At 61.5% G+C, this 115343-nt stretch carries 97 protein-coding genes and 3 pseudogenes (2 of these 100 only partly in view); 41 read left to right on the top strand and 59 right to left on the bottom strand.

Annotation, left to right across the window (positions count from 1 at the left end):
* From QF043_RS26820 to QF043_RS26810, 3 genes are all read left to right on the top strand, one after another.
* A protein-coding gene (locus QF043_RS26820) for a transporter substrate-binding domain-containing protein (RefSeq protein ID WP_138817223.1) crosses the window boundary here: on the top strand, positions 1-534 show its 3' portion. The gene continues 264 nt to the left of window position 1, outside the view; 534 of the gene's 798 nt are visible here — the last part of the coding sequence; the start codon falls outside the window, past its left edge; it ends in the stop codon at positions 532-534.
* 170 nt (positions 535-704) lie between these two features.
* Positions 705-1664, top strand: coding sequence for an amino acid ABC transporter permease (locus tag QF043_RS26815; RefSeq protein ID WP_307420805.1), 960 nt, complete (start codon positions 705-707; stop codon positions 1662-1664).
* A complete protein-coding gene (locus tag QF043_RS26810; RefSeq protein WP_017138597.1) occupies positions 1657-2391 on the top strand; it encodes an amino acid ABC transporter ATP-binding protein in 735 nt (244 codons plus the stop codon). Before QF043_RS26815 ends, QF043_RS26810 begins: the two co-directional genes overlap by 8 nt.
* Before the next feature lie 153 nt (positions 2392-2544).
* On the opposite strand, the gene QF043_RS26805 is transcribed toward QF043_RS26810, so the two are convergent.
* The 12 genes and pseudogenes from QF043_RS26805 to ubiE form a co-directional block, all read right to left on the bottom strand.
* The gene (locus QF043_RS26805; protein WP_307420804.1) at positions 2545-4452 is read right to left on the bottom strand and encodes a methyl-accepting chemotaxis protein; all 1908 of its coding nucleotides are present in this window, start codon (positions 4450-4452) and stop codon (positions 2545-2547) included.
* A gap of 137 nt (positions 4453-4589) precedes the next feature.
* Entirely contained in the window at positions 4590-5303 is a 714-nt protein-coding gene (locus QF043_RS30935) for a methyl-accepting chemotaxis protein (protein ID WP_373460791.1), read from the bottom strand.
* Positions 5304-5447: 144 nt separating this feature from the next.
* Positions 5448-6506 (bottom strand): annotated as a pseudogene (locus QF043_RS30930) (methyl-accepting chemotaxis protein); the annotation flags it as partial.
* Positions 6507-6726: 220 nt separating this feature from the next.
* Positions 6727-7434: a 16S rRNA (uracil(1498)-N(3))-methyltransferase gene (locus QF043_RS26795; protein WP_307420801.1), complete on the bottom strand. Its 708-nt coding sequence runs from the start codon at positions 7432-7434 to the stop codon at positions 6727-6729.
* The gene (gene tatC / locus QF043_RS26790; RefSeq protein WP_056860635.1) at positions 7431-8222 is read right to left on the bottom strand and encodes a twin-arginine translocase subunit TatC; all 792 of its coding nucleotides are present in this window, start codon (positions 8220-8222) and stop codon (positions 7431-7433) included. Before tatC ends, QF043_RS26795 begins: the two co-directional genes overlap by 4 nt.
* Complete coding sequence (tatB, locus tag QF043_RS26785; RefSeq protein ID WP_307420800.1) at positions 8219-8620, bottom strand: Sec-independent protein translocase protein TatB; 402 nt, start codon at positions 8618-8620, stop codon at positions 8219-8221. The genes tatC and tatB overlap by 4 nt, the downstream gene beginning before the upstream one ends.
* A gap of 10 nt (positions 8621-8630) precedes the next feature.
* Positions 8631-8909, bottom strand: coding sequence for a twin-arginine translocase TatA/TatE family subunit (locus tag QF043_RS26780; protein ID WP_056860633.1), 279 nt, complete (start codon positions 8907-8909; stop codon positions 8631-8633).
* A 25-nt stretch (positions 8910-8934) separates the two neighbouring features.
* Complete coding sequence (locus QF043_RS26775; protein ID WP_017138590.1) at positions 8935-9267, bottom strand: phosphoribosyl-ATP diphosphatase; 333 nt, start codon at positions 9265-9267, stop codon at positions 8935-8937.
* Between the two features lie 2 nt (positions 9268-9269).
* The gene (gene hisI / locus QF043_RS26770) at positions 9270-9662 is read right to left on the bottom strand and encodes a phosphoribosyl-AMP cyclohydrolase (protein WP_012721796.1); all 393 of its coding nucleotides are present in this window, start codon (positions 9660-9662) and stop codon (positions 9270-9272) included.
* A gap of 41 nt (positions 9663-9703) precedes the next feature.
* On the bottom strand, positions 9704-11308 hold the full coding sequence (gene ubiB / locus QF043_RS26765) for a ubiquinone biosynthesis regulatory protein kinase UbiB (protein WP_307420798.1): 1605 nt from the start codon (positions 11306-11308) through the stop codon (positions 9704-9706).
* Positions 11305-11931: an SCP2 domain-containing protein gene (locus QF043_RS26760; RefSeq protein WP_307420797.1), complete on the bottom strand. Its 627-nt coding sequence runs from the start codon at positions 11929-11931 to the stop codon at positions 11305-11307. Before QF043_RS26760 ends, ubiB begins: the two co-directional genes overlap by 4 nt.
* A complete protein-coding gene (ubiE, locus tag QF043_RS26755) occupies positions 11931-12701 on the bottom strand; it encodes a bifunctional demethylmenaquinone methyltransferase/2-methoxy-6-polyprenyl-1,4-benzoquinol methylase UbiE (RefSeq protein WP_003171186.1) in 771 nt (256 codons plus the stop codon). Before ubiE ends, QF043_RS26760 begins: the two co-directional genes overlap by 1 nt.
* A gap of 145 nt (positions 12702-12846) precedes the next feature.
* On the opposite strand from ubiE, the gene QF043_RS26750 reads away from it, so the two are divergent.
* The 3 genes from QF043_RS26750 (at position 12847) to QF043_RS26740 (ending at position 14607) form a co-directional block, all read left to right on the top strand.
* Positions 12847-13122, top strand: coding sequence for a polyhydroxyalkanoic acid system family protein (locus tag QF043_RS26750; protein ID WP_017138585.1), 276 nt, complete (start codon positions 12847-12849; stop codon positions 13120-13122).
* 105 nt (positions 13123-13227) lie between these two features.
* A complete protein-coding gene (locus QF043_RS26745) occupies positions 13228-13650 on the top strand; it encodes a phasin family protein (protein ID WP_307420796.1) in 423 nt (140 codons plus the stop codon).
* Positions 13651-13662: 12 nt separating this feature from the next.
* Positions 13663-14607 (top strand): phasin family protein, encoded by a 945-nt coding sequence (locus QF043_RS26740; RefSeq protein WP_307420795.1) that lies wholly within the window; start codon positions 13663-13665, stop codon positions 14605-14607.
* A 174-nt stretch (positions 14608-14781) separates the two neighbouring features.
* Here QF043_RS26740 and QF043_RS26735 read toward each other — a convergent pair whose 3' ends face one another.
* The 10 genes from QF043_RS26735 to QF043_RS26690 form a co-directional block, all read right to left on the bottom strand.
* Positions 14782-15402: a TetR/AcrR family transcriptional regulator gene (locus QF043_RS26735; RefSeq protein WP_056860627.1), complete on the bottom strand. Its 621-nt coding sequence runs from the start codon at positions 15400-15402 to the stop codon at positions 14782-14784.
* 27 nt (positions 15403-15429) lie between these two features.
* A complete protein-coding gene (gene phaC / locus QF043_RS26730; RefSeq protein WP_307420794.1) occupies positions 15430-17112 on the bottom strand; it encodes a class II poly(R)-hydroxyalkanoic acid synthase in 1683 nt (560 codons plus the stop codon).
* Between the two features lie 88 nt (positions 17113-17200).
* Positions 17201-18046, bottom strand: coding sequence for a poly(3-hydroxyalkanoate) depolymerase (gene phaZ, locus QF043_RS26725; RefSeq protein WP_305457124.1), 846 nt, complete (start codon positions 18044-18046; stop codon positions 17201-17203).
* A gap of 166 nt (positions 18047-18212) precedes the next feature.
* Positions 18213-19892: a class II poly(R)-hydroxyalkanoic acid synthase gene (gene phaC / locus QF043_RS26720; RefSeq protein WP_056860624.1), complete on the bottom strand. Its 1680-nt coding sequence runs from the start codon at positions 19890-19892 to the stop codon at positions 18213-18215.
* A gap of 249 nt (positions 19893-20141) precedes the next feature.
* A complete protein-coding gene (locus QF043_RS26715; protein WP_307420793.1) occupies positions 20142-20519 on the bottom strand; it encodes a DUF971 domain-containing protein in 378 nt (125 codons plus the stop codon).
* A gap of 144 nt (positions 20520-20663) precedes the next feature.
* Positions 20664-22001, bottom strand: a complete 1338-nt coding sequence (gene hslU / locus QF043_RS26710) for an ATP-dependent protease ATPase subunit HslU (RefSeq protein WP_307420792.1) — start codon at positions 21999-22001, stop codon at positions 20664-20666.
* A gap of 37 nt (positions 22002-22038) precedes the next feature.
* Entirely contained in the window at positions 22039-22569 is a 531-nt protein-coding gene (hslV, locus tag QF043_RS26705) for an ATP-dependent protease subunit HslV (protein ID WP_010563201.1), read from the bottom strand.
* A gap of 299 nt (positions 22570-22868) precedes the next feature.
* A complete protein-coding gene (locus tag QF043_RS26700; RefSeq protein WP_056860622.1) occupies positions 22869-23570 on the bottom strand; it encodes an SPOR domain-containing protein in 702 nt (233 codons plus the stop codon).
* A gap of 1 nt (position 23571) precedes the next feature.
* Positions 23572-25308, bottom strand: a complete 1737-nt coding sequence (argS, locus tag QF043_RS26695) for an arginine--tRNA ligase (RefSeq protein ID WP_307420791.1) — start codon at positions 25306-25308, stop codon at positions 23572-23574.
* Between the two features lie 204 nt (positions 25309-25512).
* Entirely contained in the window at positions 25513-27732 is a 2220-nt protein-coding gene (locus QF043_RS26690; protein WP_307420790.1) for a primosomal protein N', read from the bottom strand.
* Positions 27733-27960: 228 nt separating this feature from the next.
* Here QF043_RS26690 and rpmE point away from each other — a divergent pair, with 228 nt between their 5' ends.
* Both rpmE and QF043_RS26680 read left to right on the top strand, forming a co-directional pair.
* On the top strand, positions 27961-28188 hold the full coding sequence (rpmE, locus tag QF043_RS26685; RefSeq protein WP_017138574.1) for a 50S ribosomal protein L31: 228 nt from the start codon (positions 27961-27963) through the stop codon (positions 28186-28188).
* A 288-nt stretch (positions 28189-28476) separates the two neighbouring features.
* Complete coding sequence (locus QF043_RS26680) at positions 28477-29745, top strand: malic enzyme-like NAD(P)-binding protein (protein ID WP_138817205.1); 1269 nt, start codon at positions 28477-28479, stop codon at positions 29743-29745.
* A gap of 212 nt (positions 29746-29957) precedes the next feature.
* Here QF043_RS26680 and QF043_RS26675 read toward each other — a convergent pair whose 3' ends face one another.
* Positions 29958-32420 (bottom strand): penicillin-binding protein 1A, encoded by a 2463-nt coding sequence (locus QF043_RS26675; RefSeq protein ID WP_370694344.1) that lies wholly within the window; start codon positions 32418-32420, stop codon positions 29958-29960.
* A gap of 219 nt (positions 32421-32639) precedes the next feature.
* On the opposite strand from QF043_RS26675, the gene pilM reads away from it, so the two are divergent.
* The 11 genes from pilM to hemE all read left to right on the top strand — a co-directional run bounded on the left by pilM (position 32640) and on the right by hemE (position 47136).
* A complete protein-coding gene (gene pilM / locus QF043_RS26670) occupies positions 32640-33296 on the top strand; it encodes a type IV pilus biogenesis protein PilM (RefSeq protein WP_307420789.1) in 657 nt (218 codons plus the stop codon).
* Complete coding sequence (locus QF043_RS26665) at positions 33293-33844, top strand: PilN domain-containing protein (protein WP_307420788.1); 552 nt, start codon at positions 33293-33295, stop codon at positions 33842-33844. Before pilM ends, QF043_RS26665 begins: the two co-directional genes overlap by 4 nt.
* 104 nt (positions 33845-33948) lie before the next feature.
* Complete coding sequence (locus tag QF043_RS26660) at positions 33949-34482, top strand: type 4a pilus biogenesis protein PilO (RefSeq protein WP_307420787.1); 534 nt, start codon at positions 33949-33951, stop codon at positions 34480-34482.
* Positions 34400-34843 carry a pilus assembly protein PilP gene (locus QF043_RS26655; RefSeq protein ID WP_307420786.1) on the top strand — a complete coding sequence of 148 codons (444 nt, stop codon included), beginning with the start codon at positions 34400-34402 and terminating at the stop codon, positions 34841-34843. The genes QF043_RS26660 and QF043_RS26655 overlap by 83 nt, the downstream gene beginning before the upstream one ends.
* Before the next feature lie 69 nt (positions 34844-34912).
* Positions 34913-36241 (top strand): type IV pilus secretin PilQ, encoded by a 1329-nt coding sequence (locus tag QF043_RS26650; RefSeq protein WP_307421524.1) that lies wholly within the window; start codon positions 34913-34915, stop codon positions 36239-36241.
* Positions 36242-36245: 4 nt separating this feature from the next.
* On the top strand, positions 36246-36764 hold the full coding sequence (gene aroK / locus QF043_RS26645) for a shikimate kinase AroK (RefSeq protein ID WP_017138567.1): 519 nt from the start codon (positions 36246-36248) through the stop codon (positions 36762-36764).
* A gap of 123 nt (positions 36765-36887) precedes the next feature.
* On the top strand, positions 36888-37988 hold the full coding sequence (gene aroB / locus QF043_RS26640) for a 3-dehydroquinate synthase (protein ID WP_305457147.1): 1101 nt from the start codon (positions 36888-36890) through the stop codon (positions 37986-37988).
* Between the two features lie 10 nt (positions 37989-37998).
* Complete coding sequence (locus tag QF043_RS26635) at positions 37999-39573, top strand: SPOR domain-containing protein (protein WP_307420785.1); 1575 nt, start codon at positions 37999-38001, stop codon at positions 39571-39573.
* Positions 39574-39921: 348 nt separating this feature from the next.
* The gene (gene gltB, locus QF043_RS26630; RefSeq protein ID WP_307420784.1) at positions 39922-44367 is read left to right on the top strand and encodes a glutamate synthase large subunit; all 4446 of its coding nucleotides are present in this window, start codon (positions 39922-39924) and stop codon (positions 44365-44367) included.
* Between the two features lie 32 nt (positions 44368-44399).
* A complete protein-coding gene (locus QF043_RS26625) occupies positions 44400-45818 on the top strand; it encodes an FAD-dependent oxidoreductase (RefSeq protein ID WP_003187920.1) in 1419 nt (472 codons plus the stop codon).
* Between the two features lie 250 nt (positions 45819-46068).
* Complete coding sequence (gene hemE, locus QF043_RS26620) at positions 46069-47136, top strand: uroporphyrinogen decarboxylase (RefSeq protein ID WP_034117349.1); 1068 nt, start codon at positions 46069-46071, stop codon at positions 47134-47136.
* 102 nt (positions 47137-47238) lie between these two features.
* Here the strand turns inward: hemE and QF043_RS26615 are convergent, their stop codons facing one another.
* Positions 47239-48465: an MFS transporter gene (locus QF043_RS26615; RefSeq protein ID WP_373460790.1), complete on the bottom strand. Its 1227-nt coding sequence runs from the start codon at positions 48463-48465 to the stop codon at positions 47239-47241.
* 172 nt (positions 48466-48637) lie between these two features.
* Between QF043_RS26615 and QF043_RS26610 the strand changes: the two genes are divergently transcribed.
* Positions 48638-49588, top strand: a complete 951-nt coding sequence (locus tag QF043_RS26610; protein ID WP_307420780.1) for a LysR family transcriptional regulator — start codon at positions 48638-48640, stop codon at positions 49586-49588.
* Positions 49589-49882: 294 nt separating this feature from the next.
* Here the strand turns inward: QF043_RS26610 and QF043_RS26605 are convergent, their stop codons facing one another.
* The 20 genes from QF043_RS26605 to QF043_RS26510 all read right to left on the bottom strand — a co-directional run bounded on the left by QF043_RS26605 (position 49883) and on the right by QF043_RS26510 (position 67405).
* Positions 49883-50302 carry a hypothetical protein gene (locus tag QF043_RS26605; RefSeq protein ID WP_065930749.1) on the bottom strand — a complete coding sequence of 140 codons (420 nt, stop codon included), beginning with the start codon at positions 50300-50302 and terminating at the stop codon, positions 49883-49885.
* Between the two features lie 26 nt (positions 50303-50328).
* Positions 50329-51555 (bottom strand): beta-ketoacyl-ACP synthase, encoded by a 1227-nt coding sequence (locus tag QF043_RS26600; protein WP_307420779.1) that lies wholly within the window; start codon positions 51553-51555, stop codon positions 50329-50331.
* A complete protein-coding gene (gene fabG, locus QF043_RS26595; RefSeq protein ID WP_307420778.1) occupies positions 51555-52283 on the bottom strand; it encodes a 3-oxoacyl-ACP reductase FabG in 729 nt (242 codons plus the stop codon). Before fabG ends, QF043_RS26600 begins: the two co-directional genes overlap by 1 nt.
* Positions 52280-52741, bottom strand: coding sequence for a hotdog family protein (locus QF043_RS26590; protein WP_307420776.1), 462 nt, complete (start codon positions 52739-52741; stop codon positions 52280-52282). Before QF043_RS26590 ends, fabG begins: the two co-directional genes overlap by 4 nt.
* Entirely contained in the window at positions 52738-53904 is a 1167-nt protein-coding gene (locus QF043_RS26585; RefSeq protein ID WP_307420775.1) for a beta-ketoacyl-[acyl-carrier-protein] synthase family protein, read from the bottom strand. Before QF043_RS26585 ends, QF043_RS26590 begins: the two co-directional genes overlap by 4 nt.
* A complete protein-coding gene (locus QF043_RS26580; RefSeq protein ID WP_099548057.1) occupies positions 53901-54383 on the bottom strand; it encodes a hypothetical protein in 483 nt (160 codons plus the stop codon). The genes QF043_RS26585 and QF043_RS26580 overlap by 4 nt, the downstream gene beginning before the upstream one ends.
* On the bottom strand, positions 54380-55114 hold the full coding sequence (locus QF043_RS26575) for a class I SAM-dependent methyltransferase (protein ID WP_065930745.1): 735 nt from the start codon (positions 55112-55114) through the stop codon (positions 54380-54382). The genes QF043_RS26580 and QF043_RS26575 overlap by 4 nt, the downstream gene beginning before the upstream one ends.
* Complete coding sequence (locus tag QF043_RS26570) at positions 55111-56358, bottom strand: NAD(P)/FAD-dependent oxidoreductase (RefSeq protein WP_307420774.1); 1248 nt, start codon at positions 56356-56358, stop codon at positions 55111-55113. The genes QF043_RS26575 and QF043_RS26570 overlap by 4 nt, the downstream gene beginning before the upstream one ends.
* Positions 56359-56391: 33 nt before the next feature.
* Positions 56392-58704, bottom strand: coding sequence for an MMPL family transporter (locus QF043_RS26565; RefSeq protein WP_307420773.1), 2313 nt, complete (start codon positions 58702-58704; stop codon positions 56392-56394).
* On the bottom strand, positions 58694-59356 hold the full coding sequence (locus tag QF043_RS26560; RefSeq protein ID WP_307421522.1) for an outer membrane lipoprotein carrier protein LolA: 663 nt from the start codon (positions 59354-59356) through the stop codon (positions 58694-58696). The genes QF043_RS26565 and QF043_RS26560 overlap by 11 nt, the downstream gene beginning before the upstream one ends.
* Positions 59357-59400: 44 nt before the next feature.
* Positions 59401-59826, bottom strand: coding sequence for a thioesterase family protein (locus QF043_RS26555; protein ID WP_307420772.1), 426 nt, complete (start codon positions 59824-59826; stop codon positions 59401-59403).
* Positions 59819-61360 (bottom strand): histidine ammonia-lyase, encoded by a 1542-nt coding sequence (gene hutH, locus QF043_RS26550; protein WP_307420771.1) that lies wholly within the window; start codon positions 61358-61360, stop codon positions 59819-59821. The genes QF043_RS26555 and hutH overlap by 8 nt, the downstream gene beginning before the upstream one ends.
* The gene (locus QF043_RS26545; protein WP_307420769.1) at positions 61344-62279 is read right to left on the bottom strand and encodes a glycosyl transferase; all 936 of its coding nucleotides are present in this window, start codon (positions 62277-62279) and stop codon (positions 61344-61346) included. Before QF043_RS26545 ends, hutH begins: the two co-directional genes overlap by 17 nt.
* Positions 62276-63010: a glycosyltransferase family 2 protein gene (locus QF043_RS26540; RefSeq protein ID WP_307420768.1), complete on the bottom strand. Its 735-nt coding sequence runs from the start codon at positions 63008-63010 to the stop codon at positions 62276-62278. The genes QF043_RS26545 and QF043_RS26540 overlap by 4 nt, the downstream gene beginning before the upstream one ends.
* A gap of 167 nt (positions 63011-63177) precedes the next feature.
* Complete coding sequence (locus tag QF043_RS26535; protein ID WP_307420765.1) at positions 63178-64848, bottom strand: acyl-CoA synthetase family protein; 1671 nt, start codon at positions 64846-64848, stop codon at positions 63178-63180.
* A complete protein-coding gene (locus QF043_RS26530) occupies positions 64845-65390 on the bottom strand; it encodes a hypothetical protein (protein WP_138817183.1) in 546 nt (181 codons plus the stop codon). Before QF043_RS26530 ends, QF043_RS26535 begins: the two co-directional genes overlap by 4 nt.
* Positions 65387-65641, bottom strand: coding sequence for an acyl carrier protein (locus QF043_RS26525; RefSeq protein WP_003209389.1), 255 nt, complete (start codon positions 65639-65641; stop codon positions 65387-65389). The genes QF043_RS26530 and QF043_RS26525 overlap by 4 nt, the downstream gene beginning before the upstream one ends.
* 9 nt (positions 65642-65650) lie before the next feature.
* Positions 65651-65920 carry a phosphopantetheine-binding protein gene (locus tag QF043_RS26520; RefSeq protein WP_305457183.1) on the bottom strand — a complete coding sequence of 90 codons (270 nt, stop codon included), beginning with the start codon at positions 65918-65920 and terminating at the stop codon, positions 65651-65653.
* A complete protein-coding gene (locus QF043_RS26515; protein ID WP_305457185.1) occupies positions 65898-66710 on the bottom strand; it encodes a 1-acyl-sn-glycerol-3-phosphate acyltransferase in 813 nt (270 codons plus the stop codon). Before QF043_RS26515 ends, QF043_RS26520 begins: the two co-directional genes overlap by 23 nt.
* The gene (locus tag QF043_RS26510; protein WP_307420763.1) at positions 66686-67405 is read right to left on the bottom strand and encodes a beta-ketoacyl synthase chain length factor; all 720 of its coding nucleotides are present in this window, start codon (positions 67403-67405) and stop codon (positions 66686-66688) included. Before QF043_RS26510 ends, QF043_RS26515 begins: the two co-directional genes overlap by 25 nt.
* 316 nt (positions 67406-67721) lie before the next feature.
* Between QF043_RS26510 and QF043_RS26505 the strand changes: the two genes are divergently transcribed.
* Both QF043_RS26505 and QF043_RS26500 read left to right on the top strand, forming a co-directional pair.
* Positions 67722-68492, top strand: a complete 771-nt coding sequence (locus QF043_RS26505; protein WP_017138539.1) for a ParA family protein — start codon at positions 67722-67724, stop codon at positions 68490-68492.
* 478 nt (positions 68493-68970) lie between these two features.
* Positions 68971-69192 (top strand): DUF6124 family protein, encoded by a 222-nt coding sequence (locus QF043_RS26500; RefSeq protein WP_307420762.1) that lies wholly within the window; start codon positions 68971-68973, stop codon positions 69190-69192.
* 125 nt (positions 69193-69317) lie between these two features.
* Here QF043_RS26500 and trxC read toward each other — a convergent pair whose 3' ends face one another.
* Complete coding sequence (gene trxC, locus QF043_RS26495; protein ID WP_017138537.1) at positions 69318-69752, bottom strand: thioredoxin TrxC; 435 nt, start codon at positions 69750-69752, stop codon at positions 69318-69320.
* Positions 69753-69987: 235 nt separating this feature from the next.
* Between trxC and QF043_RS26490 the strand changes: the two genes are divergently transcribed.
* On the top strand, positions 69988-70284 hold the full coding sequence (locus QF043_RS26490) for a type II toxin-antitoxin system HigB family toxin (RefSeq protein WP_058422389.1): 297 nt from the start codon (positions 69988-69990) through the stop codon (positions 70282-70284).
* Positions 70281-70682, top strand: a complete 402-nt coding sequence (locus QF043_RS26485; protein ID WP_099487833.1) for a type II toxin-antitoxin system HigA family antitoxin — start codon at positions 70281-70283, stop codon at positions 70680-70682. The genes QF043_RS26490 and QF043_RS26485 overlap by 4 nt, the downstream gene beginning before the upstream one ends.
* A 5-nt stretch (positions 70683-70687) precedes the next feature.
* On the opposite strand, the gene selO is transcribed toward QF043_RS26485, so the two are convergent.
* The 5 genes and pseudogenes from selO to QF043_RS30920 all read right to left on the bottom strand — a co-directional run.
* Positions 70688-72151 carry a protein adenylyltransferase SelO gene (gene selO / locus QF043_RS26480; RefSeq protein ID WP_307420758.1) on the bottom strand — a complete coding sequence of 488 codons (1464 nt, stop codon included), beginning with the start codon at positions 72149-72151 and terminating at the stop codon, positions 70688-70690.
* Between the two features lie 48 nt (positions 72152-72199).
* On the bottom strand, positions 72200-75538 hold the full coding sequence (mscK, locus tag QF043_RS26475; RefSeq protein ID WP_307420757.1) for a mechanosensitive channel MscK: 3339 nt from the start codon (positions 75536-75538) through the stop codon (positions 72200-72202).
* Positions 75539-75594: 56 nt separating this feature from the next.
* On the bottom strand, positions 75595-77337 hold the full coding sequence (locus QF043_RS26470) for a potassium/proton antiporter (RefSeq protein WP_307420756.1): 1743 nt from the start codon (positions 77335-77337) through the stop codon (positions 75595-75597).
* Between the two features lie 247 nt (positions 77338-77584).
* A pseudogene (locus QF043_RS30925) lies at positions 77585-78184 on the bottom strand (methyl-accepting chemotaxis protein); the annotation flags it as partial.
* A gap of 303 nt (positions 78185-78487) precedes the next feature.
* Positions 78488-79144 (bottom strand): annotated as a pseudogene (locus QF043_RS30920) (MCP four helix bundle domain-containing protein); the annotation flags it as partial.
* A 343-nt stretch (positions 79145-79487) separates the two neighbouring features.
* Between QF043_RS30920 and QF043_RS26460 the strand changes: the two are divergent.
* Both QF043_RS26460 and QF043_RS26455 read left to right on the top strand, forming a co-directional pair.
* Positions 79488-79718 carry a hypothetical protein gene (locus QF043_RS26460; RefSeq protein ID WP_017138532.1) on the top strand — a complete coding sequence of 77 codons (231 nt, stop codon included), beginning with the start codon at positions 79488-79490 and terminating at the stop codon, positions 79716-79718.
* The gene (locus QF043_RS26455; protein WP_017138531.1) at positions 79715-80008 is read left to right on the top strand and encodes a cell division protein ZapA; all 294 of its coding nucleotides are present in this window, start codon (positions 79715-79717) and stop codon (positions 80006-80008) included. Before QF043_RS26460 ends, QF043_RS26455 begins: the two co-directional genes overlap by 4 nt.
* Here the strand turns inward: QF043_RS26455 and QF043_RS26450 are convergent.
* The gene (locus QF043_RS26450) at positions 80005-81807 is read right to left on the bottom strand and encodes an acyl-CoA dehydrogenase (protein WP_307420753.1); all 1803 of its coding nucleotides are present in this window, start codon (positions 81805-81807) and stop codon (positions 80005-80007) included. The genes QF043_RS26455 and QF043_RS26450 overlap by 4 nt on opposite strands.
* 210 nt (positions 81808-82017) lie before the next feature.
* Positions 82018-85971, bottom strand: coding sequence for a trifunctional transcriptional regulator/proline dehydrogenase/L-glutamate gamma-semialdehyde dehydrogenase (gene putA / locus QF043_RS26445; RefSeq protein ID WP_307420752.1), 3954 nt, complete (start codon positions 85969-85971; stop codon positions 82018-82020).
* An 81-nt stretch (positions 85972-86052) separates the two neighbouring features.
* Here putA and QF043_RS26440 point away from each other — a divergent pair, with 81 nt between their 5' ends.
* The gene (locus QF043_RS26440; protein WP_307420751.1) at positions 86053-86370 is read left to right on the top strand and encodes a hypothetical protein; all 318 of its coding nucleotides are present in this window, start codon (positions 86053-86055) and stop codon (positions 86368-86370) included.
* A gap of 61 nt (positions 86371-86431) precedes the next feature.
* Positions 86432-87916 carry a sodium/proline symporter PutP gene (putP, locus tag QF043_RS26435; RefSeq protein ID WP_056860579.1) on the top strand — a complete coding sequence of 495 codons (1485 nt, stop codon included), beginning with the start codon at positions 86432-86434 and terminating at the stop codon, positions 87914-87916.
* A gap of 77 nt (positions 87917-87993) precedes the next feature.
* Here putP and QF043_RS26430 read toward each other — a convergent pair whose 3' ends face one another.
* Positions 87994-88482: a DUF2165 family protein gene (locus QF043_RS26430; protein WP_307420750.1), complete on the bottom strand. Its 489-nt coding sequence runs from the start codon at positions 88480-88482 to the stop codon at positions 87994-87996.
* A gap of 185 nt (positions 88483-88667) precedes the next feature.
* Between QF043_RS26430 and QF043_RS26425 the strand changes: the two genes are divergently transcribed.
* Both QF043_RS26425 and QF043_RS26420 read left to right on the top strand, forming a co-directional pair.
* Positions 88668-90671 (top strand): type VI secretion system tip protein VgrG, encoded by a 2004-nt coding sequence (locus QF043_RS26425; protein WP_307420749.1) that lies wholly within the window; start codon positions 88668-88670, stop codon positions 90669-90671.
* Between the two features lie 15 nt (positions 90672-90686).
* Positions 90687-91412, top strand: coding sequence for a DUF4123 domain-containing protein (locus tag QF043_RS26420; RefSeq protein ID WP_307420747.1), 726 nt, complete (start codon positions 90687-90689; stop codon positions 91410-91412).
* Here QF043_RS26420 and QF043_RS26415 read toward each other — a convergent pair.
* Complete coding sequence (locus tag QF043_RS26415; RefSeq protein ID WP_307420746.1) at positions 91398-92675, bottom strand: O-acetylhomoserine aminocarboxypropyltransferase/cysteine synthase family protein; 1278 nt, start codon at positions 92673-92675, stop codon at positions 91398-91400. The two genes, QF043_RS26420 and QF043_RS26415, sit on opposite strands and share 15 nt — an antisense overlap.
* A 251-nt stretch (positions 92676-92926) precedes the next feature.
* Here QF043_RS26415 and QF043_RS26410 point away from each other — a divergent pair, with 251 nt between their 5' ends.
* Positions 92927-93763, top strand: a complete 837-nt coding sequence (locus QF043_RS26410) for a 23S rRNA (adenine(2030)-N(6))-methyltransferase RlmJ (protein ID WP_017138523.1) — start codon at positions 92927-92929, stop codon at positions 93761-93763.
* Between the two features lie 138 nt (positions 93764-93901).
* Here QF043_RS26410 and msrA read toward each other — a convergent pair whose 3' ends face one another.
* The 4 genes from msrA to aceE all read right to left on the bottom strand — a co-directional run bounded on the left by msrA (position 93902) and on the right by aceE (position 101934).
* A complete protein-coding gene (msrA, locus tag QF043_RS26405) occupies positions 93902-94549 on the bottom strand; it encodes a peptide-methionine (S)-S-oxide reductase MsrA (RefSeq protein WP_307420744.1) in 648 nt (215 codons plus the stop codon).
* 72 nt (positions 94550-94621) lie between these two features.
* Complete coding sequence (locus QF043_RS26400; protein WP_307420743.1) at positions 94622-97315, bottom strand: bifunctional diguanylate cyclase/phosphodiesterase; 2694 nt, start codon at positions 97313-97315, stop codon at positions 94622-94624.
* 306 nt (positions 97316-97621) lie between these two features.
* On the bottom strand, positions 97622-99277 hold the full coding sequence (aceF, locus tag QF043_RS26395) for a dihydrolipoyllysine-residue acetyltransferase (RefSeq protein ID WP_307420742.1): 1656 nt from the start codon (positions 99275-99277) through the stop codon (positions 97622-97624).
* A gap of 11 nt (positions 99278-99288) precedes the next feature.
* Complete coding sequence (gene aceE, locus QF043_RS26390; RefSeq protein WP_305457221.1) at positions 99289-101934, bottom strand: pyruvate dehydrogenase (acetyl-transferring), homodimeric type; 2646 nt, start codon at positions 101932-101934, stop codon at positions 99289-99291.
* A 383-nt stretch (positions 101935-102317) separates the two neighbouring features.
* Here aceE and glnE point away from each other — a divergent pair, with 383 nt between their 5' ends.
* From glnE to QF043_RS26350, 8 genes are all read left to right on the top strand, one after another.
* The gene (gene glnE / locus QF043_RS26385) at positions 102318-105257 is read left to right on the top strand and encodes a bifunctional [glutamate--ammonia ligase]-adenylyl-L-tyrosine phosphorylase/[glutamate--ammonia-ligase] adenylyltransferase (RefSeq protein ID WP_307420740.1); all 2940 of its coding nucleotides are present in this window, start codon (positions 102318-102320) and stop codon (positions 105255-105257) included.
* A gap of 198 nt (positions 105258-105455) precedes the next feature.
* Positions 105456-106490 carry a lipopolysaccharide heptosyltransferase II gene (gene waaF, locus QF043_RS26380; RefSeq protein WP_307420739.1) on the top strand — a complete coding sequence of 345 codons (1035 nt, stop codon included), beginning with the start codon at positions 105456-105458 and terminating at the stop codon, positions 106488-106490.
* A gap of 1 nt (position 106491) precedes the next feature.
* On the top strand, positions 106492-107553 hold the full coding sequence (waaC, locus tag QF043_RS26375; protein ID WP_307420738.1) for a lipopolysaccharide heptosyltransferase I: 1062 nt from the start codon (positions 106492-106494) through the stop codon (positions 107551-107553).
* On the top strand, positions 107553-108677 hold the full coding sequence (locus QF043_RS26370; RefSeq protein WP_307420737.1) for a glycosyltransferase family 4 protein: 1125 nt from the start codon (positions 107553-107555) through the stop codon (positions 108675-108677). Before waaC ends, QF043_RS26370 begins: the two co-directional genes overlap by 1 nt.
* Positions 108674-109480: a lipopolysaccharide core heptose(I) kinase RfaP gene (gene rfaP / locus QF043_RS26365; RefSeq protein ID WP_307420736.1), complete on the top strand. Its 807-nt coding sequence runs from the start codon at positions 108674-108676 to the stop codon at positions 109478-109480. The genes QF043_RS26370 and rfaP overlap by 4 nt, the downstream gene beginning before the upstream one ends.
* Positions 109480-110214, top strand: a complete 735-nt coding sequence (locus QF043_RS26360; protein WP_058422407.1) for a lipopolysaccharide kinase InaA family protein — start codon at positions 109480-109482, stop codon at positions 110212-110214. The genes rfaP and QF043_RS26360 overlap by 1 nt, the downstream gene beginning before the upstream one ends.
* Positions 110211-110963, top strand: coding sequence for a lipopolysaccharide kinase InaA family protein (locus tag QF043_RS26355; protein ID WP_056860565.1), 753 nt, complete (start codon positions 110211-110213; stop codon positions 110961-110963). Before QF043_RS26360 ends, QF043_RS26355 begins: the two co-directional genes overlap by 4 nt.
* The gene (locus QF043_RS26350; RefSeq protein ID WP_307420735.1) at positions 110963-112414 is read left to right on the top strand and encodes a lipopolysaccharide kinase InaA family protein; all 1452 of its coding nucleotides are present in this window, start codon (positions 110963-110965) and stop codon (positions 112412-112414) included. The genes QF043_RS26355 and QF043_RS26350 overlap by 1 nt, the downstream gene beginning before the upstream one ends.
* A gap of 95 nt (positions 112415-112509) precedes the next feature.
* Here the strand turns inward: QF043_RS26350 and QF043_RS26345 are convergent, their stop codons facing one another.
* Positions 112510-114606, bottom strand: a complete 2097-nt coding sequence (locus QF043_RS26345) for a TonB-dependent receptor (RefSeq protein WP_307420734.1) — start codon at positions 114604-114606, stop codon at positions 112510-112512.
* Between the two features lie 183 nt (positions 114607-114789).
* Here QF043_RS26345 and QF043_RS26340 point away from each other — a divergent pair, with 183 nt between their 5' ends.
* Both QF043_RS26340 and QF043_RS26335 read left to right on the top strand, forming a co-directional pair.
* The gene (locus QF043_RS26340; RefSeq protein WP_307420733.1) at positions 114790-115125 is read left to right on the top strand and encodes a YceK/YidQ family lipoprotein; all 336 of its coding nucleotides are present in this window, start codon (positions 114790-114792) and stop codon (positions 115123-115125) included.
* Positions 115126-115258: 133 nt separating this feature from the next.
* Positions 115259-115343, top strand: partial view of a carbamoyltransferase gene (locus QF043_RS26335; protein WP_017138507.1) — the beginning only. 1673 nt of this gene lie beyond the right edge of the window; 85 of the gene's 1758 nt are visible here — the first part of the coding sequence; its start codon is at positions 115259-115261; its stop codon lies off the right edge, out of view.

Genomic DNA, 115343 nt, shown 5'->3' with positions numbered 1-115343 from the left:
CTGACCGGCAAGTTCGACATGATCGGCAGCGGCATGACCCTGACCCAGGAGCGCAACCTGCGCCTGAACTTCAGCGAACCCTTCATCGTGGTCGGCCAGACCCTGCTGATTCGTAAAGACCTGGAAGGCACGATCAAGTCCTACAAAGATTTGAACGACGAGAAATACCGCCTGACCTCCAAGCTCGGCACTACCGGCGAGATGGTTGCCAAGAAATTGATCTCCAAAGCCAAGTACCACGGCTATGACAACGAACAGGAAGGCGTGCTGGACGTGGTCAACGGCAAGGCTGATGCCTTTGTGTATGACGCGCCGTACAACGTGGTCGCCGAGAAGAAAGTCGGTAATGGCAAGCTGGTGTTCCTGGAAGAACCTTTCACCTTCGAGCCCCTGGCGTTCGGCCTGAAAAAAGGCGATTACGACAGCCTCAACTACATCAACAACTTCCTGCACCAGATCCGCAACGACGGCACCTACGATCGCATCCATGACAAGTGGTTCAAGAGCTCCGAGTGGCTCAAGGACATGGAATAAGCGCTGTTGTGGCGAGGGAGCTTGCGCTCGCTGGAGCGCGAAGCGCTCCCAACCAGGCGCTGCGGTTTATCTGTCAGTGTCTGGTCGCCAGTAGTGGGGCTGCTTCGCAGCCCAGCGGGAGCAAGCTCCCTCGCCACAGAGGGGCTTGCCCCACCTTTTGGATTTGAGTAATGAAACAGAAAAAAGCCCAATGGCCCTGGCACCTGCTGACCGTGGTCGTGCTGGTTGGCCTGGCCGGCGCGTTGTATTACGCCACCTCGTTGATGTCCTACGAGTGGCGCTGGAACCGCGTGCCGCAGTACTTCGCCTATCAGGCCGAAACGTCCCAGCGCGCCGCCGACATCTCCACCGTCATTGAGCTGGTGCGCAAAGGCGACGTGGCCGAAGTCACCTTGCGCAACGACGCAGGCGCCGAGCAGAAGCTGACCGTGGCCGACAACAGCCTGCAAGTGTCACGTGGCGACGACGTGGCCGAAGGCGATGTTGTCGGCGTAACCCGGCATTGGGCGCTGGGCCCGTTGATGTGGGGTTTGTGGACCACCTTGTGGTTGTCGGTGGTCTCCGGAATCCTGGGCTTGGCGATTGGCCTGGCAACCGGCTTATGCCGTTTGTCGAGCAACCCGACCTTGCGCGATCTGTCGACGATCTACGTCGAACTGGTGCGCGGTACGCCGCTCTTGGTGCAGATCTTCATTTTCTACTTCTTCATCGGCACAGTGCTCAACCTGTCCCGCGAATTTGCCGGGATTGCCGCGTTGTCGCTGTTCACCGGCGCTTACGTGGCGGAAATCGTGCGCGCCGGCGTGCAGTCCATCACCCGTGGCCAGGACGAAGCCGCACGCTCCCTGGGTTTGAGCGCCAGCCAGTCGATGCGCCACGTGGTGTTGCCGCAAGCGTTCAAGCGCGTGCTGCCGCCATTGGCCGGGCAATTTATCAGCCTGGTGAAAGACACCTCGCTGGTCTCGGTGATCGCGATTACCGAGCTGCTCAAAAGTGGCCGTGAAGTGATCACCACCTCGTTCTCGCCCTTTGAAATCCTGTTCTGTGTGGCAGGCCTGTACCTGCTGATCAACCTGCCGCTGTCGAAAATGGCCAGCCGGCTTGAGCGGAGGCTCGCGCAAAGTGATTGAAGTCCGCGATCTGGTAAAAGTCTTCGACACCCGTGGCCAGGTAGTGCGCGCCGTGGACCACGTGACCACCCAAGTCGCCAAGGGCGAAGTGCTGGTGGTGATTGGCCCGTCAGGTTCGGGCAAGTCCACGTTCCTGCGCTGCCTTAACGGCCTGGAAGAGTTCGACTCGGGCTCGGTGAGCATCGACGGCCTGCAACTGGCCGACCCCAAAACCGACGTGAATGCCTACCGCCGTGAAGTCGGCATGGTGTTCCAGCACTTCAATTTGTTCCCGCACATGACTGTGTTGGAAAACCTGTGCCTGGCGCAAAAAGTCGTGCGCAAGCGCGGCAAGCAAGAGCGCGAAGCCAAGGCCTTGGCGCTATTGGAAAAGGTCGGTATCGCGCAGAAGGCCAACGAGTTCCCATCGCGCCTGTCCGGTGGCCAGCAACAGCGCGTAGCCATTGCCCGCGCGTTGGCCATGGAGCCCAAGGTGATGCTGTTTGATGAGCCCACCTCGGCGCTGGACCCGGAAATGGTCGGCGAAGTGCTGGACGTGATGAAGACCCTGGCCCTGGAAGGCATGACCATGGTCTGCGTCACTCACGAGATGGGCTTTGCCCGTGAAGTGGCAGACCGGGTGCTGTTCTTCGACCACGGCAAATTGCTCGAAGATGCGGCCCCGGCCGAGTTCTTCGATGCACCGAAAGACCCGCGCGCCCAAGCCTTCCTGCGCCAGGTCCTGTGATGGAAGGGTGAGCTTCCTGTGGCGAGCGAGCTTGCTCGCGCTGGGGCGCGAAGCGGCCCCAACAAGATCACCGCGATTTATCCAGCAGCAAGGTTTTAGGGCTGCTTCGCAGCCCAGCGCGAGCAAGCTCGCTCGCCACAAGGGCCGTGAGTATCAAAGCCTGAATTTACCCACCAGCGCCTGCAAATCCAGGCTCAACCGGGTCAACTGAACACTGGCCGCGGCTGTTTCCTCACTGGCCGCAGCGGTTTGTTCGGTGACATCCCGCACCTTCAACACACTGCGATTGATCTCTTCCGCCACTGCGCTTTGCTGCTCGGCGGCAGCGGCAATCTGCGGGTTCATTTCCTGGATGATCGACACGGTGCGCGCAATGGCGGCCAGGGCATCGCCCGCATCGCGGGTCAGGCCGACGCTGTTGTCGGTCAGGCTGCGGCTGTTGTCCATGATGTCCGCGACCTGCTGGGTGCCGGTATTCAGGCCGAGGATCAAGCCCTCGATTTCTTCGGCAGATTCCTGGGTGCGCTGGGCCAGGCTGCGCACTTCGTCGGCGACTACCGCAAAACCCTGGCCGGCACTGCCCGCGCGCGCCGCTTCAATGGCAGCGTTCAGGGCCAGCAGGTTGGTTTGCTGGGACACTGACTTGATCACGTCGAGCACGCTGCCGATTTTCTGGCTTTCGTGTTGCAGCGCAATCATCGCCTGGCTCGAACGCGCCATCTCATGGGCCAGATGGCCGATTTGCTCGACGGCCTGGGTCACTACTTTTTCGCCGGCACCCGCCTCCTGATCCGCTTCATTGGCCGCCACGGATGCCTGCTCGGCATGCCGGGCGACCTCCTGGGCTGTGGCGAGCATTTCATTCATCGCCGTGGCCACCTGATCGGTTTCCTCCTTCTGGTCGTTGACCCCGGCGCGGGTCTGTTCGGTGACGGCGGATAACTGCGTTGCGGCACTGGCGATCTGCCGGGCGCTGTCGCCGATACCGCTGATCAGGTTGCGCAGGTTGCGCGTCATTTGCCCGATGCTCTGCTGCAACTGGCCCAGCTCATCGCGACGGTCCTCTTGAATGTCCCGGCTCAGGTCGCCGTCAGCAATCCGGTGGGCAGCCGTGAGGATGGCGCGCAGGGGCACGACTATTTGTCGAGCGATCCACCACGCGGCCAGGGCACCCAGCAACAAGGCCGCCAGGGTGACGCTGATCAATCGCGTCTGGGTCTGCTCGGCTTCGTCGTTACGCTTGGTGCTCTGGCCCTCGCTCAATTGATGGCTTTGTTCGCGCAACTCATTGAGTTGTTGCTCAAACCGGTTCTGCACGGTTTCGGCGTTGAGCTGAGCGTCCTTGAGCCTGATCAACTGTTCGCGGTAGCGGGTCAGGTCGGCGTTCAGTAGCGCCGCGTCCACGGGCAACGCGGTCACCGAAGTTTGTGCGGCACTCAGCGCTTCGAGGGTCTGGTTGAGTGCCTCGGCGTAGGCTTGCAGCGACTCGGCCGCCCAGGCGGGGCTTTGGGCGCGATCTTCGGCTTGCTCCATGGCCTGGCGCAGGTTTTCAATGGCGTCCAGGGCCTTTTCGTCTTCCTGGTTCGGTAAGTCGCTTGCGAACTGGGCGAGGGTATCGCTGGCTTGCAGCGCGGTTTTTTTGAGGGCCGGGCGGATGTTCTCGCGTTGCTCGATCAACGCCGGCAAGGCCGCCAGCGCTGTCTTGAAACTCGCCACCAGGTGTGTCGCTTCCTGCACCCGCTGCAAATCGGACGGGTCTTTGAGGCGGCTTGAAAGGTCGGTCAGATGCTGGTCGATCTTTTCGGTCTGCCTGTGCATTTTGGCCAGGCTGCCGGCGTCCGTAAGGGTGCGGTACACAATTCTGTCAGCGCGCATCGCCTCGGCGTCCAGGGCCAGTTGCCCAAGGGTCGTCAGGCTGTTTGAGCGATAAAGCACGTCTTTCAAGGCCTGCCAGCCGGTCGCGGCGATCAGGATGCTTAAGATCAACACTTGGCCGAAACCCAGTGCGAGTTTGAGACGGATGCTGGCGTTGACCAGCAAACGGGTCAGCCGAGGAAACATGGTGAACCTCCAAATCTGGGGAAGCGTTTCGCAACAGCTGAAACGCTAAATCGATTCGAGGTTGTGGCGGGCTGATAACTACGTAGGAAATTTCATAAGTTGCGGCGGCCTTGATCCGGCCGCCGCGTAGGTGCGGGTCAGATGCGGAAGCGCCCGACCAAAGACTGCAAATAGATCCCCAAGCGTGCCAGTTCGGCACTCGAGGCGGCAGTTTCCTCGCTGGCCGATGAGGTCTGTTCAGACACGTCGCGCACATTCAACACGCTGCGGTTGATTTCCTCGGCCACAGCGCTTTGTTGCTCGGCAGCGGTGGCAATCTGCGAGTTCATCGCCTGGATAGTCGAGACCGTGCGCGTGATATTGCTCAGCGCGTTGCCGGCGCGGCGGGTCAGTTCGACGCTGCTGTCGGTGAGGCCTCGGCTGTTGTCCATGATGGTCGCCACCTGCTGGGTGCCGTTTTGCAGGCCGACGATCAGCTCTTCGATCTCCTCGGTGGACTTTTGCGTGCGCTGGGCCAGGCTGCGCACCTCATCGGCCACCACCGCAAAGCCGCGACCGGCCTCACCGGCCCGCGCTGCTTCAATTGCCGCGTTCAGCGCCAGCAGGTTGGTTTGTTGGGCGACAGACTTGATCACATCGAGCACGCTGCCGATCTTGTCGCTCTCGCGCTTGAGGTCGCCCATGGCCACCGTGGAATGACCGACCTCGATCGCCAGGCGCTCAATCTGCGCGATGGCTTCACCCACCACCTTGTCGCCTTCACGGGCCTGTTGGTCCGCCGCTACGGCAGCTTCGGAGGCCTCTTCGGCGTTGCGCGCCACCTCCTGCACGGTGGCGGCCATTTCGTTCATGGCGGTGGCCACTTGGTCGGTCTCGACCTTTTGGCTGTTAACCCCGGCGCTGGTCTGTTCGGTCACGGCCGACAGTTGTTCGGCAGCGCTGGCGATCTGGGTGACGCCGTCGCTGATACCGCCGATCAACTCGCGCAGGCCGACGGTCATGCTCTGCATGGCGCGTTGCAACTGGCCCAACTCGTCCTGGCGGGCGGAGTTGAGGTTATGGCTCAGATCGCCCGAGGCCACGCGCTCGGCGACTTGGAGGGTCTGGTTGAGCGGGATCACGATCTGGCGGGTGATGGCCCAGGCGGCGAGAACACCGAAGATCAGCGCCAGTACGGTGGCCAGCAGCAACAGCTGTTTAGCGTGGGCGGCATCGGCATCGCGCACGGCGGTCTGGGAGGTGGTGAGTTTTTCGCTGTGCCCCAGCAGGATATCGCCCTGGGCGGTCATGATTTTCAGCGCGGCGGCGCTGGCGACCTGGGAGTCGCGGTACTGGCTGACGGCGGCGCGGTAGGCTTGCAGTGAAACGCCGGCCTCTTGCAGGTTGGCCTGGTATTGCTCAGGCAGCTTGCCTTGCAGCTCGGTGATTTTCTTTAGGGCATTGTCGATGGCATCCAGGGCGGGTTGCTCGGCTTCGGTCTTGCCGCTGTAGGTATAACCGCGCACCTGGAAGCGCGACTGTTGGATCAGCTTGCTCAGGTCGACCACGCTGTTGAACTGCGTGACGCTGTCGCCTTGCAGCAGGGTCGCTTCGATTTCGTTGATCTTGGCCACGGCGTTGTCGGCGGTGTCGCCGAGCTTGCTGCGTGCGCCCTCACGCTTGAGGCCGGCCAGCACCATAGTGCCAAAGGCTTTTTTGTATTGGCCCAAGGCTTCCAGCTGTTGCTCGACCAGGGCTTTGTCGTCGGGTTGCTCGATCAACGTTTCGGCGGTTTTGAGGCCATCGTCCAGTTGCTTCAGCAGGCCGTTGACGGCGTCGGTGCCTTGTTCGCCCCGGCGCATTTCAAAGTCCAGGCGCGCCAGGCGCAGGTCTTTGGTCAGGCCGTTGAGGCTGGAGATAAAGCCCAGCTTGTCGCCGCGACTGATCACGTCGCCCAAGCCGGTCCAGCCGGTGAAGGTGATCAACAGCGTCAGGATCAACACCAAGCCAAAGCCTATGCTCAGCTTGCGATTGACGCTCACATTCCCCAGTTTTTCGGCTAACCAACGATACATGCTGCGATCTCCTTTGGAACAAGGCTTGGACTTATTCAGAGGCTATCGGCTGTGTAGGAAGTTTCTGTAGCGATGCAAGTCCAATGTGGGAGCGGGCTTGCTCGCGAATGCGGTGGATCAGTCACTGGATATGTTTCTGACCCACCGTATTCGCGAGCAAGCCCGCTCCCACACAAGCCCGCTCCCACATGGGTTCAGCGTTGTCTGTCAGACAGTGAGGTCAGAACAACCGAGCGAGCAGGGCGGTCACGGCGGTTTCTACGCGCAGGATGCGTGCACCCAGTTGCACCGGTTGCAAGCCGGCCTTGGCCAACAGCTCCACTTCGTAGGGGATCCAGCCGCCTTCGGGGCCGATGGCCAGGGTCACCGGCTCATCCAGTCCACGTGGGCACGCCGGGTAATCGCCGGGATGGCCGATCAGGCCCAGAGTCCCTGCGGCCATGGCTGGCAGGCGGTCTTCGACGAACGGCTTGAAGCGCTTTTCGATGATGATCTCGGGCAGCACGGTGTCCCGCGCCTGTTCCAGGCCGAGGATCAACTGCTCGCGAACCGCTTCCGGCTCCAGGAACGGGGTTTGCCAGAAGCTTTTTTCGACCCGGTAACTGTTGACCAGCACCACCTTCGGCACGCCCATTGCCGCCACGGTTTGCAGCACCCGGCGCAGCATCTTCGGGCGCGGCAGGGCCAGCAGCAGGGTCAGCGGCAGTTTGGTCGGTGGCGGCTGGTCGAAGCTCACTTGCAGCTCGGCTTCACCGGCTTCCAGGCGCAGCAATTGCGCATTGCCCATCAACCCGCCGATCCGCCCGACCCGCAGGTTGTCGCCCACCAGCGCGCGGTGGACTTCCTGCATATGCACCAGGCGCCGATCACGCAGGATCACCCGGTCGGCCGCGATAAAGTCGGCCTCCTCAAGCAACAGCAGGTTCACGGTTGCGTCGCTGGCGGCTGGTCGTCGTCGGCGGGTTGGTCATCCGGGTGATCGCCACGCTTGCTGATCAGGCTGCCAAACAGGATGCCGATCTCGAACAACATCCACATCGGCACGGCCAGCAAGGTCTGCGAGAAAATGTCCGGCGGTGTAAGGATCATGCCCACCACGAAGCAGCCGATGATCACGTAGGGGCGCACTTTTTTCAGGTATTTGACGTCGACCACGCCGATCCACACCAGCAGCACCACGGCCACCGGGATTTCGAAGGCCACGCCAAAGGCGAAGAACAGCGTCATCACGAAGTCGAGGTAGCTGGTGATGTCGGTCATCATTTCCACGCCGGCCGGGGTGGCGGCGGCGAAGAACTTGAAGATCAGCGGGAACACCAGGAAATACGCGAAGGCCATGCCGGTGTAGAACAGCAGGATGCTCGACACCAGCAACGGCACCGCAATGCGCTTCTCATGCTTGTACAGGCCCGGAGCAATAAAGCCCCAGATCTGATGCAGGATCACCGGGATCGCCAGGAACAGCGAGACCATCATGGTCAGCTTCAACGGCGTCAAAAACGGCGACGACACGTCGGTGGCGATCATCGTCGCGCCGGCCGGCAGGTACTGGCGCAAGGGCGTGGAGACGAAGGTGTAGATCTGCTGGGTGAAGGCGAACAGCCCGGCAAAGATGATGAAAATGGCCGCTACGCAACGCAGCAGGCGGGTCCGCAACTCGGTGAGGTGCGAGACCAGCGGCATATGCTGGTCGTTTTCCGGTTTATCAGCGCTCATGGGGCTCGCGGCGGCAATGTAGGGTCATGGGGAGCGGGCGACGCCACGGGCGTCGGCGCTGGCTCAGTCGGGGCGGGCGCGGTTGGTGGTGCTTCGGCGGCCGGAGCAATGCTGTTTTCGGGCACAGGCTCCACCGGTTTGGCGGGCTCCTGCACCGGCGACAGAATCTTGCGCGCCTCCTGCTCCAACGACAGGATGTGTTCGTTGTGCAGCTGGCGGCGGATCTCGTCGGCGCCGATTTCCCGTTCAACTTCCTGTTTGATGGCGTTGAAACTGCGTTTCAGGCGCCCGATCCACAGGCCGGCCGTGCGTGCGGCACCGGGCAGGCGTTCCGGCCCGAGTACCAGCAAGGCCACGAGGCCGACGAGCAGCAGTTCAGAGAAGCTGATACCAAACATTAGTCAGTGCTCACGAGTCTTTGCGGGTCGGCTCTTGGACTTTCTCAGCCTGCACGTCGAAGGTACGACGCTCGGTGATCGGCTGGGTGGCCTGCGGGTGAACAGGCTGCGCCGGCGGCACTGGGTTGGCCATCGGGTCGGCCGGTTTTTCATCGTCGTTCATGGCTTTACGAAAGCCCTTGATCGACTCGCCCACGTCAGTGCCCAGGTTCTTGAGTTTCTTGGTGCCGAACACCAGTACCACGACCACCAGAATGACGATCCAGTGTTTCCAGTCAAAAATGCCCATGCTGCAATTCCTCTGTAAAAGTTATTCAGGCGGACGGGCGCGAGGCCTTCTCGGCATGCCCGGACAAGCCGAAGCGACGGTCCAGTTCATCCAACACGGCCTGTGGGTGCTGCCCCAGTTGGGCGAGCATGACCAGGCTATGGAACCACAAGTCTGCGGTCTCGTAGATTACATCGCTGTAATCACCGCTGATTTGCGCATCTTTGGCGGCAATAATCGTCTCGATGGACTCTTCGCCAAGTTTTTCCAGAATCTTGTTCAAGCCCTTGTGGTACAGGCTGGCGACATAGGAGCTGTCGGCATCCGCGCCTTTGCGGTCTTCCAGCACCTGGGCCACACGGTTCAGGGTATCGCTCATGTTCAGTGTCCTGCGGAGTAAATGGCGTGCGGGTCTTTGAGCACCGGTTCCACAACCTTCCACTCGCCGTTTTCGAACACGCGATAGAAGCAGCTGTGGCGGCCGGTATGGCAGGCGATATCGCCGATCTGCTCGACCTTCAGGATCACCACGTCGGCATCACAGTCGATGCGCATCTCGTGCAGGGTCTGCACGTGCCCGGACTCTTCGCCCTTGCGCCACAGTTTGCCACGCGAACGTGACCAGTAAATGGCGCGCTGCTCAGTGGCGGTGAGGCTCAAGGCCTCGCGGTTCATCCAGGCCATCATCAGTACGCGCCCGGTCTTGTAGTCCTGGGCAATGGCTGGCACCAGGCCGTCACTGTCCCACTTGATCTCGTCCAGCCAGTCTTTCATGTTCGGCTCCGGCAATTTGCGACAGTGTATAACCGGATCGGCTATCGGCGCACGATCAGATAAACACCCACGGCGACCATGATGCCCGCCGGCCAATGGCCCAATTGGTTCAGCGGCCCGCCAATCGCCAGCATCGCGCCGCCGACCAGGTGGGCGGCGCCCAGCAGGCGCAGGAACCAGTCGTCCTTGCGCCTGTGCCACGGCGGCGCAGGGTCTTTGGCGTGGGGCTGGGACATGCGCTCCAGCAGGTCGCGGGTCATGTTGGCCAGGTGCGGCAGTTGTTCCATCTGGCTGTGCAGGTTGCCCAACAGGGTTTTCGGGCTGACGCGCTCGCGCATCCAGCGTTCCAGGAACGGCTGCGCGGTGTTCCACAAGTCCAGGTCCGGGTACAGCTGGCGGCCCAGGCCTTCGATGTTGAGCAGGGTTTTTTGCAGCAGCACCAGCTGTGGTTGCACTTCCATATTGAAGCGCCGCGCGGTCTGGAACAGACGCATCAGCACCTGGCCGAAGGAAATATCTTTTAACGGTTTTTCAAAGATCGGCTCGCACACGGTGCGGATCGCCGCTTCGAATTCGTTGAGCTTGGTTTCGGCCGGCACCCAGCCCGAATCAATGTGCAATTGCGCCACGCGGCGATAGTCACGCTTGAAGAAGGCGAACAGGTTACGCGCCAGGTAATCCTGGTCTTCCGGGGTCAGGCTGCCGACGATGCCGCAGTCGATCGCAATGTATTGCGGACTCCACGGGTTGACGGTGCTGACGAAAATGTTGCCCGGGTGCATGTCGGCGTGGAAGAAACTGTCGCGGAACACCTGGGTGAAGAAGATCTCCACACCGCGCTCGGCGAGCATCTTCATGTCGGTGCGCTGGTCGGCAAGAGTGGCGAGGTCGGTGACCTGCACGCCGTAGATGCGCTCCATCACCAGCACTTTGGGGCGGCACCAGTCCCAATACACTTGGGGCACGTACAGCAGCGATGAACCTTCGAAGTTGCGCTTGAGCTGGCTGGCGTTGGCCGCTTCACGCAGCAGGTCGAGTTCGTCGTAGATGGTTTTTTCGTAGTCGGCGACCACGTCCACCGGGTGCAGCAGGCGCGCATCGGCAGAGAAGCGTTCGGCGGCGCGGGCGAGGATAAACAGCCACGCCAGGTCCTGGCCGATGATCGGCTTGAGGCCGGGGCGGATGACCTTCACCACCACTTCTTCGCCGGTCTTCAATTGTGCAGCATGAACCTGCGCCACCGAGGCCGAGGCCAGGGGCTCGACGTCGAAACGGCTGAACACCTCGCTGATCTTCTTGCCCAGCTGTTCTTCGATCAGCTTCATCGACTGTTGCGAGTCGAAGGGCGGCACGCGGTCCTGCAACAGCATCAACTCGTCGGCAATGTCTTCGGGCAGCAGGTCACGGCGCGTGGAGAGGATCTGCCCGAATTTGATAAAGATCGGCCCCAGGTCCTGCAACGCCAGGCGCAGGCGCGCGCCACGGCTCAACTCCAGCGGTTTGCGCGGGAACCAGCGCCAGGGCAGCACATAACGCACCGCCAGCAGGAACCACGGCAACGGCAGGGCGAACAGCAGGTCATCGAGGCGGTAGCGGATTACGACGCGCTGGATACGAAACAAACGGCGGACGGCGAGCAGCTTCATGCGTTATCGCTTGGATCAAGGGAACGGCTCAGGCGCTCGAAGCGTGCCTCAAGGCGTTCCAGGTCGATTTTGGCCTTGTCGAGTTCGCGAAAGCGCGCTTGCGCCTCCCGTTCTCCGACCAGGGTGCGCGATTCTTTTTCGCTCAGGTATTCGGCAAGGTTCTGGTTGAGGCTGGCGAACCCTTGCTGGTACCAGCGCGAGCGGCTGCGCAGGTGCCCGCTGATCAACTGGGTGGCCACCGGGCCGATCCAGCGTGACAGCTCGTATTCCCAATCCAGTTCCAGGTCTTGCAGCACGGCGGCCAGGTCCATCAGCACCGCGCTGTCGCCTTCCAGCTCCACTTCGGGGCTGTGCAGGATCGCGGTCTTGTTGCGGCTCAGCGCCAGGTGCAACAGGCTCGAGGCGGGTGCGCGCAGGGTGCAGTCGGCCTCGGCGGCCCAATCGCCGGCGAGCAGCAGGCCTTCATCGCTGGGCAGGATAAACAGCTGCAGGGCGGGGCTGGTGCAATCGACGGCGATGACCTTGCCGTTCAAATGCGCAAGCCGCGCCAGGGCGGTGCTGTCCAGGCGCAGGACACGGTTGATGCCGTGTTCGACGCTGGCGAGGAGGCCTGCGAACAGCATCAGGGCTTGATGCCGCGGTGCAGGGCGACGATGCCTGAGGTCATGTTGTGGTAGGTCACGCGGTCGAAACCGGCCTCCACCATCATCGACTTCAGGGTTTCCTGGTCGGGGTGCATGCGGATCGATTCGGCCAGGTAGCGGTAGCTCTCGGCGTCATTGGTGATCAGCTTGCCCATCAACGGCATGAAGGCGAACGAGTAGGTGTCGTAGACCTTGGACATCAGCGCGTTGGTCGGCTTGGAGAACTCCAGCACCAACAGGCGGCCGCCCGGCTTGAGTACGCGCAGCATCGAGCGGATCGCGTCCTCTTTATGGGTCACGTTACGCAGGCCGAAAGCGATGGTCACGCAGTCGAAATGGTTGTCCGGGAACGGCAGCTTTTCGGCGTCAGCCTGTACGAACTCGATATTGCCGGCCACGCCTTTATCCAGCAGGCGATCACGGCCGACCTTGAGCATCGAGCCGTTAATGTCCGCCAGCACGACCTGGCCGGTCGGGCCAACCAGCTTGGAGAACTTGGCCGCCAGATCGCCCGTACCGCCGGCGATGTCGAGTACGCGGTTGCCGGTGCGTACACCCGACAACTCGATGGTGAAGCGCTTCCACAGGCGGTGCATGCCGCCCGAGAGCACGTCGTTCATCAGGTCGTACTTGGCCGCAACGGAGTGGAACACCTCAGCGACTTTTTCCGCTTTCTGGCTTTCCGGAACGTTCTTGAAGCCGAAGTGAGTGGTGGGTTCGGCATCGCTGCCTTTGCGCTGATCAGTCATATCGCTGTCACCAAAAGAGAATGCGGGACATGATAATCCCCACCGCCTGCTTTGTCTTGGCAAGGCTGAAGGTAAGATAGGTGTTCATCGAGACCTTTTGCCGCATGGCAGGTGTTCTGAGTCGATATAAAGAGGAGTCATTGCAATGGCCCGTATTACCGTTGAGCGTGCACATTCCCTGGGTAAAGAAGGCGCCCGCGCGAAGGCCGAGAAGTTGGCGCACAAACTCAAGGAGCAATATGGCCTCGAGTCATCGTGGTCGGGCGATAGCCTGAACCTCAAGCGTTCTGGGGTTAAAGGCACGGTGTTAGTCGCCGATGAATCGCTGCGCATTGATGTTGAGTTGGGCCTGTTGATGTCGGCCATGAGCGGCACCATCAAGTCTGAAATCGAGAAAGCCCTGGATAAGGCGCTGGCTTGATCGATGTGTTCTTAGGGTGCCGATTCTAATTTTCCAGCCTACTTTGTGCCCAAGCCCTCAACTCCTGTGGGCCGTTCCTCGACCCTGATCTGCGTGAGGTGCACCATGGCCAACGTTATTTTGAAGAAAAAAATCGACCTTCAGTCCACTGCCCTGAGTGACGTTAAAAGCTACGCCCGCAAGATCTGGCTGGCAGGACTTGGCGCCTATGCCAAGGTCGGCAGTGAAGGCAGCGAGTACTTCAAAGAGCTGGTTAAGACCGGTCAACATGTTGAAAGTAAAGGCAAAAAAGTTGTGGTTGAACAACTTGACGCCGCCAACAGTCAGATTGACCAAGTAAAGAGTAATGCCTCCAGCGTCAAAGGTTTGGTTGAAGTTCAACTGGATAAAGTTGAAAAAGCTTTTGACACGCGTGTTGCAAGTGCCTTGAATCGAATCGGCATTGCGTCTAAACATGACGTGGAGACACTCTCTGCTAAGCTCGAAGAGCTGACGACATTGCTAGAACGTGTCGCGCGTAAACACTAAGGAGACATCGGGATGGCTGTTAAAAAGACTACTCAGAAAGAAGGCAGCTCGTGGATCGGGGAGGTTGAAAAATATTCCCGTAAGATCTGGCTTGCTGGTTTAGGCGTGTACTCGAAGGTTAGCAGTGACGGCGGCAAATACTTCGAGACCTTGGTCAAGGACGGCGAAAAGGCCGAGAAGTTGACCAAGACCACCGTTGGTAAAAAAGTTGAAGCGGCCAAGGCCTCTGCCGGCTCCGCCAAGTCGAGCATTTCTGACACCTGGGGCAAGTTGGAAGAAACGTTCGACAAGCGTCTCAACAGTGCCATTTCGCGACTGGGCGTGCCCAGCAAAGCGGAACTGAAGACGCTGCACAGCAAGGTCGATACCCTGACCAAGCAAATCGAAAAACTCACCGGCGCTAAAGTGGCTCCAGCCAAAACCGCCGCCGCTAAACCGGCTGCCAAGCCTGCGGCTAAAACCGCGGCTGCTAAACCGGCTGCCAAAACCGCTGCCAAGCCTCTGGTAAAAGCGGCGGCCAAGCCAACTGCGAAACCTGCGGCCAAGGCTCCGGCTAAAGCGGCGGCAAAACCGGCTGCCAAAACCGCGGCTGCCAAACCGGCCGCCAAGCCTGCAGCAAAACCTGTGGCCGCTAAAGCCGCTGCCAAGCCTGCGGCTAAGCCGGCTGCCAAAGCAGCAGCAAAACCGGCGGCCAAGCCTGCGGCTAAAACCGCCGCTGCGAAACCTGCAGCCAAGCCAGCGGCCGCTAAAGCTGCTGCCAAGCCTGCGGCAAAACCTGCCGCCACGAAGAAGCCAGCAGCTGCCAAGAAGCCTGCAGCGCCCAAGCCTGCTGTTGCGGCCAAGCCTGCAACCCCGGCACCCACCGCTTCGACAGCCAATTCGGTGTCCGCACCGACCCATGCTGCTACCGCCCCGACTGCAACGCCGGTAACCCCGACGCCATCCAGTCAGTCCTGATTTCTTCAGGGCACAAAAAACGCCCGGCCTGTGAAGGTCGGGCGTTTTTTTTGGCGCTCTCTCAAGAACACTTAAGGCTAAATGTGGGAGCGGGCTTGCTCGCGAATGCGGTGTGTCAGTCAGCACATCTGATGCTGGCACACCGCATTCGCGAGCAAGCCCGCTCGCACATTTTTAATCCGCGTCATCCAGGTATTTGAGCGCAAACCGCTCAGTTGCCTGCCGCGCCGGCAATAGCAGATGCGGCGCCACCAGCATCATGACCTGATAGACCACCACCCGCACCTCGCCTTCACGGTCGAGAATCCGCTGGTAGTCCAGGGAAAACAGCAGGGTCATGGTGATCTGTTCCACCAATTGCCCCAATGCCTGGGTGTCACTGACCAACTGCCCCGCTGCCTTCAAGCGCGCAAGCAGTGAAGCCAGGGTGCGCTTGAGCGCCGTGAGCAAGTTGCGAATGCCCTTGGCCAGCTTCGGCAGGCGCCCGGCCAGGTTCGACAGGTCCTGGAACAGGAACCGGTAATGGGCCATGCGCTCGATGATCAGGTGCAGGAACAGCCAGTAATCTTCGGGTTTGAGTTGCGCATCCGCCGGCGGGTCGAGCAGGGGCGCCAGTTCATTCTGAAAACGCTCGAACAACCCGAGCACCAACGGCTCCTTGCCATGGAAGTGGTAGTAGAGGTTGCCGGGGCTGATCCCCATTTCATTCGCCACCTCCATGGTCGACACGTTCGGTTCGCCCTTGTGGTTGAACAACTGCAGGGCACATTCAAGGATACGGTCGCGGGTCTTCATCCAGTCTTCTTAATCAGATCGTTGAGCTCAGCGCACCCGCACGTACGTGCCTGGCGCCGCTTCCATCGGTGGGTAATTCTGGTTGCCCAGGGCGGTGAGGGTCTCGCGCTGCACGCCCGACCGTTGCTGGATCCACGCAAGCCACTGCGGCCACCAGCTGCCTTCGACGTGACTGGCGTCGTAGTACCAGGCGCGTGGGTCGCTGCTCAGCTTGGAGTTCTCGACGTAGTTGGCCTTGGGGTTGCCCGGCGGGTTGAGGATGCTCTGGATATGCCCGCTGTTGGACAGCACAAAGCGCCGCTCGCCGCCCAGCAGTTGGGTGGAGCGGTACACCGCGTCCCACGGCGTGATGTGGTCGTTGATGCCGGCCACGCTGAAGCTGTCCACGGTGACCTTCTGCAAGTCGATGGGCGTGCCGCACACCTCCAGGCCGCCAGGGTGGCTCAGGGGGTTGTGCTTGAAGAAGTCCAGCAGGTCGCCATGCAACGCGGCGGGCAGGCGCGTGTTGTCGTTGTTCCAGTAGAGGATGTCGAACGCCGGCGGCTCTTTGCCCAGCAGGTAATTATTGATCCAGTAGTTCCAGATCAGGTCGTTGGGGCGCATCCAGGCGAAGACTTTGGCCATGTCGCGACCGTCGAGTACGCCTTGCTGGTAGGAGCGGCGCTTGGCGGCTTCCAGGGTCTGTTCGTCAGCGAACAAGGTGGCCGGGCTGTCGATCTGGCTGTCCAGCAGGCTCACCAGGTAGCTGGCGCTGGAGACGCGCCGCAGCTGGCGCTTGGCTTGCAGGTGGCCTTGCAGCGCAGCGATGGTCAGGCCACCGGCGCAGGCGCCCATCAGGTTGACCTCTCGGGCACCGGTGATTGCCCGGCACACATTCAGCGCTTCCTCCAGCGCCGCCACATAGGTGGACAGGCCCCACTCGCGGTGACGCACATCCGGGTTACGCCAGCTGACCATAAACGTCTGCAGGCCGTTTTTCAGGGCGTACTGCACAAAGCTGTTGGCGGGGCTGAGGTCGAAGATGTAGTACTTGTTGATTTGCGGCGGCACGATCAGCAGCGGCTTGGCGTACTGCTTTTCGCTCATGGGTTTGTACTGGATCAGTTCCAGCAGCTCGTTGCGAAACACCACGGAACCCGCGGTCGTTGCCACCGTTTTGCCCACTTCAAAAGCGTGTTTGCTGACCTGGCTGGGCAGGCCGTTGTTGTGCAACAAATCGTTAAACAAATTACTCACGCCGCGCACCACGCTGTTGCCGCCAGAGTTGAGCAGCTCCTTGATGGCCAGCGGGTTGAGCAAGGTGTTGGAGGGCGAGACGGCATCGTTGATCAGTGAGAAGGCAAAGTGCGCGCGGGCGCGGTCATCGGCGCTCATCGAGCTGTCATTGATCCAGTCACGCGTTTGTTTTTGCCAGCTCAAATAGGCTTGCAGGCTGCGCCGGTACAGCGGGTTAAGCGCCCAGGTGGGGTCGGCGAAGCGGCTGTCAGCGGGGTTGGGGGCATGCACCGTTTCACCCAGCAGCACGCGACCGAGTTGGCCGCCCAACGCGAGGGCGTGCCGAGCGGTGTACAGCGGGTTGCGCCAGCCATGGTGGGCGACACTGCGCAGGGTCGCCAGCAAATCCCGGCCCCGCAGGCCACTGATCGCATTTTGCGCGTTGATGAACGCGGCAGGGGTGGGCGCCGGGTTCGTCACGGGTCTTTCTCGCATGAGCCAACACTCCTTCGTCAAGCCATCAACAGGCACGCCAATTCAGAACCATAGTCGGTTCCTGGCAAGTTGCGCGGCGGCGTAGTCCTTACACCGCCGGTCGTGGGTGAATCACCGCGCGCAGGCGCTCCTCTTCAAGAAACTTCATGATGATCGGCGCCACGGCTTCGGCGCGGGTAATCAGGAACAAGTGGCCATCATCGATGATGTGCAACTGTGCGTTGGGAATGCGCCAGGCGAGCATGCGCATATTGATCAGCGGAATCAGCGGGTCGTCGTCGCCGGCCAGCACCAGGGTCGGTTGACGGATCTTGTGCAACCAGTGAATGCTGGTCCAGCCAAGGCCTGCAAACAGCTGCCAGTAATAACCGAGCTTGCCCGCCGAGCGCACTTTGCTCGCATGTTCGGCGGCCAGTTTGGAATCGCGGCGGAACGAGCCGCCATAAATCATCGGTGCAATGCGCACCACGTGGGACGGTTGGATATAGCGCCTGGGGCTTGCCATCAGCCACAGCACCTTGGGTTTGCCCGGCACCATAAAGGCCCCGGCTGCTGTCGCCGCGAGGATCAGCTTTTTGCAGCGCTCGGGGTAGTCATAGGCAAACTGCTGCGCCAACGCGCCGCCCCAGGACACACCCACCGCATTCACCTGGCCATAGTTCAGGTAATCGAGCATGCGTGCAGTGAGCTTGGCCAGACCGGGAAAGCGATAGGGCACGCTGGGTGTGGAGGAACCCCCCACACCCGGCACATCGAAGGCGATCACTTCCAGGTCCGGGTCCAGCGCCTGGACGAACGGAAACACCAACTCAAGGTTGGCGCCGATGCCGTTGAAGATCAGCAGCGGCGTCAAGTGAGGCTTGCCCGGGCGTACCGCCGTGCGGATGGTCTGGCCATCCAGGTCGATGGTACGGAAGATGAACGGTTGCGGCATGCTCAAGCCCTGTGAAGTGGCGCTACGTGTCTGGAAGAACCCGGTTGATGTGGGAGCTGGCTTGCCTGCGATAGCCATCTGTCAGTTAGCTCATCAGCTAGCTGGCCCACCGCTATCGCAGGCAAGCCAGCTCCCACATTGATCGTATTTCTACCGCAAAATCTGCTTATCGTTCGTGCACATAAGTACCCGGTGCCGCCTCAGCTGCGGCATAGGCCTTGTTACCCAGGCTTGTAGGTGCTTTCTTCAATTTGCCCGCTCGCTCAGCCTGCCACACCTGCCAATGCAGCCACCACGAGTCAGTGTGCTTGGTGGCATTCTCCTGCCACTCCAGCGGCTTGCCCGCCAAACCATCGCTGGTCTGGTAACGCGCCTTGGGGTTGCCTGGCGGGTTGAGAATGCTCTGGATATGCCCACTGCTGGACAACACAAACTCCACTTTGCCACCAAACAGCTGCGCCGACTTGTAGCACGACTGCCACGGCGTGATGTGGTCGTTGGTGCCGGCCAGTGAGTAGATATCGGCGGTCACCTGCTTGAGGTCGATCGGCGTGCCGCACACTTCCAGGGCATTGGCACGCACCAGCGGGTTGTTCTTGAACAGCTCAATCAAATCGCCATGGAAGGCGGCCGGCAAGCGTGTGGTGTCGTTGTTCCAGAACAGGATGTCGAACACCGGCGGCTCGTTGCCGAGCAAGTAGTTATTGACCCAGTAGTTCCAGATCAGGTCGTTGGGGCGCATCCAGGCAAACACCTTGGCCATGTCGCGGCCTTCCAGCACGCCGGCCTGGTAGGAGTGGCGCTTGGCCGCCTCCAGGGTCTGCTCATCGACAAACAGCGCCACCTGGGTGTCCAGCGTGGTGTCCAGCACGCTCACCAGCAGGGTCAGGGCGTTGACCTTCTTCTCCCCCAGCGCCGCGTAGTGGCCCAGCAGGGCGGTGCAGGTGATACCGCCGGAGCAGGCGCCGAGCATGTTCACGTCTTTGCTGCCGGTAATGGCCGTGACCACATCGACCGCTTCCTTGAGCGCCTCGATATAGGTCGACAGACCCCACTCGCGTTGCGCCTTGGTCGGGTTGCGCCAGCTGACGATAAACGTCTGCTGGCCATTGCGCAGGCAGAAGCGCGCCAGGCTCTTTTCCGGGCTCAGGTCGAATACATAGAATTTGTTGATCTGCGGCGGCACCACCAGCAGTGGGCGCTCGTGCACCTGCTCGGTGATGGGCTTGTACTGGATCAGTTCCAGCACATCGTTACGGAATACAACGGCGCCTTCGGTGGTGCCCAGGGTCTTGCCGACTTCAAAGGCGCCCATGTTGACCTGGCTCGGCATACCGCCGTTGTGCACCATGTCTTTGGCCAAGTGGGACAGACCATCAAGCAGGCTTTTACCGCCGGTTTCAAAGAAACGTTTGACCGCCGCCGGGTTGGCCGCGCTGTTAGTGGGGGCCATGGCTTCGGTCATCAGGTTGATCACGAAGTGGCCGCGGCTGATGTCCTGTTCCGACAGGCTGCTGTCGCCGATCCAGTCGTGCAGTTCCTTGCGCCACGCCAGGTAGGTTTGCAGGTAACGCTTGTAGAGCGGGTTCTGGCTCCACGCCGGGTCGTTGAAGCGACGGTCATCGCCTTCGGGGGCCAGTGCGGACTTGCCGAACATCACGTTCTTCAATTCCACGCCAAAATGCGCGACGTGTTTGACGCTGTGCAACGGTTGCTTGATGGCTTGGGTCAGCACCATCTTCGCTGAGGCCAATAAATCCTTTTTGCGTAACGCGATGATCGGGTTCAGCCCCAGGGTGTTTTCCGAGGCCTGGCGTTTCAAGTCATCGTTATTCTTGTTACTCATCTACGACGCTCCATTGTCCGAAAGACGAGTACCGGCGATTGCTGCGCACCCAATTTCGATACACGACACCAGCCTGGTACTGCGACCCGGGTGACCGTTGATACCGCATCGTCAAATGCAGGGAACTTGCCAGTTCCATTGGTTACCCGAGTTTAATTTTTTTCGCAAGCGGGCCAATCGTTGACCACGCGACAGGGCATTCAAGCAGATGAAATTAGAAAATGCCCTCTAAAGCGCAAGACGCCTGAGTTAGAGCATCAGCCGCACGACCGACTCACTCGGGTCGCGGGTTTTGCCGGCAGCTTTGAGTTCGGCGAGGTAGTCGGCCCACAGGTCTTGCTGGCGCACGGCTAGTTGGTAGAGGTAGTCCCAGGTGAACAGTCCGCTGTCATGGCCGTCATCGAAGGTCAATTTCAGTGCGTACTGGCCGGCGGGTTCTATCTTGGTCAGCCGCACGTTGAGCTTGCCGAATTGCAGGATGGGTTTGCCGTGGCCCTGGACCTCGGCGGAAGGCGAGTGGGTGCGTAGCAGTTCGGCGCTAAGGTGGTACACCTCGTCCGGCCCGTAGGTGAGGCCGAGGGTGTTGGAGGTTTTGTGCAGGTTTACAGCGGTGGGTAATTTGGTCATTGGGGAACCGCCCAGAGATAGTCCTGAAGGAACCGGCTTAAAACTGTGGGAGCTGGCTTGCCTGCGATAGCGGTGTTGAATTCACTATGGCTATCGCAGGCAAGCCAGCTCCCACATTAAAAGCGAAGCGGCCCTGAGTGAGACTTACAGGATATAACGAGACAGATCTTCGTTCTTCGCCAATTCGCCCAGGTGGCTATTGACGTAATCAGCGTCAATCTTGATCGCTTCGCCATTCTGCGAGCCGGCCATGTCGCCGGCACTGAAGGACACTTCCTCCAGCAGACGCTCAAGCAGCGTATGCAGGCGACGGGCGCCGATGTTTTCGGTCTTTTCGTTGACCTGCCAGGCAATCTCCGCCAGGCGCTTGATGCCGTCCGGCTGGAATTCGATGCCCAAGCCTTCGGTTTTCAGCAATTCGCGGTATTGCTCGGTGAGCGAAGCATGCGGCTCGCTGAGGATGCGTTCGAAGTCGCCCGGGGTCAGCGCCTTGAGTTCCACGCGAATCGGCAGACGGCCTTGCAGCTCCGGCACCAGGTCGCTTGGTTTGCTCAGGTGGAACGCGCCAGAGGCGATAAACAGGATGTGGTCGGTCTTGACCATGCCCAGCTTGGTGTTCACCGTGCAGCCTTCGATAAGCGGCAGCAGGTCGCGCTGTACGCCTTCGCGGGACACATCGACGCCGCCGGAGTTACCACGCTTGGCCACCTTGTCGATCTCGTCGATAAACACGATGCCATGCTGCTCGACCGCTTCCAGGGCCTTGGCCTTGAGTTCTTCCTCATTCACCAGGCGCCCGGCTTCTTCGTCGCGCACCAGTTTCAGCGCGTCCTTTACCTTGAGCTTGCGGTTTTTCTTCTTGCCCTTGCCCATGTTGGCGAACAGGTTCTGCAACTGGCTGGTCATTTCTTCCATGCCAGGCGGTGCGGAGATGTCGACGCCGGATACTTCGGCCACTTCGATCTCGATTTCCTTGTCATCCAGCTGGCCTTCACGCAGGCGCTTGCGGAACAGCTGGCGGGTGTTGGAATCCGAGCTTGGTGCGGCGTCTTCGTTGAAACCCATGCGTGCCGGTGGCAGCAGGGCATCGAGAATGCGTTCTTCAGCGGCGTCTTCAGCGCGGTGGCTGACCTTGGTGACTTCCTGTTCGCGCAGCATTTTCAGGGCGGCATCGGCCAGGTCACGGATGATCGACTCGACATCCCGGCCGACATAGCCCACTTCGGTGAACTTGGTGGCCTCGACCTTGATGAACGGGGCATTGGCCAGCTTGGCCAGGCGCCGGGCGATTTCGGTTTTACCCACGCCTGTCGGCCCGATCATCAGGATGTTCTTGGGCGTTACTTCAACGCGCAGTTCTTCGGGCAGTTGCATCCGGCGCCAGCGGTTACGCAGCGCAATGGCAACGGCGCGCTTGGCATCGTCCTGGCCGATGATATGGCGATTAAGTTCATGGACGATTTCGCGGGGAGTCATGGACATAAGTGTTTGGCGGCCTCAAGCGGAATAAGCCTACGGCTTACTCGGCGAGGTCCTGCTCCTCAATGGTGAAGTTGTGGTTGGTGAACACGCAGATATCGCCGGCGATACCCAGGGCGGTCTCGACGATTTCGCGGGCCGACAGGTCGGTTTTCTTCAACAGCGCGCTGGCTGCCGCCTGGGCGTAGCCGCCGCCGGAACCCATGGCGATCAGGCCGTGCTCGGGTTCAACCACATCGCCGTTACCGGTGATGATCAAGGATGCGTCTTTGTTGGCGACTGCCAACATGGCTTCCAGGCGGCTGAGGGAGCGGTCGGTGCGCCATTCCTTGGCGAGTTCGACAGCGGCGCGAACGAGGTGGCCCTGGTGTTTTTCCAGCTGGCCTTCGAAGCGTTCGAAGAGGGTGAAGGCGTCGGCAGTGGCGCCAGCGAAACCGGCGAGAACCTGGCCGTGGTACAGGCGACGCACTTTCTTGGCGTTGCCTTTCATCACGGTGTTGCCAAGGGAAACCTGGCCGTCGCCGCCCATGACGACTTTGCCGTGGCGACGTACTGAAACGATGGTGGTCAAGGGGAGAGTCTCCACGCAGCGGGGCGAAAATGCCCTGATGGATTCTCATATGGGGGTGGCGGGGGGGATTTCAACCGTAGGACGTGTGTGCGGACGAGTGGTGTGTGCTGGTCTGACACCTTCCAGAAAACACCGCAATACCCAGTGTGGGAGCTGGCTTGCTGTGGCGAGGGAGCTTGCTCCCGCTCGACAGCGCAGCTGGAGCCGGCTTTTTTTGGGGGCGCTTCGCACCCCAGCGCAAGCAAGCTTGCTCGCCACAGCAAGCCAGCTCCCACATTTTGATCAGCGTTGAGCCCGAATCAGCGGCTCTGGCGTTGTTGTAACAGCAGATTGCTAAAGCCGGCACCCGCCAGTTGCTTCTGCGCCACAGTCAGCTGTTCACGGTTACTGAACGGCCCCACCAACACGCGATACCAGGTCGCATCCTTCACTGTGCCGGACTCTACCGTCACCGATTGGCCCAGCAGAATGATCTGCGCACGCACACGATCCGCATCCGCCTGTTTCGGGAACGAGCCCGCTTGCAGGAAGAACTTGGTCACCGGCGCCGCTTTGGTGGTCGCCACCGGTGGCGGTGGCGGCGGAGTGATCCCGGCCAACGCCGCTTGCGCGCGTGCAGTGTCGATTTTCGCCGCTTCCGCGGGTGTAACCGGTGTGGTCGGCACTTGCGGCGTCGGCAGGGTTTTCTCCGGCACGGCGTCAGGTGGCACGATCACTTCCGATTCCGGCAGCAGCGTGTAGAAGTCGTATTTCGGCTTCACGGGTGCGGTCGGGCTTGGCGCTGTTTTATTGGCTTCGGCCATTTTCGTAGCCTTCTGCTGTTCTTGCTTGACCCGTTTGACGTCATCGCCCTTGCCGGGCTCCAGTTTCATCAGGATCACCACAAACGCGCCGACCGCCAGGCCGATAGCCATCCACAGCCAGCCCGGAATTGGCTTTTTCGCCGGTGCCTGATAGCGGCTGGCGCCGCGCTTGGGTGCAGGTTTTTTCTTGGCAGCCAACTTACATACGCTCCAGGGTTTCCAGGCCTAACAGTTCCAGGCCTTGCTTGAGGGTCCGTCCAGCCAGTGCGGCGAGGCGCAGGCGACTTTGCTTTTGGGCTTCGTCGTCGGCCGTAAGGATCGGGCAGTTCTCGTAGAAGCTGGAGAACAGGCCGGCAACTTCGTACAAATACGTGCAGAGGATATGCGGCGTGCCTTTTTCACCGACGCTGTTGAGCACTTCGCCGAACTGCGCCAGCTTGGCCGCCAGGTCCTGTTCATGCGGGGCATCCAGCACGATCCGGCCTTCAACCTCGCTGAAATCCTTGCCCAGCTTGCGGAACACACCAGCCACACGGGTGTAGGCGTACAGCAGGTACGGCGCGGTGTTGCCTTCGAAGTTGAGCATCAGTTCGAAGTTGAAGCTGTAGTCGCTGGTGCGGTGCTTGGACAGGTCGGCGTACTTCACTGCGCCAATGCCCACCACGCGGGCGATGTTGCGCAGGTCGGCCTCGGCCAGCTCCGGGTTCTTTTCCTTCACCAGGTTGTAGGCACGCTCCTGGGCTTCGTTGAGCAGGTCGATCAGCTTCACGGTGCCGCCGTCGCGGGTCTTGAACGGCCGGCCATCGGCGCCGTTCATGGTGCCAAAACCCATGTGTTCCATATGCATCGGGTGGGTGACGAAGCCTGCGCGGCGCGCCACTTCGAACACCTGCTGGAAGTGCAGGGCCTGGCGCTGGTCGACAAAGTACAGCGCGCGGTCGGCCTTGAGCACGCCGCTGCGGTAGCGCACGGCTGCCAGGTCAGTGGTGGCGTACAGGTAGCCGCCGTCGGCCTTGACGATGATCACCGGCAGCGGCTCGCCGTCGGCGGTCTTGAATTCTTCGAGGAACACGCACTGCGCGCCGTTGCTCTCAACCAACAGGCCGGCAGCCTTGAGGTCATTGACCACGTTGATCAGGTCGTCGTTGTAGGCGCTTTCGCCCATCACGTCGGCCATGGTCAGCTTTACGTTGAGCAGCTCGTAGATTTCCTGGCAGTGCGACAGCGAAATCTCACGGAAACGGCCCCACAGCGCCAGGCAATCTTCCTCGCCGGCTTGCAGCTTGACCACCAGGCCACGGGCGCGGTCGGCGAACTCTTCGGATTCATCGAAGCGCTTTTTGGCGGCGCGGTAGAAGTTTTCCAGGTCGGCCAGTTCGTTGCTGGTAATCGGGTTTTCCTGCAGGTAGGCCATCAGCATGCCGAACTGGGTGCCCCAGTCGCCCACGTGGTTCTGACGGATCACGTCGTCACCGAGGAACTCCAGCACCCGCGCCACGCCGTCACCAATGATGGTCGAGCGCAAGTGGCCCACGTGCATCTCTTTGGCCAGGTTGGGTGCCGACAGGTCAATCACCACACGCTCCACGGGGCCGGCCTTGCGCACGCCAATGTTGGCGTCGGCCAGCGCCGCGTCCAGGCGCGAAGCCAGGGCCTGGGTGTTCTGGAAGAAGTTGATAAAGCCCGGGCCGGCGATTTCGGCCTTGGTCACACTCTCGTCGGCCGGCAGCGCGGCAATGATTTTCTCTGCCAGGTCGCGCGGTTTCATGCCGGCGGGCTTGGACAGCATCATCGCAATGTTGCTGGCAAAATCGCCATGGGTCTTGTCGCGAGTGTTTTCCACCTGGATCGCCGGCGACAGGCCTTCAGGCAACACACCTTCGTTGACGAGTTGGGTGAGGGCTTGTTGGATCAGCTGGCGAATGGTGTCTTTCATGGTGTTCTCTTTCGACCGCAAGCGGCGGTGCGCGATGCGCAGGTGGAAAAACTGGGCATTATCCGTGGCGAGGGCGGGCTTGCCAACCATTCAGACAGGTTGGTAGACCTGCGGGCCTCATCGCGGGCAAGCCCGCTCCCACATTTAAGGGTGTTCACATTTCAAAATGTGGGAGCTGGCTTGCCTGCGATTGCGATTTTGCAGTCAATACAGGTCTACCGGGTCCACATCCAGCGACCATCGCACTTGGCGGCCGCTGGGCATTTGCTCCAGGGCAAGCATCCAGCTACTTAATAGCCGATGCAGCGGTGCGCGGGACGTTGCCTGCAAGAGTAGCTGGGCGCGATACCGCCCGGCGCGGCGCTCCATCGGTGCGGGCACCGGGCCGAGCAATTCGATGCCGGTCAGACCCAATTCGCCGAGCAAACGTTCGGCGGCGCTGCATGCCTCGTCGAGAAAGCTTTCGGCCTGCCCTGGCTTGTGCGCTTCGGCGCGCAACAGCGCCAGGTGTGCGAACGGCGGCAGGCCGGCGGAGCGGCGTTCGCTCAGGGCCTGTTCGGCGAAAGCGAAGTAGCCCTGTTCTGTCAGTTGAATCAGCAAGGGGTGGTCGGCCAGATGCGTCTGGATAATCACCTTGCCCGGCTCTTCGGCGCGCCCGGCACGGCCTGCCACCTGCACGATCAACTGCGCCATGCGCTCGCTGGCGCGGAAGTCGCCGGAGAACAAACCACCGTCGGCGTCCAGGATCGACACCAGCGTGACCCGTGGGAAGTGGTGCCCTTTGGCGAGCATCTGCGTGCCGATCAGGATGCACGGCTGGCCTTTCTGAATGGTCGCAAACAGCTGGTTCATCGCGTCTTTGCGCGAAGTGCTGTCGCGGTCGACGCGCAGCACCGGGTAATCCGGAAACAGAATGCCCAGGCGCTCCTCGGCGCGCTCGGTGCCCGCACCCACCGGGCGCAAATCCACTTTGCCGCATTGTGGGCAGTGGCGCGGTACGCGCTCCACGTGGCCGCAGTGGTGGCAGCGCAGTTCGCCGTGGCGCTGGTGTACGGTCATGCGTGCATCGCAGCGTTCGCACTCGGACATCCAGCCGCAGTCATGACACAACAGCGTCGGCGCAAAACCCCTACGGTTGAGAAACACCAGGACTTGCTGGCCGGCGGCGAGGGTTTGGCCGATGGCCTGTTGCATCGGCCCGGAAATGCCGCTGTCCAGCGGGCGACTTTTTACATCCAGGCGCAGGAAGCGTGGTTGCTTGGCGCCGCCCGCGCGCTCATTGAGGCGCAGCAGGCCATAACGGCCGGTGTAGGCGTTGTGCAGGCTTTCCAGAGACGGAGTGGCCGAGCCCAGCACAATCGGGATGTCTTCCTGGCGCGCGCGTACCAGCGCCAGGTCGCGGGCGTGGTAACGCAGGCCTTCCTGCTGTTTATAAGAGCCGTCGTGCTCCTCGTCGATGATGATCAGGCCGGGGTTTTTCATCGGCGTGAACAGTGCCGAGCGGGTGCCGATAATAATGTCGGCCTCGCCATCCCGCGCCGCCAGCCAGGCTTCCAGGCGCTCACGGTCGTTGACCGCCGAATGCACCAGGGCGATGCGTGCGTTGAAGCGCTGTTCGAAGCGCGCCAGGGTTTGCGGGCCCAGGTTGATCTCCGGGATCAACACCAATGCCTGCTTGCCGGCTTGCAGGGTTTCGCGGATCAGCTGCAAATACACTTCGGTCTTGCCGCTGCCGGTGACGCCGGCGAGCAGGAAGGCGTGGAAACTGTCGAAACCGGCGCGAATGGCTTCATAGGCGGCGCGCTGCTCGGGGTTCAGCGGCAGTTCCGGCTGAGCCAGCCAATGGTCGTGGCGCGGGTCCGGCGCGTGCTTGCGGATTTCCACCTGCACCAAGCCCTTTGCCAGCAGCAGGTCGAGGCTGTCTTTGCTCAGCATCAGCTTGCTTAACAGTTGGTGGGCCACGCCGTGGGGGTGTTGGGCCAGGGTCGCGAGGGCTTCACGCTGGCGCGGGGCGCGGGCGATGCGCGGGTCATCCAGGCGTGCGCCGGGCACCATCGACCAGAAACGCTCCTGGCGTGCTTCAGCCAGTTCGCCCTGGCGCAGCAGCACCGGCAGCGCCCAGCTCAGGGTATCGCCGAGGCTGTGCTGGTAATACTGGGCGGTCCACAGGCATAGCTTGAACAGTGCGGGCGGTAGCGGTGGCGTGGCATCGAGGATGGCCAGGGCCGGTTTGAGCTTTTCGGCAGGGACTTCGCTGTGATCGGCCACTTCGATCAGAATGCCGATCATCTCGCGACGGCCAAACGGCACGCGCACGCGCATGCCTGGCTGCAACTGCGCCCGCAACACGCCGGCCGGGGCCCGGTAGTCGAACAGGCGGCGCAGGGGCGAGGGCAGGGCTAGGCGCAAAATGGCGTCGGGCACGCGGGGAGTCTCATATAAAGGCAGGCGGTGGCGCAGGGGCGGGAGCCTAGCAGACAGGGGCGGCCTTGGGTATGCCGAGGTTTTTCTGATGAAAGGGGCTTTTATGTGGGTAAACCACGGGAGGCGCCGCTTGCGCGTTTAAAAAGGTCTGGTAGAATCCGCGGCCTAATTACGTGCGGTATTCGACAATAGTGTCGAGTGGCGGCACGCTAGCCCGAGGAAGTCACCATGAAAGCCGATATCCATCCAGCGTACGAAACTATCGAAGTAACCTGCAGCTGCGGCAACAAGTTCGAAACACGTTCGAACCTGTGCAAGCCACTGGGTACTGACGTATGCAACGAGTGCCACCCGTTCTACACCGGTAAGCAGAAAACTCTGGACACCGGCGGCCGTGTACAGCGCTTCGCAGATCGCTTTGGTGCTTTCGGCAAGAAGCCTGCTGCTGCAGAGTAAGGCTCAAAAGCCCTCAGGGTTTTTGCAAGCTGTTGAAAAAGGCGCCCCTTGTGGGCGCCTTTTTTGTGCCTGCGATTTGACCGTGCTGCACCCAAAGCGATTTTAATAAAATAATTGTAGACATTTTTAATCACAATTGTGAACAGTTAAGCCCTTGTATCCCGTGGCTCTTGGCCGAAAGTCGTAGTGCGCGGCCCTTGACGGCAGTGACTGACCAGTCTTGTGGGGACTTTCCCACACGCGTATCCTCGGCGGTCCGTCGACCAACAGTAAAAGCGGAATGCCGATATGTCTGATTTGAAAACTGCCGCTCTCGAATATCACGCCCATCCTCGTCCAGGAAAGCTGAGTGTAGAGCTCACCAAAGCCACTGCCACTGCCCGCGACTTGTCGCTGGCCTACAGCCCTGGCGTTGCCGAGCCCGTACGTGAAATCGCCCGCGACCCTGAACTGGCGTACAAGTACACCGGCAAAGGCAACCTGGTTGCAGTGATTTCCGATGGCACCGCGATTCTCGGCCTGGGCAACCTCGGCCCATTGGCGTCCAAGCCAGTCATGGAAGGTAAAGGCGTGCTGTTCAAGCGCTTTGCCGGCATTGACGTTTTCGACATCGAAGTCGACTCCGAAAGCCCACAAGCTTTCATCGACACCGTAAAGCGCATTTCCATCACCTTCGGTGGCATCAACCTGGAAGACATCAAGGCACCTGAGTGCTTCGAGATCGAAAAGGCCCTGATCGAACAGTGCGACATCCCGGTATTCCACGATGACCAGCACGGCACCGCAATCGTTACTGCGGCCGGCATGATCAACGCCCTGGAAATCGCCGGCAAAACCCTGGCTGATGCACAGATCGTCTGCCTGGGCGCTGGTGCTGCCGCCATCTCCTGCATGAAGTTGCTGGTGAGCATGGGCGCCCGGCTTGAAAACATCTTCATGGTCGACAGCAAGGGCGTTGTGCAGTCCGAGCGTACCGATCTGAACCAGTACAAGGCGATGTTTGCCCACGCTACCGACAAGCGCACCCTGGCTGACGCCCTCGACGGTGCCGACGTGTTCGTTGGCCTGTCCGGCCCGAACCTGCTGAGCGCCGAAGGCCTGAAGTCCATGGCGGCCAACCCGATCGTGTTCGCCTGCTCCAACCCGGACCCGGAGATCTCGCCTGAGCTGGCCCACGCCACTCGCAGCGACGTGATCATGGCCACCGGCCGTTCGGACTACCCGAACCAGGTCAACAACGTGCTGGGCTTCCCGTTCATCTTCCGTGGTGCCCTGGACGTTCGCGCCAAGCGCATCAACGAAGAGATGAAAGTGGCTGCCGCCAACGCCCTGCGCGAGCTGGCCAAGCTGCCGGTACCTCAGGACGTGTGTGATGCCTACGGTGGTGCCCCACTGGCATTCGGTCGTGAGTACATCATTCCGAAACCAATGGATAAGCGCCTGATCACCCTGATCTCGGATGCCGTGGCCAAGGCCGCGATCGAGACCGGTGTGGCCACCCTGCCGTATCCAAAGCACTACCCGCTGCAAAGCGTGGATGATGTGTTCAACGGCTAAGCCGTTGTAGCGCACCCACAAAAAGCCCCGGCTCTTGCGAGTCGGGGCTTTTTTTATGGCTGGCTGACGCGGTCTTCCGGTGCCAGGTAAACCCTGTGGGAGCCGGGCTTGCCCGCGATGGCGGTGTATCAGGGAGTGAATCAGTAGCTGATACACCGCCATCGCAGGCAAGCCAGCTCCCACAGTGGAGCTGGGTCAGGCCATTGATCTCATCAGAACAAATCGATCGGCGCCGCCTCATCCGCCGGCAGCGGGCTGCCCGGTGCAACGCCGTTGCCCAGCTCGTTGACCGACGGCGGCGTGTCTTCGCTCTTGAACAGCTCGAAGTACGCATTCGGAGTGCTAGGGGATGCCGCACGGCCGCTGACCGGGTCGATCCGCAGGCTGAGGATGCCTTCCGGCTCGGCCTGGGTATGCAGCGGCTTGTCCTTCAAGGCCGCGCCCATGTAGCTCATCCAGATCGGCAGTGCGACGGTGCCACCAAACTCACGGCGGCCCAGGCTTTCCGGTTGGTCGTAACCGGTCCACACGGTGGTCACGTAATCGGCGTTGTAGCCGGAGAACCAGGCGTCCTTGGATTCGTTGGTGGTACCGGTCTTGCCGGCGATATCTGCGCGGCCCAAGGCCAGGGCGCGGCGGCCGGTGCCTTTCTTGATCACGTCTTCCAGGATGCTGTTGAGGATGTAGGTGGTACGGCCATCCACCACACGCTCGGCCACTGCTGGTGCCTGTGGTTCGGTGGGCACCGCGGCATTGGCGGCCGGTGCTGCACCTGGGGTCGGCTCAATGGTGATGCCGCCGTTGTTCGGTGCTGCAATGCCATCGGGTGCAGCCACGCCGTTGACCACGTCGCCCGGCACGCGTGGCGGGTTGGCGGTGAACAGGGTGTCGCCATTGCGGCTTTCGATCTTGTCGATCAGGTACGGCGTGATCTTGTAGCCGCCGTTGGCAAAGGTGCTCCAGCCGGTAGCGATTTCCATCGGCGTGAGGGTCGCGGTGCCCAGCGCCAGGGACAGGTTCGGTGGCAGGTCCGACTTGGCGAAGCCAAAGCGCGTCATGTAGTCGATGGTCTTGCCCACGCCCATCGCCTGCAGCAGGCGGATCGATACCAGGTTGCGCGACTTGTACAGTGCCTCGCGAATACGGATCGGGCCGAGGAAGGTGTTGGTGTCATTCTTCGGGCGCCAGACCTTGTCCAGGTACTCGTCGACAAACACGATCGGTGCGTCGTTGACCAGGCTGGCGGCGGTGTAGCCGTTATCCAGCGCGGCGCTGTAGACGAACGGCTTGAAGCTCGAGCCCGGCTGGCGCTTGGCCTGGGTGGCGCGGTTGTAGTTGCTCTGCTCGAAGGCAAAGCCGCCGACCAGCGCACGGATCGCACCGTTCTGCGGGTCCAGGGACACCAGTGCGCCCTGGGCCACAGGCACTTGGCTGAATTTAAGGCTGTCGTCTTTCTGGCGTTGCACGCGGATCAAGTCACCGACCTGCGCCACGTCCGACGGCTGCTTGGGCATCGGGCCCATGCTGTTGGTGTTCAGGAACGGGCGTGCCCACTTCATGCTGTCCCACGACACATGGCCTTCGCCGCTGCGGGTGAGCACTTGCACGCCATCCTTCTTCACCTGGGTGACGATGGCGGGTTCCAGGCCGCTGATCGGGCGTTGTTTGCCCAGTTCGGTGGTCCAGGCGCTCAGGGTCTTGCCCGGCAGGCGCGATTCGGGGCCACGGTAGCCATGGCGCTGGTCGTAGGTCACCAAACCGTCGCGTACTGAATTGTTGGCGATTTCCTGCAGGTTGCTCGGAATAGTCGTGGTCACGCGGAAGCCTTCGGTGTAGGCCTCGCTGCCATAACGGCCAACCATTTCGGCTCGCGCCATTTCAGCGATATACGGCGCATTCACTTCCGGTGTCGGCACGTGGTAGCTGGCGTTCAGCGGCTCGGCCACGGCGCTCTCGTAGGCGGCCTGGTCGATTTTGCCCAGCTTGTACATGCGCCCCAGGATCCAGTCGCGACGCTCCTTGCTGCGCGCCGGGTTGGCCAGCGGGTTGAAGCGCGACGGCGCCTTGGGCAGGCCGGCGATCATTGCCATCTGCGCCAGGCTGGCGTCACGAATCGACTTGCCGTAGTACACCTGCGAAGCCGCCTCGATCCCGTAGGCGCGGTTGCCCAGGTAGATCTTGTTGACGTACAGCTCAAGGATTTCGTCCTTGGTCAGCTGACGTTCGATCTGCAGCGCCAACAGAATTTCGGTGGCCTTGCGCGAAAAACTGCGCTCGCTGGTGAGGAAAAAGTTCTTCGCCACCTGCATGGTGATGGTGCTGCCGCCGGATTGAATGTGTCCGCTTTTTACCAACTGGGTGGCTGCGCGCACCAGGCTGCTTGGGTCGACGCCGTAGTGGTTGGCGAAATTATCGTCTTCAGCCGAAAGCAGGGCGTTGATGAAATTGGGTGGAATGTCGGCGAAACGGATCGGTGTGCGGCGCATTTCGCCGAACTCCGCGATCAGTTTTTCATCGCTGCTGTAGACCCGCAAAGGAATCTGCAACTGGATACTTCTGAGTGCCTCTACGGAAGGCAAACCCGGACTAAGGTAGAGGTAGGCCCCGCTGAGTACGAGCAGCAGCCCGCAGACGATCGCGACAATGGAGTACCCGAAAAACTTCAGCAGACGAATCAAGGCTTTTGGATTTCCAGAGAAAAGAATGAGTTACGCGTCGGGGCATGCATGGCAAACGATGGATCGACCCGAGCAGCAGGAAAAAGCGGGAAAAAACGCTGGGCATTAAAGCATTTTCGGCCTGGGGCGTCATTCGTGGCGGCCAAACAAGTCGACCGAATGCACGATTCCCAGCGGCAATCAGGCGGTATGACAGGCAAAGTTTTAGGGAGTTTTATGCGAAAGGGATTTTTCAGGCGCAAAGCCGGCACCCTGCTGGGCGTCGACATCAATGACACCGGTATCAAGCTGATTGAACTGGACCACACCGCCGGCGCTTACAGCGTCAAGGCATACGTCACGCAGGGGCTACCCGCCAATGCGGTTGTCGACGGCGCGCTGTTGGACCTTGAGGGGGTGGCGCAGGCGCTGCAACAGGCAATGTCACGGTTGCACACGTCTGCCCGGCAGGCGGCGGTGGCGGTATCGGGCCCGTCGGTCATCACGCGGGTGATCGACATGGAGGCGGGGCTCAGTGACGAGGAGATGGCCTGGATGATCCAGATGGAAGCTGACCAGTACATTCCTTACCCCCTGGACGACGTTGCCATCGACTTTCAGGTGCGCGGCCCTTCGCCCCAGGACTCGGCGCGGGTCGAGGTGGTGCTGGCTGCGTGCCTGAAGGAGCAGGTCGAGGCCCGCGCAGCGGTTTTGGCCCTGGCCGGGTTGGTTGCGCGAGTGGTGGACGTCGAAGGGTTTGCATTGGAGCGCGCTTGCCGTCAGGATTTCGCCAGCTTCATGCCGGGCCATCGAGTCGATGGCGCACAATGGGCCGTGGATGCCCACGGGATGGGAATTGCTTGCGGGCTGGCCCTGAGGAGTTTCGCTGGATGACACGAATCAATCTTTTGCCTTGGCGCCAGGCGCAGGCGGAACGGCGGCGTAAGTACTTCCTGATATTTCTGCTGGGGTTCGCCGGTGTGGCACTCGCGGCCGTGTGGCTGGCGGACCAGGTCATCGATCAGGCGATCGACCGGCAAGTGACGCGCAACAGCCAGTTGAACAAAAACGTCGCCATCCAGGACTCGCGCCTCAAGACCATCGATGACTTGCAGGAGCAGAGCCAGCAATTGGCCGCCCGAATGAAGGTCGTACAGGACCTGCAGGAATCCCGCTCGGCCGGCGCCCAACTATTGGACCAACTTGCCCGTGCCGTGCCCGATGGGGTGCACCTGCATGAGGTGGTTGCCAAGGGCAATACGGTGAGTGTCAGTGGCAGTGCCGATTCCAGCCAGGATATCGCTCAGCTGATGCGCCGCCTCGAAGCCTCTGAAGGTGCCCACGCAACCCGGCTGCAGCATGTGCGTGCGCAGGGCCAAGGTGGCGGCAACGAATTCCAGTTGATGGTGCGCCAAGGGGAATCCACCGAGGCCCAGCCTTGAGCCTGCCCAGGCTCGACTTTTCCACGCTTTCTCACAACGCTGCCAAATGGCCCCTACCGGCCAAGCTTCTCCTCGGCTGCGCGTTGGGGGGATTGGTGTGGGGGGTGGGCGAAGGTTGGCTGCTGGCCCCGGCACGTGAACAGTTGCACGGGCTGCAAGCGCAGACGCTGACGTTGCAACAGCAACTGACGCAAAAGACCGGCCTGGCCGCCGATCTTGAGGCGCGTGCCCATCAGGCCCAGAGAGAGCAGGCGCAGGTCGCCGAGCTGTTACGGCAGCTGCCCGGCGAATCGGACATGCCGGGCTTGCTCGAAGATATGGCGCGGCTGGCGGCGGCCAACGGTTTGGTGGTCGAAGGTGTCACGGTGCTGGGTGAACAGGCGCAGCCGTTCTACATCGAGGAACCGGTACAAGTCGGTGTGTTTGGCGCCTACCACGACCTGGCGAGCTTCATGAGTGCCTTGGGTGGTTTGCCGCGGATCGTCACTGTGCATGATGTGGTGCTTCGGTCTGAAGGGGGGTTATTGCGCCTGGATTTGCTGGCCAAGACTTATCGTGGCATGGGTGCGCGCGGCACGTCCGGGGCGGCTGTCGAGTCGGGGGTCGCACTTTGTCTACGACGCTGCGTCCCTGCGTGACCCGTTCCAGCCGCCTGCGGCGCAGGTCGACCACATGCCGGGCCAGCCCGCGCTTGCGCCGGACCTGGCGCGCAAGCGCGGCACGCTGGAAGGCCTGGCCGTCGACCAGTTCGAAATGGTCGGCACGCTTTCAATCGATGCGGTGTCGGTCGAAGCACTGCCCCATGGCCTGCAGACCTTCGCCCTGCTGCGTACACCTTCTGGCGTGCACCGGCTGGCGGTCGGCGACTACCTGGGGCCTAACCATGGCCGGGTCACGGCGATTCATTCCGGCCACATCGAACTGCTCGAACTGTTCCCGGACGAACAGGGCGCATGGCTTGCGCGTTCGCGAACCCTGGTGTTAAACGTCAACTCATAACGGAATCAAACAATGAAAAGGACTTTCTCGTCCTTCGGTGTGGCGCTATGGATAGCGTTCACGGCACCGATGGCATTTGCTGTGCCCAATCGCGTCGATCTGATCCAGCTGCCGTCTCCTGGCAGGGTGGTTCCCAGTGGCACCTACAACGGCGACACGCTGACCCTCAACTTCCAGAACATCGAATTGCGCGCCGTGTTGCAGCAAATTGCGGATGTGGCCGGGCTTAATCTGGTGGCCAGTGATGAAGTGCAAGGCTCGATCACTTTGCGGCTCAAGGATGTGCCCTGGGACCAGGCGCTGGATCTGGTGCTGCAAACCAAGGGCTTGGATAAGCGCGTGAAGGCCGGCGTTTTGCTGGTGGCACCCGCCGAAGAGTTGGCGGCCCGCGAGCTGCTGGCGCTGGAGTCGAGCAAGCAGATGGAAGAGCTGGCGCCCTTGCGGCGCGAGTTGCTGCAGGTCAATTACGCCAAGGCAGCGGACCTGGCCAAGCTGTTTCAGTCGGTGACAGGCGTTGACGGTTTTACCGATGAGCGCGGCTCGGTGGCGGTGGATGATCGCACCAACAACATCATCGCCTACCAGACCCGCGAGCGAATTGACGAGCTGCGGCGCATCGTGGCGCAGCTGGATGTGCCGGTACGCCAAGTGATGATCGAGGCGCGGATTGTCGAAGCCAATGTCGATTACGACAAAAGCCTGGGTGTACGCTGGGGCGGGCGGCTCAATCGCGGCAACTGGGGCGCGGGCGGTATCAGCAAACCGTTGGCCGAGGGTGCGGAGCCACCGGAGAATCCGCCCAGTTCGCCGTTTGTCGATATGGGCTCGCTTACCGGTACGGCTGGCCTGGGCATCGCTTTTATTACCGACAACCTGTTGCTGGACCTGGAGCTGACGGCCATGGAAAAAACCGGCAACGGCGAGATCGTCTCACAGCCCAAGGTGGTCACTTCCGACAAGGAAACCGCGCGCATCCTCAAGGGCACCGAGATTCCTTATCAGGAGTCCAGCTCGCGTGGTGCCACCTCGGTGTCGTTCAAGGAGGCTTCGCTGTCGCTGGAGGTGACCCCGCAAATCACCCCGGACGGCTGGGTGATCATGGAGGTCAAGGTCACCAAGGATGAGCCTGACTACCTGAACAAGCTCAACGACGTACCGCCGATCAAGAAAAACGAGGTCAACGCCAAGGTGCGGGTCAAGGATGGCGAGACCATCGTCATTGGCGGGGTTTTCTCCAATACCCAAAGCAAAGTGGTAGATAAAGTGCCATTTTTGGGCGATGTGCCGTATCTTGGCCGCCTTTTCCGGCGCGATGTGCTGGCGGAGAAAAAATCCGAGCTGCTGGTATTCCTGACTCCGCGTATTATGAATAACCAGGCGATTGCTGTGAGTCGTTGATTCTGTGCGAAATTTGATTCTTGTAGGACCGATGGGGGCTGGAAAAAGCACCATCGGCCGTTTGCTGGCCAAAGAGCTGCGCCTGCCGTTCAAAGATTCCGACAAGGAAATTGAATTGCGCACGGGTGCCAATATCCCATGGATCTTCGATAAGGAAGGCGAGCTGGGCTTTCGCGACCGCGAGCAGGCGATGATTGCCGAGCTGTGCGGCTGCGATGGCGTGGTATTGGCCACCGGCGGCGGTGCAGTGATGCGCGATGAAAACCGCCGGGCGCTGCATGCCGGTGGTCGCGTGGTTTATTTGCATGCATCGGTCGAGCAACAGGTGGGGCGTACCGCCCGCGATCGCAATCGCCCATTGCTGCGCACCGCGGACCCGGCAAAAACCTTGCGAGACCTGCTCACGCTGCGCGATCCGCTGTATCGGGAAATCGCCGATCTGGTGGTCGAAACCGATGAGCGGCCGCCTCGAATGGTGGTTCTCGACATTCTTGAGCGTTTGCAGCAGTTGCCACCCCGTTAAAGCCTGGCCCGAAATGCGCTATTCTCGGCGGCGCGCCATCATCCTTCGGGGTATGGCGCAGAGCCATCAGGCGACGAAGTTCCGAGCGTTGCCGATCGTACATATTTCTTCACGCGGGGACACATGCAGACACTTAAGGTCGATCTAGGCGAGCGCAGCTACCCAATCCATATTGGCGAAGGTCTGTTGGACCTGCCCGAGTTGCTCGCACCGCATATTGCCGGTCGGCAAGTGGCGATCATCTCCAATGAAACGGTCGCGCCGCTGTATCTTGAGCGTCTGAGCCGCAGCCTTGCGGCCTACTCGGTGATTTCGGTGATCCTGCCTGACGGTGAGGCCCACAAGAACTGGGAAACCCTGCAACTGATCTTTGACGGCCTGCTGACTGCACGGCATGACCGGCGTACCACGGTGGTCGCCCTGGGCGGCGGCGTGATCGGCGACATGGCCGGCTTTGCCGCAGCGTGCTACCAGCGCGGCGTGGACTTTATCCAGGTGCCGACCACGTTGTTGTCCCAGGTCGATTCGTCGGTGGGCGGCAAGACCGGCATCAACCACCCGCTGGGCAAGAACATGGTGGGTGCGTTCTACCAACCACAAGCCGTACTGATCGACACCGCGACCCTTAACACTTTGCCGCCGCGCGAGCTGTCGGCCGGTCTGGCGGAGGTCATCAAGTACGGGCTGATTTGTGACGAACCGTTCCTGACCTGGCTCGAAGAACACATGGACGCTCTGCGTGCCCTGGACCAGGTGGCACTGACCGAAGCGATTTCCCGTTCATGCGCCGCCAAGGCGCTGGTGGTGAATGCCGACGAACGGGAGTCCGGTGTGCGCGCCACCCTGAACCTGGGCCACACCTTCGGCCATGCGATCGAAACGCACATGGGCTATGGTGTGTGGTTGCACGGGGAAGCCGTGGCGGCCGGCACAGTAATGGCACTGGAGATGTCGCAGCGCCTGGGCTGGATCAGCGCCCAGGAGCGAGATCGTGGCATCCATCTGTTTCAGCGCGCCGGTTTGCCGGTTATTCCGCCGCAAGAGATGACCGAGGCGGATTTCCTCGAACATATGGCAATCGACAAGAAAGTGATCGACGGTCGCCTGCGACTGGTGCTGCTGCGCCATATGGGCGAAGCGGTAGTGACCGACGATTATCCGAAAGAGATTTTACAGGCCACGCTGGGAGCGGATTACCGCGCCCTGGCCCAGCTTAAAGGTTAATAAGATCCCGATGACTAGTTTGCATGCCGACGAGGCGTTCCTCGGCCACTACCAGTTAAGCCACGACCCTTTTGCTCCACGGGTGCCGGGCTTCAAATTCTTCCCTGCCCAGCGCAAGCCGGTGCTCGGTCAGTTGCACCACCTGGCGCGCTACAGCCAACTGTTGCTGGTAGTGACCGGCCCGTTGGGCAGCGGCAAGACCCTGCTGCGCCAGGCGCTGGTTGCCAGCACCAACAAGCAATCGGTACAGAGCGTGGTGGTGTCGGCCCGTGGTGCCGGTGATGCGGCCGGCGTACTGCGCCAAGTGGCCCAGGCGCTGAACGTTGCCAATGCCGAGCCAAACGCGATCCTCAAGCAGGTTGTGCAGTTGGGTCTCACCGGCCAGGAAGTCTACTTGCTGGTGGACGATGCCGAACAGCTCGACGAATCTGCCCTGGAAGCGCTGCTGGCGCTGGCTGCCGGTACGCCGGAAGGTCGCCCGCATGTGTTCCTGTTTGGCGAGTCGTCGCTGATCGCTGATCTGGAGCAGATCAGTGGCGAGCAGGAGCTGTTCCACGTCATCGAACTGCAGCCCTACGAAGAGGAAGAAACCCGCGAATACCTGGCTCAACGCCTCGAAGGCGCCGGTGCCGGTATCGAACTTTTCACGGCAAATCAGATCTCTGATATTCACGAAAGCGCAGGCGGCTGGCCTGGCACCATCAACCAGGTTGCCCGCGATGCCTTGATCGAAGCCATGATTGCCAGCCGCTCTGCGGTTAAGCGTCCAAAGATGGGGTTTACTATGCCTAAGAAGCACGTATTGGCGATTTCCGCCGTTGTCGTGGTCGCTGTCGCTGCTGCCTGGTTGATCCCGGGTCGCAGCAAGGCACCCGCCACCGCCGGCGCGCCAACCGAACAGGCGCAGTTGCCACTGGGCAAGCCCACGCCAAATGTCGAATTCGCCAACTCCGGCCAACCGACCAACCTGCCAATGGTCGGCCAGCCGGTCATGCGCGGCCCGCTGGCTGAAGCCGCCGGTGGCATCTCGGAAGGTGACGACGGTGTGCCGGTCGAAGGCTCCAGCGCCACGCCCCCCACCGTGACCACCACCGCACCGCCTGCCGGCGTTCCGGCTGGCCCGGCAGCCGCTCCAGTTGCCAAGCCGACGCCGACGCCGGCGCCGACCGTTGCTAGCGCCAAGCCAGCCCCGGTTGCCAAGCCTGTCGCGCCTGCGCCAGTGACCAAGCCGGCACCGGCCGCCAAGCCTGCTGAAAAACCTGCCACTGTTGCCAAGGCCGCTGCGCCTGCCGCCGCCGGCAGCAGCTGGTACACCAGCCAGCCAACGGGTAATTTCGTGGTGCAGATCCTGGGCACCAGCTCCGAAGCCAACGCCCAGGCGTTCGTGAAAGAGCAGGGCGGCCAGTACCGTTATTTCAAGAAAGTGCTCAACGGCAAGCCTCTCTACGTGATCACCTACGGCAGCTTCCCAAGCCGTGCCGCAGCTGATTCTGCGATCAAAGCCTTGCCAGCGAAGGTTCAGGCTGGTAAACCTTGGCCTCGCACTGTCGGCAGCGTTCAACAAGAACTCGCAACAGCTCGCTGAAGACCCGGCGGCCTTACCCAGGCCGCTCTCTCAGCACCTCAAAAAAACAACACAGCGTGCAGCCCTGAAGGCCGCGCGCTTTGTGGTGTCTGCGTCACGTAGCTTTTGAGTCGTAGCAGTCAGAATTAAAAAAGTTTTGACTAGCACAGCATATCGCTTTAAACCTTTCATAAATGCGACATAGATTTGCGACATTTCGTCGCTAAATTTGTGAGCGTTCGTGTCGGTGTGTACAATGACCTCCCTTTTGCCCCCGCTAAGCCGGCGTACGTTCGGCGTGGAAGGTAACCGGTTGAATTGAAAAGAAATTTGCCTCGGTATAAGAGGCAGCCTGGTGAGAAAGTGTCTATGAAAGCAGGTCTGTACCAACCCGATGAATTCAAGGATAACTGCGGTTTCGGCCTGATAGCCCACATGCAGGGCGAGCCCAGTCATACCCTTTTGCAAACGGCCATCGAGGCCCTGACCTGCATGACCCACCGCGGTGGGATCAACGCCGACGGCAAGACCGGTGACGGTTGCGGCTTGCTGATTCAAAAGCCCGACCAGTTCCTGCGCGCTGTCGCAAAACAGCAATTTGCGGTCGACCTGCCCAAGCAGTACGCCGTGGGCATGGTGTTTTTCAACCAGGACCCGGTAAAAGCCGAAGCCGCTCGCGAGAACATGAACCGCGAGATCCTGGCCGCCGGCCTGCAACTGGTTGGCTGGCGCAAAGTGCCGATCGACACCAGTGTGCTCGGGCGCCTGGCCCTGGAGCGCCTGCCGCAGATCGAACAAGTGTTCATCGCAGGCGATGGCCTCAGCGATCAGGACATGGCGATCAAGTTGTTCACGTCGCGTCGTCGTTCGTCGGTCTCCAACGCCGCCGACACCGACCACTACATCTGCAGCTTTTCGCACAAGACCATCATTTATAAAGGCCTGATGATGCCGGCGGATCTGACCGCCTTCTATCCGGACCTGAGCGACGAGCGCCTGCAAACCGCAATCTGCGTGTTCCACCAGCGCTTCTCCACCAACACCCTGCCGAAATGGCCGCTGGCTCAGCCATTCCGCTTCCTCGCCCACAACGGCGAGATCAACACCATCACCGGCAACCGCAACTGGGCCGTGGCCCGTCGCACCAAGTTCGCCAACGATTTGATGGACCTCGAAGAGCTGGGCCCGCTGGTTAACCGCGTGGGCTCCGACTCCTCCAGCATGGACAACATGCTCGAACTGATGGTCACCGGCGGCATCGACCTGTTCCGTGGCGTGCGCATGATCATTCCGCCTGCGTGGCAGAACGTCGAGACCATGGACCCGGACCTGCGTGCATTCTACGAGTACAACTCGATGCACATGGAACCGTGGGACGGCCCGGCTGGCGTGGTGATGACCGACGGCCGCTACGCGGTGTGCCTGCTCGACCGTAACGGTCTGCGCCCGGCGCGTTGGGTCACCACCAGCAACGGTTTTATCACCCTGGCGTCGGAAATCGGCGTGTGGGACTACAAGCCTGAAGACGTGATCGCCAAAGGCCGTGTAGGCCCAGGCCAGATCCTGGCCGTGGACACTGAAACCGGGCAGATCCTCGACACCGACGCCATCGACAACCGCTTGAAGTCGCGTCACCCGTACAAGCAATGGCTGCGCAAGAACGCCCTGCGCATCCAGGCGACCATGGAAGACAACGACCACGGTTCGGCTTTTTACGACGTCGACCAGCTCAAGCAGTACATGAAGATGTACCAGGTCACGTTCGAAGAGCGCGACCAAGTGCTGCGTCCGCTCGGCGAGCAAGGCTATGAGGCGGTCGGCTCCATGGGCGACGACACGCCAATGGCCGTGCTGTCCCAGCGCGTGCGCACGCCCTACGACTATTTCCGTCAGCAGTTCGCGCAGGTCACCAACCCGCCGATCGACCCGCTGCGCGAAGCCATCGTGATGTCGTTGGAAGTGTGCCTCGGTGCCGAGCGCAACATCTTCCAGGAATCACCTGAGCACGCCTCCCGTGTGATCCTCAGCTCGCCGGTCGTTTCCCCGGCCAAGTGGCGCTCGCTGATGACCCTGGATCGCCCAGGCTTCGATCGCCAGATCATCGACCTGAACTACGACGAGAGCCTCGGCCTTGAAGCCGCTGTGCGCAACGTCGCCGATCAGGCCGAAGAAGCTGTGCGCGCCGGTCGTACCCAGATCGTGCTGACCGACCGCCATATCGCGCCGGGCAAGCTGCCGATCCACGCTTCTCTGGCCACTGGCGCGGTACACCACCGCCTGACCGAAAAAGGCCTGCGTTGCGACTCCAACATCCTCGTGGAAACGGCTACTGCCCGCGACCCGCATCACTTCGCAGTGTTGATCGGTTTCGGCGCCTCGGCGGTTTACCCGTTCCTGGCCTACGAAGTGCTGGGTGATTTGATTCGTACCGGTGAAGTGCTGGGCGACCTCTATGAGGTGTTCAAGAACTACCGTAAGGGCATCACCAAGGGCTTGCTGAAGATCCTGTCGAAGATGGGCATCTCCACCGTCACGTCTTACCGTGGCGCACAGCTGTTCGAAGCCATCGGCCTGTCCGAAGAGGTTTGCGAGCTGAGCTTCCGTGGTGTGCCAAGCCGTATCAAGGGCGCGCGTTTCGTCGATATCGAAGCCGAACAGAAAGCCCTGGCAGCCGAAGCCTGGAGTGCGCGCAAGCCGATCCAGCAAGGCGGCCTGCTCAAGTTCGTGCACGGTGGCGAATACCACGCGTACAACCCGGACGTGGTCAACACCCTGCAAGCCGCTGTGCAGCAGGGCGACTACGCCAAGTTCAAGGAATACACCGCGCTGGTGGATAACCGCCCGGTGTCGATGATTCGCGATTTGTTCAAGGTGAAAACCCTGGACACGCCGCTGGCCATCAGCGAAATCGAGCCACTGGAATCGATCCTCAAGCGCTTCGACTCCGCCGGTATCTCTTTGGGCGCCTTGTCGCCCGAGGCTCACGAAGCCCTGGCCGAAGCCATGAACCGCCTGGGTGCGCGTTCCAACTCCGGCGAAGGCGGCGAAGACCCGGCGCGCTACGGCACCATCAAGAGCTCGAAAATCAAGCAAGTTGCCACTGGTCGTTTCGGTGTAACCCCGGAATACCTGGTCAACGCCGAAGTGCTGCAGATCAAAGTCGCCCAGGGTGCCAAGCCCGGCGAAGGCGGCCAGCTGCCAGGCGGCAAGGTCAACGGTCTGATTGCCAAGCTGCGTTACGCAGTGCCGGGCGTCACCCTGATTTCGCCGCCGCCGCACCACGACATCTATTCGATTGAAGACTTGTCGCAGCTGATTTTCGACTTGAAACAAGTCAACCCGCAGGCGCTGGTTTCGGTGAAACTGGTGGCAGAAGCTGGCGTGGGCACTATCGCCGCCGGTGTGGCCAAGGCCTATGCCGACCTGATCACCATCTCCGGCTACGACGGCGGCACCGGCGCTTCGCCGCTGACGTCCATCAAGTATGCCGGCGCGCCGTGGGAACTCGGCCTGGCCGAAACCCACCAGACCCTGCGCGGCAACGACCTGCGCGGCAAGGTACGGGTGCAGACCGACGGCGGCCTGAAAACCGGCCTCGACGTGATCAAGGCGGCGATCCTCGGCGCCGAAAGCTTCGGCTTCGGCACCGCGCCCATGATCGCCCTGGGCTGCAAATACCTGCGCATCTGCCACCTGAACAACTGCGCCACCGGCGTGGCCACTCAGAACGAGAAGCTGCGCAAGGATCACTACATTGGCACCGTCGACATGGTGGTAAATTTCTTCACCTACGTCGCCGAAGAGACCCGTGAGTGGCTGGCCAAGCTGGGCGTGCGTTCGCTGGAAGAGCTGATCGGCCGTACCGACTTGCTCGACATCCTCGAAGGCCAGACCGCCAAGCAACAGCACCTGGACCTGACGCCGCTGTTGGGCAGCGATCACATCCCGGCAGACAAGCCCCAATTCTGCCAGGTGGACCGCAACCCGCCGTTCGACAAAGGCCTGTTGGCCGAGAAGATGGTCGAAATGGCCAGTTCCTCGATCAATGACGCCAGCGGTGGCGACTTTGCCCTGGATATCTGCAACTGCGACCGTTCGATCGGCGCACGCATCTCCGGCGAAATCGCGCGCAAGCACGGCAACCAAGGCATGGCGAAAGCGCCGATCACCTTCCGCTTCAACGGCACAGCCGGCCAGAGCTTTGGCGTGTGGAACGCCGGCGGCCTGCACATGTACCTCGAAGGCGACGCCAACGACTACGTGGGCAAGGGCATGACGGGCGGCAAGCTGGTGATCGTTCCGCCTAAAGGCAGCATCTACAAGACTCAGGACAGTGCCATCATCGGCAACACCTGCTTGTACGGTGCCACCGGTGGCAAGCTGTTCGCTGCCGGTACTGCCGGTGAGCGTTTCGCCGTGCGTAACTCCGGTGCCCACACCGTGGTGGAAGGCACAGGCGATCACTGCTGCGAGTACATGACCGGTGGCTTTGTCGCGGTACTGGGCAAGACCGGTTACAACTTCGGTTCGGGCATGACCGGCGGTTTCGCCTACGTGCTCGACCAGGACAACACCTTCGTCGACAAGGTCAACCACGAGTTGGTCGAGATCCAGCGGATCAGCGGCGAAGCCATGGAATCCTACCGGAACCACTTGCAGCACGTGCTGGACGAGTACGTCGAGGAGACTGGCAGCGAATGGGGCCGTAACCTCGCCGAAAACCTCGATGATTACCTGCGTCGTTTCTGGCTGGTCAAGCCCAAGGCTGCCAACCTGAAATCGTTGCTTTCCAGCATCCGTGCCAACCCGCAGTGATATGCGCCTGAAGAGTTTGATGAGGTTTTAACATGGCTGAACGTCTGAATAACGACTTCCAGTTCATCGATGTCGGGCGCAAAGATCCGAAGAAGAAACTGTTGCGTCAACGCAAGAAAGAGTTCGTGGAAATCTACGAGCCCTTCAAACCCCAGCACTCGGCCGACCAGGCCCACCGCTGCCTGGGGTGCGGTAACCCGTATTGCGAATGGAAGTGCCCGGTGCACAACTTCATTCCCAACTGGCTCAAGCTGGTGGCCGAGGGCAACATCCTCGCCGCCGCCGAACTGTCGCACCAGACCAACACCCTGCCGGAAGTCTGCGGCAGGGTTTGTCCCCAAGACCGTCTGTGCGAGGGTGCCTGCACCCTTAACGATGGTTTTGGCGCGGTGACTATCGGTTCGGTGGAGAAGTACATCACCGACACCGCGTTCGCCATGGGCTGGCGCCCGGACATGTCCAAGGTCAAGCCGACCGGCAAACGCGTTGCGATCATCGGCGCAGGCCCGGCAGGCCTTGGCTGTGCCGACGTGCTGGTGCGTGGCGGCGTGACCCCGGTGGTGTTCGACAAGAACCCGGAAATCGGCGGCCTGCTGACCTTTGGCATCCCCGAGTTCAAGCTGGAAAAAACCGTGCTGAGCCACCGTCGTGAAGTCTTCACCGGCATGGGTATCGAGTTCCGTCTCAATACCGAAATTGGCAAAGACATCACCATGGAGCAACTGCTCGCCGAATACGACGCCGTGTTCATGGGCATGGGCACCTACACCTACATGAAGGGCGGCTTTGCCGGTGAGGACCTGCCGGGCGTGTATGACGCGCTCGACTTCCTGATCGCCAACGTCAACCGCAACCTGGGCTTTGAAAAGTCGCCGGAAGATTTCGTCGACATGAAAGGCAAGAAGGTCGTGGTACTGGGCGGTGGTGACACCGCGATGGACTGCAACCGCACCTCGATCCGCCAGGGCGCCAAGTCGGTCACCTGTGCGTATCGCCGTGACGAAGCCAACATGCCCGGCTCGCGCAAAGAGGTGAAGAACGCCAAGGAAGAAGGCGTGAAATTCCTCTACAACCGCCAGCCGATCGCCATCGTCGGTGAAGACCGTGTCGAAGGCGTGAAGGTGGTCGAGACTCGTCTTGGCGAGCCGGACGCCCGTGGCCGTCGCAGCCCCGAGCCGATCCCGGGTTCCGAAGAGATCATCCCGGCTGACGCCGTGGTTATCGCCTTCGGTTTCCGCCCAAGCCCGGCGCCGTGGTTCGAGCAGTTCGAAATCCAGACCGACAGCCAGGGCCGCGTGGTAGCCCCGGAGCAAGGCCAGTACAAGCACCAGACCAGCAACCCGAAAATCTTCGCCGGTGGCGATATGGTGCGCGGCTCTGACCTGGTAGTGACCGCGATCTTCGAAGGCCGCAACGCCGCCGAAGGCATCCTGGATTACCTGCAGGTCTGACCTGATCCTTGGTTGAAATGGGATCAAAATGTGGGAGCTGGCTTGCCTGCGATAGCGATGTTGAATTCACCACCGCCATCGCAGGCAAGCCAGCTCCCACACAAACCCCATTCCAGATAGGGTTTGGTGGTGTCTGTCATACCGCAAGACACCGCGACAAATTGACCCGATAGACAAAAGGCACGGCTCACTCCGTGCCTTTTGCGTCGCGCTCTGAGAAAATGCCCGCACTTTTTTTGCGGATGCCGACATGACTGCCCTCAAGAACGACCGTTTCCTTCGTGCCCTGCTCAAGCAACCCGTAGACGTCACGCCCGTGTGGATGATGCGTCAGGCCGGTCGCTACCTGCCGGAATACCGCGCCAGTCGCGCCAATGCCGGCGACTTCATGAGCCTGTGCATGAACCCGGAGTTCGCCTGCGAAGTCACGATGCAGCCGCTGGACCGCTACCCACAACTGGATGCGGCCATCCTCTTCTCCGATATCCTTACCATCCCTGACGCCATGGGCCAAGGCCTGTATTTTGAAACTGGCGAAGGCCCGCGTTTCAAGAAAGTCGTCAGCACCCTGGCCGACATCGAAGCCCTGCCGATCCCGGATCCGCACAAAGACCTCGGTTACGTGATGGATGCCGTGAGCACCATCCGCCGCGAGCTTAACGGCCGCGTGCCGCTGATCGGCTTCTCCGGCAGCCCGTGGACCCTGGCCACCTACATGGTCGAAGGCGGCTCGTCGAAAGACTTCCGCAAAACCAAGGCCATGCTCTACGACAACCCGCAAGCCATGCACCTGCTGCTGGACAAGCTGGCGCAGTCGGTTACCAGCTACCTCAACGGCCAGATCATGGCTGGCGCGCAAGCGGTGCAGATCTTCGACACCTGGGGCGGCAACCTGTCGTCGGCGGCGTACCAAGAGTTCTCCCTGGCCTACATGCGCAAAATCGTCAGCGGCCTGATCCGCGAACACGAAGGTCGCAAAGTGCCGGTGATCATGTTCACCAAAGGCGGCGGCCTGTGGCTGGAAAGCATTGCTGATGCCGGTGCCGATGCACTGGGCCTGGACTGGACCTGCGACCTCGGCGAAGCCCGCCGTCGCGTCGGCAACCAGGTCGCGCTGCAAGGCAACATGGACCCGACCGTGCTCTACGCCAAACCGGAAGCGATCCGCACCGAAGTCGGCCGCATCCTGGCCAGCTATGGCAAGGGCAGCGGCCACGTGTTCAACCTCGGCCATGGCATCACGCCGGAAGTGAACCCGGAGCATGCGGGCGCGTTCCTGCGTGCGGTGCATGAGCTGTCGGCGCAATACCACGAATAAAACGCAAACCAAATGTGGGAGCTGGCTTGCCTGCGATGGCGGTGGTGAATTCACTATTGCTATCGCAGGCAAGCCAGCTCCCACATTAAAAGCAGGACTGCGTCAGGCTTTCACGTGCCCCAGCGGCGGCAATTTCGCCAGCTTCAGCGCCACCAGCAGCGCACCCATCAGCAACGCCACGATAAACCCGCCAATCCCGTTCCACCCGGCAAAGTGCCAGAAGAACCCGCCCGCCGTCCCCGCGATACTCGACCCTGCGTAGTAGCAGAACAGGTACAGCGACGACGCCTGCCCTTTGGCCTTCACCGCCCGCCGCCCAATCCAGCTGCTGGCCACCGAATGCGCGCCGAAGAAGCCGAAGGTGAAGATCAGCATGCCCGGCACCACCAGCCACAGCGGCGTGAACAAGGTCAGCACCATGCCCGCAAGCATCAGCACAATCGTGCCCCACAGCACGCGACGGCGGCCGAGACGGTCGGCCAGGGAGCCGATTTTCGCCGAGCTGTAGATGCCCGACAGGTACACCAGCGACAACAGGCCGACCACCGCCTGGCTCAGCTCATAAGGCGAGGCCAGCAGGCGATAGCCGATGTAGTTGAACATCGTCACGAACGCGCCCATCAACAGGAAGGCTTCGAGAAACAGCCACGGCAGGCCGGCGTCCTTGAAGTGCATGACAAAACCGTCCACCAGGTTGCGCGGCTTGAGGCTGCTGGCGCGGAAGTTGCGCGATTCGGGGAGGATTTTCCAGAACACCGTGGCCGCGATCAGCGCCAGCGCGCCGATGATCAGCATTGCGGTGTGCCAGCTGACAAAGTCGATCAACACGCCGATGATCAGGCGCCCGCTCATGCCGCCAATCGCGTTGCCGCCGATGTACAGGCCCATGGCCAGGCCGATGTGCTGTGGGTGGATCTCTTCACTCAGGTACGTCATCGCCACGGCGGCCAGGCCGCTTAGCGACAAGCCCACCAGCGCACGCATCAGCAGAATACCTTCCCAGGTCGGCATCAAGCCGCTGGCGATGGTGGCCAGCGCGGCACAGAACAACGCAGCAACCATCACCGGTTTACGCCCCAGTCTGTCGGAAATCGGCCCGGTGATCAGCAGCCCCAGCGCCAGCATCGCCGTAGCAACAGAAAGGATCAGGCTGCTTTGCGCCGCATTGATGGAAAACTCGTGGGACAGCGCCGGCATCATCGGCTGCACGCAGTACAGCAGGGCAAAGGTGGCAAACCCGCCGGAGAACAGCGCCAGCACCGTGCGCATGAACATCGGCGTGCCTTTTTCGATGTACTCGTCATTGAGCTGAGCGACCACCTCATCCAAAGCGGTAGGCGGGACTTCTTGAGCGAATGGCGCGACAGCAGATTTCACGGGGACCTCGGGGAGGAAAAGCCTGCCAGGACTGGCAATACGAAAAAGAATATAGCTGCCTAATGATTCTTTCCAATATATTGTTCGACCTGTTTAAGAGCTTTTACGACCTAATGAGGTTTGCATGGAATTGCGTCACTTGCGGTACTTCATTGCCGTCGCCGAAGAGCTGCATTTTGGCCGCGCCGCACAGGTGCTGGGCATCTCGCAGCCGCCGTTGAGCCAGCAGATCCAGGCGCTGGAACACGAAGTGGGCGCACGCTTGTTTGAGCGTACCAACCGTCGTGTGGAGTTGAGCGAAGCGGGCCGGTTATTCCTGCACGAGGCGCGTTTGGTGCTGGCGCAAGTGGATAAAGCCGCCGACGTGGCGCGCCGCGCGCAACTGGGGGAGTTAGGCGAACTGAAGATCGGCTTCACCTCGTCGGCGCCATTCAACGCCAGCATTCCACAGGCGATCTTTGCGTTTCGTAAAGCCTTCCCGGCGGTGCACCTGAATTTGCAGGAAATGAGCAGCACCGAGGTGGCCGAGTCGCTGGTGGATGAGTCGATTCAGGTAGGCCTGATGCGCCCGCTGCCGTTGCCGGATTCTCTAAGCGTGATCGAGTTGATGCGCGAGCCGTTGGTTGCGGTATTGAACGCTGGCCATCCGTTGGTGGAAGGCAGCGAGCGCGGCCTGCACCTGGCGCAACTGGCCGAGGAGCCATTTGTATTTTTCCCGCGCACCTACGGCAGCGGCCTCTACGCTCAGCTGCTCAACCTGGCCCGCGATGCCGGCTTCAGCCCGCACTTCGCCCAGGAAGCCGGGGAGGCGATGACCATCATCGGCCTGGTGGCGGCGGGGTTGGGGGTATCGGTGCTGCCGGCGTCTTACCAGCGCATCCGCATTGATGGGGTGTTCTATCGCACCTTGCTCGATCGGGAGGCCGTGACGGCGGTGTGGCTGGTGCAACGCAAGGGTGCGCAAACGCCAATGGCCAAGGCCTTTGTGGAGTTGCTAGTGGCGAGCGGGCTTGTTGTGGCGAGCGGGCTTGTCCCGCGTTGGGTTGCGAAGCAGCCCCAAAACCTGACACCGTGATCTGCATGAAATAACGCGGTGATTTTATTGGGGCTGCTGCGCAACCCAACGCGGGGCAAGCCCGCTCGCCACATGTACTGTGCTAGTCGTGAGGACGGCGGCGCTTTGCCACCGATTGCAGGTGACCGGTTTTCAGGCATACTGGCCAGGTTCCCGAAAGGGGCTTGTGAGACTCTGAGGATCCTGGGTAACCAGCCATCGCAGAGCCGGACAGGAAGTGGCGATGACAAGCCGGCCTGTTTGTGAAAAGGGCGCCGAAAGGCGCCCTTTGTCGTTTCTGCAGAACGCAAAGCCTCAGTTCTGCTTCAACGCCTCCACGCCATTGATTCCCGCACTCTGCAAGCCCGCCATGATGTCGCGGTCCAGCATGCTCACCCAGCGGTTGTAGTTGCGATGAATCTTGCCGTCCTTGTAGCCCAGGTCGCGGCTGTCGCGGTAGGTGATGGCGTAGCTGGTGCGGGTGTAGCGGATATCGATTTCGGCGTGGAATTGGTTACGCACGGTGATTTCGGCCTGCACCAGTTGCGGGCTCAGGCGTTGCACGGTCCACTCGCGTTTTTGCAGGGCCGCGACGATCACCTGTTTGATTTTCTCTTCGCTGAGCTGGGCCGTGGCCGGCAAATCGTGCTGGGTGTTGAGCACGGGTTTGCTGGTGCAACCGGCGGTGGTCAGCAGGGCCAGAGTGATCAGGGTGGCGCGTAGCAAGGAAGACATTCCGTTTTCTCCAATCAATTAAAAAATCAGGACCAGCGGCGAAAGATCAGCGAAGTGTTGACGCCGCCAAAGGCAAAGTTGTTGTTCATCACATAGTCGTTGTGCATCTGGCGAAACCCACCTTGCAGGTAGTCCAGTTCGCCGCATTGCGGGTCGACGGCATCCAGGTTGAAGGTGTGCACATACTGGTCGCGGTTCATCATTTCGATGCTGAACCACGACTCCAGCGCGCCGCACGCGCCCAAGGTGTGGCCCAGAAAGCTCTTCTGCGAACTGATCGGCATGCGGCTGCCGAACAAGCTGCTGGTGGCCAGCGTCTCGGCGATGTCGCCCTGATCGGTGGCGGTGCCGTGGCCGTTGACGTAGCCGATCGCGGATGGCTCGAGCCCGGCATCTTCCAGTGCCAGCTCCATGGCGCGGCGCATGGTTTTCTGCTCCGGGCGTGTGGTGTGCTGGCCGTCGGCGTTGCTGCCGAAACCCACCAGCTCGGCGTGGATATGCGCACCGCGCGCCAGGGCGTGTTCCAGTTCTTCGAGCACCAGCATGCCGCCGCCTTCGCCGATCACCAGGCCGTCGCGGCCGCTGTCGTAAGGGCGTGGGCTGGTTTGTGGCGCATCGTTTTTGAGGCTGGTGGCGTACAGCGCGTCGAACACCATGGCTTCGGTGGGGCACAGCTCTTCGGCGCCGCCGGCAAGCATCAACGGCAAGCGGCCGAACTTGATCGCCTCGTAGGCGTAGCCAATGCCCTGGCTGCCGCTGGTGCAGGCGCTGGAGGTGGGGATCAGCCGCCCGGTGAGGCCAAAGAAGATGCTGATATTTGCCGCCGTGGTGTGCGGCATCATGCGCACATAGGAGTTGGCATTCAGCCCCTCGGCCACCGAGTTCAGCAGCATATTGCCGAACGCCTTGATCTCATCTGTGCTGCCGGTGGATGAGCCACAGGCCACGCCCATGCGCCCGTCCTTGATCGATTCATCGCCGAGCAAACCGGCATCCTGCAACGCCTGTTCCGCCGCCCACACCGCCAGGCGTGAGACGCGGCCCATGCTGCGCAGTTGCTTGCGCGTCCAGTGCGCAGGCACGACAAAATCATCGATCGGTCCGGCCAGGCGCGTGTTCAATTCGGTAAAGCGGTCCCACTCATCCATGCGCCGGATGCCGCTGCGGTTGGCGCGAAAGTTGGCGGCGATGGTATCCCAATCGCTGCCCAGGGAGGTCATGCCGGCCATGCCGGTGACGACGACGCGCTTCATCAGCACAAGCCCCCATTCACGGCCAGCACTTGGCGCGTGATATAGCCGGCCTCGGCCGACATCAGGAAGTTCACTGCACCGGCGACTTCTTCCGGGGTGCCCATGCGTTGCGCCGGGATCATCTTCATCAGTTCTTCGACCGGCACGTTTTCATCCAGCATCGCCGTGTCGATCAACCCAGGTGCCACGCAGTTGACGGTGATCTTGCGCTTGCCCAGTTCAATCGCCAGCGCCTTGGCCGCGCCGATCAAGCCGGCTTTGGAGGCACTGTAGTTGACCTGGCCACGGTTGCCGATCAAACCGGAAACCGAGGTGATGCACACAATGCGCCCGGCCGCGCGACGACGAATCATCGGCATCATCACCGGGTGCAGCACGTTGTAGAAACCATCCAGGTTGGTGCGCATCACCACATCCCAATCGTCTTCCGAGAGGGCTGGGAAAGCGCCGTCGCGGGTCAGGCCGGCGTTGAGCACCACGCCGTAATAGGCGCCATAGTGCTCCACGTCGGCCTCTAGGATTTCCTTGCAGCTGGCGCGATCCGCCACATCAAATTGCAGCACCCGCGCCTTGCGGCCCAATGCCTCGACCGCGACTTTTACCGCGTCCGCTTCAGCGCGGCCACTGCGGCAATGCAGCACGATGTCATGCCCGGCCTGGGCCAGGCGCAGGGCGATGGCGCGGCCGATGCCACGGCTGGAGCCGGTGACCAGTACGGATTCAGTCATGGCGTTGCGTCCTTCGGTTCTTCTAAATAGTTGGCCGCCTGGGGCGGTCGAAATACGTTCAAGCGTGCGCTGGCCTGGATACCGTCGCAGGTCAAGTGGCATTCGAACACACCCATGCCGTTGTCGTCTTCCAGCGAGCGCAGGCCGTGGATGCGCAGCTCGGCACCGGCCGGGAAATGCTCCACGTTGCATTCAAACTTGCGCGTGCCGAGCAGGAAACCCAGTTCCACTGCCTCGCCATTTTGGCGCGCGCGGCAACCGGCATAGGCGGCGACGCTCTGCGCCATCAGCTCAATGCCGACCCAGGCCGGCAGGCTGCCGTCCGGCCGGTTGAACAGGCCGCCGGGCTTGACGGTAGCGCGGGTGTGAACCTGCTCTTCATCGAACGACAGCACCTGGTCGATCAGGATCATGTCGCCCGCGTGGGGCAGCAGCTCGGCGAGTGGCCAATCGATCATGGGGCCTCCGCGATTATCAGGCTGACGTTATTGCCACCGAAGGCAAACGAGTTGCTCATCAGGCAGCGTTTTTTCAAAGTGTCGCCGGTCTGTGCCCACTGCAACGCGGGCAGCGCCGGGTCGGCTTGGCCGTCCCACACATGCGGCGGTACACGGTCATGCACCAGGCTCAACCAGCAGAACGCCGCTTCCAGCGCGCCTGCGGCGCCGAGGGTGTGGCCGCTCATGGGCTTGGTCGACGAACAGGCTACGCCTTGAGGAAACAGGCTGGCGACGGCCAGGCTTTCCATGGCGTCGTTGTGTTGGGTCGCGGTGCCGTGCAGGTTCAGGTAGCCGATGTGTTCCGGTTCAAGTTTGGCACTGGCCAAGGCCTTGCGCATCGATTGCAACGCACCTTTGCCGCTGGGCTCTGGCGCGGAGATATGGTGCGCATCGCAACTGGCGCCGCTGCCGAGCAAGGCAATCGGCGCAGGTGTTCTGGTCATGAGAAACAGCACCGCCGCTTCGCCGATATTGATGCCGTTGCGGTTCATCGAAAACGGATTGCAACGCTCGCTGGAGACCGCTTCCAGCGCGGTAAAGCCGTTCAGCGTCAGCTTGCACAGGCTGTCGACGCCACCGCAGATCACTGCATCACACACACCCAGGTCGAGCAGGCGCTGGGCGCTCATCAACGCACGGGCGCTGGAAGTGCAAGCAGTAGAAATCACATAGGCCGGGCCGCTGACCTGCAACCAGTCGGCGAGAAAATTCGCCGGTGCGCTGAGTTCCTGTTGCTGGTAGTCATAGTCGCCGGGGAACTGCTGCCCACGCAGGTAATGCGCGATGCCGCGACTGGCTTCATCGATGCCCGAGGTGCTGGTGCCCAGCACAATGCCGACCCGCGAAGCGCCGTAGGTGTGGATCGCCTGGCGCAGTTCGTTTTCTATCTGCACGGCCGCTTCCAGCAGCAATTGGTTATTGCGGCTGCTCTGCGGGCGTAGCTCAGCCGGGATTGCCACCAGCTCACTGCGTACACCGCCCACCGGCAGCACGCGCTCTGGCACCCAACCGCTTTCGGCGCGCATGCCGGAGCAATCGCCGGCAAACAGGTTGCGGCTGACTTCCGCCTGGTCGCGACCCAGGGCGCAGATCACGCCCAGGGCATTCAGGTAAGCCGTCATCGCGCCGCCCCCAGTGGGGTGATGCGATAGCTCAACGGTTGGCCCGCCATGTTCACGCTGAACACCTCGGAGGACTGATAGACGATTTGCCAATGCCCTGGCAGCGTGCGCGTCAGGTCCATTGCTTGGGCTCGCGGGTACAGCGTGGGCACGTCATCGGCCGAGGTCAGCGCAAACAACAGCGCCGCAAACAGCTCACGCGCCTGGGGATTGGGCGGCAGCAAACCGTCGGCCTGCCACTGGCCATTGATCAGCTTTTGCCGGGCCTGGGGAATGCCCAACGGGTCCATCATCGACCAACGAATGGCCGCGCCTTCGCGCTGGATCACCAGCAGCCAATCCTGGGTTTGGCCGTCGGCGCGGCGCTGCACGTGCAATTGCATGGGCAAGGCCAGGGCCGGGGTTTTTTCGGGCAGCGGCGGCTGGCTGACGCAGGCGCTCAGCAGCAACAGGCAACCCATCAACAGCATACGAATCATGTTTCGGCGCTCGCTAAAGGTTTACGCGCCACGCAGTTGACCAGGGTTTCTTCGCGCTGGCCAACCGGTGGTGGGCTGCGCAGGCCCCAGCGTTCCAGCAGGCCGAAATCGCTGGAGCGGCTCCACCACAAATACGGGTACGAAACGTTCTGCGGGCCGAACTCAAAACCCTGCTCGCGCAGCATCTCCAGGTATTCTTCAGCGCTCTTCTGCACATGCATCGGGTGGCGGAACAGCCAGCGAATCACCCACGTGTCGATATAGGCTTCGGTGGATTCGGCAAAAAGCAGATAGCCGCCCGGCTTGAGTACGCGATAGAACTCTTTCAAGGCGCGATGCTGTTCCACCAGGTGGTGAAAGGTCTGGTGGCAGAACAGGATGTCGACGCTTGCGTCCGGCACCTGCAGCGTGGCGCAGTCGCTGCCGATCAGCTCGATGGCCAAGCCTTGGCGCTTGGCTTCTGCCTGGCTCAGCTCCAGGCTGTGCGGGTCGGCATCCAGGCCGATCAGGCGCTGTGGTGCGAACACCTGCTGCAAATACTGGAACGACTTGCCCTGGCCGCAACCGGCATCCAGCAACACCGGCGCCACGGGCAGCGGGTCGGTGAACAAGCTGCGCAGGTCATTGATCGCCACGCGCAACACGTGGTGCTGCCAGGTGTGGCTGCGCAGGAACCAGAAGCCGAACCTGGTTTCTTCGACGTAGTTTTTACTCAGGTATTGGCTACTCATACCGGCTCCCCCGCGCAAATTTCCGACAGCATCCGCAGCCGCCGCTTGGGCTCGCTGACAAACGGGTTGCGCTCATCCCAGGCGTAACCGGCGAGGATCGAACTGATCATCCGGCGAATCTCCGGCGAGCTGCCTGGGTGAAAAATCACGTCCTGGAAGGTGCCTGCATACCAGCCTTCGACATAGCAACGGAAGGTGTCGACCCCGCGTTTGAGCGGCTCGGCGAACTCGGTTTGCCAGTCGACGGTTTCGCCCTTGAGTTGGCGGCTGAGCACACCTGCGGCCATGCTCGCCGAACGCATGGCGATGGTCACGCCGGACGAGAACACCGGGTCGAGAAACTCCGCCGCATTGCCCAGCAGCGCAAAGCCTGGGCCATGCAGGGTTTTGACGTTGGCCGAATAGCCGCCGAGGGTGCGTGCGGGCGTATCCCACACGGCGTTTTGCAGCACGCCGGCGAGGCTCGGCGTCTCAGCGATGAAACCGCGCAGGCAGGCGTCGAGGTCGCTGTCGCGGCCGTCGAAATGCTCCTTGGCTGCAACCACGCCCACCGAGCAGCGGCCATTGCTGAACGGGATGGTCCAGAACCAGATATCGCGCTGGGTCGGGTGAGTGGTGACAAGGATTTTGCTGCGATCAAAACCTGGGTGTGTGATGTGATCTTCAACGTGGGTAAACACCGCCTGGCGCACCGGGAAATTCGACGGCGCTTCCAGGTCCAGCAGGCGCGACAACACACGGCCGTAGCCACTGGCGTCGAGCACGAATTTGGCCTTGAGGTGATACTCGCTGCCGTTCTCGCGGCGCACATGCAGGTAGCGGCTTTCACCGGCGAAATCCACGCCGACGATGCTTTCGCCGTAGCGAATCTCTACGCCCTGCAAGGCCGCCTGATCGGCCAGCAACTTGTCGAACTCGCCGCGTTGCACCTGGAAGGTGGTCGGCTTGCCGTTGCTGAAGGTGTCACCGAAATCAAACGCACTGTAGCGCTCGCCCCAGGCGAACGCCGCACCGGTTTTTACCTGGAAACCCGCTGCCTGTACGGCGTCGAGCATGCCGGCCTCTTCGATAAAGTCGATGCAGTGCGACAGCAGGCTTTCGCCAATCGAGAAGCGTGGGAAATGCTCGCGCTCGATCATCAATACATCATGCCCGTTGCGCTTTAACAGCGCGGCGGCGATGGCGCCGGATGGCCCGGCACCGATCACCACCACCTGGCGACGTTCCATTTCAACTGTGGGCACGAGGGCTCCTTGCCACTTTGGCGATTAACACATTCATAAGGCGTGCTTCTGATGCCCGGCCCAAGGCGCCAGCATAAAGCTGAACGCCAGGCCAAGGCTGACCGACAGGCCGAAATTACTCACGGCGGGTGTACTCGACACCGCCAGCAGACCAAACGACAACCAGGTCGTCAGCGCCGCCAGCAGCGTACCTAAAAGACTCACGGCCGCGCCGCCGATCTGCTCGCGCATCAAGATCGCATAGTCGACGCTGATGGCGGTGACCAACAGCAGGCCGAACAGGCTGAACAAGGTCAGCGGCTGGCCCAGCCAACCGAGGCTGGCGAGGCTGCACAGCGCCGCGAGCAGTGGCAGGGCGACGATGCGCAAGGCGCCGCCAACACCGAACGGCATAATCAATAACAGCACGATCAGCCCACACGACATCAACTTCAATTGCGCCGCGCTGATCTGCGTGTCGGCAAACACCCGGTTCAAATCACCCAGCCGGTCGACCAGCTGCACACCGGGTAAATCCAGCGCCTGCACGCGCAACAGCGCCGGGTTGTTCAGGCCTTGCAGGCTGACCATCGCCGCCACGCCGCCGTCCACTGGCCCCAGCCACAATGTACGCCAAGGCTCAGCCATTGGGCCGATCAGTGCGGCATCGATGTCTTCGGTGGGCAGCGCTTGCAGTTGCGTGACTTCGGCTTGCAGCGCGCTGGCCGGTACGCCCAGGTCCAGCAGCGGCTGCCAGTGCTGTGCGAGGGTGTTCAGCGCCTCCCGAAGGTGTTGCTGCTCAACCGGCAGGCTCACCAGTTGGTTGAGCGCCAGGTAGCCTTGCAGCTTGCCCATGTTCACCAACTGATCCAGGCGTTCGCCCAGGGCGGCCTGGCGTTCCAGCAACTGCTGCTGGTTGTCGGCGCGCACCAGGAAAAACTGGCTGGTGGGCTGGAACCCGGTGATACGCGCCACGGCCTGCGCTTCTTGCAGCAATTGCGGTGGGGCGCCGATCCACTGGCGGATATCGTTTTTACTGTTCAAGTGCCACAGGCCGCCTGCGCAAAACAGCAGCAGCAGCGCCAGCAACACCGGGCTTGGCACGCGCTTGAGCAACGCGGCGCGCAATAGCCACAGGCATTCGGCAATCCGCAGCGGCCATTGCGCCGGGCGTAGCTCCACGCCCTTGAGCAGCGCGGGCAGCAGGCACACGGCCGACAGGTAAGCACCGACCAGGCCGGCGGCGGAGAACACGGCGATTTGCGTCAACGCCGGGAACGGCGTCCAGGCCAGCGCCAGGTAGCCAATGCAACTGGTCGCCAGGCTCAGGCTCAGCCCCGGCAAGGTCAGGCGCAAGGCCGGCCAGCTGCGCCAGGGTTGCAGGCTCCAGCTTTTGGACAGGTAATGCAGCGGGTAATCCACCGCCACGCCGATCAGGCTGGAGCCCAGCACCAGGGTCATCACATGCATATGGCCGAACAGCGCCACACAGGCCACCGCGCCGAACAGCATGCCCACCAGCACCGGCACAAACGCCAGCAACACGCGCCAGCGCCGGAACGCCAGCAACAGCAACAACAGGATGCCCAGCGTGGCGCCGCCGCCCACCCAGGTGATTTCCCGCGTGGCCTGTTGCTGCCCGTTGGCGGCGTAAAGCAGGCCGCTGGCAGCGAGCAATTGCGCGCCTTGCTCGCTGGCCTGTTCGCGGCTGGCCTGGAGCAGATCCGCCACTTGCAGCGGCAGTTTCATGTCAAAGGCATTGCCGGTGGTGCGCGCTCGCAGCAGCACCCAGCTTTTGCCGTCGGCATCGGCAATCAATGCGCCGCTGCCGATATCGAGCTGCACCGAACCGTGCTGCGGCTGGCTGTTCTGGATGCGCCCGGTGAGGCCCAGCCAGTCGTCCTGGCTCGGCACCAGGCTGAACCCGGTGAACGGGTCGAACAGCGCTTGCACGCGCTGCTGGATGAACGCGTCGGGCTGTTCGATCAGCTGCTCGCGGTCCTTGGCCGAGAGCATGGCCAGCCGCCCGCGCAGCAGTTGTTCACGCAGGGCGGGCAAGTCGGCTTGCAGGTTCCACTGCACTTTTTCAAACAGCCCGCTGGCCTGCCAGCGTTCGCCCATCTGCTGCGCTAGCGCTACGGCTTTTTGCCGGTCGGCATGCCCTACCAGTACCAGCATTTCGCGGTTCAGCGGTTCCTGCATACGCTGTTCGGCCTTGAGTTCCAGCGCGTCCGGCGTGCTGCCCGGCACCAGTTCCATCAGGTTGGCCGACAACGGCGCACCCTGGCGCCATTGCCAGCCGGCCAGGGCCAATACCGCCACCAGCAGAATCAGGAACAGCCGTGGCAGCCAGCGCTCACTGGGCAAAGTCGTGTTGCTCCGATTCGCTCAATGGTTGGCCGGCAGTGCTGTCCTGCATGCGCAGCACGGTGCTGTCGCCCTGGGTTTCGAGCAGTTCGATTGTTTGCACCAGCTCGCCGCCGTCGATATTGATCCGGGTGAACACCTGCTTGAGCAGCAGCGAGCGTGGGACCAGCGTCAGCTTCCACTGTTGGGCTTCGCCTTGCAGTTGCAGTTCGAAATCACGCTGCAAGCCACTGCTGTCGCCCTGGAGTACGGCGAGGAACAGGCGATTCTGCTCGGCACCGGCGCTCTTGTTCGGCAGCAATTGCCAGTCATTGGCATCACGCCGGGCAATGCCTTGGGCGCTGATGCGGTAGTCCTGTTGCAGCGGGGTTTTCAGCAGCCACAGCAGGCCGTGGTCTTTGGCGAGTACGAACGTGCCTTTGCTGACCAAGGGCTGGGGCAGGGCGCGCAGGTGTTTTTCCTGGGTGAAGGTGCCGTGGATTACCGAGGGTTTGGCCAGTTGGTCGCTTAGCTGTTGCAAGTCGAAGGCGTGAGCGAGACCTGGAATACACAACAACAGGGTGAGCACAATCCCTGTGGGAGCGGGCTTGCCCGCGATGAACCTGAGGGCGCCGCGCAGTGTCAGGCGAAGCGCGTTATCGTTGACGACCATCGCGAGCAAGTCGAATCGTCGCACCGCCGCTCCCACAGTGGATCTCATTTCAAGGCTCTCTCTACGGTGTCGGTGAATACTTTTGGGGAAGCCAGCTGCATTTCGCGGCTGGCGATTTCTACCGCCACTTGCACGGTGCTGGCGCGGGTCAGCCGCTCGCCGCTGGCGAGGTCGGTGATCAGGTAGTTCACCTTCAAACGGTTCTCCCATTCCACCAAACTGGCGCGCACGTTGATGGTCTGGCCGAACACCGCGCCGCGCACATAGCGCAGCTGCATGTCGATCACCGGCCAGGCGTAGCCGGATTCGAGCATCGCCGTGTAGTTGTGGCCGAGCTTGTCCAGCAACGCGCAGCGCGCCACTTCCAGGTACTTCACGTAATGCCCGTGCCACACCACATTCATGGTGTCGACATCAAAAAACGGCACGCGTATTTCAGTGTCGCAATGCAAAACGCCCTGGCTACGCATGCAGCCTCCAGTGTTGCTCGGCGATACGTTTGAGGCACAGGCGCAGTTCGCCTTCCAGGGCGCGGTCTTCGATCACCGGCGGGAAGTCTTTGGCCAGCTCGATATGCATGGCCGCCAGGGCTGGTGGCAGCGGGCGCGCGTCTTCAGCCTGGGCGCGCAGCCACACGCCCTGGTTGGCGGCGAGCAGCGTGGCGGCGGCGACCTGTTCGGTCAGCTCCAGCACGCGGATTGCGTCGCGGGCGGCGATGGTGCCCATGCTCACCTTGTCCTGGTTGTGGCATTCGGTGGAGCGCGAGAACACGCTGGCCGGCATGGTGTTTTTCAGCGCTTCGGCGGTCCAGGCGCTGGTGCCGATCTGCACCGCTTTGAAGCCGTGGTTGATCATGGCGCGGTCAGCCGGCGCGCCGGACAGGTTGCTCGGCAGGCCATGGTTGTAACGCACGTCTACCAGCAGCGCGAGCTGGCGGTCGAGCAGGTCGGCGACGTTGGCCACCAGGGTCTTGAGGCTGTCCATGGCAAAAGCGATATGCCCGCCGTAGAAGTGCCCGCCGTGCAACACGCGTTCTGCTTCGGCGTCGATGATCGGGTTGTCGTTGGCGCTGTTCAGCTCGATTTCGATAAATGAACGCAGCCAGTTCAGGCTGTCGGCCAACACGCCCAGCACGTGGGGCGCGCAGCGCAGCGAGTAGCGATCCTGCAAGCGGTGCAGCGGCGCAGTCGGCGCATCGATCGCCAGGTCCTTGCGCAGCCACGCGGCCACTTGCATCTGCCCAGGGTGCGGCTTGGCGGCGAACAGGCGCTCGTCGAAGTGTTCCGGGTTGCCTTGCAGCGCCACCACGTTCAACGCGGTGATGCGCGTGGCCAGCTGCAGGAGGTAGTCGGCGCGGGCGAAGGCCAGGCAGGCAAGGCCGGTCATCACGGCGGTGCCATTCATCAAGGCCAGGGCTTCCTTGGGGCGCAGCACCAGCGGTTCCCAGCCGAGTTCACGGTGCACGTCGACAGCCTGGCGGCGTTCGCCACGGAACAGCACTTCGCGCTCACCGGACAGGGTCGCAGCCACATAGGACAGCGGCGTCAGATCACCGCTGGCGCCCACCGAACCTTCTTCCGGGATCAGCGGCAGCACGTCGTGTTCCAGGAATGCATGCAGGCGCTCAAGCAGCTCCACGCGCACACCGGACACACCATGGCACAGCGACTGCAAGCGTGCGGCGAGCACAGCGCGGGTGGCTTGGGCGTCGAGCAACTTGCCCAGGCCGCAACCGTGGAAGGTGTAGAGGTGACGCGGCAACGCCTCGACGTGCTGCAACGGCACCGCCACCACGCAGGAGTCGCCGTAGCCGGTGGTCACGCCGTAGATCACGCCTTCCTTGTCCAGCAGCGAGTCGAGGAACTGCGCGCCCTTGGCGATGCGCTGGCGATAGGCAGCGTCATCCTGCAAGCGCGTGGGCGCCTGGCGGTTGGCCAGGGCCAGCACGTCTTCGATAGGCAGGTGGCGTTCGCCAAAAATTACCGGTTCAAGATGCGGGGTCATCGGTCTTCCAGAAAGGGTAAAAGTTGAACCATTGTTGGGGCGCCTCCAGGCAAAAATCGCCCAGGCGTGCGGCGTAGCGGGCGGTCCACTGGGCGATGACGTGCTCGCGGGTGCTGCGCTTCCATTCAATCAAGGCGGCGAACGGCTCGATGGTCAGGCGATAGCGGCCATTGTGCTTGAGGCACATCAGCAGGTTGACCGGGCATTTGAGCAAACCGGCCAGCAGCCAAGGGCCTTGGGGGAAGGCGGCGGCATGCCCGAGAAAATCCACGCGCACCTTGCGCCCGCCGTGCAGGGGCACGCGGTCACCGGCAATCGCCAGCCACTCGCCCTCGTCCAGGCGCTGGCTGAGCAGCAGCATGGTCGCCGGGTCCAGCTCGCTGACCTGAATCAGGCGCAAATGCGTGGCCCCGGCTTCGCCCAGCAGGCGGTTGAATTGTTCGGCGTGCTTGGTGTGCACCAGCACGTTCATGGTGACTTGCTCGCCAATCTCTGCGAGTGCACGGCACACTTCAAGGTTGCCCAAGTGCGCGCCCACCAGCATCTGGCCGCGCTCGCCACGCAACTGCCCGCGCAATTGCGCCGGGTCGTTGATTTCGATCTGCTCGATGCGCAGCTTGCCGTTCCACACGTCGAGCTTGTCGAGCAGGGAGTCGGCGAAGGCCATGAATTGCGCGAACACGCTTTTATGGCTGGGGCGCAGTGCGTCGCGCCCGCTCCAGTCGGCCAGGCGCTGCTGGTATTCCCAGGCGCTTTGGCGCGCCGTGCGCCCGAACAGGAAAAAGTACAACACAATGCCGTACAGCACCGGGCTCAACAGGCGGCGGCCCAGCACCTTGGCGGCGAACGCGGTGAGTTTCATCAGCCAGAAGCTGCCGCGCTCTTCGCGGTCGGCCCAGTGTTTGGTGCTGTCGCTCATGCCTGCCACCGTCGCCACACGATCATCGGTGCGCGCACCAGCATGCCGAAGAACAGCCGGGTGTGCATGGCACTGATGCGCACGTTGTCGCGGAACAGGCGGAAGTGCGACACGCCGTCGGTGGGGTAATGCACCTGGGTCGGCAGCCAGCGCATCGGCTGGTTGCGCCAGGCCAGGCGCACCAGAATGTCGGAGTCAAAATCCATGCGCGTGCCGATATAAGCCGAGTCCATCAACGCCAGGGTGGGCGCCAACGGGTATACGCGAAAACCGCACATCGAGTCGCGAATCTGCAGCGACAGGGTGTTGATCCACACCCACACGTGGGTCAGGTAGCGCGCGTACAAGCGGCCCTTGGGCACGCTGTCGTCGTATTCGGGGTAGCCGCAGATCACCGCGTTTGGGTGCGTGCGCGAGGCGTCGAGAAAACTGTCGACTTCACGCAGGTCGTGCTGGCCGTCGGCGTCCACTTGCAGGGCGTGTGTATAGCCCAGGCGCGCGGCTTCGCGAAAACCGGCCATCACGGCGCCGCCTTTGCCTTGGTTGTTTGGCAGGGTCAGCAAGGTGACGTGATCGAGCGTTGCCAGTTGCGCCAATACCGCCGCGCACGCCGGGCTGCTGCCGTCGTCGACCAGCAGGCACGGCAGGCCGCTGTTCAACAGGCTGCGCACCACGGCGGGTACGGCGGTTTCGTGGTTGTAAACCGGGATGAGGGCGCAGGGGTTATGCATGCTGAACATTCCCAGGATTACCACCACCCTTGTGGCGAGGGAGCTTGCTCCCGCTGGGCTGCGAAGCAGCCCCAGTCCAGTCGACCGAGAACATCCTGGCACATTGCGGTGCCTGGGTTGGGAGTGCTTCGCACTCCAGCGGGAGCAAGCTCCCTCGCCACAAGAGCTTAAGCATGCGCAGCCACCAATTGAATCCGGCCACTGGAGCACGCCGCATCGCCGTTGCGGTAGGCGAAATACAACTTGCCGCGCTCCGGGTCGAAGCGCAGGTGCAGTTCAACCTGATCACCAGGGCGCACCAATTGCTGGAACTTGAGCACTTCCATCCCGGCAAAGGTCGCGGGTAAATCGAGCAGTTGCTGGCCTAGATTGAAGGCCCATTCCACCTGCACCACGCCCGGAAGCACCGGCGTGACCGGGAAATGGCCGCTGAAATAGGCCAGGTCCGGCGGGATGCTCAGTTGCACAGTCCACTCGCCGTTGGCTTCGACCTGTTCCAGTACTTCGGGTGCTTTTGGGCGTGGCGCCAGCAGCAACGCCTCTGCATCAGCCTGGGGCAGTTTGCCCTGGCTGTTCAGCGGCAACTGGCGCAGCAAACGCCAGCGACGTGGCAGGGCCATGGCTTCGCAATGCTGGCTCAAATGTTCGCGCAGGGTTTGGGTGACGGTGCGGCGGCCCTGGTTGCGCAGCGCATGCAGGCCCTCAGCACTCAACACCGCCAGTGCGCCGAGTGAGGCGCGGTTTTCCTGCACCACGCCCAGACGGGTTTCAGCGACCCAGGCGTGGGTCAGCAATGCCTGTTCGAGCATGGGCAGGGAGATGCGTTTTTCTTCCAGCTTGACGATGCGGTCCAGGCGCCCGAGCAGCTCGAAGCGGCCATCGGAATGAATGCGCGCCGCGTCGGCGGTGTGTTCGATATGCCCGGCCGGCAGGTACGGCGAGGCAATGCGCAGGGCGCCGTCGGCATCCTGGCTCAGTTCTACATCGGCAAATGGCTGCCATGGCTGTGCGCCCTGGCGCCAGGCGATGCCGCCGGTTTCCGAGCTGCCGAGGATTTCCGTCGGCCATTGCTGCAAGCGGTCGTACAGGCCGGCGGCGGCGTCCACCGGCAGCGCGCCGCCGGAGGAGAACACTCGCGACACTTGGCTCAGTGCGGGCCAGTCGAGGTTGTCGCCCATGCGCTTGAGCAGCGCGGGGCTGGCGACCCAGGCAAATTGCCCATGCTCGCGGCTGGCGCGCTGCATGTCTTCAGGGAAGGCCAGCTGCTTGCGCACAAAGGTGCGACCGGCGCACAGCGGCCACAACACGCGAAACAGCAAACCATAGATATGCTGGGTGGCCACACTGCCGATGATGCAGGCGTCTTTGAGGTCGGCGCCCCACAGCGCTTCCAGCGCCGCCACTTCGTTGGCCAGTTGGCGCAGGGTCTTGTCGATGCGCTTGGGTTCGCCGCTGGAGCCGGAGGTGCACAGGCTCAATTGGCAGGCGTCGAGGTCGAGCACGGCAGGGCTCAGTGGCGCCTGATACAACGCGTCCAGATCGGCGGCCTCAACCAGCCAGGCGTCTACGCTATCGTCCCAGCGTTGGCGGGTCTGCGGTTGCAGGTCGGCAGGCAACAGCACGCTGACCCCGGCCCGCCAGGCGCCCAGCAAGGCAATCGCCAGCACGCCTGCGTCTTCCAGGTGCACCGCCAAGCGCTGGATGCCGCGCGCCTGCAGGCCCGCCGCCAGGCTCAGGGCCTGCTCGCAGAGTTGCACGTGATTCATCGCAGGTTCGGTGGTGACCGAACGTTGTTCCAGCGCCTCAAGCAGCACGTGCTCAAGTTTCAACCCATTCATACGCGGCCTCGAACCCTTTGTCGTACCAGCCATTCCACGGCAAACAGCAGCCCCATCAGCCCGTAGGCGATCAGGCCGTTGTACAACGTCCACCAGCTCAGCGGCGCCCACAGCGTGAGGGCGGCGGCGAGCAGGCCATTACACAGAAAAAACACGCTCCACACCACGGTGACCTGGCGCGTGTACACAATTGCTTTGGGCGGCAGCTGCGGGTCGGTCATGCGTGCCAGGCGCTCGACCATCGGCGGCCCGTATTTGAGGCTCAAGCCGAACAGCGCCAGCATAAACGCGCTGACCAGGCTCGGGTACCAGCGCAGCAACTGCGGGTTGTCGAACCAGGCCAACAGCAGGCAAAACACGATCACCGCCACCGCCATCCAGCGGCTGCCGGGGCGCCGCGCGCCGGTCAGTGCACGCAGCAACCACAGGCTGCCCAGCAGCAGGCCAAATTGCCACGGCGCAAAGTGTTCAGTGCCGTAATACACCGCGAAAGGGTACAGCAGCCCCGCCAGCAACAGGCCAAGGCCGATCAGCCGGCTCATGCGGCAGGTTGGACCAGACGGTACACCGCCTCAACCACGTCGTTGACGGTGCGCACCGCCTTGAATTCTTCAGCGGCGATCTTCTTGCCGGTCTGGCGCTTGATATGGTCGATCAGGTCCACGGCATCGATGCTGTCGATCTCCAGGTCCTGGTACAGGTTGGCGTCGAGCGTGACGCGTTCGGGTTCCAGTTCAAACAGTTCCACCAGGGCGTCGCGCAGGGTGTTGAAAATATCGTCACGAGTTTGCATGGTCCGGTCTCAAGCTGCCTGTCTGGCCGTGACGAACGCCGCAAGGCTGGCCACGTTGGTGAAGTGATTGCGCGTGTCTTTGGCGTCGGCATCGATTTTGATACCGTACTTTTTCTGGATCGCCAGGCCCAACTCCAGGGCGTCCACCGAATCCAGGCCCAGGCCTTCGCCGAACAGGGTCTGGTCGCTGCCGATGTCGTCGACGCTGATGTCTTCCAGGCCCAGGGCCTCGATAATCAGCGCCTTTATGTCGTGCTCAAGGCGGTGTTGGTTGCTCATCTTCGGCGAGCTCCTTAATGAAATAGTGATGCAGGTAATCGTTGAGCTTGCGTGAAGCCTGGGGCGCGGGCCCCAATGTGGCAAACGCCTGTGGGTCTATATCGGCACCCACGCGCAAACTGAAGTGAAAACGGCGCTTGGGGATGCGATACCAGGGTTCGGCCTTGGTCAGGGTGGTGGGGCTGACCTTGATCACCACCGGGGTGATGATTGTCGCACCGCGCAGGGCAATGGCGGCGCCACCGCGATGAAAGGCCGGTGGTGCACCGGGTGTGGTGCGCGTGCCCTCGGGAAAGATGATCAGCGTCTGGCCTTCGCGCAGCGCATCGGCCGCGGCATCGAGCATATCGGCACTGCCGTCATTGCTGATGTAACCGGCGTCGCGCACCGGCCCACGGGTGAACGGGTTCTGGAACAGGCTCTGCTTGACCACGCAGTTGGTCTGGCGCATCAGGCCGATCAAAAACACCACGTCGATCAGCGACGGGTGGTTGGCGACGATCATCTGGCCTGGGCGGCCGAGTTTTTCTGCGCCTTCAACGCTGTAGGTCAACACACCGGCGCGTTGCATCAGGCGAATAAACAGCCAGAACAGCTTGCTGATGGTGTGGCGGGCGCGGCGCTGGTGTTTGGCCGCGCTGCCTGGCAGGCAATTGAGCAGCGGGAACACCAGCAAACGCAGGCACAGCCCGCCGACGCCGAAGCAGAAGAAGCTCGCGGCGGTGGCGAACAGGCGCCAGTAGTAGGCGTCCCGTGGCTTGTCGGTCAGGGCTTGCGTTGCCAGTTCCATACACGGTTCTTCCAGGCATGTTGGCAGGTGGCCTGCTCGGTAAGCAGGGTGCGCAGCAGGTTCAGGGCGTGGGGCCACTGGGTTTGAGTGAGTTGGACAGCGCCGCTGTTTAGTTCCAGTTGCCACTCGTCGCCCGGGGTCAGCAGCAGGCCGAGGGCGTAAGGGAAGGGCACATCATGGATCCAGTCGGCGTAAGCCGCAGGCGGTTGTTCTTCAGTGATCACCAGCAACACCGCCGGGGCGCCTTCGTTGAGCAGCGCGGCGGCTTCGAGCATGCCGTGTTCCAGGCCGTCGCCGGCGGCGGCGAGGGCGGTCATTTCGCAGGTCTCATTGCGCAGGATCGACCACAGGCCAATCACCGCGTTATGCACCGACAGGCTGAACTGGGTGGGCGACAGCGGCTCGTCGTTGGCCAGGTCGCTGAGGATGTCGAGGGTGCGCGGGGTTTCGCCGTGCCGGGAAATATACACCAGCGGCAGGTCTTGCCGGCCCTCGGCCAACGGCCAGACCACGCTGAACGCCATGCGCGCCAGCCGGCTCAGGCGGCGGCGCTGCATGGCGGGCAGGAAGGACACATCGGGCGACGCATCGCTGGCCGGCAATACCACCGGAGCCTGGCACCAGGCACGCCAGTCGTGCGCAGTCTCCAGGCCCGGAGCCCAGGCGCGCCATTGGTCGATATTAAAAGTGATCACTGAGAAGTTATCCCGCCCCTGCGGGCTTCCATGTGCAGCCGTTGGCCCCGAATACCGGGACAGGGAACCATGGCCGAATGGCGCGCATTATCCCGGTGCCGTGGGGTTCTAGCAAACTTTGGTAAAGAATTGTTCACGGATGAATACAATTTGCCGGAAAAGATTTACAGATTGTCCTTTACCTGTGCCGTGCGTGGATTGTAGGACTCTTCCTTTTGTGCGGCGGGTGATGCGCCAGTGCATGGATGAACGAGGTAGCTAACAGGCGCTTTTGCCCTCTACACTCGGACATTCATTGATACACGGAGGTTTTTCCATGCGGCGTGTGGTGTTCAATCAGAAAGGCGGCGTTGGCAAGTCCAGCATTGCCTGCAACCTGGCGGCGGTGAGCGCCAGTGAAGGCTATCGGACCCTGTTGGTGGACCTCGATGCACAGGCCAACTCAACCCAGTACCTCACAGGGCTGACCGGCGACGATATCCCGATGGGCATCGCCGACTTCTTCAAGCAAACCCTGTCTTCCGGGCCGTTTTCGAAGAAAAACCAGGTGGATATCTACGAAACGCCGTTCGATAACCTGCACGTGATCACCGCGACCGCCGAGCTTGCAGACCTGCAGCCCAAGCTTGAGGCCAAGCACAAGATCAACAAGCTGCGAAAGCTGCTGGATGAGTTGAGCGAAGATTACGACCGGATTTACCTGGATACGCCGCCGGCACTGAATTTTTACGCGGTTTCGGCGTTGATTGCGGCTGATCGCGTGTTGATCCCGTTTGATTGCGACAGCTTCTCGCGCCAGGCGCTTTATGGCCTGTTGCGTGAAATTGAAGAATTAAAGGAAGACCACAACGAAGGCCTCGAAGTGGAAGGCATTGTGGTCAACCAGTTCCAGGCCCGTGCGAGCCTGCCCCAGCAGATGCTCGATGAGTTGATTGCCGAGGGCTTACCGGTGCTGCCGGTGTACCTGGCCAGTTCGGTGCGCATGCGCGAATCGCACCAGGAGAGCAAGCCGCTGATCCACCTGGACCCACGGCACAAGCTGACGTTGCAGTTTGTGGAGCTGCATAATTTGCTGGAAAATGCCTGACTTTACAGGCTATGCAAATTCCCTGTGATCCCCTGTGGGAGCTGGCTTGCCTGCGATAGCATCACCTCGGTCTAACTGATGGACCGAGTTGTCAGCATCGCAGGCAAGCCAGCTCCCACAGTTGTTTTTGTGTTTCAGCAGGGGGATTTGGATTGTTCCTACGAAGGCTGTAGGAAGGGTCTGGCAAATGGGGTTGTGGCTTGTATCGTTGCCTACAGCTAAGCCAGAATCGCCCGGCTTGTGCGTCTGGATGGGCGTCTCTAAGGTTCTCGGGTCATTGAATGTTCAGTGATCGGGTTTAGTAGCCCGTGGTGAGACGTACAGCAAATCATTGATCAGGACTGTCCTGTATTTGATGGTGGCTGTACGGAGGGCGCTTTCGAGCGCGCCGGTGAGTCTCCCCGGTCTACTAACCTGCGTACAGCTGCCACCCTCCGTTTAGTAGCGGCTGGTTGCGGCTCCTGCTCGGAGACGATCCATGGTTAACCTTTATACCGTTGCACCCAACCTCCCAACCGAAACCCTCGTACTCAACAGCTACGAAACCTTCTCTTCCGTCCGTACGCTTTTACTCAAGCTGTCCAACGACCTCACTGGCGAGCACCGCGACGTGGCCCTGGCCATCCATCAATTAAGCGAACTCGGCGTAATGCTGGTCGGCCAGATGATGGACCACGAAGCCCCCATAGCCCGAGCTTAAAACGCGGTCAGTGTGGGAGCTGGCTTGCCTGCGATGCAGACAACTCGGTCTATCAGTTGGACCGAGGTGATGCCATCGCAGGCAAGCCAGCTCCCACATTTGACCCCGTTGCTTGAGGGACTGGTTTACACCCCTTGGCTACGCAACCAGCTCATCAACTGCGGCAACGGAAACGCGCCACTCTGGCGCGCCACTTCACGGCCGTTCTTGAACAGAATCAAACTCGGAATCGAGCGAATCCCCAGCTGCGCCGAGAGCTGCTGATTAGCCTCGCTATCAAGCTTGGCCAACCGGCACTTGCCCTCCAACTGCCCAGCCGCCTGCTCAAACACCGGCGCAAACGACTTGCACGGCCCGCACCACTCGGCCCACACATCCACCAGCAACGGCAGGTCGCCCTTGATCTGGCTGGCGTAGTCGCCTTGCTTCAATTCAAAAGGTTTGTTCAGCAACACAGGTTGCTTGCAGCGCCCGCATTTAGGCGCATCACCCAGGCGCTCGCCGGGGATGCGGTTGAGGCCGTTGCAATGCGGGCAGGGGATTACAAGAGGTTCGGACATGGTGGGCTCCTTAGGTACGGCCAATAGACTGTATTTGGAGCCAGGTCCGGGGTTTATCAAGATGCGCAGGCAGTGACGCATCCGCTCACAGTTTGCCCGTGTCGATGCGAGCACCGGTATCTAGGCTGTTCGAGCGTGTTCTGTTTTGCGCCATCTGTCTGTTTGCGGTTATCGCAAATTGCGATAGTCGGGAATCGGGTTTAACCTTCATAGCAAGATGCGATAAGGATGTTGCATGCGAGTGATCAGCGAGAAAAGGATTTGGGAAGCAAAGGAAAAGTGGCCGCGTTCAGCCAGTGCTTTAGATGAGTGGTACCGCCGGATAAAGCGCAACAGCCCGGCTGACTTCGCTTCTATGAAAGGCATTTTTCCCGCAACGGATAAAGTTGGGCAGCTCCATGTGTTCGACATTGGGGGAAACAAGCTGAGGCTGATCGCTTTCGTGCGGTACCAAAAGCAACGAATTTACATCAAGTATCTGTTAGATCACCGCGACTATGAACGGGACAACTGGAAGGAGAAAATCAGATGAGCGCACTCATTCGGCTCGCTGCTGAACATTGGCAATTTGTTTCACCTTTACTGCGCAAGCCTAAAAACGAGGCGGATTACGACGTGCTGGTGACTGCTCTCGACGAACTGCTGGATCTGATCGGGGAGGACGAGTCAAATCCGCTGATGAGTCTGGTGGATATTCTCAGTGATTGGATTGAAGCCTACGATCATGAGCACCGGCCAATGCCCGTTGCCAGTGGTGCCGACGTGCTGCGCGCAATGATGCGCGAGCACGGTTTGAACCAGAGTGATCTGCCTGGTGTAGGCACACAGTCGGTTGTTTCGGAAATTCTGAGTGGCAAGCGTAAGCTCAACCTGCGGCAGATTCGTTGGTTGGCCGAACGTTTTGGCGTAACGGTCGAAACCTTCATTTAGTGCCGTTATGAAGAACAACTAATCTCCAAATGCTTGCCCCAATCCGGCGGCCGCTGGGCGTATTGCTCCATCCCGGCCTGTTCCTCAAACGGCTTGCTCAGCACCTCATGCAGCCGGCGCACTTCGCTGTAATCGCCTGACTCGGCAGCCGCGATGGCGTTCTGTGCCAGATAGTTGCGCAGGATGTACAGCGGGTTAACTGCGTGCATGCGTTCGCGGCGTTGCTCTTGGTTGTCATCGCCATCCCGTGCGACACGGGCCTTGTACTGTTCGGCCCAGGCATCAAACCCGGCCAGGTCGACAAAGTCATCGCGCAAGCGTGCCACGGCCAGCGCCGCCGACTCATCACCCAGGCGCCGGAAGAACAGCGTGTAGTCCACGCCGCTGTTCTGCATCAGTTTCAGCAAGCGTTCCACCAGTGGCTGGTCATCGTCTTCGGCGGTGGTGAGCCCCAGGCGGCGGCGCATCAGGTCCAGGTAGTGCGCCTGATACAGCGGCAGGTACAGGCCGAGCGCTTCTTTCAACGCGTCGACACTGATAAACGGCGTGAGCGCCTGGGCCAGCGCGCTGAGGTTCCACTGCCCGATTGGCACCTGGTTGCTGAAGGAGTAACGCCCTTCATGGTCCGAATGGTTGCAGATGAAGTGCGCGTCAAAGTCATCCAGAAACGCAAATGGCCCGAAGTCGAAGGTGATGCCCAGGATCGACATGTTGTCGGTGTTCATCACGCCGTGGCAAAAGCCATAGGCCTGCCATTTGGCGATCATTTCGGCATTGCGCTCGACGATTTCGCGGAACATTGCCAGGTACGGTTCGGGCTGCTCGCGGCATTCGGGGTAATGCAGGTTAAGCACGTGTTCGGCCAGCTCGGCCTGTTGGTCGGGCTTTTTGGTGTAGTAGAAATACTCGAAATGCCCGAAGCGGATATGGCTGTGAGCCAGGCGCAGCACCATGGCGCCACGCTCTTGTTTCTCGCGCCATACCGGTGTGTCGGATCCGATCACGCACAAGGCGCGGCTGCTGGGAATGCCCAAGGCATGCAGGGCTTCGGAAGCGAGAAACTCACGAATCGAAGAGCGCAACACTGCACGCCCATCGCCCATGCGTGAGTACGGCGTCATCCCGGCGCCTTTGAGGTGCAGGTCCCAATGCTCGCCAGCCTGGTTATACACCTCACCCAGCAACAACCCACGGCCATCGCCCAGTTGTGGGCTATAGCCGCCGAACTGGTGCCCGGAATAGACCATCGCCCGCGGTTCTGCTTCGGCCCACAGTTTGTGCCCGCCAAACAGCTCGGCAAATACCGGCGTTTCCGCCACGGCCGGGTCGAGGTCGAGCAGGGCCATGGCGGCATCGCTCGCCACCACAAGACGCGGCGCGTCGAGGGGTTCAGGCAGAACGTGGGTTGAGAACGCATCGCCCAGGCGTGCGAAGCGGTTGTCGAAGGTCAGTTCGTCGAGGGCTTTCACCGGCCATCTCCAGCAGAATGTCCGAGCATTCTGCTGGGGATAGGGCGTTTAGTCGAGTTTGCTCGGCGGCGGCTCTTGCACGCCGCCGTCGTTGGCGGGTTTGGCCGGCGTGTCGACTTCCACCAGTTTGTATTCCTGGCCGTGAAGGTTCTTGAGGTAGACCTCCATCTGGCGGAACGAGATGTTGATGTGGTGGTTCTTGAACTCGCGGTTGATAAAGCGGTTCACCTCGTCGATCACCGGGTTGCGGTCACCGAGGTCGCGCACGTGCATGCGCAGTTCGTGGTCGAGGGTGCTTTCGCCGAAGTTGAGGAAGTACACATGGGGTTCCGGCTCCTTCAGCACACGCGGGTTTTCTCGCGCCGCCTTGAGTAGCAATTCTTTCACCAGATCCAGGTCGGAGCCGTAGTCCACACCGAGTTTCAGCGTCACGCGGGTGATGGTGTCGGTCAGCGACCAGTTGATCAATTGCCCAGTGATAAACGTCTTGTTCGGGACAATGATGTCCTTGCGGTCGAAGTCGGTGATCGTGGTGGCGCGGATGCGGATCTTGCTCACCGTGCCCGACAGGTTGCCGATGGTGATGGTGTCGCCGATGCGCACCGGGCGTTCGAACAGGATCATGATGCCGGAGATAAAGTTGGCGAAGATCTCCTGCATACCAAAGCCCAACCCCACCGACAGCGCCGCCACCAGCCATTGCAGCTTGTCCCAGCTCACGCCGAGGGTGGACAAGGTGGAGACGAAACCGACGCCGGCGATCACATAGGACAGCAAGGTGGTGGTGGCATAGGCGCTGCCCTGGGCCAGGTCCAGCTTGGACAGCACCAGTACTTCGAGCAAGCCGGGCAGGTTGCGCGCCAGGGCGAAGGTGATGCCGACGATGATCGAGGCGCCGAGCAAGTCGCCGATGCTGATCGGCACCATGCTGATATTGGCGCCAGTGCCGCTGGTGTATTCGTAGAGGGTCACGTTGTCCAGGTAGGAGAACACGGTGATCAGGTCTTTCCACACCCAGTACAGCGCGGCGATAAAGCCGCCGAGCAAGGCCAGGCGGATCAGGCGCATGGACTGTTCGTTGACCTGTTCGATGTCCAGGGTCGGTTCTTCGATCACCGCTTCGCCGTCGCCGGCTTCCTTGGCGGCCTGGCGTTTGGCCAGGGCGCGAGCATAGGCCAGGCGCCGTGCAGCTACGCCGAGGCCGCGTACAAAGGTGGCCTCGATGACCAGCCAGAACATCAGCAGGTACAGGGTGTTGATCAGCCGGTCACTGAGTTTGAGCGCGGTGTAGTAGTAGCCAAAGCACACGGCGATAAACAGCGCGACGGGCAGGGCGGTAAACACCAGGCCCACGGCCTTGCGGAACAAGGAGGCTTTTTCGTGGGTCGGGCTGTGCAGCAGCAGGCGGCTCAGCAGCCAGGCCATCAGCGCGTAGCAGGTCAGCACCACGGCGATGCCCAGCACGTCGTCGGCCAGCGCGGCCGGCTGGTGTTCGGCGATGGCCACTACGGCTACCAGGGCCAACACCACCAGCCCGAGCTTGCGGATCCAGCCCTGGAGGAATTCGACCTGGGGCTTTTCCCAGCGGAAATGCAGTTCGGCCACGCCACCCGGCGCGAGAATCCGGTAGGCGGTGTAGAACACCAGCCACGCCTGGGCGATCAGCAGCAAGGCCGCGCCCAAGTTGGCGTTTTGCCCACGGGCGTCGATTTGCAGCGCGTAGCCGCACAATGCCAGCGCCAGGGCCACCGGCAGCGCCAGCAGGATATTCACCAGGATGGCCACCGGCGTGTGCCATTGGCTGTCGCGCTTGAAGTGGCCAATATCGAGGTGGATCTTTTTCAGGCGCGCGTACAAGGCTTTACGCCGCCACAGCAGTGCACCAATCAACAGCAGCAACGGCAAGAACAGCAGCGGGCGCTGGGTCAGGCCGTCATACAGTTCGCTGACGCTCGAAGCCCACGGCAGGGTGGTGACTTGCTTGGTCAGGTGGTCCGGCACGGTTTCCAGCCACTCGGTGTCCAGCGGCTTGTTGCTGGGGATCCAGAACATTTGCTCGTCGAGGGTGGCGCGCAGGTTGGTGGCGGTGCTGAGCAGTTGTTTCTGGTTCAGTTGCAGGGTGATGGATTCGTTCAGCAGCGCGCTCAGCTCACGGCTCAGGCGTTCGAGCAGGTCGCTGCGAGTGATCGCCAGTTCCAGCAGGGTGCGGCGCAATTGTGGCGTCACGTCATCCGGCGATTGGTTGGCCAGCAGGTTATCCACGTAGGTGCTGGGCGTGCTGATCAGTTCGCGTTGCTGGTTGACCTCGAACTGGTACAGGCGAATGTTGGCGATGTCGTCCGCCAGGTTGCGGTCGACGGTCAGGCGCGGCAGTGCCTGTTTTTGTTTGTAGAGGATCTTGGAGAGCAGCAGGCTGCCCTTGAGCACGTTGATCTGTTCGTCCAGGGCCGAGTCGCTTTGGGTGACGGTGTCCAGTTGCTGCTTGGTCTGCAGGTTTTTCTGGGTCAGGTCATTGAGGCGGTCAGTGCTTTTGAGCAGGTAGTCGGAGAGCTTGAGGTTGGCCGCGCTTTCGGTCGCGAGCAGGCTGCTGCCGCCGGCCTTTTGCGCTTCGATGGACTGCTGGGTCACGGTCTGCTGGGACTGGGCCAGGCGTTTCTGGTTGATCAGGGTTTGCAGGTCCTGAATCTCTTGCTCCAGGCGCGCGGTCTTTTCCACCACCAGGTCATGCTGGCTGTTGCCCAAATCTTGCAGTTGGCTGTTGCCGGCCAGTTCCTGGCGGCGCAGCGGGATCAGGGCATTAAGGGCCGCAAGTTCGGCATTCAGTTGGTTGCGCTGGTCGCCGCTGAGGGTTTTGCCGTTGTCTTTACCGGCCTTGAGGATCGAATTGATCTGCTGGATGCGTGTCTGGCTGCTGCTGATTTCGGTCTGGGCGCGTTCGGGACGGGTTTGCGCGGCGATGGTCAAGCTGTTGGCTTCGGCCAACTCTTTTTGCAGGTCGCCTTGCTGGGTGCTGCGCTGCACCAGCAATTGCTCAAGTTGCGGCACGGGCAGCGAAGCATAGCGTTGGGCCACGGGGACGATTTTAGTCGCCTTGAGCCGTACCAGTTCACGCTGGTTGTCGGTGGTCTGGCGCGGGGCTTCTGCCAACTGGCGCTTGAGGTCGACCAGGCGCTGCTCGTAATCCTGCTTGTTGCCCAGGTACGTCAACGTCTGTTGCAGGATGCTCTGCAACGCCTTCATGTCGGCGTCGGGCAGCTTGCGGTCGGGTAGCTTGTCCAGGCTTTGCTGGATGGCGTCGGTGCTGGGCGGGTCGGCGGCGTAGACGTTGCCCACGCAGAGGGTCAGGCCCAGCAGGGCAGTGGCTAAAAAGGTGCGCAGTAGGGTCATGGATACCGGTCGAGCAAGATAAAGAGGCTGGTGGCGTGGCGCCATAGCCCCGCAGTTTAGAGGAAGAGTCCAGGGCCTGGACGACTTCCTTCGGGGAATTTGACGCCGACTTTTCCGATCTTGTTCCCGTCCATGACCGCGACGGTCCAGATTGTGTTGTTCCATTCCACCTGGTCGCCGACGATGGGCGCGCCGCCGACCTTCTGGGTGATGAAGCTGCTGAGCGGCATGTTCGGGTCGATGCCGTCGAGCTTGAGCCCGTACAAGGCAGAGACCGCGCCCAGCTGGGCGTCGCCTTCGAGCACAAAATCGCCGAAGAAGCGCAGGTCGAGGCCGCGCTGCGGCGCCTGGCTGAACAGTTTGCCGAGGGCCGGCAGGTTGTGTTCGTGGCCGATCACGCAGAGTAAATCGTCGACTTCGAGCACCGTACTACCCGACGGATGGAGCAGTTGCTGGCCACGAAACAGCGCGGCGATGCGCGTGCCTTCGGGCATTTTCAGCTCGCGCAGGGCGGCGCCGATGCACCATTTTTCCGCGCCCAGGCGGTAGACGAACAGCTCCCACTCGCTGGTGACGTGCACTTCCAGGGCGGCGCGGGAGATGGGCGCCGGTTCCGGCGGCACGGTGACCTTCAGCAACTTGGCCACCCACGGCAGGCTGGTGCCCTGCACCAGCAGCGACACCAGCACGATGAAGAACGCCAGGTTGAAGTACAACTGCGCGTGCGGCAGGCCCGCCATCAGCGGGAACACCGCCAGAATGATCGGCACCGCGCCGCGCAAACCGACCCAGGCGATAAAGGCTTTTTCGCGACCGTGGAAAGCCTTGAACGGCAGCAGGCCGACCATCACCGACAGCGGCCGCGCAAACAGGATCATCCACAACGCCAGGCCCAGCGCCGGCAAGGCGATGGGCAACAAGTCATGGGGTGTGACCAGCAGCCCCAGCACCAGGAACATGCCGATCTGTGCCAGCCACGCCATGCCGTCGAGCATATGCAAAATGCCATGACGGCTGCGCACCGGGCGATTGCCGATCACCAGGCCGCATAGGTACACGGCGAGGAAGCCGCTGCCGTGCAGGGCGTTGGTCAGGGCGAACACTACCAGGCCGCCGGCAATCACCAGGATCGGGTACAGGCCGGTGGCCAGGTTGATGCGGTTGACCATTTGCAGCATCAGCCAGCCGCCGCCCAGGCCGACGATGCCGCCGATACCGAATTCGCGGATCAGGTGAGTCAGCAGGCTCCAGTGCAGGCCGGTCTGGCCGCTGGCAAGCATGTCGATCAGGGTGACGGTAAGGAACACCGCCATCGGGTCGTTGCTGCCGGATTCGATTTCCAGGCTGGCGGTGACCCGCTCGTTCAGGCCCTTGCCGCCCAGCAGCGAGAACACGGCTGCGGCGTCTGTGGAGCCGACAATCGCGCCGATCAGCAAGCCTTGGATGATGTTGAGGTCGAACAGCCAGGCCGCCGCCATGCCGGTGAGGCCGGTGGTAATCAACACCCCCACTGTGGCCAGCGACAACGCCGGCCAGAGTGCCACGCGAAAACTCGCCACCCGTGTGCGCAAACCGCCGTCGAGCAGGATCACGGCCAATGCGAGGTTGCCCACCAGATACGCGGTTGGGTAGTTATCGAAGATGATGCCGCCGCCATCGACGCCGGCGACCATGCCCACGGCCAGGATGATCACCAGAATCGGGATCCCTAAGCGCGAGGAAAGAGAACTCACCAGAATGCTCGCACCCACCAGCAACGCGCCGATCAAGAACAGGCTGTTGATGGTCGTCGCATTCAAAGGCAGTACTCCAGAGCTGGGAAGACAGGGCGCAAACTGACCATGCAGTCTGCGTGCCAGCGATTCTAACCTGTTGAATTGCTGTGCTGTCAAAAAGCTTTTTCTGATTCGCACAGATCCAATGTGGGAGCGGGCTTGCTCGCGAATGCGGTGGGTCAGTTATGAAATGGGTGACTGACACTGCGCTTTCGCGAGCAAGTCGAATCGTCGCACCGCCGCTCCCATATTTTTAGCCCTGCAGTGTCAGTTAAAGCCTGAAGCGCCCCACCATTCCATTCAGGTCAACCGCCAAGCGCGACAACTCACTGCTCGCCGCGCTGGTCTGGCTGGCACCCGTGGCCGACTGCACCGACAAATCACGAATATTCACCAGATTACGGTCCACTTCCCGTGCCACTTGCGCCTGCTCTTCGGCCGCGCTGGCGATCACCAGGTTGCGTTCGTTGATCTCCACAATCGCAGTGTTGATGGTGTCCAGCGACAGGCCCGCGCCTTTGGCGATGTTCAACGTCGACTCCGCACGTTCGGTGCTGTTGCGCATCGAATCCACCGCATGCTCGGTGCCGGCCTGAATGCTGCCGATCATCCGCTCGATCTCGCTGGTCGATTGCTGGGTGCGATGGGCCAGCGCGCGCACTTCATCGGCGACCACGGCAAACCCACGACCGGCTTCACCGGCACGTGCCGCTTCAATGGCGGCGTTCAGGGCCAGCAGGTTGGTCTGGTCGGCCAGGCCGCGAATCACGTCGAGCACTTTGCCGATGTCGCGGGACTCATTGGCCAGGTCGCCAATCAAGGTGGCGGTGGCTTGCACGTCGCCACTCATGCGCTCGATGGCGCTGACGGTTTCCTGCACCAGGTCACGGCCGTCACCGGCAGACGTGGTGGCGTTGCGCGAGGCTTCGGAGGTGCTCACCGCGTTGCGTGCGACTTCTTCAACGGCGCTGGTCATCTCGTTGACGGCGGTGGCAGCTTGTTCGATTTCGTTGTTCTGCTGGGTCAGGCCACGGGCGCTTTCGTCGGTGACAGCATTCAGTTCTTCTGCCGCAGACGCAAGCTGGGTCGCGGAGCCGGCGATGCGTTGCAGGGTGTCGCGCAGCTTGTCCTGCATCTTGGCCATGGCAGCGAGCAGGCGGCCGGCTTCGTCGTTGCCGTCAACCTTGATCGGGCGCGTGAGGTTGCCTTCGGCGACTTCTTCGGCGGCTTCCAGGGCCTGGGCGATGGGCAGCGTGATGCTGCGGGTCAGCAGCCAGGCGAACAGCAGGGTCAGCGCCGTGGCAATGATCAGCAGGCCCACTACCAGGTCAAAGGCCATGTCGTATTGGTCTTTGGCTTCTTGGTTGGTGGTGTTGGCCATCTGGTTGTTGATGTCCAGCAGGCGCGTCAGCACCGCATTGACTTGCTCGGAATTGCTCAGTAGTTCGGTGTTGAGCAAGGTGCGCAGTTCATCGATCTGGTTAGCGCGCGACAGGCTCTTCATGCGCTCCTCGATCTGATGGTACTGGCCGAGCAAACGCACGTATTCATCGTAGGCGCTGCGCTCTTCGCGGCTGTCGATGAGTTTTTCGTAAACGCCTTGGGCAGCACGAATCTGCTGGTTACGCAGTTCGAAGGCTTCCAGGGTCTTTTGCTGCACGTCCGGCTCGCGGTTGGTCAGCAAGCGGTACGACAGCACCCGCAGGCGCAGGGTCAGCTGGGTGAATTCGTCGAGGGCGCGAATGCTCGGCACGCTGGCCTGGGTGATGTCTTCGGTGGCTGCGCGAATTTTGCTCATCTGGTTCAAGGCGAACACACCGAGAAACAACATCAGCGCGCCAATAAACGCAAAGCCAAGGAAGGCCCTCGGAGCGATATTCATATTACGAAGAGACATGCGGGAATCCTGGGGAGAAGCGCGATCCGTGCGGCCATGAGACGAGGTGTGCATTGCGTATCGGCCATGCGACTAAAGTCTTAAGGGGGCGCGCGCTTTTGTCGCATCTGACGAGGGGTTGGACGGATTCAGGAACCAGATCGGGTAAAAGCAGTCACTAAGGCTCTAAAGTGCGGCCCGGCCCTTAAAAATCGGGCTGCCTGCCTGGGATAACCCTGGCATCCGAGGTGAATTTTCTTTATCGTCACCGCCCTTTGAAAAAGCCCGAGAAATCAAAATGTTAGAAGCATCCCTCAGCCAGCTTGAACAGCTGGTCACTGACCTCGTACAACAAAATCAAGACCTGCTCGGCAGCAATGAAGCCCTGAAAGCGGAACTGGCCCGCGCCAAGGACGAAAACGACAGCCTGCAACTGAACCTGATGGAACAGGAAGAAAAGCACGGCGCCACCGCCGCGCGTATCCAGGCGCTGGTTGAGCGTGTGAGCGCAGGGCCTGTCGGCGCATGAATGAAGGGATAAAGGTCGTTTCGATTCTCGGAGAGGATTACTCGATCAAGGCGCCGCAAGGGGAGGATCAAACCCTGATGCACGCCGTGACCATGCTCAAGGCCTCCCTGGCCACCACCAAGAAAAAGTACCCGACCCTGATCGGTGACAAATTATTGGTACTGGCCGCGCTGAACCTGTGCGCCGAGCAGATCGACATGCAAAAGCATCACCAGCAGGAACTCGACCGTTACCAAGAGCAAGTCAGCGCCACGGTCGAAGTGATTTCCAAGGCGATCGGAACGCCTTAGAACCACGCGTCCTGCATGCCCAGGCACGTGTCATCGCGTGCCTCCAGAATCGCCAGTTCATGATGGCAGCTCGGTACTTCCCAGGTCAGGAAGTACCGGGCGGCCTGGAGCTTGCCTTTGTAAAAGGCCACATCGGCCGTATTACCCTTGGCCAAACCTTCCTCGGCGCGAATCGCCTGCTCCAGCCAGCGCCAGCCAATCACCGTGTGCCCGAACACCTTCAAGTACAGTGCCGAGTTCGCCAGGCTGCTGTTGACCTTGCCGTGGGCGAGATCCGTCAGCAGGCCAATGGTCACGCTTTGCAGGCGGCTGACCAGTTGCTCCAGCGGTTCTCGCAGGGCCGTCAATGACGGGTATTCCTGAGCCCGAGCGCCGGTTTCGGCGATCAGGCGGATCAGCTGCTTCAAGCCCGCGCCGCCGTTTTGCGCGAGCTTGCGCCCGAGCAAATCCAGGGACTGAATGCCGTGGGTGCCTTCGTGGATCGGGTTCAGGCGGTTGTCGCGGTAGTACTGCTCCACCGGGTACTCGCGGGTGTAGCCGTGGCCGCCGAGGATCTGGATCGCCAGTTCGTTGGCCTTGAGGCAGAACTCCGATGGCCAGGATTTGACGATAGGCGTGAGCAGGTCGAGCAGTTCGTGGGCGTGCTTGCGCTCGGCCTCGGTTTCCAGCGTGGTGGTGTCGTCAAACAACCGAGCCGCGTACAGGCCCAGGTCGAAGGCGCCTTCCACATAGGCTTTCTGGGTCAGCAGCATGCGCTTGATATCGGCGTGCTGGATGATCGACACCGGCGCGGTGCTCGGGTCTTTGCTGTCGGGCAGGCGACCTTGCGGGCGTTCGCGGGCATATTCCAGGGAATAGAGGTAGCCGGCGTAACCCAGCATCACCGCGCCCATGCCGACGCCGATGCGCGCCTCGTTCATCATCTGGAACATGCAGCTCAAGCCCTGATGGGGTTTACCCACCAGGTAGCCGACGCAGTTGCCGTTATCGCCGAAGTTGAGCGCCGTGGACGTGGTGCCGCGCCAGCCCATCTTGTGGAACAGCCCGGCCAGCAGTACGTCATTGCGTGCGCCGAGGCTGCCGTCCTCGTTGACCAGGAATTTGGGCACGATAAACAGCGAAATGCCCTTCACCCCAGGCGGCGCGTCCGGCAGCTTCGCCAGCACCATGTGCACGATGTTTTCCGACAGCGGGTGGTCGCCGCCGGAGATGAAGATCTTGTTGCCCTTGAGCTGATACGTGCCGTCAGCCGCAGGCTCGGCGCGAGTGCGAATGTCCGACAGCGACGAGCCGGCATGTGGTTCGGTGAGGGCCATGGTGCCGAAGAAGCGGCCTTCGATCATCGGCTGCAGGAAACGCTGTTTTTGTTCCTCGGTGCCGAAGCTTTCGATGAGGTTGGCGGCGCCCATGGTCAGGAACGGGTAGGACGTTGAAGCGGCGTTGGCTGACTGAAAGTGCGCGAAACAGGCTTGGGAGAGCAGCGTCGGCAACTGCATGCCACCGGCTTCGAAACTGCGGGCAGCGTTCAGAAAGCCCGCTTCCAGAAAAGCGTCCACGGCGGGTTTGACTTCCGGGATCAGGATCGCCTGGCCCTCTTCGTAGCGCGGTTCGTTTTCGTCGTTTTTGCGGTTGTGCGGCGCGAAGTACTTCTCGGCAATGCTGCGCGCCGTGCTGATGGCGGCATCGAAGGTTTCGCGGTTGTGTTCGGCAAACCGCTCGCGCTGGGTCAGGCCCTCGGCATCGAGGACTTCATACAGCTCGAAAGCCAGATTGCGGGAACTGAGCAGCATCTCGGACATGGCGGCTTACCTTTGAAGGGAATCGCCTGAGTCTAAGTGCGCGAATAGAGGCTGGATAGCAAGATTGATTTGCGTGATGGAGGGGCAGAACGCGGGCGGAAGGTTGGATGCGGTCAATGTGGGAGCTGGCTTGCCTGCTAAGAGGCCGTGCCAGCTGACATTTATGTCACTGGCCCACCGCTATCGCAGGCAAGCCAGCTCCCACATGAGTTAACCGATAGTCATCAGGCTCGCATTCCCACCTGCCGCAGCTGTGTTAACGCTCAATGCCCGCTCGATCACCAGGCGCTCCAGCGCAATCGCCGTCTCACCTTGCGACAAACCATGCACCCCAACAATCGCGCCACCGCGCTGCGCCACTTGCTGGCACACCGCGCGCAGTTGGTCGGAATCGCCGTGGTGCACGACCGCGTCGAACACCACCTCATCCTTGGTCCAGTCAGCCACGCGCTTGATCTTCGCCTGAACTTCCCGCGGCAAGCGTGGGAACAAGGCTTTGGTCAGGTCAGTTTCCGGCCATACCGCCGAACCGCCCACCGCCAGCACTGCCGCCAGTTGTGTCAGCAGGTCGCCTTCCACTTCCGCCAGGCACAACACGTGCTCGCGGGGCAGGATGGCGTAGCTGTTGCGCTCGCCGGTCGGGCCGGCCAGTTGGCGGGTGATACCGCTTTGCGATTGCGCGGCGAACTGGCTGCACAGGGCACTCAGGTCGCTGAACGTGTTGCTGTCGGCCCAGGTTTTCAGGGCGGTCAGCGGTTGGCTCATGGCGTCGCGCAGGCGCACGTCCGGTGCGGTCAGCTTGTCGCCGCGCACGAAGGATTGCTCGATGGCATCCGTAGGGCGCGTCGACAGCAGGCGGTACAGGTACAGCGGGCCGCCCGCTTTCGGACCCGTGCCCGACAGGCCTTCGCCGCCGAACGGTTGCACACCGACCACGGCACCGACGATGTTGCGGTTCACGTAGACGTTACCGGCATGCACGTTGTCGATCACCTTGGCGATGGTCTCGTCGATACGGGTGTGCACGCCCAGGGTCAGGCCGTAGCCGGAAGCATTGATCTGGCCGATAAGCTGGTCGATCTCTTTGCGCTTGTAGCGCACCACGTGCAGTACCGGGCCGAAGATTTCGCGTTGCAGTTCGTCGAAGCTTTCCAGCTCGATCAGGGTGGGCATCACGAAGGTGCCGCGCTTGATCTCTTCGCCGTCGGCAATCGCCACCTGGTACACATTGCGGCCTTTGTCGCGCATGGCCTGGATGTGTTTCTCGATGCCGGCCTTGGCTTCGGCGTCGATCACCGGGCCGATGTCCACCGACAAACGCTCCGGGTTGCCCAGGCGGCATTCAGCCATGGCGCCCTTGAGCATTTCGATCACGCGGTCGGCCGAATCTTCCTGCAGGCACAGTACACGCAGGGCCGAGCAACGCTGGCCGGCGCTGTCGAAGGCCGAGGAAACGACGTCGATCACCACTTGTTCGGTGAGTGCCGAAGAGTCGACGATCATCGCGTTCTGGCCACCGGTTTCGGCGATCAGCGGGATCGGACGGCCCTGGGCATCCAGGCGCCCGGCGACATTGCGTTGCAGCAGGCGCGCCACTTCGGTGGAACCTGTAAACATCACGCCCTTGACGCGATCATCACCGACCAGGCGGGCACCGACGCTTTCGCCCTGGCCCGGCAGCAGCTGCAGCACGCCTTCCGGGATACCGGCTTCGAGCAGGATGCGCACGGCTTGTGCCGCCACCAGCGGGGTTTGCTCGGCAGGCTTGGCCAGCACCGGGTTACCGGCGGCCAGTGCCGCAGCCACTTGGCCGCTGAAGATTGCCAGCGGGAAGTTCCACGGGCTGATGCAGACCACTGGGCCCAATGGGCGGTGGGCATCGTTGGTGAAATCGTTGCGCGCCTGCACTGCGTAGTAACGCAGGAAGTCCACGGCTTCACGCACTTCGGCGATGGCGTTGGCGAAGGTTTTGCCGGCTTCACGGGCCAGCAGGCCCATCAGTGGCTGGATCTCGCCTTCCATCAAGTCGGCGGCGCGCTCCAGGATCGCGGCACGTTCGGCAGGCGGGGTGGCCTGCCAGATCGGGCCGGCGTTGATGGCGCACTGGATCGCGTTGTCGACGTCTTCGACCGTGGCTTCCTGTACATGGCCTACCACATCACGCAGATCGGACGGGTTCAGCACCGGTGCAGCAGCTTCAGTGCTGGAAGCGCAGCCCAGCATCGGCGCGGCTTTCCAATCGTTATGCGCGGTGGCCAGCAGCGCGCAAGACAGCGACGCCAAGCGATGTTCGTTGGCCAGGTCGATACCGGCCGAGTTGGCGCGGTCGCTGCCATACAGGTCACGCGGCAGCGGGATACGCGGGTGCGGCAGGCCGAAGCCGCCTTCCTGCGTGGCCATCTGCTCGATGTTGGCCACCGGGTCGGCCACCAGCTCCTGAATCGAGATGGTGTGGTCGGCAATGCGGTTGACGAATGAAGTGTTGGCGCCGTTTTCCAGCAGGCGACGTACCAGGTACGCCAGCAATGTTTCGTGGGTGCCGACCGGTGCGTACACGCGGCACGGACGGTTCAGTTTGCCCTCGGAAACCTTGCCTACAACCTGCTCGTACAGCGGTTCACCCATGCCGTGCAGGCACTGGAACTCGTACTGGCCGGGGTAATAGTTCTGACCGGCGATATGGTAGATGGCCGACAGCGTATGGGCGTTGTGCGTGGCGAACTGCGGGTAGATGGCTTCCGGTACCGACAGCAGTTTGCGTGCGCAGGCAATGTAGGAAACGTCGGTGTACACCTTGCGGGTGTACACCGGGTAGCCTTCCAGGCCTTCGACCTGGGCGCGCTTGATTTCGCTGTCCCAGTACGCGCCTTTTACCAGGCGGATCATCAGGCGATGGCGGCTGCGGCGTGCCAGATCAATCACGTAGTCGATCACATACGGGCAACGCTTCTGGTACGCCTGGATCACGAAGCCGATGCCGTTCCAGCCGGTCAGTTGCGGCTCGAAGCACAGGCGCTCGAGCAGATCCAGCGACAGCTCCAGGCGGTCGGCTTCTTCGGCGTCGATGTTCAGGCCGATGTCGTAGTGCTTGGCCAGCAGGGTCAGCGACAGCAGGCGCGGGTACAACTCGTCCATCACGCGCTCGTACTGCGCACGGCTGTAACGCGGGTGCAGTGCCGAGAGTTTGATGGAGATGCCCGGGCCTTCATAAATCCCACGGCCGTGGGAGGCTTTGCCGATGGAATGAATGGCTTGTTCGTACGAGGCCAGGTACTTCTGGGCGTCGTGTTCGGTCAGCGCGGCTTCACCGAGCATGTCGTAGGAATAGCGGAAACCCTTGGCTTCGAACTTGCTCGCGTTGGCCAGGGCTTCGGCGATGGTTTCGCCGGTGACGAACTGCTCGCCCATCAGGCGCATGGCCATGTCGACGCCCTTGCGGATCATCGGCTCGCCGCTCTTGCCGATGATGCGGCTCAGGGACGAGGTCAGGCCCGCTTCGTTATGGGTGGCGACCAGCTTGCCGGTCAGCAGCAAGCCCCAGGTGGCGGCGTTTACGAACAGCGACGGGCTGTTGCCCAAGTGCGGCTGCCAGTTGCCGGTGCTGATCTTGTCGCGGATCAGCGCGTCGCGGGTGCCCTTGTCCGGGATGCGCAGCAGCGCTTCGGCCAGGCACATCAGCGCTACGCCTTCCTGGGACGACAGGGAGAATTCTTGCAGCAGGCCTTGAACGATACCGGCACGGCCGCCGGCGCTCTTCTGGTTGCGCAGTTTTTCGGCAATCGAGGCGGCCAGCTTGTTGGTGGCGTCGGCCATCGGCTGCGGCAGGCGCGCCTGCTCGATCAGCATCGGCACCACTTCCGGCTCCGGGCGGCGGTAAGCGGAGGTGATCGAGGCGCGCAGTACCGATTGCGGCAGAATGCTTTCGGCAAACTCCAGGAAGCACTGGTGGGCGTGGTCCGGTTGCACTTCGCCGGCGTCTTCAGCGTCCTTGCTGCCCGAGCCATTGAGCTCGGTCAGGGTTGCACCACCCTCGAGTTTCTCCAGGTAATTGAAAATTGCCTGCTTGATCAGCCAGTGCGGCGTGCGATCAATGGAGGTCGCGGCCGCCTTCAGGCGTTCGCGGGTCGGGTCGTCGAGTTTGACCCCAAGGGTGGTCGTTGCCATCTTTTTATCCTCATGGGTGCCACTACCGAGTGGCATCTGCTGGCGGCAAGATTAGCTTTGCGCATGCGCAGGTGCAACCGGGTGCAACCCAAATTGTTCAGGAATTTTTCGATCGTGATCGGGAAAAATTCCGGCCCTCGACGGAATTCGCTGCGTCTTGGTGCATTTGCTTCTGAGATCGGCTGTTCTTGCTCCGAAAAGGAGCAAAAAACCGGTATTTCCGCGAAAACACACCAAGGTGCAACTTATTCTCAAGAAACTGGTTGCACCTTATTTACTTTGTTGAATAGCATTCGCGCCCAAGGTGCAACCACTCGCAAGGGTTGGTTCATCGGCTGGCGGCTTTCCTGGGGAAACGCCAGTCATAAATGCGCGGCTCGCCGTTTCGTCTACCCGTAACCAATGGGTGGCCGTCTGCCAGACCGCTGCTACATAAAAACAAAGCCAGGGCGTCACTCCTATGAGCGTTAGCAATCCAACCCTGATCACGTTCGTGATCTACATCGCAGCAATGGTGCTGATCGGCTTCATGGCCTATCGCTCCACCAACAACCTTTCTGATTACATCCTCGGCGGTCGCAGCCTCGGTAGCGTGGTTACGGCCCTGTCGGCTGGTGCCTCGGACATGAGCGGCTGGTTGCTGATGGGCTTGCCGGGCGCGATCTACATGTCCGGCCTGTCGGAGAGCTGGATTGCCATCGGCCTGATCGTCGGTGCCTACCTCAACTGGCTGTTCGTGGCCGGCCGCCTGCGGGTGCAGACCGAGCACAACGGCGACGCCCTGACGCTGCCGGATTACTTCTCCAGCCGTTTCGAAGATAAAAGCGGCCTGCTGCGGATTATCTCGGCGGTGGTGATCCTGGTGTTCTTCACCATCTACTGCGCGTCCGGCATCGTGGCGGGCGCCCGTCTGTTTGAAAGCACCTTCGGCATGTCCTACGAGACAGCGCTGTGGGCCGGTGCTGCGGCGACCATCGCCTACACCTTCGTGGGTGGCTTCCTGGCGGTCAGCTGGACCGACACCGTCCAAGCCACACTGATGATCTTTGCGCTGATCCTCACGCCAATCATCGTGCTGCTGGCCACCGGTGGCGTCGACACCACGTTCCTGGCGATCGAAGCCAAGAACCCCGACAACTTCAACATGCTCAAAAACACCAGTTTCATCGGCATCATCTCGCTGATGGGCTGGGGCCTGGGTTACTTCGGCCAGCCGCACATCCTCGCGCGTTTCATGGCCGCGGATTCGGTCAAGTCGATCGCCAAGGCGCGTCGTATCTCCATGACCTGGATGATCCTGTGCCTGGCCGGCACCGTGGCGGTGGGCTTCTTCGGTATTGCTTACTTCTCGGCGCACCCGGAAGTGGCCGGCCCGGTTAACGAGAACCACGAGCGTGTGTTCATCGAACTGGCCAAGCTGCTGTTCAACCCATGGATCGCGGGCGTGCTGCTGTCGGCCATCCTGGCGGCGGTGATGAGCACCCTGAGCTGCCAACTGCTGGTGTGCTCCAGCGCGCTGACCGAAGACTTCTACAAAACCTTCCTGCGCAAAAACGCCTCCCAGGTTGAACTGGTGTGGGTGGGTCGCGCGATGGTGCTGTTGGTGGCCCTGATCGCCATCGCCATGGCCGCCAACCCGGACAACCGCGTACTGGGCCTGGTGAGCTACGCCTGGGCAGGCTTCGGCGCTGCGTTCGGCCCTGTGGTGCTGATCTCGGTGATCTGGAAAGGCATGACGCGTAACGGCGCACTGGCCGGTATCCTGGTCGGCGCGATCACCGTGATCGTGTGGAAGCACTTCAATCTGCTGGGCCTGTACGAAATCATCCCGGGCTTTATCTTCGCCAGCCTGGCGATCTATTTCGTGAGCAAGATGGGCGCACCGACTGCCGGTATGGTCGAGCGTTTTGATGCAGCGGAAAAAGACTACAACCTCAACAAGTAACTCTGGGGCGTTAAGCGCCAATTGAGTTAGAAAAAAGGCCCGCATCCTTTGGATGGCGGGCCTTTTTTATGGCTGATTCAGTCAGCATCCGGCTGATTGAGAAAAATCAGCACACCCAGAATCGCCATGTAGAACTTGAATGCCGCTTCCTGGCCATTCCACTGGTGGGACTGCCACATCAGAAACCACTCACCGCCCACCACCATAAAACCAAAGAACCACACCACAAAACCGAGGGTCAGGCCGGCGGTTGCGCCTGCCTTGGCGCGGTTGAAATCGGCGCCGACTGCGTGCCGCGCGCGCCACAGCGACAGCGCGCCACGCGCCAGCAGCACTGCGGTGAGCGCTTCGCCGAGGATGATCAGCACGTAGGCCGCGTGCCACATCCACGGCGTCGTGATCGCCCGGTACATGGCGGCGTTGTTCGGGAAGGTGGTGTCCATGCTCAACACATGTTGGACGAAGGCGAAGTTGGAGCCGTAATCCGTGATGTTGTTGAACGCAACCAAGGTGGCGAAGGCGGCGAGGGCCAGGGTCAGGATGATTTTTGCGTAGCGGGTGGCCATGCTTTTTCCAGTGATCCGGTGAGTAGGCACTTTACGCTAGCACGGCTTTGGCGTGCTTTCGAAGCCAGCTATATGAAGAATCCGGCATCCAGGTTGTAGGAGCTTACTGATTTGCCTGTGGTGCGCTCTGGTGGGTGAAAAGCTGGTGCAGAATCGCTCACCCACTCCTCGCAGAGAAACACCGGATGTTCGCTCCTGCCAACGAAAGCGCGTTTACCCTGGCCCTCGATGGGAAGCCCAGTGATCTAAAAGTCTATGGGTTCTCCGGGAGTGAATTTCTTAGCCTGCCCTTTAGCTTTGATCTTGAACTGGTCAGCGAACAAGCCGATCTTGACCTTGAAAGTCTGATGCACCGTCAGGCTTTCCTGGGGTTTGACGCTGAAGGCCACGGTATTCACGGCCTGGTGCATAAGGTGGCCCAGGGCGATACGGGCAAGCGCCTTACCCGTTACCAGATCACCTTGGTGCCGCAGTTGGCTTATCTGCATCACAGTACGCACCAGCGGATTTTCCAGAAACAGACTGTGCCCCAGATCATTGCGCAGGTGTTGGAGGCCCAGGCGATCCAGGCTGACACCTTCGCGTTTCAACTGAGCGGCAAGTACCCCGAACGTGAGTACTGTGTTCAGTTCGGTGAAACCGACCTTGAGTTCGTTCAACGCTTGTGTGACGAGTCGGGCATTCACTACCACTTCCAGCACAGCCCCGAGCGTCACCTGCTGGTGTTCGGCGACGACCAGAGTGTTTTTATCCGGCAGGATCAAACCACCCCTTACTCGCCCGGTACCGGGATGGTTGCCGATACGCCTGCGATCAAGCGCTTTACCCTGGCATTGGAAACCAGCACGACCGGTGTAGATCTGCGCGACTACGATTTCAAGAAGCCGAGGCTTCTATTGGAAAGCGCAGCCTCCGGCGAGCAGGGCCCCACCCTGTGTGAGCAGCTCTACCCCGGGTACTTCACGGATCGCGAGCATGGCAAGTACCAGGCGCAGCGCCGGTTGGAACGTCATCGCAGCGATTACCGAAAAGCCAGCGGTTTCAGCGACCAACCGGCCTTGGTCACCGGGCAGTTCTTGAAGATGACCGGGCACCCTCGTCAGGAATGGAATGATTTGTGGCTGGTCACCTATGTGTACCATGTGGGGCAGCAGCCTCAAGTATTGGAGGAGTCAGCCCCTGGCGATGAATCGCATCAGGGCTACAACAACGATTTTCATGCAACACCTTGGGACGTGCCGTTTCGAACGCCGCTGATTCTGTCCCGCCCGCAAATATCCGGTTACCAGAACGCAGTGGTCACCGGGCCTGCCGACTCTGAGATCCACTGCGACGAATACGGTCGCGTCAAAGTGCAGATGGCCTGGGATCGCGATGGGGAGCATAACGAGCATTCCAGTTGCTGGCTGCGGGTAGCCAGCGGGTGGGCCCACGACCGTTATGGTGCGGTGCTGATCCCCAGGGTCGGCATGGAGGTGTTGGTAGGTTTCGTGAATGGCGACATAGATATGCCGCTGGTGATGGGCTGCTTGCCCAATGCGGCAAATCCTGTGCCGCTCGACCTGCCGGCAGACAAAACCCGCAGCATCTTTCGCAGCCAAAGCAGCCCGGGTGGCGGCGGCTACAACGAGCTACGTATCGAAGACCGCCAGGGCGCCGAGGAAATCTTTCTGCGCGCCCAGCGGGACTGGACCGAACATGTGTTGCATGACCAGCAGGTACAGGTCGATAACCAGCGGCAGGTGAAGGTGGGCGGCGAATCCCACCATGAGCTGCTGGGTGAAGAGCAGCGCATCACCCATGGCAATCGCCTGACTGAACTCAAGCAGGATGATCATCTGGTGGTCGGTGGCTCGCAGCAGGTGCGGGCCGGGCGGACCCTCCAGATCGGCGCCGGGCAAAGCGTGGTCATCGATGCGGGCGCCAGCGTGACAATCCAGGCCGGGGGGCAATCGATCACACTGTCGGCCGCCGGGATTTTCAGCAGCGTGCCGATCCAGCTTGGCGGTTCGCCCGCTGCCGTGCCGATGCCGTTGATGCCGGGTGTCACCGAAAAGTTGTCAGCTGCAGTTGCTGCACCTCTCAGTGGCGTACAGGTTGCCAGCCTCAAGCGCAGTGCGCCGTTTTGCGAAGAGTGTGAGCGCTGCAAGAACGGCCAGTGTGATATCCCCGGACACTCTCACCCTTAAATGGAATTTATCCCGATGTCTCAGCCCATGGTTCCCGGCGCCTGGCTTGCACAGTGGCCGCTACAACCCGAAGAGCAGCTCTACGCGGTGTTGGGCAGCGCCAGCGAAGCCAGGCCGCTTAATGCATGGCAAACCCTGGCGCCGGGGAACTTGCCGCATTCGATATGGGCCGGTACGGCTTACGCCGATTGGGTCGAAGTCATGCCTTATGTGGGCATTGTTGAGCCGGGCAGTGCCTTTCTTGATTGGGTCGCCAGCACCGAGGCAACGGACTGGGGTTGGCTCGCGGTCTCGTCCAGCCCGCCGGAAAAGGTGGCTGCGCACCTGCAAGGGTTGACCAAAGTATTGTTGCCGGATGAGCAGGCGGTGTTTTTGCGTTTTTGGGATGGCGCTCACTGGCTGCCGGTATTGCGCAAGCTCGGCGACGAGGCCGCACGCGTGTTGCCGGTGTTTCAGCGCTACCTGATCAATGGCCAGCCGCTGGCCGTCAGCACCGGCCCGGCCACGGCGGCCAAGGCCAGCCCATGGTGGCAAGTGCCGGCGTCGGTGCTTGAGCACTTGGCCGAGCACTCGCCGCAAGTGCTGATCGGCAACCTGCTGCAATGGCTCGAAGAGCAACGCCCGGACCTCTACACCGCGTTTACGCCTGCGACCTTGCGGCACAAGGTCGCCTACTTTTCGCGCAGGCCCGACGTCAGCCCTCAAGCGCTGGCGGCTTATTTGGCTTCAGAGTTGAGTTGAAGCCAGGGCCTGTTGCAGGTCCTCGATCAGGTCTTCAATCGCCTCAATGCCGACCGACAGGCGAATCATCTCCGGCTTCACGCCGGCCTTGGCCTGTTCCTGCGCGTTCATCTGCCGGTGAGTGGTGGATGCGGGGTGGCAGGCCAGGGATTTGGCATCGCCAATATTCACCAACCGCTTGAAGATTTGCAGCGCATCGTAGAAACGCACGCCCGCGTCATAGCCGCCCTTCAAGCCGAATGACAGGATCGCCGAGGGTTTGCCCTGCATGTACTTCTGCGCCAGGGCGTGGTGCGGGTGGTCCGGCAACCCGGCGTAGCTGACCCATTCCACCTCGGCGTGGCCTTGCAGGAATTGCGCAACCTTCAGCGCGTTTTCGGTATGGCGCTCCATGCGCAAGGCCAGGGTTTCCAGGCCTTGCAGCAACAGAAATGCATTCATCGGCGCCAGCGCAGCCCCGGTGTTGCGCAACGGCACGGTGCGGGCGCGAGCAATGAAGGCGGCCGGGCCGAACTTTTCCGTGTAGACCACGCCGTGATAGGCCGGCTCCGGTTGGTTGAGGCCGGGGAATTTTTCCGGGTATCGGGTCCAGGGGAAGGTGCCGCTGTCGACGATGACACCGCCCAGGGAGTTGCCATGGCCGCCCACGTATTTGGTGACCGAGTGCACCACGATGTCGGCGCCGAACTGAATCGGCTTGCACAGGATCGGCGTGGCCACGGTGTTATCCACCATCAGTGGTACGCCGCGCGCATGGGCGACATCGGCCAGGGCTTGAATGTCGATGATATTGCCCGCCGGGTTGCCGATGCTTTCGCAGTAGACCAGTTTGGTGTTGTCGTCGATCAGTTCGGCGATGGCCTGGGCAGAGTCGTCGCGGGCGAAGCGCACGTCGACGCCAAAGCTTGGCAGCAGGTGGGCGAACAAGGTGTAGGTGCCGCCGTAAAGCTGGGGCGTGGTGACAATATTGTCGCCCGCGCGGGTCAGGGTCTGGATTGCATAGTGGATTGCTGCGCTACCGGCCGATACGGCCAGGGCGGCGATACCGCCTTCAAGGGCGGCAATGCGCTGCTCCAGCACGTCGTTGGTGGGGTTCATGATGCGTGTGTAGATGTTGCCGGGCACGTCCAGGTTGAACAGGTCGGCGCCATGCTGGGCATTATCGAACTCGAAGGCGACGTTCTGGTAGATCGGCACGGCCACGGCCTTGGTGGTCGGGTCCGACTTGAAGCCGTGGTGCAATGCAATGGTGGCGTCTTTCATGATGCGGGTTGACCTCCTTGGATTCCAGAGTTGCCCCCAGGCAATGTGGGAGCTGGCTTGCCTGCGATGCCAGCACCGCTGGTGTACGGGTAATACCGCGGTGATGCCATCGCAGGCAAGCCAGCTCCCACAGCAGCCATAGATTGTTTTCGGCAGTGCGCCTGCCTTTGCGACATAAGCGCCGCCCGACACGCAGCCCTGCACCTTTGCTTGCGTAGAAGGTAAACTTCGCCCCCTGCGCAGGAGCAACCATGAATTATCGTCACGCCTTTCACGCCGGCAACCACGCCGATGTCTTCAAACACCTGACCTTGACCCGCCTCATCGCCCTGATGTCGCGCAAGGAACAGCCGTTCGCCTACCTCGACACCCACGCCGGGATTGGCCTGTACGACTTGCAGGGCGACCAGGCCAACCGCACCGGCGAATACCTGGAAGGCATTGCGCGCCTGTGGGGCGAGAGCGACCTGCCGCCACTCACCGCCGACTACATGCGTGTGCTGCACGAGATGAACCCGGACGGCCAGTTGCGCTACTACCCAGGCTCCCCGGAGCTGGCGCGCCGCCTCACGCGGCCCCAGGACCGTGTGTTGCTCAATGAGAAGCACCCGGAAGACGGCGTGCTGCTCAAGGACAACATGAAGGGCGATCGTCGGGTCAAAGTGCACTTGGGCGAAGGCTGGCACGTGCCGCGTGCCTTGCTGCCGGTGCCGGAAAAACGCGCGTTGATGCTGATTGATCCGCCGTTTGAACAGCTCGATGAAATGCAGCGCTGCGCGGCGTCCCTCAAGGAAGCGGTCAGCCGTATGCGCCAGACGGTCGCAGCGATCTGGTACCCGGTGAAAGACCAGCGCATGCTGCGGCGCTTCTACCAGGACCTGGCCGGCACCGGCGCGCCGAAGCTGCTGCGTGTGGAATTGCTGGTGCATCCGTTGGACACGCCCAACACCCTGACCGGCTCGGGCCTGGCGATTGCCAACCCGCCGTGGGGCCTGGAGGAGGAGTTGCGTGAGCTGCTGCCGTGGCTGTCCAAGAAACTTGGCCAGACCCAGGGTGGGTGGCAGATGGATTGGCTCATCGCTGAGTAACTAGCTCTCAAGCCAAACATAAAACCAAATGTGGGAGCGGGCTTGCTCGCGAATGCGGTACATCAGTCACACATGTGTTGACTGAGCCACCGGATTCGCGAGCAAGCCCGCTCCCACATTTTTTGATCTGCGCTGTGCTTAGATCGGGCAGGTCACGCCGGTACCGCCGATCCCGCAATAGCCTTGCGGGTTCTTCGCCAGGTACTGCTGGTGGTACGCCTCGGCGAAATACACCGTCGGGGCTTCTTCGATTTCCGTGGTGATCACACACAGGCCTGCCTTGGTCAATTCAGCCTGATAGGCATCGGCGCTGGCCTTGGCCGCCTCCAGATGCTCAGGTTTCACCGCGTAGATCACCGAGCGATACTGGGTGCCGATGTCGTTGCCCTGGCGCATGCCCTGGGTCGGGTTGTGCAATTCCCAGAACATTTTCAGCAGTTCTTCATAGCTGATCTTGTCCTGGTCAAACACTACCAATACCACTTCGCTGTGGCCGGTCAGGCCCGAGCAGACTTCTTCGTACGTCGGGTTCGGCGTGTAACCGCCGGCATAACCGACCACGGTGCTGACCACGCCGTCGCGCTGCCAGAACCGTCGTTCGGCACCCCAGAAGCAACCGAGGCCGAAGATCGCGAACTCTACGTTGTCGACAAAGGGGCCGAGCAGCGGGTTGCCGTTGACGAAGTGAGTTTCCGGCAGGTTCATCGGCGTTTCACGGCCAGGCAAAGCTTGTTCTTGAGTCGGCAGCACGTTTTTGTTCACCAGAATTTCCGAGCGCAAGACCATGATCAGTCCTCTCAGTCAGATTGAGTTATGTATTAAGACAGACAGCCAGTGTGCCCGAGTGTTACAGCGCTGTCAGGCGATTGGCCCGCGCGGGTAGCGTTTAAGCTTTTCCAACAGCTCTGCGCCGGGGATCGGTCGGTCGAACAGGTAGCCCTGGCCCACGTCGCAGCGGTGGCGGCGCAGGAACGCCAGCTGTTCGGCCGTCTCGATGCCCTCGGCCACCACCTTAAGCTTGAGGTTGTGGGCCATGGCGATCACCGCCGAGGTGATTTCCATGTCGTCCTGGTTGTCCGGGATTTCATGGATAAAGCTGCGATCGATCTTGATGATGTCGATGGGGAATTTTTTCAGGTAGCTCAGCGACGAGTAGCCGGTGCCGAAGTCGTCCATGGCCAGGGTCAGGCCGAAGCTCTTGAGCTGGTCCAGTTGAAGGCGCGTGTCTTCGGTGGCTTCCAGCAGCAAGCCTTCGGTCAGCTCCAGCTCCAGCAGGTTGGCCGGCAGTTGTTCTTCCTTGAGGATGGTGGCAATCGACGCCACCAGGTCCGGGTCGGAGAACTGCTTGGGCGACAGGTTGATCGCCACCTGCAGATTACCCATGCCGCCTGCGCTCAATTGTTTGCTCATGCGGCAGGCCTGGCGCGCGATCCATTTGCCGATGGGGATGATCAACCCGGTTTCTTCGGCCACGCTGATGAACTGGTCAGGGCGGATCATGCCCTTTTCCGGGTGGTTCCAGCGCAGCAGCGCTTCCATGCCCAGCAAGCGGCCGCTGCGCAGGCACAGCTTGGGCTGGTAGAACACGTCCAGCTCGTTTTGGGTCAGGGCGCGGCGCAGGTTGTTTTCCACGAACAGCTTGTAGCTGGCTTCGGCGTTCAACGCCTCGGTGAAGACTTGCACCTGATGCTTTCCGTTGGCCTTGGCCTTGTGCAGCGCCAAGCCGGCGTTACGCATCAGGGTTTGCGGGTCGCGGCCGTGCAGCGGCGCGCAGGCCAGGCCCACGGAGCCGGTGACGCTGATCAGCTGGTTGTCGACAAACATCGGCTTGTCGAGGGTGGTCAGCAATTGGCTGGCCACCTGTTGGCCGGTCTCAAGGTCAGTGTCGTCCAGCAGTACCGCAAACTCGTTACTGGCAAAACGCGCCAGGCTGCCGCCGGCACTCAGGCTGTTGCGCAGGCGCCGGGCCAGGCTGATCAGCAGCTTGTCGCCGGTCTGGTGGCCGAGGCTGTCGTTGATGCGCTTGAAGTTGTCGATGTCCACCAGCAGCAGGCTGATAGGGGTGTCGCTGTCGCGGGCGAAGCGTTCATCCAGGTTGCGGATAAACGCCGGGCGGTTGCCCAGGTTGGTCAGGTTGTCGGTGTAGGCCAGGCGCTCGATACGCTGCTGCGCCAGCTTGGTCTGGGTGATGTCTTCGTAGATGCCGATGTAGTGGGTCAATTCACGGTTGTCGCCATACACCTTGGAGATCGACAGCTGGCCCCAATAGGGTTCCAGGTTTTTGCGCCGGCTCTTGAATTCGCCTTGCCAGCTGTTGCTCTTGGCCAGGCTCGACGGTGCGTCGAACAGCAGTTCGCTGAGGTTCTCCAGGGCCGGCAACTGCGCCAGGCGGTGGCCGTGGACTTCTTCGGCACTGTACTGGGTGATCGCGGTAAAGCTTGGGTTGACGTACTCCACCACGCCGTCGCAATTGACCAGCAGAAAGGCGTTGGCGCTTTGCTCAACTGCGCGTTGGAACAGGTGCAGGGCGCTGGTGGCGGTGCGGCGGTTGTGGTTGTTGATCACTTGCGCGAACTGGTCCGCCAACTCGCCGGCAAAGGCGATCTCATCCGACTGCCAGGCACGCGAGCTGCCACATTGCTCCAGGCACAACACGCCAACGACCTGGCCATCCACGCGGATGCTGGCGTCGAGCATGGCGTGGACGTCCTTGGCGCGCAGGCTCTCGGCCATTTCCCGGGTGCGTGGGTCGCGCATCGCGTGGGTGGCGTCGATGGCGCGGCTCGAATGCAGGGCTTCCAGGTAGTCCGGGAAGCCGCTGGCGTCGATCGCTTCGGGCAAGTGGTACTGCTGGTCGTCGCGGTGGTAGGCCGAGATCGGCACCAGGCGCTGGCCTTCGAGGTTCCAGATGCTGGCGCAGTCGATCTGGTAGATATCGCAGGCACTGCGGGTAATCAGCTCGGCGGCTTCTTGCAGCGAATTCGGTGTGGTGTAGCGCTGGCGCGCCAGCAGCAGGATCAGCTCCTGTTGGGCGCGTACCCGTTCAAGGTGCTGCAGCTGTTCCTGCTGGGCACGCTGGTTGAGTTCCAGGGCGATCTGCAGGCGGCTGTTCTGGTTTTCCAGGTCGGCGGTCGGGGCTGTCATCGGGATTTCGCTGAACAGACCGTCGACCACCATCAGGTAGCCGCGCAACAGGTGGCGATTGTGCTGCTTATACGCCTCACCCATCTCCAGCAGGCTCAAGGGCCCATCGTTGGTGTGCAGGGTGTAGCGCACCAGGTAATGCGGGCTATGGGCCAGTTGCTGCTGGATGGTGTCGTGCAATTGATAGCGTGCCTGGGGTTCCATCAGGCTGGCGTAAGGGCTGCCGATCAAGGCGCACAGTTCCACCGCCGGCAGGCCGAATTGGCGCTCGCAATTAGGGTCCAGGTACAACAGCGCCCAGCTTGCCTCATTAAGCCGCTCGAAACGCAGCATACCGAGGCGCGAAGGCACCGGTAATTGCGTCACTACCTCGGCCGCCATACGGGCGACATCGGGTTGGCTTTTCATGGGGGAAACTCGCTTGGGAAGATGCGCACGGCGCCGGGCTCACGCCCTCTTTACTGTCATTTGCGGCAAGGTTGCATCATGCAGCACGCACTGACAAGAGAGGATGAAGGCTAAGTGCTATAACCCTGTTATCGGCCGCGCAGGGGATTTCTGCAATCGGGGTGATGGAAGGTGTACAAACCTGTCTTGCGTGTTCAACAGGCGCGCAAAAAAAGCCCCGCCAAGTGGCGGGGTTGAGGTACGAGCGTGGCGCTCGGAAATCGGTAGTGCCAGGCCTCCCCGATGACAGGGAGGCCCGTTGAAGGCTTACAGCAGGATGGTGCGGATGTCGTTGAGCAGTTGGCTCAGACGCTGCGTGAAGCGGGCAGCAGCAGCGCCGTTGATCACACGGTGATCGTAGGACAACGACAGCGGCAGCATCAGCTTCGGCTGGAACGCTTTACCGTCCCACACCGGCTGGATAGTGGCCTTGGACACACCCAGGATCGCCACTTCCGGCGCGTTGACGATTGGCGTGAAGCCAGTGCCGCCAATGTGACCGAGGCTGGAGATGGTGAAGCACGCGCCTTGCATGTCGTCGGCGGTGAGCTTCTTGTCGCGGGCCTTGGCAGCCAGCGCAGCAGCTTCAGCGGCGAGTTGCAGCAGGCTCTTCTGATCAACGTTCTTGATCACAGGAACCAGCAGGCCGTCCGGGGTATCCACCGCGAAACCTACGTTCACGTACTTCTTGCGGATGATCGCCTTGCCGCTTGGTGCCAGCGAACTGTTGAAGTCCGGCAGCTCCTTGAGCAGGTGCGCGCAGGCCTTGAGCAGCAGTGGCAGCACGGTCAGTTTCACGCCGGCTTTTTCGGCCACGGCTTTCTGCGCAACGCGGAAAGCTTCGAGGTCGGTGATATCGGCCTGGTCGAACTGAGTCACGTGCGGGATGTTCAGCCAGCTGCGGTGCAGGCTCGACGCGCCGATTTGCATCAGGCGGGTCATCGGCACTTCTTCGGTTTCGCCGAAGCGGCTGAAGTCCACGACCGGGATCGGTGGAATGCCCGAGCCGCCCGTAGCAGCGCCGGCAGCCGGAGCTTCCTTGGCCTTCTGCATCATGGCTTTGACGTAGACCTGCACGTCTTCTTTGAGCACACGACCGTGTGGGCCGGTGGCCGACACAGCGTTGAGCTCAACGCCGAACTCACGGGCCAGTTGACGCACGGCAGGGCCGGCGTGAACCTTGGCACCGCTTGGCGCAGGCGCAGGCGCAGCAGCCGGAGCCGGTGCGGCCTCGGCTTTTGCAGCCGGTGCGGCAGGTGCAGCAGCGGCCGGAGCAGCTTCAGCCTTGGCAGCCGGAGCAGCAGCCGGTGCTGGCGCAGCAGCAGGTGCGGCGCCTTGTACTTTGAGCTTGAGGATGAAGTCGCCAGTGCCAACTTCGTCTTCCAGCTTGACCGCGATGCTTTCCACCACGCCGGCGGCCGGCGATGGGATTTCCATGGAGGCCTTGTCGGACTCCAGGGTGATCAGCGACTGGTCGGCTTCGACGGTGTCGCCGACCTTGACCAGCAGCTCGATGATCTTGGCCTTGCCCGACGAACCGATGTCCGGAACATGAATGTCCTGAACAGTGGCGGCGGCAGGTGCGGCAGCCGGAGCTGGAGCAGCCTCGGCAGCGGCAGCAGGTTTTTCAGCAGCAGGTGCGGGTGCAGCAGCGGCAGCCGGGGCTGGCTCAGGGGCCGCATCAGCGGCGCCTTCGATTTCCAGTTCCAGCAGTTCGTCGCCTTCTTTCAGGCGGTCGCCCAGCTTCACTTTCAGGCTCTTGACCACGCCGGCCTTGGGAGCAGGGATTTCCATGCTCGCCTTGTCCGACTCCAGGGTCAGGATGCTCTGGTCGGCTTCGACGGTGTCGCCGACCTTCACAAACAGCTCGATTACTTCACCTTCACCGCTGCCGATGTCAGGTACGCGAATGAGTTCGCTCACAAAAAATCTCCTCAGCAGTCCAGTGGGTTGCGTTTTTCCGGGTTGATCCCGAACTTGACGATAGCGTCTGCTACCACCTTGGGTTCGATCTCACCACGGTCAGCCAAGGCTTCCAGGGCTGCCAACACCACGAAGTGACGGTCAACTTCGAAGAAGTGACGCAGCTTCTTGCGGCTGTCACTGCGGCCGAAACCGTCGGTGCCCAGGACTTTGAATTCCTTGGACGGGACCCACTGGCGAATCTGTTCAGCAAACAGCTTCATGTAGTCGGTAGAGGCGATGACTGGACCTTTACGGCCGGCCAGGCACTCTTCGACGTAGCTCAGCGCAGGCTTCTGACCTGGGTGCAGGCGGTTGTTGCGCTCCACCGCCAGGCCGTCGCGACGCAGTTCGTTGAAGCTGGTAACGCTCCACACGTCAGCGCCGACGTTGAACTCTTCACGCAGGATCTTCGCCGCTTCACGCACTTCACGCAGGATGGTGCCGGAGCCCATCAGTTGCACGTGGTGCGCCGCTTCCTTGGTGTCTTCTTCGAGCAGGTACATGCCCTTGATGATGCCTTCCTCAACACCGGCCGGCATGGCAGGTTGCTGGTAGGACTCGTTCATCACGGTGATGTAGTAGAAAACGTCCTGCTGCTGTTCGGTCATCTTCTTCATGCCGTCCTGGATGATCACCGCCAGCTCATAGCCGTAGGTTGGATCAAAGGTGCGGCAGTTCGGGATGGTGGCAGCCAGGATGTGGCTGTGACCGTCTTCGTGTTGCAGGCCTTCGCCGTTCAGCGTGGTCCGGCCGGCAGTACCGCCGATCAGGAAGCCACGGGTACGGCTGTCGCCTGCTGCCCACGCCAGGTCGCCGATACGCTGGAAGCCGAACATCGAGTAGAAGATGTAGAACGGCAGCATCGGCTGGTTGTGGCTGGAGTACGAAGTACCGGCAGCGATGAAGGAGCTCATGGCGCCCGCTTCGTTGATGCCTTCTTCGAGGATCTGGCCCTTCTTGTCTTCCTTGTAGAACATCACCTGGTCTTTATCGACTGGATCGTAGAGCTGGCCGACGGAGGAGTAGATGCCCAACTGACGGAACATGCCTTCCATACCGAAGGTACGGGCTTCGTCCGGGATGATCGGGACGATACGCGAACCGATTTCCTTGTCTTTGACCAACTGCGCCAGGATGCGCACGAACGCCATGGTGGTGGAGATTTCACGGTCGCCCGAGCCGTCCAGGATAGCCTTGAGGGTATCGAGTGGCGGTGTAGGAATGTCGAAGGACTTGGCGCGGCGCTGTGGCACGAAACCGCCCAGTGCAGTGCGACGCTCGCTGAGGTAGCGGGCTTCGGCGCTGTTTGGCTCCGGCTTGAAGAACGGCAGGTTCTCCAGCTCTTCGTCCTTGACCGGGATGTCGAAACGATCGCGGAACAGCTTCAGGCTTTCAACATCAACTTTCTTGGTGTTGTGCGCCGTGTTCTTCGCTTCGCCGGCACCGGTGCCATAACCCTTGATGGTCTTGGCCAGGATGACGGTCGGTTGTTCTTTGTGGTTGACCGCTTCGTGGTACGCCGCGTAGACCTTGTACGGGTCGTGGCCGCCACGGTTGAGTTTCCAGATCTCGTCGTCGGACAGGTCTGCAACCATCGCCTTGAGTTCAGGCGTGTTGAAGAAGTGTTCACGTACGAACGCGCCGTCTTTGGCTTTGTAGTTCTGGTACTCGCCGTCGATGACTTCGTCCATGCGACGTTGCAGGATGCCGTCGACGTCTTTGGCCAGCAGTGGGTCCCAGAAACGGCCCCAGATAACTTTGGTCACGTTCCACTGAGCACCGCGGAACACGCCTTCGAGTTCCTGGATGATCTTGCCGTTGCCGCGAACCGGGCCGTCGAGGCGCTGCAGGTTGCAGTTGATGACGAAGATCAGGTTGTCGAGCTTCTCGCGGCCGGCCAGGGAGATGGCGCCCAGGGATTCCGGCTCGTCGCACTCGCCGTCGCCCAGGAAGCACCAGACTTTCTGCTTGCCTTCAGGGATGAAGCCACGGGCTTCCAGGTACTTCATGAAGCGTGCCTGGTAGATCGCCTGGATCGGGCCAAGGCCCATGGATACCGTCGGGAACTGCCAGAAATCAGGCATCAGCCAAGGGTGCGGGTACGACGACAGGCCGTTACCGTCCACTTCCTGGCGGAAGTTGTTCATGTGTTCTTCGGTGATGCGGCCTTCCATGAACGCACGGGCGTAAACGCCTGGCGAGGTGTGGCCCTGGAAGTAGATCAGGTCGCCGCCGTGTTCGTCGGTCGGGGCCTGGAAGAAGTAGTTGAAGCCGATGTCATACAGGGTTGCGCTGGAAGCGAAGCTGGAGATGTGACCGCCCAGGTCAGAATCTTTCAAGTTCGTGCGCATTACCATCGCCATGGCGTTCCAGCGTACCAGCGAGCGAATGCGGCGTTCCATGAACAGGTCGCCAGGCATGCGTGCTTCGTGGGTAACGGGGATGGTGTTGCGGTATGGCGTGGTGATGGCGTAAGGCAATTGCGAGCCGCTGCGGGTCGCGAGTTCGCCCATACGGGTCATCAAATAATGAGCACGGTCTTCGCCTTCTTTGTCGAGAACCGATTCCAGGGCGTCCAGCCATTCCTGGGTTTCGACGGGATCGAGGTCTTGCATGGCTTGCTCCAGGGCGGAAAGGCTACCAGAATCGGTTGCCTGAAGTTTGCGACTGGCCTTGTGGGCAGACGACATAAATTCTTGGATGGCCGAAGGTTGCTTCGGCGTCCTGTAGTTTTACTACAAATCGTCGGCCATTTCAGCCTTTCGAATGTATATACGAGTAGTAAAACTACACAAGACTGAGCGTATGGCTCGGTCTAGCTGGTGAGCATAATCGTTATTGTTGATCATTTGCGAACAAGAAAAGGTGAAAGTTTGATGTTGGCTGCCAAGATGAAATTAATTTCAGCTATTTCTAACCTTTGTTCGACAGTCCTTCACCAAGCGTGGTTCTTGCCTTCACAACCACACGCCTTTTGCGCGCCGATCAAGGATAGACCATGAGCCTTCCAACGCTGGCCGAACTACCGGCCATTCTCTTGCCTTTTGCTCAGCGGGCCGAGCAGTCATTTCGTGACGCAGTGGCCGCGCTGGACGCCGATCATGGACTTTCTGCGTGGACGCCGCAACGGTGGGCCGACTTTGCCCGGGTGTGCGCCGCCAGTGATTTCGTCATTGAACAGAGTGTTCGTGACCCTTTGATGTTGCTTGAACTGGTGGCCTGGGGCGAGCTGGACCGCGGCTTTGCGCCCGGTGAGCTGTGCAGCCAGATCGCCGGTGCCGTGCAACAGGCCGAAACAGAAGATGAGTTGGGCCGCGTGCTGCGCCGCCAGCGCACGCGCCAGCAAGTACGCATTATCTGGCGCGACCTGACCCGACAGGCGGACCTGGTGCAAACCTGTCGCGACCTCTCCGACATGGCCGACGCCAGCATCGACCAGGCTTACCAGTGGCTATACCAGCGCCACTGCGTGCAGTTCGGCACACCCACCGGCCGGCGCAGCGGCGAAGCCCAGCACATGGTCATCCTTGGCATGGGCAAGCTCGGCGCGGTGGAGTTGAACCTGTCGTCGGACATCGACCTGATCTTCGCCTACCCCGAAGGCGGCGAAACGGTCGGCGTGAAGCGCGCCTTGGACAACCAGGAGTTTTTCATTCGGCTTGGTCAAAAATTGATCAAGGCGCTCGATCCGATGACGGTCGATGGTTTTGTCTTCCGTGTCGACATGCGCCTGCGCCCCTACGGTTCGGCCGGTGCGCTGGTGCTCAGCTTCAATGCGCTGGAGCAGTACTACCAGGATCAAGGCCGCGACTGGGAACGCTACGCCATGATCAAGGCGCGCGTGGTGGCCGGCGACCAAGTGGCCGGTGCGCAATTGCTGGATATGCTGCGCCCGTTCGTCTACCGCCGTTACCTGGATTTTTCCGCGATTGAAGCGCTGCGCACCATGAAGCAGCTGATCCAGCAGGAAGTGCGGCGCAAGGGCATGGCCGAGAACATCAAACTGGGCTCGGGCGGCATCCGCGAGGTGGAATTTATCGCCCAGGCGTTCCAGTTGATCCACGGTGGCCGCGACCTGAGCCTGCAACAGCGGCCGCTGCTGATGGTGCTCGGCACGCTTGAAGGCCAGGGCTACTTGCCGCCTGCAGTGATCGCGGAGTTGCGCAACGGTTATGAGTTCCTGCGTTATACCGAGCACGCGATCCAGGCGATCGCCGACCGTCAGACGCAAATGTTGCCGGACAGCCCGGAAGATCAGGCGCGCATCGCCTTTATGCTGGGCTTTGCCGATTGGGCCGCGTTCCATGAGCGACTGATGTACTGGCGTGGCCGGGTGGACTGGCACTTCCGTCAGGTGATCGCTGATCCAGACGAAGAAGAAGGCGCAGAAAGCGAGCTGGTGGTGGGTGGGGAGTGGTTACCGTTGTGGGAAGAGTCCCAGGACGAAGACGCCGCTTGTCGCCAACTGGCCGAAGGCGGTTTTACCGACGCGCCCAAAGCCCTCAAAGCCCTGGCTGGCCTGCGTGGCAGCCCGCAGTTGCGTGCCATGCAGCGCCTCGGTCGCGAGCGGCTCGACGCCTTTATCCCGCGCCTGCTGGCCCAGGCCGTCGAGCACGCCAACCCGGATCTGGTACTCGAACGCGTGCTGCCACTGGTGGAGGCTGTGGCGCGACGTTCCGCTTATCTGGTGCTGCTGACCGAAAACCCCGACGCCCTGCGCCGCTTGTTGACGCTGTGCGCCGCCAGCCCGTGGATTGCCGAGCAAATCACGCGCTTCCCGCTGCTGCTCGACGAATTGCTCAACGAAGGCCGCCTGTTCAAGCCACCGTTGGCGCCGGAACTCGCCGCTGAGCTGCGTGAGCGCCTCACACGCATCCCCGAAGATGACCTTGAGCAACAGATGGAGGCCTTGCGTCACTTCAAACTGGCCCACCGCCTGCGTGTAGCCGCCTCGGAAATTGCCGGCAGCCTGCCGTTGATGAAGGTCAGCGACTATTTGACTTGGCTTGCCGAAGCCATCCTCGAGCAAGTGCTGGCCCTGGCCTGGCGCCAAACAGTCGCCCGCCATGGTGCGCCGCAGCGGGTGGACGGCACCCTGTGCGACCCGGGGTTCATCATTGTCGGTTATGGCAAGGTCGGCGGCATCGAGCTGGGGCATGGCTCGGACCTCGACCTGGTATTCATCCACGACGGCGACCCGCAGGCCGAGACCGACGGCGCCAAACCCATCGACGGCGCGCAGTTCTTTACGCGCCTGGGCCAGCGGATCATTCACCTGCTCACCACCCAGACCAACTCCGGGCAGCTGTATGAAGTGGACATGCGCCTGCGACCTTCCGGCGCCTCCGGTTTGCTGGTCAGCTCGTTGGGGGCGTTTGAGCGCTACCAGGAAAATGAAGCCTGGACCTGGGAGCATCAAGCCCTGATCCGTGCGCGGGTGCTGGTGGGCAGCCAGGATGTGGGCCAAGCGTTTGAACAGGTACGCGCTAAAGTACTGGGGCGTGAACGTGACTTGGCGAAGCTGCGCCAGGAGGTCAGCGAGATGCGCGCCAAGATGCGCGATAACCTGGGCACCAAGGCTACGGCTGCCGGGACGGGTGCGAACGCCTTTGAGCCGACGACCGTGTTCGACCTCAAGCAAGACGCCGGAGGTATCGTCGATATTGAATTTATGGTGCAATACGCCGCTTTGGCATGGTCTGCGCAACATCCATCGTTGCTGCGCTATACCGACAATATCCGCATTCTGGAAGGCTTGGAGCAGGTCGGGCTGATGCCGGCCGCCGATGCCCATCTGTTGCGTGAGGTGTACAAGGCCTACCGTTCCGCCGCGCACCGCCAGGCCTTGCAAAACGAGGCCGGCACGGTAGCCGGGGATCAGTTCGCCGACGAACGGCGCCAGGTGATGCGAATCTGGAATGAACTGGGGTTAAGCTGATTAATTAAGTGGCTCCAATTTAATGTGGAAATCGGCTTTATGTGGGAGCCGGGCTTGCCCGCGATGCAGGCGCCTCGGTACTTCAGCCATACCGAAGCGATGCCATCGCAGGCAAGCCAGCTCCCACAACAAGCGCGATCTACAATCATTGTCGATGCGGGGAGGCATAAGCCTCCCCGCATCGTTTGTGGAAACTACATGAATATTCTGATCGTTGGGCCTAGTTGGGTCGGTGACATGGTGATGGCGCAGACACTGTTTCAGTGCCTCAAGCAACGCCATCCCGACTGCCAAATCGACGTGCTCGCCCCTGAGTGGAGCCGGCCGATCCTCGAGCGCATGCCCGAGGTGCACGCGGCCTTGAGCTTCCCGCTCGGCCATGGCGCCCTCGAATTGGCGACGCGCCGGCGCATCGGCAAATCCATGGTCGGCCAGTACGACCAGGCGATTTTGCTGCCCAACTCGCTCAAGTCGGCGTTGGTGCCGTACTTTGCCGGCATCCCTAAACGTACCGGCTGGCGTGGCGAGTTTCGCTACGTGTTGCTCAATGACGTGCGCACCCTCGACAAGGCGCGCTACCCGCTGATGATCGAACGCTTCATGGCGCTGGCCTACGAGCCCGGTGCCGAGTTGCCCACGCCGTACCCGCGCCCGAGCCTGCAGATCGATCCGGTGAGCCGTGACGCGGCGTTGGCCAAGTTCGGCCTGGCGCTTGACCGTCCCGTGCTGGCGCTGTGCCCCGGCGCCGAGTTTGGCGAGTCCAAGCGCTGGCCGTCGGAGCACTACGCCAAAGTCGCCGAGATGAAGATTCGCGAAGGCTGGCAGGTGTGGCTGTTTGGTTCGAAGAAGGATCACCCGGTGGGCGAAGACATTCGCCAGCGCCTGATCCCCGGCCTGCGTGAAGAAGCGGTGAACCTCAGCGGCGACACATCACTGGCCGAGGCTATCGATTTACTCTCCTGCGCCGATTCGGTGGTGTCCAACGACTCCGGCCTGATGCACGTGGCCGCCGCGCTGAACCGCCCCTTGGTGGCGGTATATGGCTCGACGTCGCCCGGTTTTACCCCGCCTTTGGCCGATAAGGTTGAAGTGGTGCGCCTGGGCCTGGAGTGCAGCCCGTGCTTTGAGCGTACCTGCCGGTTTGGCCATTACAACTGCATGCGTCAGTTGCTGCCGCAGCCGGTGAATGAAGCCTTGCAGCGGTTGCAGGGTTCTGCGGTCGAGGTTCGCTAGTTTGCGCGTATTGGTAGTCAAGACCTCATCCCTGGGCGATGTGATCCACGCCTTGCCGGCACTGACCGACGCGGCGCGGGCGATCCCTGGCATCCGCTTTGACTGGGTGGTGGAAGAAGGCTTTGCCGAGATTCCCACCTGGCACCCGGCCGTGGACAAAGTGATCCCGGTGGCGATTCGCCGCTGGCGCAAGAACATCTGGCAAACCCTCAAGAGCGGTGAATGGCGGCGCTTCAAACAGAGCGTGCAGTCGACCAAATACGATTTGGTGATCGATGCCCAGGGGCTGCTCAAAAGCGCCTGGCTGACGCGCTATGTGCGCGCGCCGGTGGCCGGCTTTGATAAAAATTCTGCCCGTGAGCCGATGGCTGCGCGTTTCTACTCGCGCCGGCTGGCCGTGGCCCGTGGGCAGCATGCGGTAGAACGCTTGCGCCAGCTGTTCGCCGTGGCGCTGGGTTATGACTTGCCCAAAGGCCTGGGCGATTACGGCCTGAGTGTCGACAAGCTGCTCGGCCTGCCGCCGAAAAAACCCTTTGTGTTGCTGCTGCACGGCACCACCTGGGACACCAAGCACTGGCCCGAAGCCTACTGGCGTGAGCTGGCCGAACGCATGGGCCGCCTGGGCGTGGACGTGAAATTGCCATGGGGCAATGCCGCCGAAAAAGCCCGCGCCGAGCGTTTGGCCCAAGGCCTGCAAAACGCCGAAGTGCTGCCCAAACTCAACCTGGCCGGCGTCGCCCGTGTGCTCGCCGGTGCCCGCGCCTGTGTGGCGGTGGACACGGGCCTGGGTCATTTGGCCGCTGCGCTGGACGTGCCGACCATCTCCCTGTTCGGCCCCACCAACCCGGGCCTGACCGGTGCCTACGGCAAGGGCCAGATTCACATGGCCAGCGACTTCCCGTGCGCGCCGTGCCTGCAAAAAACCTGTACCTATCAACCGACGGCCGACGACTTGCGTCGGTTCGACATCAAGCGCGAGTCGCCCCTGTGCTTCACGCGCTTGAACCCTGAGCGTGTGGCAAGCCGACTAAGCACGTTGTTATTGGCTGAGGAGCTGCACTGATGCAACTGGCTTTTGTTTTGTACAAATATTTCCCCTTCGGTGGCCTGCAGCGCGACTTCATGCGCATCGCCCTGGAGTGCCAGCAGCGCGGCCATAAGATTCGGGTCTACACGCTGATCTGGGAAGGCGACATTCCCCCCGGTTTCGAAGTGCTGGTGGCGCCGGTCAAGGCGTTCTTCAACCACCGGCGCAACGAGAAACTGTTGGCCTGGATGCAAGCCGACCTGGCCAAGCGCCCGGTGGACCGTTTGATCGGCTTCAACAAAATGCCCGGCCTGGACGTGTACTACGCCGCCGACGGCTGCTTTGAAGACAAGGCGCAAAACCTGCGCCACTCGCTGTACAAGAGCTTTGGCCGTTACAAGCACTTTGCCGAGTACGAGCGTGCGGTGTTCGCCAAGGACGCCAAGACCGAAGTGTTGATGATCTCCGAAGTGCAGCAACCGTTGTTCATCAAGCATTACGACACGCCGCTGGAGCGTTTCCACCTGCTGCCGCCGGGCATCGCCCAGGACCGCCGCGCGCCGCCGAATGCGGCCGAAATTCGCGAAGGTTTCCGCAAGGAATTCAACCTGCGTGACGACGACTTGCTGCTGGTGCAAATCGGTTCCGGCTTCAAGACCAAGGGCGTCGACCGCAGCCTGAAGGCCGTGGCCGCTTTGCCTGCCGAACTTAAAAAACGCACGCGCCTGTTTGTAATCGGCCAGGACGACCCCAAAGTATTCCAAGTGCAGAGCGCCACGTTGGGGCTTGGCGATAACGTGCAGTTCCTCAAGGGCCGCAGCGATATCCCGCGTTTCCTGCTGGGCGCCGACCTGTTGATTCACCCGGCGTACAACGAAAATACCGGTACCGTGTTGCTCGAAGCCCTGGTGGCCGGGTTGCCGGTGCTGGTCTCGGCGGTGTGTGGTTATGCCCACTACATTGCCGAAGCCGACAGCGGGCTCGTGCTGGATGAGCCGTTTGAACAAGCGCAGCTCAACCAGTACCTCATGCATATGCTCACCGACACTGCACAGCGCGCGGCCTGGGGCCGCAATGGGTTGGCCTTTGCCGAGACGGCCGACCTCTACAGCATGCCGCAGCACGCGGCAGATGTGATTCTGGCGGAGCCGAAACGATGAAGTTGATTCTTGCCGAACCGTTCAAGACGTTATGGGCCGGGCGTGATGCCTTTGCCGAAGTCGAGAAACTGCAAGGCCAGGTATTTCGTGAACTGGCGGCGCGTCGCACCTTGCGTACCGAGGTGGAGGGCCGCCCGTATTTCGTGAAAATCCACCGGGGCATCGGTTGGGGCGAGATCTTCAAGAACCTGATCACTGCCAAGTTGCCGGTGCTGGGTGCCGGCCTGGAATGGTCGGCCATTCATCGCCTGCAGGCACTCGGCGTGCCGACCATGACCGGTGTGGCTTTCGGTGAAAAAGGCAGCAACCCGGCGGACCAGCACTCGTTCATCATCACCGAAGAACTGGCCCCGACCATCAGCCTGGAAGACCTGACCGTCAACTGGGTGGCCGAGCCGCCGGCACCGGCATTGCGCCATGCGCTCACGGCCGAACTGGCGCGCATGGTCGGCGACATGCACCGTGGCGGCGTCAATCATCGCGACTGCTACCTGTGCCACTTCCTGCTGGACACGTCCCGGCCGATCGATGCGCGCACCATCAAGCTTTCAGTGATCGACCTGCACCGTGCCCAATTGCGCGCCCATCTGCCGCTGCGCTGGCGCGACAAGGACTTGTCTGCGCTGTACTACTCGGCGCTGGACATCGGCCTGACTCAGCGCGACAAGTTGCGCTTCCTCAAAGGCTACTTCCGCCAGCCGCTGCGCCAGATCCTGGCCGAGCAGTCGGCGTCCCTGAGCTTGTTGCAGCGCAAGGCCGACAAGCTGTATGCGCGCAAGCAACGCCTGGGGGATGCGATCTGATGGCGGGTTGGAACCTGGAACCTGCTTACGCCGCCCTGGCGGATGACTTTGGCAGCCTGGAGGCCGTGTTTGCCTTGCAGGGTGAGCGACTGACGCGCGACCCCTTGTCGGAAGTGATTCGGGTGGAGCGTGGCGGGGTCAATTACTACGTCAAACGCTACGTAGGCGCCGGCAAGGGCCTGCGCCGTTACCTGGGCAAACCTCGGGTGAAGTCCGAATGGCAGAACCTCAAGCGCTTCGCCAAGTGGGGGATTCCCACCGCCGACGTGGTGGCCTGGGGCCTTGAGCGCAAGGGTTTGGCCTATGCGCGCGGGGCGATGATTACCCGCGAGTTGCCCAAGACCGAAGACCTGTCGGTGCTGGCCGATCGTAACGATCCGTGCTTGAAAGACCCCCAGTGGGTCAATGTGATCAGCCGCCAGCTCGCCGAATACACGCGCACGATGCACGAGCACCGTTTTACCCATAACGACTTGAAGTGGCGCAACCTGCTGGTTGACGATAACCGCACGCTGTACCTGATCGATTGCCCCAACGGCGATTTCTGGCGCGGTTTCTGGCTCAAGTACCGTATTACCAAGGACCTGGCCTGCCTGGATAAAGTCGCCAAGTATCACTTGTCGGCCACCCAGCGCCTGCGCTTCTACCTGCAATACCGCCAACGCACACACCTGACGGCTTCGGACAAACAGCGAATCCGGCACGTGGTGAAGTTTTTCGAGGGGCGCGAATGACTGATTTTCTGGCGGCCGATGATCGCGCATTGCTTGCGCGTCACGGCCTGGCTGACTTCGATGCGCTGTGGGCCAGGCAACTGGACGCGGTGGATGAACCCAATACCAGCGACGGCGGCTGGAGCAGCGTGTTTCGCCTGGAGCTTGAAGGCCAGGGTTACTACCTCAAGCGCCAGAGCAACTACCTGACGCGCACGCTCAGCAAGCCGTTCGGCGAGCCGACCTTTGCCCGCGAGTTTCGTAATATCAGCCGCTACCGGCAGCTGGGTATTCCGGCGTTGCAGGCAGCGTTTTTCGGTGAGCGCAAGGTTGAAGGCGAGCGCCGCGCGATGCTGCTGACCCGCGCCCTGGACGGCTGGAACGACCTGGACTCATTGCTCGAGCAATGGCCGCAACTGAGCGATGCCCAGCACCGTGCGATCCTGCTGGCCTGTGGGCAGCTGGCGCGCCACCTGCACAGCGTCGGTCAGGTGCATGGCTGTTTTTACCCCAAGCATATTTTCCTGCAACCGCTCGGAGACGGTTATGCCGCGCAGTTGATCGACCTGGAGAAAACCCGCCCGCTGTTGTTCGGCCGGCGTGATCGGGTCAAGGACCTGGAGCCATTGCTGCGCCGCGCGCCGCAGTGGTCGGATGCGCAAGTGCGGCAACTGCTGGCGGCGTATCTGGACCAGCCTGAAGACAGTGCGCTGGTGGGCGCCTGGTTCGAGCGCCTGACGGCCCGGCGCAGCCACAAGGAGAAGCGTTGATGCGCTTGTCCGAACTGAAAAAAGCCGGCCGCACGCCCGAGCTGCCGCTGACCATCGAGCTGGCGGACGCTGCCGGCACAGGCCAACTGCAACTGCTTAACCTGTTGCGCGTGTTGCCGGGCGAACGCTACGTGGGCGCCGCCGTCTGGCGCGGCCGCCCGGTGTTGGCCAAGTTGTTGGTAGGCGGCAAGGCCGCGCGGCATTTTCAGCGTGAACTCAGCGGCGTGCGCCTGCTGGCCGAGCAAGGCCTGACCACGCCACAATTGCTGGCCGATGGCTTGCAGGATGGCGAGGGCGGCTGGCTGCTGTTTGACTTTATCGAAGGTGCCGAAAGCCTTGCCGATGCCTGGCAGGCAGTCGAAGGGTTGCCGCCACTGGCGGACGAGCAAACCGCCGTACTCGCCGAGGCGTTGGGCGCGATTGCGCAGATGCACGCCAAAGGCCTGTGGCAAGAAGACCTGCACCTGGACAACCTGCTGCGCCAGGACGGCAAGCTGTACCTGATTGACGGCGCCGGGATTCGTGTTGAGGAGGCGGGCAAGCCGCTGTCGCGCAACCGGGTGCTGGAAAACCTTGGCGTGTTCTTCGCCCAGTTGCCGAAAAACCTCGAGCCGTTCACCGAAGAACTGCTGGTGTACTACCTGCTGAGCAACGGCGAACATGCCTTGCCGCTGCAAGCCCTGGAAAAACAGGTGCGCAAGGTCAGCGCCTGGCGTTTGAAAGACTTTCTGAACAAGGTCGGCCGTGAATGCACGCTGTTCAGCGTGGTGCGTGGCGCCTTTGCCTTGCGTGCGATTCGTCGCGAGGAAGAGGCGGCGATGCTGCCGGTGCTGGAACAGGCCGACGCGTTGCTCGACCAAGGCCATGTGTACAAGACCGGTGGCGCGGCCACGGTTGCCAAGGTCGAAGCGGGCGGGCGGCCGCTGGTGATCAAGCGCTATAACATCAAGGGTTTTGCCCATTGGCTCAAGCGCTTCTGGCGCCCCAGCCGGGCCTGGCATTCGTGGCGCGAAGGCAACCGCCTGGCGTTCCTGGGCATCGCCACGCCCACGCCGCTGGCGGTGTTGGAAAAACGCTTTTTGTGGCTGCGCAGCCGGGCTTACCTGGTGACGGAATACTTGCCGGGGCCGGACATCATCGAGCGCTTCGCGCCCTATGTTGAGAAAGGCGATGCGCCCGAGAATGAACTGCTGGCCCTGGACCATTTGTTCGCCGAGCTGATCCGCGAGCGCATCAGCCATGGTGATTTCAAGGGCCATAACCTGTTCTGGGCCGAGGATCGCTGGGCGCTGATCGACCTGGACGCCATGTGTCAGCACAGCTCGGTCGCCAGCTTCGCGCCGGCGTTCGCCAAGGACCGCGCGCGGTTTATGCGTAACTGGCCTGAGAGCAGTGCGCTGTACCAGCTGATCGATGCACGTTTGCCCAAACAGATCGGCGGCGCCGGTTAAGCCTTATCGCGGGCAAGCCCGCTCCCACAGGGGAATGCATTCCACGTGTGGGAGCGGGCTTGCCCGCGATGACGGCCCCCCAAACGCCACCTGAATCAGAACTGGTATTGAGCCCCAGCCCCCGCATACCACGACCTTCCCGGCGCCGCTTCGTAGTAGCGGAAGTTGCCGTCCCCCACAATCACCGAACCCACATACTGGCGATCCAGCAAGTTATCCAGGCGCACCGTCTGGTGAAAGGTCCAGTGCTCCACCTTCTGCTCAAAGCGCGCCCGCCAGTTGAACACGCTGTAGCCCGGCGCGGCGCGTTGCTGGTTGGTGTCTTCGACGTAGACCTTGCTGCGGTACAGGCCTTCGAGGGCGGTGCTGACCCAGTCGCGGGGCTTCCAGTTCAACTCGGCGAAGAGCGTGGTTTGCGGCACGCCGGGCAGGTAGTTGCCCTTGTCGATAGCCTTGCCGCTGTTGGTAAAGTCGCTGTCGTAGGTCGCTTGCAGGCGGGTGTAGGCGAGGGTAGTGCTCCACTGTTCGCTGAGCTGGCTTTCCAGGCCCAGCTCGAAACCTCGGCGCAGGGTTTTACCGGCGTTTTGGTAGGTGGTGCGACCGCCGCTGGATTGCTGCACGACCAACTCATCGTCAGTCGTGATCTGGAATAGCGCAGCGTTGAGGCGCGTGTCCTGGCCAAGCTTTGCTTTCAGGCCGATTTCATACTGTTTGCTGACCGACGGCTTGAGCGCAAAGTTAAAGCCGTTGGCGCTACTCGAATACGCCGACTCCGCCTGGGTCGGGGTTTCGAAGCCTTTGCCCGCGCTCACATAGCCATGCAGGTCCGGCGTGAAGGCGTACATCACGCTGACCGAAGGCGTGTTCTTCTGGTAGGTCTTGCTGCCACTGTCATTGCCGTCGCTGGTGAAGTGGTCGTCCACCTCCATCTTCATGCTGCTGTGGCGCAGGCCGGCTTGCAGGGTCCAGTCGCCCAGCAGCCAGTTGGCTTGCACGAACGGGTCGAGGCTGGTGGCGGTGTCGAGTTCGTCGCGGCCCAGGGCGCCTTTGACACCGTGCACGCCGTCCAGGGTGTTGGAATAACCTTGGCGGTCATCCTGGCTGCGGTCGTAATCGAGGCCGGTGACCAGGGTCAACTCGCCGGGGGCGCTGGTGATGGGTTGCAGCCAGTGGACGGAGCCACCGTAGAACTTGCGGTCGAACGCGACCACGCCGCCGCGAGCGTTTGCCGGGTTGGGCGCACCACTGGCGAACTTGTCCGGAATCGACAGGTACTGAATCACACTCCTGCGCCCGGTATACGCGTTCACCTGTAACGTCGCATCACCGATATAGCGTTCGTAATTCATGCCCAATTGCTGATGATCGATGCTTTTTCGCGTGTTGTACTGCAGCGCAGCCGGCGCGACCGAGCGCGGGTCGGCTTTGTAGGCTTCCCAGGTCTGCCCCAAAGGATCCTGCGTGCCGTTCTGCTCCAGGCTGCTATAGATCAGCGCCAACGTGCTGTCGTCATCCGGCTGCACGTTGAGCTTGGCAAAGGTCTGGTCACGACGCGCGCTGCTGTGGTCGCGATAACCATCGGTGTCCATGCGTGAGGCGTCGAGCACAAAACCTGCGCCATTCGCCGCGCCTTCGGCGGTGAGGTGGTTCTTGCTCATGCCGTCGCTGCCCACCAGGGTTTCGGCGCCGATGCGCGGCGGGCCTTCGCCGTCGCGGGAAAACATCTGGATCACGCCGCCGGCATTGCTGCCATACAAGGTGGCGGCCGGGCCGCGCAGCACTTCAATGCGTTCGGCGGTGTCGAGGTTGAAGGTGGCTGCCTGGCCCTGGCCATCCGGGGTGCTGGCCGGGATGCCGTCGGCGATCAACTTGAGGCCGCGCACGCCAAACGCCGAGCGCGCGCCGAAGCCGCGCGAGGAGATCTGCAGGTCCTGGGCATAGTTCTGGCGGTTTTGCACCACCAGGCCCGGTACGCGGGACAAGGCTTCGGAGGCGTTGATGCCGAGCTGGCCGTCGCTGATCTGCGCGTGGCTGATGCTGTCGACCGAGTACGGCAGGTCGAAAGTCGGGCTGGCGCTGCGTGAACCGGTAACCACGCTGGGGTCGAGTATCACAGGGGCATCGTCGGCCAGGACGGTGCTGCTCAAGCCGAGCAGCAGCAGGGCAAGGGGAACGGGTGGGGGTGTATTCATCGGGAAGCCGGATCAGTGGCGCGGCGCAAGGGATAGACGTCGGCGCAAGAAAAACGCGAGTTTAACGGCTCCCTTCTGCTTTTGCCGAAGAAGAAGATTCCTACATCGTTTTGAGCTTCGAGTTATCTGTCAGTCGCCGGCCATGATGGTAGGTTCTCGCCTTTCCAAGGATTAGAGGCAACCATGAAAGGCAAAAAAGCAGGCCTGTGGGTCTTGATAGGCGGGTTTCTGGTTCTGGGCGGCTGCGGCACCGTGACCACGGCGTTCCGTGAGGATGGCGCCACGGTTCGAACGCTCAAGGCGAAAAAAACCTATTGTCAGTCTGTTCCGCGTATCTACAGCGGGGTGGCCTATGATCTCTGCGTGCTGCATGGGCCGCCGAATTCCGCAAGCGGGATCGTGTTGAACGACGTGCCATGGGCGTTTATCGATGTGCCTGTCTCCGCTGTTCTGGATACGCTCATCTTGCCCTACACGATCTACCAGCAAAATGTCGATGGCAGCATTGAGCTGCGCTAGTCCCTCGCAGCTAACAGCTTCCTACCTCTTTTACGCTATAATCCCGCCCTTTAGCTGTTTCTCGCTCAGGCGGGAGGCACACTTTTTTCAGGCGCAACCCGCCTGCATGCAGACTAAAAGAGGCTAGACCCCAGTGGCATTGACGATTCTTGGCCTGTCCGGCGCCCTTAGCCATGATCCTTCCGCAGCCCTGTATATCGACGGCAAGCTGATCGCGG

It is taken from the genome of Pseudomonas sp. W3I7, assembly GCF_030816095.1.
Classification (GTDB): domain Bacteria; phylum Pseudomonadota; class Gammaproteobacteria; order Pseudomonadales; family Pseudomonadaceae; genus Aquipseudomonas; species Aquipseudomonas salomonii.
The sequence above is the reverse complement of the archived record's forward strand: the minus strand, read 5'-3'. Positions and strand labels throughout refer to the sequence as shown.

Coding starts and splice junctions, on each gene's coding strand:
- QF043_RS26360 (WP_058422407.1), top strand. CDS start 109,480: ATGGCGGGTTGGAACCTGGAACCTGCTTACGCCGCCCTGGCGGATGAC.
- QF043_RS26450 (WP_307420753.1), bottom strand. CDS start 81,807: ATGTCCGAGATGCTGCTCAGTTCCCGCAATCTGGCTTTCGAGCTGTAT.
- QF043_RS26545 (WP_307420769.1), bottom strand. CDS start 62,279: ATGAGCGACAGCACCAAACACTGGGCCGACCGCGAAGAGCGCGGCAGC.
- tatC (WP_056860635.1), bottom strand. CDS start 8,222: ATGAGCGCTGATAAACCGGAAAACGACCAGCATATGCCGCTGGTCTCG.
- hisI (WP_012721796.1), bottom strand. CDS start 9,662: ATGAAAGACTGGCTGGACGAGATCAAGTGGGACAGTGACGGCCTGGTG.
- QF043_RS26400 (WP_307420743.1), bottom strand. CDS start 97,315: ATGAAAAGCCAACCCGATGTCGCCCGTATGGCGGCCGAGGTAGTGACG.
- hemE (WP_034117349.1), top strand. CDS start 46,069: ATGACTGCCCTCAAGAACGACCGTTTCCTTCGTGCCCTGCTCAAGCAA.
- mscK (WP_307420757.1), bottom strand. CDS start 75,538: ATGACCCTACTGCGCACCTTTTTAGCCACTGCCCTGCTGGGCCTGACC.
- tatB (WP_307420800.1), bottom strand. CDS start 8,620: ATGTTTGGTATCAGCTTCTCTGAACTGCTGCTCGTCGGCCTCGTGGCC.
- QF043_RS26485 (WP_099487833.1), top strand. CDS start 70,281: ATGAGCGCACTCATTCGGCTCGCTGCTGAACATTGGCAATTTGTTTCA.
- QF043_RS26605 (WP_065930749.1), bottom strand. CDS start 50,302: ATGTCTTCCTTGCTACGCGCCACCCTGATCACTCTGGCCCTGCTGACC.
- QF043_RS26580 (WP_099548057.1), bottom strand. CDS start 54,383: ATGATTCGTATGCTGTTGATGGGTTGCCTGTTGCTGCTGAGCGCCTGC.
- QF043_RS26515 (WP_305457185.1), bottom strand. CDS start 66,710: ATGGAACTGGCAACGCAAGCCCTGACCGACAAGCCACGGGACGCCTAC.
- QF043_RS26350 (WP_307420735.1), top strand. CDS start 110,963: ATGCGCTTGTCCGAACTGAAAAAAGCCGGCCGCACGCCCGAGCTGCCG.
- QF043_RS26715 (WP_307420793.1), bottom strand. CDS start 20,519: ATGACCAAATTACCCACCGCTGTAAACCTGCACAAAACCTCCAACACC.
- QF043_RS26520 (WP_305457183.1), bottom strand. CDS start 65,920: ATGAGCAACCAACACCGCCTTGAGCACGACATAAAGGCGCTGATTATC.
- fabG (WP_307420778.1), bottom strand. CDS start 52,283: ATGACTGAATCCGTACTGGTCACCGGCTCCAGCCGTGGCATCGGCCGC.
- QF043_RS26805 (WP_307420804.1), bottom strand. CDS start 4,452: ATGTTTCCTCGGCTGACCCGTTTGCTGGTCAACGCCAGCATCCGTCTC.
- msrA (WP_307420744.1), bottom strand. CDS start 94,549: ATGGTCTTGCGCTCGGAAATTCTGGTGAACAAAAACGTGCTGCCGACT.
- QF043_RS26525 (WP_003209389.1), bottom strand. CDS start 65,641: ATGCAAACTCGTGACGATATTTTCAACACCCTGCGCGACGCCCTGGTG.
- QF043_RS26420 (WP_307420747.1), top strand. CDS start 90,687: ATGTCTCAGCCCATGGTTCCCGGCGCCTGGCTTGCACAGTGGCCGCTA.
- QF043_RS26425 (WP_307420749.1), top strand. CDS start 88,668: ATGTTCGCTCCTGCCAACGAAAGCGCGTTTACCCTGGCCCTCGATGGG.
- QF043_RS26760 (WP_307420797.1), bottom strand. CDS start 11,931: ATGCTGTTCGCAGGCCTCCTCGCCAGCGTCGAACACGGCATCAACCGT.
- QF043_RS26680 (WP_138817205.1), top strand. CDS start 28,477: ATGTCTGATTTGAAAACTGCCGCTCTCGAATATCACGCCCATCCTCGT.
- hutH (WP_307420771.1), bottom strand. CDS start 61,360: ATGACCCCGCATCTTGAACCGGTAATTTTTGGCGAACGCCACCTGCCT.
- putP (WP_056860579.1), top strand. CDS start 86,432: ATGAGCGTTAGCAATCCAACCCTGATCACGTTCGTGATCTACATCGCA.
- QF043_RS26415 (WP_307420746.1), bottom strand. CDS start 92,675: ATGAAAGACGCCACCATTGCATTGCACCACGGCTTCAAGTCGGACCCG.
- putA (WP_307420752.1), bottom strand. CDS start 85,971: ATGGCAACGACCACCCTTGGGGTCAAACTCGACGACCCGACCCGCGAA.
- QF043_RS26600 (WP_307420779.1), bottom strand. CDS start 51,555: ATGAAGCGCGTCGTCGTCACCGGCATGGCCGGCATGACCTCCCTGGGC.
- rfaP (WP_307420736.1), top strand. CDS start 108,674: ATGAAGTTGATTCTTGCCGAACCGTTCAAGACGTTATGGGCCGGGCGT.
- QF043_RS26410 (WP_017138523.1), top strand. CDS start 92,927: ATGAATTATCGTCACGCCTTTCACGCCGGCAACCACGCCGATGTCTTC.
- QF043_RS26500 (WP_307420762.1), top strand. CDS start 68,971: ATGGTTAACCTTTATACCGTTGCACCCAACCTCCCAACCGAAACCCTC.
- QF043_RS26775 (WP_017138590.1), bottom strand. CDS start 9,267: ATGAGCGATACCCTGAACCGTGTGGCCCAGGTGCTGGAAGACCGCAAA.
- QF043_RS26460 (WP_017138532.1), top strand. CDS start 79,488: ATGTTAGAAGCATCCCTCAGCCAGCTTGAACAGCTGGTCACTGACCTC.
- QF043_RS26560 (WP_307421522.1), bottom strand. CDS start 59,356: ATGGTCGTCAACGATAACGCGCTTCGCCTGACACTGCGCGGCGCCCTC.
- pilM (WP_307420789.1), top strand. CDS start 32,640: ATGCGAAAGGGATTTTTCAGGCGCAAAGCCGGCACCCTGCTGGGCGTC.
- rpmE (WP_017138574.1), top strand. CDS start 27,961: ATGAAAGCCGATATCCATCCAGCGTACGAAACTATCGAAGTAACCTGC.
- QF043_RS26610 (WP_307420780.1), top strand. CDS start 48,638: ATGGAATTGCGTCACTTGCGGTACTTCATTGCCGTCGCCGAAGAGCTG.
- QF043_RS26505 (WP_017138539.1), top strand. CDS start 67,722: ATGCGGCGTGTGGTGTTCAATCAGAAAGGCGGCGTTGGCAAGTCCAGC.
- QF043_RS26585 (WP_307420775.1), bottom strand. CDS start 53,904: ATGACGGCTTACCTGAATGCCCTGGGCGTGATCTGCGCCCTGGGTCGC.
- argS (WP_307420791.1), bottom strand. CDS start 25,308: ATGAAAGACACCATTCGCCAGCTGATCCAACAAGCCCTCACCCAACTC.
- QF043_RS26780 (WP_056860633.1), bottom strand. CDS start 8,909: ATGGGCATTTTTGACTGGAAACACTGGATCGTCATTCTGGTGGTCGTG.
- QF043_RS26370 (WP_307420737.1), top strand. CDS start 107,553: ATGCAACTGGCTTTTGTTTTGTACAAATATTTCCCCTTCGGTGGCCTG.
- QF043_RS26345 (WP_307420734.1), bottom strand. CDS start 114,606: ATGAATACACCCCCACCCGTTCCCCTTGCCCTGCTGCTGCTCGGCTTG.
- QF043_RS26430 (WP_307420750.1), bottom strand. CDS start 88,482: ATGGCCACCCGCTACGCAAAAATCATCCTGACCCTGGCCCTCGCCGCC.
- glnE (WP_307420740.1), top strand. CDS start 102,318: ATGAGCCTTCCAACGCTGGCCGAACTACCGGCCATTCTCTTGCCTTTT.
- QF043_RS26555 (WP_307420772.1), bottom strand. CDS start 59,826: ATGCGTAGCCAGGGCGTTTTGCATTGCGACACTGAAATACGCGTGCCG.
- QF043_RS26340 (WP_307420733.1), top strand. CDS start 114,790: ATGAAAGGCAAAAAAGCAGGCCTGTGGGTCTTGATAGGCGGGTTTCTG.
- QF043_RS26535 (WP_307420765.1), bottom strand. CDS start 64,848: ATGAATGGGTTGAAACTTGAGCACGTGCTGCTTGAGGCGCTGGAACAA.
- QF043_RS26735 (WP_056860627.1), bottom strand. CDS start 15,402: ATGAAGACCCGCGACCGTATCCTTGAATGTGCCCTGCAGTTGTTCAAC.
- QF043_RS30935 (WP_373460791.1), bottom strand. CDS start 5,303: ATGAACGAAATGGCCGCCACCGTGCAGGAGGTGGCGCGCAACGCCGAA.
- QF043_RS26815 (WP_307420805.1), top strand. CDS start 705: ATGAAACAGAAAAAAGCCCAATGGCCCTGGCACCTGCTGACCGTGGTC.
- QF043_RS26590 (WP_307420776.1), bottom strand. CDS start 52,741: ATGATCGATTGGCCACTCGCCGAGCTGCTGCCCCACGCGGGCGACATG.
- QF043_RS26740 (WP_307420795.1), top strand. CDS start 13,663: ATGGCTGTTAAAAAGACTACTCAGAAAGAAGGCAGCTCGTGGATCGGG.
- aceE (WP_305457221.1), bottom strand. CDS start 101,934: ATGCAAGACCTCGATCCCGTCGAAACCCAGGAATGGCTGGACGCCCTG.
- gltB (WP_307420784.1), top strand. CDS start 39,922: ATGAAAGCAGGTCTGTACCAACCCGATGAATTCAAGGATAACTGCGGT.
- trxC (WP_017138537.1), bottom strand. CDS start 69,752: ATGTCCGAACCTCTTGTAATCCCCTGCCCGCATTGCAACGGCCTCAAC.
- QF043_RS26745 (WP_307420796.1), top strand. CDS start 13,228: ATGGCCAACGTTATTTTGAAGAAAAAAATCGACCTTCAGTCCACTGCC.
- QF043_RS26635 (WP_307420785.1), top strand. CDS start 37,999: ATGACTAGTTTGCATGCCGACGAGGCGTTCCTCGGCCACTACCAGTTA.
- QF043_RS26530 (WP_138817183.1), bottom strand. CDS start 65,390: ATGAGCCGGCTGATCGGCCTTGGCCTGTTGCTGGCGGGGCTGCTGTAC.
- ubiB (WP_307420798.1), bottom strand. CDS start 11,308: ATGAAGCTGCTCGCCGTCCGCCGTTTGTTTCGTATCCAGCGCGTCGTA.
- QF043_RS26455 (WP_017138531.1), top strand. CDS start 79,715: ATGAATGAAGGGATAAAGGTCGTTTCGATTCTCGGAGAGGATTACTCG.
- QF043_RS26490 (WP_058422389.1), top strand. CDS start 69,988: ATGCGAGTGATCAGCGAGAAAAGGATTTGGGAAGCAAAGGAAAAGTGG.
- QF043_RS26750 (WP_017138585.1), top strand. CDS start 12,847: ATGGCCCGTATTACCGTTGAGCGTGCACATTCCCTGGGTAAAGAAGGC.
- phaC (WP_056860624.1), bottom strand. CDS start 19,892: ATGAGTAACAAGAATAACGATGACTTGAAACGCCAGGCCTCGGAAAAC.
- waaF (WP_307420739.1), top strand. CDS start 105,456: ATGAATATTCTGATCGTTGGGCCTAGTTGGGTCGGTGACATGGTGATG.
- aroB (WP_305457147.1), top strand. CDS start 36,888: ATGCAGACACTTAAGGTCGATCTAGGCGAGCGCAGCTACCCAATCCAT.
- QF043_RS26575 (WP_065930745.1), bottom strand. CDS start 55,114: ATGAGTAGCCAATACCTGAGTAAAAACTACGTCGAAGAAACCAGGTTC.
- QF043_RS26625 (WP_003187920.1), top strand. CDS start 44,400: ATGGCTGAACGTCTGAATAACGACTTCCAGTTCATCGATGTCGGGCGC.
- QF043_RS26650 (WP_307421524.1), top strand. CDS start 34,913: ATGGCATTTGCTGTGCCCAATCGCGTCGATCTGATCCAGCTGCCGTCT.
- QF043_RS26540 (WP_307420768.1), bottom strand. CDS start 63,010: ATGCATAACCCCTGCGCCCTCATCCCGGTTTACAACCACGAAACCGCC.
- QF043_RS26355 (WP_056860565.1), top strand. CDS start 110,211: ATGACTGATTTTCTGGCGGCCGATGATCGCGCATTGCTTGCGCGTCAC.
- ubiE (WP_003171186.1), bottom strand. CDS start 12,701: ATGACTGATCAGCGCAAAGGCAGCGATGCCGAACCCACCACTCACTTC.
- hslU (WP_307420792.1), bottom strand. CDS start 22,001: ATGTCCATGACTCCCCGCGAAATCGTCCATGAACTTAATCGCCATATC.
- QF043_RS26665 (WP_307420788.1), top strand. CDS start 33,293: ATGACACGAATCAATCTTTTGCCTTGGCGCCAGGCGCAGGCGGAACGG.
- phaZ (WP_305457124.1), bottom strand. CDS start 18,046: ATGCCGCAACCGTTCATCTTCCGTACCATCGACCTGGATGGCCAGACC.
- phaC (WP_307420794.1), bottom strand. CDS start 17,112: ATGCGAGAAAGACCCGTGACGAACCCGGCGCCCACCCCTGCCGCGTTC.